Annotated in this window: 86 protein-coding genes and 1 pseudogene; 37 read left to right on the forward strand and 50 right to left on the reverse strand. The window is 63.7% G+C overall.

Annotated features, from left to right (window positions below; all coding sequences use genetic code 11):
• Positions 1–461: 461 nt before the first annotated feature.
• The 5 genes from AC5ZFO_RS36645 to AC5ZFO_RS36665 all read right to left on the reverse strand — a co-directional run bounded on the left by AC5ZFO_RS36645 (position 462) and on the right by AC5ZFO_RS36665 (position 3,730).
• Positions 462–1,526, reverse strand: coding sequence for an IS110 family RNA-guided transposase (locus AC5ZFO_RS36645; RefSeq protein ID WP_496123357.1), 1,065 nt, complete (start codon positions 1,524–1,526; stop codon positions 462–464).
• Positions 1,523–1,864: a hypothetical protein gene (locus AC5ZFO_RS36650; protein WP_496123358.1), complete on the reverse strand. Its 342-nt coding sequence runs from the start codon at positions 1,862–1,864 to the stop codon at positions 1,523–1,525. Before AC5ZFO_RS36650 ends, AC5ZFO_RS36645 begins: the two co-directional genes overlap by 4 nt.
• A complete protein-coding gene (locus tag AC5ZFO_RS36655; RefSeq protein WP_496123359.1) occupies positions 1,861–2,550 on the reverse strand; it encodes a lytic transglycosylase domain-containing protein in 690 nt (229 codons plus the stop codon). Before AC5ZFO_RS36655 ends, AC5ZFO_RS36650 begins: the two co-directional genes overlap by 4 nt.
• 206 nt (positions 2,551–2,756) lie before the next feature.
• The gene (locus AC5ZFO_RS36660) at positions 2,757–3,269 is read right to left on the reverse strand and encodes a S26 family signal peptidase (RefSeq protein ID WP_496123360.1); all 513 of its coding nucleotides are present in this window, start codon (positions 3,267–3,269) and stop codon (positions 2,757–2,759) included.
• Entirely contained in the window at positions 3,266–3,730 is a 465-nt protein-coding gene (locus AC5ZFO_RS36665) for a DUF2840 domain-containing protein (RefSeq protein ID WP_496123361.1), read from the reverse strand. Before AC5ZFO_RS36665 ends, AC5ZFO_RS36660 begins: the two co-directional genes overlap by 4 nt.
• 278 nt (positions 3,731–4,008) lie before the next feature.
• On the opposite strand from AC5ZFO_RS36665, the gene AC5ZFO_RS36670 reads away from it, so the two are divergent.
• Complete coding sequence (locus AC5ZFO_RS36670; protein ID WP_496123362.1) at positions 4,009–5,058, forward strand: IS110 family RNA-guided transposase; 1,050 nt, start codon at positions 4,009–4,011, stop codon at positions 5,056–5,058.
• A 587-nt stretch (positions 5,059–5,645) separates the two neighbouring features.
• On the opposite strand, the gene AC5ZFO_RS36675 is transcribed toward AC5ZFO_RS36670, so the two are convergent.
• The 5 genes from AC5ZFO_RS36675 to AC5ZFO_RS36695 all read right to left on the reverse strand — a co-directional run bounded on the left by AC5ZFO_RS36675 (position 5,646) and on the right by AC5ZFO_RS36695 (position 8,175).
• Positions 5,646–6,527 carry a replication initiator protein A gene (locus AC5ZFO_RS36675; protein ID WP_229162092.1) on the reverse strand — a complete coding sequence of 294 codons (882 nt, stop codon included), beginning with the start codon at positions 6,525–6,527 and terminating at the stop codon, positions 5,646–5,648.
• 22 nt (positions 6,528–6,549) lie between these two features.
• Positions 6,550–6,831 (reverse strand): helix-turn-helix transcriptional regulator, encoded by a 282-nt coding sequence (locus AC5ZFO_RS36680; RefSeq protein ID WP_008561544.1) that lies wholly within the window; start codon positions 6,829–6,831, stop codon positions 6,550–6,552.
• 134 nt (positions 6,832–6,965) lie between these two features.
• The gene (locus tag AC5ZFO_RS36685; protein ID WP_496123363.1) at positions 6,966–7,475 is read right to left on the reverse strand and encodes a DUF2285 domain-containing protein; all 510 of its coding nucleotides are present in this window, start codon (positions 7,473–7,475) and stop codon (positions 6,966–6,968) included.
• A gap of 67 nt (positions 7,476–7,542) precedes the next feature.
• Positions 7,543–7,737 (reverse strand): transcriptional regulator domain-containing protein, encoded by a 195-nt coding sequence (locus AC5ZFO_RS36690; RefSeq protein ID WP_271525174.1) that lies wholly within the window; start codon positions 7,735–7,737, stop codon positions 7,543–7,545.
• Between the two features lie 165 nt (positions 7,738–7,902).
• On the reverse strand, positions 7,903–8,175 hold the full coding sequence (locus AC5ZFO_RS36695; protein WP_496123364.1) for a DUF2285 domain-containing protein: 273 nt from the start codon (positions 8,173–8,175) through the stop codon (positions 7,903–7,905).
• 204 nt (positions 8,176–8,379) lie between these two features.
• On the opposite strand from AC5ZFO_RS36695, the gene AC5ZFO_RS36700 reads away from it, so the two are divergent.
• Complete coding sequence (locus AC5ZFO_RS36700) at positions 8,380–8,625, forward strand: helix-turn-helix domain-containing protein (RefSeq protein ID WP_496123365.1); 246 nt, start codon at positions 8,380–8,382, stop codon at positions 8,623–8,625.
• A 112-nt stretch (positions 8,626–8,737) separates the two neighbouring features.
• On the opposite strand, the gene AC5ZFO_RS36705 is transcribed toward AC5ZFO_RS36700, so the two are convergent.
• The 11 genes from AC5ZFO_RS36705 to AC5ZFO_RS36755 all read right to left on the reverse strand — a co-directional run bounded on the left by AC5ZFO_RS36705 (position 8,738) and on the right by AC5ZFO_RS36755 (position 21,621).
• Positions 8,738–9,058, reverse strand: a complete 321-nt coding sequence (locus AC5ZFO_RS36705; protein WP_006018714.1) for a DUF736 domain-containing protein — start codon at positions 9,056–9,058, stop codon at positions 8,738–8,740.
• A gap of 188 nt (positions 9,059–9,246) precedes the next feature.
• Positions 9,247–9,411 (reverse strand): hypothetical protein, encoded by a 165-nt coding sequence (locus AC5ZFO_RS36710; protein ID WP_496123366.1) that lies wholly within the window; start codon positions 9,409–9,411, stop codon positions 9,247–9,249.
• Positions 9,412–9,771: 360 nt separating this feature from the next.
• Positions 9,772–10,494, reverse strand: a complete 723-nt coding sequence (locus AC5ZFO_RS36715) for a hypothetical protein (protein ID WP_496123367.1) — start codon at positions 10,492–10,494, stop codon at positions 9,772–9,774.
• A 227-nt stretch (positions 10,495–10,721) separates the two neighbouring features.
• Complete coding sequence (locus AC5ZFO_RS36720) at positions 10,722–13,631, reverse strand: ATP-binding protein (RefSeq protein WP_496123368.1); 2,910 nt, start codon at positions 13,629–13,631, stop codon at positions 10,722–10,724.
• 125 nt (positions 13,632–13,756) lie between these two features.
• Entirely contained in the window at positions 13,757–14,479 is a 723-nt protein-coding gene (locus AC5ZFO_RS36725; RefSeq protein WP_496123369.1) for an antibiotic biosynthesis monooxygenase family protein, read from the reverse strand.
• 13 nt (positions 14,480–14,492) lie between these two features.
• Entirely contained in the window at positions 14,493–17,672 is a 3,180-nt protein-coding gene (locus tag AC5ZFO_RS36730) for an efflux RND transporter permease subunit (protein WP_496123370.1), read from the reverse strand.
• An 80-nt stretch (positions 17,673–17,752) separates the two neighbouring features.
• On the reverse strand, positions 17,753–17,962 hold the full coding sequence (locus AC5ZFO_RS36735) for a hypothetical protein (protein ID WP_496123371.1): 210 nt from the start codon (positions 17,960–17,962) through the stop codon (positions 17,753–17,755).
• Positions 17,963–17,974: 12 nt separating this feature from the next.
• Positions 17,975–19,189, reverse strand: a complete 1,215-nt coding sequence (locus AC5ZFO_RS36740) for an efflux RND transporter periplasmic adaptor subunit (protein WP_496123372.1) — start codon at positions 19,187–19,189, stop codon at positions 17,975–17,977.
• Between the two features lie 158 nt (positions 19,190–19,347).
• Complete coding sequence (locus AC5ZFO_RS36745; protein WP_496123373.1) at positions 19,348–19,908, reverse strand: helix-turn-helix domain-containing protein; 561 nt, start codon at positions 19,906–19,908, stop codon at positions 19,348–19,350.
• A 391-nt stretch (positions 19,909–20,299) separates the two neighbouring features.
• Positions 20,300–20,959 carry a TetR/AcrR family transcriptional regulator gene (locus tag AC5ZFO_RS36750; protein ID WP_496123374.1) on the reverse strand — a complete coding sequence of 220 codons (660 nt, stop codon included), beginning with the start codon at positions 20,957–20,959 and terminating at the stop codon, positions 20,300–20,302.
• 71 nt (positions 20,960–21,030) lie between these two features.
• Positions 21,031–21,621: a hypothetical protein gene (locus AC5ZFO_RS36755; RefSeq protein WP_496123375.1), complete on the reverse strand. Its 591-nt coding sequence runs from the start codon at positions 21,619–21,621 to the stop codon at positions 21,031–21,033.
• Between AC5ZFO_RS36755 and AC5ZFO_RS36760 the strand changes: the two genes are divergently transcribed.
• The 5 genes from AC5ZFO_RS36760 (at position 21,614) to AC5ZFO_RS36780 (ending at position 24,440) form a co-directional block, all read left to right on the forward strand.
• Positions 21,614–21,868, forward strand: a complete 255-nt coding sequence (locus tag AC5ZFO_RS36760) for an isochorismatase family protein (protein ID WP_496123376.1) — start codon at positions 21,614–21,616, stop codon at positions 21,866–21,868. The genes AC5ZFO_RS36755 and AC5ZFO_RS36760 overlap by 8 nt on opposite strands.
• Before the next feature lie 45 nt (positions 21,869–21,913).
• Positions 21,914–22,783 (forward strand): SDR family oxidoreductase, encoded by an 870-nt coding sequence (locus tag AC5ZFO_RS36765; RefSeq protein ID WP_496123377.1) that lies wholly within the window; start codon positions 21,914–21,916, stop codon positions 22,781–22,783.
• Between the two features lie 68 nt (positions 22,784–22,851).
• The gene (locus AC5ZFO_RS36770; RefSeq protein WP_496123378.1) at positions 22,852–23,562 is read left to right on the forward strand and encodes an SDR family NAD(P)-dependent oxidoreductase; all 711 of its coding nucleotides are present in this window, start codon (positions 22,852–22,854) and stop codon (positions 23,560–23,562) included.
• Positions 23,537–24,190, forward strand: coding sequence for a DUF4437 domain-containing protein (locus tag AC5ZFO_RS36775; RefSeq protein WP_496123379.1), 654 nt, complete (start codon positions 23,537–23,539; stop codon positions 24,188–24,190). Before AC5ZFO_RS36770 ends, AC5ZFO_RS36775 begins: the two co-directional genes overlap by 26 nt.
• A 19-nt stretch (positions 24,191–24,209) precedes the next feature.
• Positions 24,210–24,440, forward strand: coding sequence for a hypothetical protein (locus AC5ZFO_RS36780; RefSeq protein ID WP_496123380.1), 231 nt, complete (start codon positions 24,210–24,212; stop codon positions 24,438–24,440).
• A gap of 81 nt (positions 24,441–24,521) precedes the next feature.
• On the opposite strand, the gene AC5ZFO_RS36785 is transcribed toward AC5ZFO_RS36780, so the two are convergent.
• On the reverse strand, positions 24,522–25,022 hold the full coding sequence (locus tag AC5ZFO_RS36785) for a TetR/AcrR family transcriptional regulator (protein ID WP_165435450.1): 501 nt from the start codon (positions 25,020–25,022) through the stop codon (positions 24,522–24,524).
• 272 nt (positions 25,023–25,294) lie between these two features.
• On the opposite strand from AC5ZFO_RS36785, the gene AC5ZFO_RS36790 reads away from it, so the two are divergent.
• Positions 25,295–26,494, forward strand: coding sequence for an MFS transporter (locus AC5ZFO_RS36790; RefSeq protein ID WP_496123381.1), 1,200 nt, complete (start codon positions 25,295–25,297; stop codon positions 26,492–26,494).
• A gap of 30 nt (positions 26,495–26,524) precedes the next feature.
• Entirely contained in the window at positions 26,525–27,271 is a 747-nt protein-coding gene (locus AC5ZFO_RS36795) for an isocitrate lyase/PEP mutase family protein (RefSeq protein WP_496123382.1), read from the forward strand.
• 124 nt (positions 27,272–27,395) lie between these two features.
• On the opposite strand, the pseudogene AC5ZFO_RS36800 reads toward AC5ZFO_RS36795, so the two are convergent.
• From AC5ZFO_RS36800 to AC5ZFO_RS36820, 5 genes and pseudogenes are all read right to left on the reverse strand, one after another.
• Positions 27,396–27,559, reverse strand: a pseudogene (locus tag AC5ZFO_RS36800) (3'-5' exonuclease); the annotation flags it as partial.
• 231 nt (positions 27,560–27,790) lie between these two features.
• Positions 27,791–28,273, reverse strand: coding sequence for a hypothetical protein (locus AC5ZFO_RS36805; RefSeq protein ID WP_496123383.1), 483 nt, complete (start codon positions 28,271–28,273; stop codon positions 27,791–27,793).
• A gap of 177 nt (positions 28,274–28,450) precedes the next feature.
• The gene (locus AC5ZFO_RS36810; protein WP_496123407.1) at positions 28,451–29,374 is read right to left on the reverse strand and encodes a DUF2493 domain-containing protein; all 924 of its coding nucleotides are present in this window, start codon (positions 29,372–29,374) and stop codon (positions 28,451–28,453) included.
• Positions 29,375–29,711: 337 nt separating this feature from the next.
• A complete protein-coding gene (locus tag AC5ZFO_RS36815) occupies positions 29,712–30,773 on the reverse strand; it encodes a DUF7146 domain-containing protein (RefSeq protein ID WP_496123384.1) in 1,062 nt (353 codons plus the stop codon).
• Positions 30,773–34,210, reverse strand: a complete 3,438-nt coding sequence (locus tag AC5ZFO_RS36820) for a strawberry notch-like NTP hydrolase domain-containing protein (protein ID WP_496123385.1) — start codon at positions 34,208–34,210, stop codon at positions 30,773–30,775. The genes AC5ZFO_RS36815 and AC5ZFO_RS36820 overlap by 1 nt, the downstream gene beginning before the upstream one ends.
• A gap of 753 nt (positions 34,211–34,963) precedes the next feature.
• Between AC5ZFO_RS36820 and AC5ZFO_RS36825 the strand changes: the two genes are divergently transcribed.
• Positions 34,964–35,212, forward strand: coding sequence for a hypothetical protein (locus AC5ZFO_RS36825; protein ID WP_496123386.1), 249 nt, complete (start codon positions 34,964–34,966; stop codon positions 35,210–35,212).
• A gap of 381 nt (positions 35,213–35,593) precedes the next feature.
• Positions 35,594–35,872, forward strand: a complete 279-nt coding sequence (locus tag AC5ZFO_RS36830; RefSeq protein ID WP_496123387.1) for a hypothetical protein — start codon at positions 35,594–35,596, stop codon at positions 35,870–35,872.
• Positions 35,873–35,897: 25 nt separating this feature from the next.
• Here the strand turns inward: AC5ZFO_RS36830 and AC5ZFO_RS36835 are convergent, their stop codons facing one another.
• Positions 35,898–36,086 carry a DUF3606 domain-containing protein gene (locus AC5ZFO_RS36835; protein ID WP_496123388.1) on the reverse strand — a complete coding sequence of 63 codons (189 nt, stop codon included), beginning with the start codon at positions 36,084–36,086 and terminating at the stop codon, positions 35,898–35,900.
• Between the two features lie 244 nt (positions 36,087–36,330).
• Between AC5ZFO_RS36835 and ligD the strand changes: the two genes are divergently transcribed.
• A complete protein-coding gene (ligD, locus tag AC5ZFO_RS36840) occupies positions 36,331–37,278 on the forward strand; it encodes a non-homologous end-joining DNA ligase (RefSeq protein WP_496123389.1) in 948 nt (315 codons plus the stop codon).
• A gap of 80 nt (positions 37,279–37,358) precedes the next feature.
• Here ligD and AC5ZFO_RS36845 read toward each other — a convergent pair whose 3' ends face one another.
• The 3 genes from AC5ZFO_RS36845 to AC5ZFO_RS36855 all read right to left on the reverse strand — a co-directional run bounded on the left by AC5ZFO_RS36845 (position 37,359) and on the right by AC5ZFO_RS36855 (position 39,002).
• Positions 37,359–37,823 (reverse strand): metallophosphoesterase family protein, encoded by a 465-nt coding sequence (locus tag AC5ZFO_RS36845; protein ID WP_496123390.1) that lies wholly within the window; start codon positions 37,821–37,823, stop codon positions 37,359–37,361.
• Entirely contained in the window at positions 37,820–38,323 is a 504-nt protein-coding gene (locus AC5ZFO_RS36850) for an NUDIX hydrolase (RefSeq protein ID WP_496123391.1), read from the reverse strand. The genes AC5ZFO_RS36845 and AC5ZFO_RS36850 overlap by 4 nt, the downstream gene beginning before the upstream one ends.
• 67 nt (positions 38,324–38,390) lie before the next feature.
• Positions 38,391–39,002 (reverse strand): HAD family hydrolase, encoded by a 612-nt coding sequence (locus AC5ZFO_RS36855; protein WP_496123392.1) that lies wholly within the window; start codon positions 39,000–39,002, stop codon positions 38,391–38,393.
• A 300-nt stretch (positions 39,003–39,302) separates the two neighbouring features.
• Here AC5ZFO_RS36855 and AC5ZFO_RS36860 point away from each other — a divergent pair, with 300 nt between their 5' ends.
• Positions 39,303–39,599, forward strand: coding sequence for a helix-turn-helix transcriptional regulator (locus AC5ZFO_RS36860; RefSeq protein ID WP_496123393.1), 297 nt, complete (start codon positions 39,303–39,305; stop codon positions 39,597–39,599).
• On the opposite strand, the gene AC5ZFO_RS36865 is transcribed toward AC5ZFO_RS36860, so the two are convergent.
• Together AC5ZFO_RS36865 and guaA are read right to left on the reverse strand one after the other, a co-directional pair.
• Entirely contained in the window at positions 39,553–40,809 is a 1,257-nt protein-coding gene (locus AC5ZFO_RS36865) for a tyrosine-type recombinase/integrase (RefSeq protein WP_496123394.1), read from the reverse strand. The two genes, AC5ZFO_RS36860 and AC5ZFO_RS36865, sit on opposite strands and share 47 nt — an antisense overlap.
• A 291-nt stretch (positions 40,810–41,100) precedes the next feature.
• A complete protein-coding gene (guaA, locus tag AC5ZFO_RS36870; RefSeq protein WP_282522168.1) occupies positions 41,101–42,699 on the reverse strand; it encodes a glutamine-hydrolyzing GMP synthase in 1,599 nt (532 codons plus the stop codon).
• Between the two features lie 149 nt (positions 42,700–42,848).
• Here guaA and AC5ZFO_RS36875 point away from each other — a divergent pair, with 149 nt between their 5' ends.
• The 3 genes from AC5ZFO_RS36875 to AC5ZFO_RS36885 all read left to right on the forward strand — a co-directional run bounded on the left by AC5ZFO_RS36875 (position 42,849) and on the right by AC5ZFO_RS36885 (position 44,281).
• Positions 42,849–43,217, forward strand: a complete 369-nt coding sequence (locus AC5ZFO_RS36875) for a nuclear transport factor 2 family protein (RefSeq protein ID WP_282522167.1) — start codon at positions 42,849–42,851, stop codon at positions 43,215–43,217.
• Between the two features lie 255 nt (positions 43,218–43,472).
• On the forward strand, positions 43,473–43,805 hold the full coding sequence (locus AC5ZFO_RS36880) for a DHCW motif cupin fold protein (RefSeq protein ID WP_282522166.1): 333 nt from the start codon (positions 43,473–43,475) through the stop codon (positions 43,803–43,805).
• A 266-nt stretch (positions 43,806–44,071) separates the two neighbouring features.
• Complete coding sequence (locus AC5ZFO_RS36885) at positions 44,072–44,281, forward strand: cold-shock protein (RefSeq protein WP_008141931.1); 210 nt, start codon at positions 44,072–44,074, stop codon at positions 44,279–44,281.
• A 230-nt stretch (positions 44,282–44,511) separates the two neighbouring features.
• On the opposite strand, the gene AC5ZFO_RS36890 is transcribed toward AC5ZFO_RS36885, so the two are convergent.
• Both AC5ZFO_RS36890 and AC5ZFO_RS36895 read right to left on the reverse strand, forming a co-directional pair.
• On the reverse strand, positions 44,512–45,810 hold the full coding sequence (locus AC5ZFO_RS36890; protein WP_282522165.1) for an RsmB/NOP family class I SAM-dependent RNA methyltransferase: 1,299 nt from the start codon (positions 45,808–45,810) through the stop codon (positions 44,512–44,514).
• A gap of 35 nt (positions 45,811–45,845) precedes the next feature.
• Positions 45,846–46,220 (reverse strand): MAPEG family protein, encoded by a 375-nt coding sequence (locus AC5ZFO_RS36895; protein WP_282522164.1) that lies wholly within the window; start codon positions 46,218–46,220, stop codon positions 45,846–45,848.
• 178 nt (positions 46,221–46,398) lie between these two features.
• Here AC5ZFO_RS36895 and AC5ZFO_RS36900 point away from each other — a divergent pair, with 178 nt between their 5' ends.
• The 10 genes from AC5ZFO_RS36900 to AC5ZFO_RS36945 all read left to right on the forward strand — a co-directional run bounded on the left by AC5ZFO_RS36900 (position 46,399) and on the right by AC5ZFO_RS36945 (position 54,839).
• A complete protein-coding gene (locus tag AC5ZFO_RS36900) occupies positions 46,399–47,013 on the forward strand; it encodes an acriflavin resistance protein (RefSeq protein ID WP_496123395.1) in 615 nt (204 codons plus the stop codon).
• Between the two features lie 70 nt (positions 47,014–47,083).
• Positions 47,084–47,926, forward strand: coding sequence for a metallophosphoesterase family protein (locus tag AC5ZFO_RS36905; protein ID WP_282522162.1), 843 nt, complete (start codon positions 47,084–47,086; stop codon positions 47,924–47,926).
• Positions 47,927–48,067: 141 nt separating this feature from the next.
• Positions 48,068–49,363: an amino acid deaminase gene (locus AC5ZFO_RS36910; RefSeq protein ID WP_496123396.1), complete on the forward strand. Its 1,296-nt coding sequence runs from the start codon at positions 48,068–48,070 to the stop codon at positions 49,361–49,363.
• A 13-nt stretch (positions 49,364–49,376) separates the two neighbouring features.
• Positions 49,377–50,036 (forward strand): amino acid ABC transporter permease, encoded by a 660-nt coding sequence (locus tag AC5ZFO_RS36915; protein ID WP_063983789.1) that lies wholly within the window; start codon positions 49,377–49,379, stop codon positions 50,034–50,036.
• A 10-nt stretch (positions 50,037–50,046) separates the two neighbouring features.
• Entirely contained in the window at positions 50,047–50,697 is a 651-nt protein-coding gene (locus tag AC5ZFO_RS36920) for an amino acid ABC transporter permease (protein ID WP_282522160.1), read from the forward strand.
• Positions 50,684–51,412 (forward strand): amino acid ABC transporter ATP-binding protein, encoded by a 729-nt coding sequence (locus tag AC5ZFO_RS36925; protein ID WP_282522159.1) that lies wholly within the window; start codon positions 50,684–50,686, stop codon positions 51,410–51,412. The genes AC5ZFO_RS36920 and AC5ZFO_RS36925 overlap by 14 nt, the downstream gene beginning before the upstream one ends.
• Before the next feature lie 31 nt (positions 51,413–51,443).
• Complete coding sequence (locus AC5ZFO_RS36930) at positions 51,444–52,241, forward strand: transporter substrate-binding domain-containing protein (RefSeq protein WP_282522158.1); 798 nt, start codon at positions 51,444–51,446, stop codon at positions 52,239–52,241.
• Between the two features lie 56 nt (positions 52,242–52,297).
• On the forward strand, positions 52,298–52,642 hold the full coding sequence (locus AC5ZFO_RS36935) for a RidA family protein (RefSeq protein ID WP_018645782.1): 345 nt from the start codon (positions 52,298–52,300) through the stop codon (positions 52,640–52,642).
• 62 nt (positions 52,643–52,704) lie between these two features.
• Complete coding sequence (locus tag AC5ZFO_RS36940) at positions 52,705–53,733, forward strand: succinylglutamate desuccinylase/aspartoacylase family protein (protein ID WP_282522157.1); 1,029 nt, start codon at positions 52,705–52,707, stop codon at positions 53,731–53,733.
• 41 nt (positions 53,734–53,774) lie between these two features.
• Positions 53,775–54,839 (forward strand): LacI family DNA-binding transcriptional regulator, encoded by a 1,065-nt coding sequence (locus AC5ZFO_RS36945; RefSeq protein WP_282522156.1) that lies wholly within the window; start codon positions 53,775–53,777, stop codon positions 54,837–54,839.
• A gap of 9 nt (positions 54,840–54,848) precedes the next feature.
• Here AC5ZFO_RS36945 and AC5ZFO_RS36950 read toward each other — a convergent pair whose 3' ends face one another.
• The 3 genes from AC5ZFO_RS36950 to guaB all read right to left on the reverse strand — a co-directional run bounded on the left by AC5ZFO_RS36950 (position 54,849) and on the right by guaB (position 58,125).
• The gene (locus AC5ZFO_RS36950) at positions 54,849–55,145 is read right to left on the reverse strand and encodes a hypothetical protein (protein WP_085402226.1); all 297 of its coding nucleotides are present in this window, start codon (positions 55,143–55,145) and stop codon (positions 54,849–54,851) included.
• A gap of 160 nt (positions 55,146–55,305) precedes the next feature.
• Entirely contained in the window at positions 55,306–56,328 is a 1,023-nt protein-coding gene (gene curA, locus AC5ZFO_RS36955) for an NADPH-dependent curcumin/dihydrocurcumin reductase (RefSeq protein WP_282522155.1), read from the reverse strand.
• Between the two features lie 303 nt (positions 56,329–56,631).
• On the reverse strand, positions 56,632–58,125 hold the full coding sequence (guaB, locus tag AC5ZFO_RS36960) for an IMP dehydrogenase (RefSeq protein ID WP_063983796.1): 1,494 nt from the start codon (positions 58,123–58,125) through the stop codon (positions 56,632–56,634).
• Positions 58,126–58,593: 468 nt separating this feature from the next.
• Here guaB and AC5ZFO_RS36965 point away from each other — a divergent pair, with 468 nt between their 5' ends.
• The 3 genes from AC5ZFO_RS36965 to AC5ZFO_RS36975 all read left to right on the forward strand — a co-directional run bounded on the left by AC5ZFO_RS36965 (position 58,594) and on the right by AC5ZFO_RS36975 (position 61,879).
• Positions 58,594–60,084, forward strand: a complete 1,491-nt coding sequence (locus AC5ZFO_RS36965) for an MFS transporter (protein ID WP_496123397.1) — start codon at positions 58,594–58,596, stop codon at positions 60,082–60,084.
• Positions 60,085–60,272: 188 nt separating this feature from the next.
• Positions 60,273–60,941 (forward strand): VIT1/CCC1 transporter family protein, encoded by a 669-nt coding sequence (locus AC5ZFO_RS36970; RefSeq protein WP_282522152.1) that lies wholly within the window; start codon positions 60,273–60,275, stop codon positions 60,939–60,941.
• Positions 60,942–61,024: 83 nt separating this feature from the next.
• Positions 61,025–61,879, forward strand: coding sequence for a TorF family putative porin (locus AC5ZFO_RS36975; RefSeq protein WP_282522151.1), 855 nt, complete (start codon positions 61,025–61,027; stop codon positions 61,877–61,879).
• Between the two features lies 1 nt (position 61,880).
• Here AC5ZFO_RS36975 and AC5ZFO_RS36980 read toward each other — a convergent pair whose 3' ends face one another.
• The 6 genes from AC5ZFO_RS36980 to AC5ZFO_RS37005 form a co-directional block, all read right to left on the reverse strand.
• Complete coding sequence (locus tag AC5ZFO_RS36980; RefSeq protein WP_496123398.1) at positions 61,881–62,081, reverse strand: hypothetical protein; 201 nt, start codon at positions 62,079–62,081, stop codon at positions 61,881–61,883.
• The gene (locus AC5ZFO_RS36985) at positions 62,078–63,001 is read right to left on the reverse strand and encodes a glycoside hydrolase family 5 protein (protein ID WP_496123399.1); all 924 of its coding nucleotides are present in this window, start codon (positions 62,999–63,001) and stop codon (positions 62,078–62,080) included. The genes AC5ZFO_RS36980 and AC5ZFO_RS36985 overlap by 4 nt, the downstream gene beginning before the upstream one ends.
• Positions 63,002–63,070: 69 nt before the next feature.
• Entirely contained in the window at positions 63,071–63,715 is a 645-nt protein-coding gene (locus tag AC5ZFO_RS36990; protein ID WP_496123400.1) for a hypothetical protein, read from the reverse strand.
• Between the two features lie 184 nt (positions 63,716–63,899).
• Positions 63,900–64,088, reverse strand: a complete 189-nt coding sequence (locus tag AC5ZFO_RS36995) for a winged helix-turn-helix domain-containing protein (RefSeq protein WP_496123401.1) — start codon at positions 64,086–64,088, stop codon at positions 63,900–63,902.
• On the reverse strand, positions 64,085–64,528 hold the full coding sequence (locus AC5ZFO_RS37000) for a response regulator transcription factor (RefSeq protein ID WP_496123402.1): 444 nt from the start codon (positions 64,526–64,528) through the stop codon (positions 64,085–64,087). Before AC5ZFO_RS37000 ends, AC5ZFO_RS36995 begins: the two co-directional genes overlap by 4 nt.
• A 22-nt stretch (positions 64,529–64,550) precedes the next feature.
• Positions 64,551–67,109: a sensor histidine kinase gene (locus tag AC5ZFO_RS37005; protein ID WP_496123403.1), complete on the reverse strand. Its 2,559-nt coding sequence runs from the start codon at positions 67,107–67,109 to the stop codon at positions 64,551–64,553.
• 252 nt (positions 67,110–67,361) lie between these two features.
• Between AC5ZFO_RS37005 and AC5ZFO_RS37010 the strand changes: the two genes are divergently transcribed.
• From AC5ZFO_RS37010 to AC5ZFO_RS37025, 4 genes are all read left to right on the forward strand, one after another.
• Positions 67,362–69,188, forward strand: coding sequence for an autotransporter family protein (locus tag AC5ZFO_RS37010; protein ID WP_282522146.1), 1,827 nt, complete (start codon positions 67,362–67,364; stop codon positions 69,186–69,188).
• A 70-nt stretch (positions 69,189–69,258) separates the two neighbouring features.
• Complete coding sequence (locus tag AC5ZFO_RS37015; RefSeq protein ID WP_282522145.1) at positions 69,259–69,450, forward strand: hypothetical protein; 192 nt, start codon at positions 69,259–69,261, stop codon at positions 69,448–69,450.
• Between the two features lie 591 nt (positions 69,451–70,041).
• Positions 70,042–73,848, forward strand: a complete 3,807-nt coding sequence (locus AC5ZFO_RS37020; protein WP_282522144.1) for an Ig-like domain repeat protein — start codon at positions 70,042–70,044, stop codon at positions 73,846–73,848.
• A gap of 28 nt (positions 73,849–73,876) precedes the next feature.
• Positions 73,877–74,068, forward strand: a complete 192-nt coding sequence (locus AC5ZFO_RS37025; RefSeq protein WP_282522143.1) for a hypothetical protein — start codon at positions 73,877–73,879, stop codon at positions 74,066–74,068.
• A 208-nt stretch (positions 74,069–74,276) separates the two neighbouring features.
• Here AC5ZFO_RS37025 and AC5ZFO_RS37030 read toward each other — a convergent pair whose 3' ends face one another.
• A complete protein-coding gene (locus AC5ZFO_RS37030; protein ID WP_282522142.1) occupies positions 74,277–74,957 on the reverse strand; it encodes an RlmE family RNA methyltransferase in 681 nt (226 codons plus the stop codon).
• A 1-nt stretch (position 74,958) separates the two neighbouring features.
• Positions 74,959–76,032: a Ppx/GppA phosphatase family protein gene (locus tag AC5ZFO_RS37035; protein ID WP_282522141.1), complete on the reverse strand. Its 1,074-nt coding sequence runs from the start codon at positions 76,030–76,032 to the stop codon at positions 74,959–74,961.
• A gap of 212 nt (positions 76,033–76,244) precedes the next feature.
• Between AC5ZFO_RS37035 and AC5ZFO_RS37040 the strand changes: the two genes are divergently transcribed.
• Positions 76,245–78,617, forward strand: coding sequence for a xanthine dehydrogenase family protein molybdopterin-binding subunit (locus AC5ZFO_RS37040; protein WP_496123404.1), 2,373 nt, complete (start codon positions 76,245–76,247; stop codon positions 78,615–78,617).
• A 56-nt stretch (positions 78,618–78,673) separates the two neighbouring features.
• Here the strand turns inward: AC5ZFO_RS37040 and AC5ZFO_RS37045 are convergent, their stop codons facing one another.
• Together AC5ZFO_RS37045 and AC5ZFO_RS37050 are read right to left on the reverse strand one after the other, a co-directional pair.
• Entirely contained in the window at positions 78,674–80,098 is a 1,425-nt protein-coding gene (locus AC5ZFO_RS37045) for a DUF5107 domain-containing protein (RefSeq protein ID WP_496123405.1), read from the reverse strand.
• Between the two features lie 18 nt (positions 80,099–80,116).
• Positions 80,117–80,917, reverse strand: a complete 801-nt coding sequence (locus tag AC5ZFO_RS37050) for a hypothetical protein (RefSeq protein ID WP_282522138.1) — start codon at positions 80,915–80,917, stop codon at positions 80,117–80,119.
• 106 nt (positions 80,918–81,023) lie between these two features.
• Here AC5ZFO_RS37050 and AC5ZFO_RS37055 point away from each other — a divergent pair, with 106 nt between their 5' ends.
• Genes AC5ZFO_RS37055 through AC5ZFO_RS37065 form a run of 3 tightly spaced genes read left to right on the forward strand, consistent with a single transcriptional unit; the run spans position 81,024 to position 84,424 of the window.
• Complete coding sequence (locus AC5ZFO_RS37055; RefSeq protein WP_014495938.1) at positions 81,024–81,527, forward strand: YaiI/YqxD family protein; 504 nt, start codon at positions 81,024–81,026, stop codon at positions 81,525–81,527.
• Between the two features lie 2 nt (positions 81,528–81,529).
• Positions 81,530–83,341 (forward strand): ABC-F family ATP-binding cassette domain-containing protein, encoded by a 1,812-nt coding sequence (locus tag AC5ZFO_RS37060; protein ID WP_496123406.1) that lies wholly within the window; start codon positions 81,530–81,532, stop codon positions 83,339–83,341.
• A 3-nt stretch (positions 83,342–83,344) separates the two neighbouring features.
• Positions 83,345–84,424: a D-TA family PLP-dependent enzyme gene (locus tag AC5ZFO_RS37065; protein ID WP_282522136.1), complete on the forward strand. Its 1,080-nt coding sequence runs from the start codon at positions 83,345–83,347 to the stop codon at positions 84,422–84,424.
• A 110-nt stretch (positions 84,425–84,534) separates the two neighbouring features.
• Here the strand turns inward: AC5ZFO_RS37065 and AC5ZFO_RS37070 are convergent, their stop codons facing one another.
• Both AC5ZFO_RS37070 and AC5ZFO_RS37075 read right to left on the reverse strand, forming a co-directional pair.
• Positions 84,535–85,752, reverse strand: coding sequence for a BaiN/RdsA family NAD(P)/FAD-dependent oxidoreductase (locus AC5ZFO_RS37070; RefSeq protein ID WP_282522414.1), 1,218 nt, complete (start codon positions 85,750–85,752; stop codon positions 84,535–84,537).
• Positions 85,749–86,666: an SDR family NAD(P)-dependent oxidoreductase gene (locus tag AC5ZFO_RS37075; RefSeq protein ID WP_282522135.1), complete on the reverse strand. Its 918-nt coding sequence runs from the start codon at positions 86,664–86,666 to the stop codon at positions 85,749–85,751. The genes AC5ZFO_RS37070 and AC5ZFO_RS37075 overlap by 4 nt, the downstream gene beginning before the upstream one ends.
• Positions 86,667–86,761: the final 95 nt, after the last annotated feature.

Below are 86,761 nucleotides of genomic sequence, written 5' to 3' on the forward strand. Positions count from 1 at the left end.
CACTGTGCGCGTCATTCATCGCGCAGACCACTTGCGCTGCGGCCGCAACTCCCGGCGCAGACCGATTACGGGCGGCATTCCTAATCGGGCGTTCAAAGTCAACTCATTCCTACGCTTTTCTTCGACTCCTCGCAGGATAAGCATCGCTGCTTCCCTCCATCTACGACGCACAAACGTCACCACACCGCGTTGCAGTGGCATTCACCAGGCGGGGTCCATGCGTTCCTTCGCGTTCAGCACTTGGGCCGTCGCATGCTCTTCACCAGGTTCGTAAACAGGGCTGTCCAAGCAGTTTTGCGCTCTCGTCCCCGAAGGGCGGCAGCAGGCAAGAGATAGCGGACATTCCCCGTTTCGCGGCCCCGCCAGGGGACGCTCACCGCGCGCGCGGATCTCTAGTTTCGTTCCTCCTCAACAATGCTGGGGCGTGTCCCCAGCGCCTTCCTGGCTCGCCGGCGCGGAGGCTATTGCGCAGGCTTTAAGCGCAGCCGTTGCGTGATCTTGGCACCGAATCCGACGTGGAAATCGGTCTTGCTGACCCACATCCGATGCAGAATGCATGCGAGTTTCCGCGCCACCGCGGCAATCGCGCACAGCATGCTCGACCGCCTGGCGATCCGCAGGCCCCATGCCCGCAGTGCCGACCATTTTCTGACCCGGAGCAGCAGGCTGGCAGCCGCCTCACAGAGCGCCTCTCGCACGGAGATATCGCCTTGTTTGCTGATATGGCCCTCAAAATCGATCGATGTTCCAGATTGGTGGCGCTTCGGCGTCAGGCCAAAATGGGCGCCCACCGTGCGTGATCGGGCAAAGCGATGAGGGTCATCAACGCCAACTTTGAAGGACAAGGCGACGACCGGACCGACGCCTGGAACCGTCATCAGACGGCGGCAAACGGGATCATGCTGGACCACCTGCAGCAGCACGCGATGCAGCCGTTCGTAGCCCTCGAGAAGCGCGCGGCGCACGTCCAGCATGACCTCGATGGACATCGCAAAGACCGGGTCGCAGTGCTCGATCAGCTCGCGGATCCGAGCTTCGTAAGCCCCCCGGGCGACCGCTCCGACGAGTAATCCATAGGCCCGCAGTGCCCCGCGAACATGGTTCTCGAGGTCGACCAATTTACGCTTGAGCAGCTTCCGGTTGGTCAACAACGTGCGCATTTTTTGCATGTCGATATTCTTGACATGGACGGCGCGGTACCAGCCCAGCCGCATCATCTGCGCGATGCCGCGCGCATCATTTCGATCGGTTTTGTTGCGCATTGTCGACAGTGAGACGCGCATGTGGCGCGCCTCCACGACAATGATTGGAAGCCCCGCTGACTGCAATTCGCGGTACAGCCAGATGCCTAGCGATGACGCCTCGACCCCCACCCTATCGAGGCGATCCGCGTAGCCCTCCAACGCGGAGCGGATCGCCTCTGGCTCGGTGTTGACCTTGACTTCGCGGACCGTGAGACCCTCGCTATCAACGATGCAAACGCTGGTTTCTTCAAGGCCGACGTCCAATCCAACATAGAGTTTCATCGGAGCTCTCCCTTGTGGCAACGACGCTCCAAGTCGTCGCACCAGACTCCGGATTCGGCCACGATCGCGTTATCCCCGTGCACCGGTATCTCGAAGCCCGATTTGAAGAGCCGTCCTGCCGTCGTGGTCTCCCGGTCGCCGGATCCCGAAAGAGCCGCCGCGACCTGGCAGTTGAATTGCGAAGCCCCCACTGCTTCCGAGCGCTTGCGATAGCGATCGTTACCCGAAGGGCCGAGACACCCGAAGGGTGGCTCGGTGAGGAGCGAAGCGACAAGTAGAGCGCGGGCCGAAGGCATCGCCCATACGCCATCAGCTTGCGAACCCGTACACTTGGTCATTGCGATCCTCCCGAATCCAATCGAGGGACGAACACGCCAATAGATCGGGGAACCATGGGCGAAACATTGGGCGCCGAAATTGCGGTCGTAACACCGCTTGATGGCATGCGCGCCAGCAACCGATCGCGCGTTTTCATGGGAGCGGGTCGCGTGACGAATAGCGTCGCAGCTGCTGCTGACTGTCCGCTGGACGTCCACCTCGGCCGCAGTTCGATGGCAAGCAGATTGGCAAGCTTTGCGACATATGCTCGCGTCTCGTCTGGCAAAGGGCCACCTGCGAGATGTTCTTCATAGCGAGCAGGTCCCGCGTTGTACGCAGCAAACGCGCCGGGCGAGCCATAGCGATCAAGCAGTTCGCGCAAGTAAGCCGTGCCGGCCAGAATGTTGTCGTGCGGGTCGTAAGGGTCGTTCCCGAGATTGTAGCGCTCGCGAAGTTCCGCCCAAGTCGCCGGTATGATTTGCATCAAGCCCATTGCGCCTTTGGGCGACTTGGCGTGCAGGTCTCCAGCGCTTTCGACGTTGATGACCGAACCGATCCAGTTCATCGGAATTGCAAAACGCTTCGAGGCTTCGTCGACGAAAGCTGCAAACGGGTTGCTTGCCTGATCGACCGCTTGAGCCGACGCCGACCCGCTCTCCGCTAGAGCACCATTGTCCCACGCAGCGAAAATAAGCAGCAGCGACACGACAGCCCAAACACGCACGCCCGACCGAGCCAAGCTTGCCGTCGTGCTCGCGCCCGTCCAGGGTAAAGCCGCTTCGCGCCGGCCATGCGGCCGCCCTGGACTGCCGCGGCGCACGTCGGCCCTGCAAGCGTTGGTCGGGACGGAGGAATGGCGCAGCACTCGGCCGAACAGAGGAATAGCTGTTCGGAAACTCAGTACGGGCAACATCAATCCTCCCAGGTCCACACCGGTAGCACCCGGCCAATAACAGCCGATGTCGGCAAGAGCCCGAAATAACGGCCATCCAGCGAGCTGGTGGACTGCCAGTTCATGACGAAGAGTTCGCCGTCACGGACGACCCGGCAGCCCTGCCATTTCGGCAGCGGCCTGCCTCGTCTGTCGCGATCCTTCGCCTCGCCCACCGCGACGTCGTCGACCGAAATCGTGAGGCCGGTTCTGCAAACACTCTGCCCCGGAAGAGCAAGCACGCGCTTCAGCATGGGGACGCCAATGGGCAAATAGCCGTTAAGGTCGAGGAAGGTCGCGAGCGGCTCCGGCGGCTGCACGGCGACCAATTCAGTGACCTGGAAATGGTCCGCTGATCGGAGGCGGTAGAGACCGATCGGCACGCTTGGAGATGCGTTCCAGATGTAACGCGGAAGCGGCTTTAGGACGATCGTCGCAATGAGCGCAGCAGCAGTTCCAAACAGCGCGATGAGTATCTTCAGGGAGCCTGTCATCGCATCACCCTTTGACGATGGAGCCAGGCCTGATGGCGCGCTTTCGTGTAAGAGCGCGGGTTTTCGTTGACGGACAGGCGGTTGTGAACGTGATGCCAATGATCAGGCGCGACATTAGCGGGATCGATGCCAAGCGCTTCAATGGCATCGATCATTTGCAGCACGCGCTCGACCTTCGGCCAACCTGACAGGCGCAGCAGAATCTCACCGCCGGGCGTCACATACGGCACCGTCGAGCAGCGCTGTCCCGGTGCGACCGCGCGCAAGATGTCGATGCGAGAAATGATCGTGCCAAAGTCGTTGGAGGTCCATCGGACGAAGGCAAAGATACTTCCGGGCGCAAAAGACAGGACGCGCCGGTGGCGATCAAGCTTCCGTTCCTCGACGATACGACCGAACCGAATGCGGTTTTCGATGCGCTTCTCGAGCCACAACACTTCCACTTCCGTGAGGTCGCTCATGCCACGGCACCCCGACGCTGGAGCTGGCAGGCGTCAGCTTGGGGCGCGGTGGAGAGTGCGTGTGGCCTGCAAACGCAGGCCGGCCTCTCGGACTGCCGTTGCCGAGCGCCACCGACGCGGCTTTCGGCCTGGTCCGTTAGAAGAAATCCGAAGGATTTCCGGTTAGCCGGGGTACTGACCGGTGCCCCCTCGCCGGCGGTGCTGCTGCGAAAATGCCTCGCAACGATTCGCGAACGGAACGCATGGGGCGGTCTGGCGATCGGCGGTGGAGGCGAACGATGGACTTCTATGCAGGGCTTGACGTGTCGCTGGAGGCGACGAATATTTGCGTGGTGGACAGCGATGGCAACGTCGTTCGGGAGGCCAAACTCGAGACCGATCCGGACGCGATCGAGCTGTTGCTGGCGGAGTGGGGAATCCATCTCAAGCGCGTCGGGCTGGAGGCCTTCTCGTACAGCGCCTGGCTGTTCACGGCGCTCGCCGAAAAGGGCCTCCCCGTGACCTGCATCGAGACCCGGCACGCCAAGGCGGCGCTGAACGCGATGCTGAACAAGACCGATCGCAACGACGCCAGGGGCATCGCGCAAATGATGCGAACCGGCTGGTTCCGCGCGGTCCATGTCAAATCGGAGGGCGCGCAAACGCTGCGCGCGCTGCTGGTCGGGCGCAAGGCGTTGCTTGGCAAGGTGCTCGACATGGAGAATATGATCCGCGGCTTGCTCAAACCATTTGGCCTGAAGGTCGGCGAGATCTCGGTCGGGCGTTTTGCAGCCCGGGTGCGCGAGATCGTGGCCGGGAAGAAGGAATTGGAGGCCATCGTCACGCCGCTGCTGGACGCCCGCGGTGCGATGCGGCAGCAACTGGCCAAGCTGCAGCGCCTGGTGCTGGCGGCCGCACGCAGCGACGATGCGGTGCGGCAGATGATGACGGTGCCGGGCGTCGGCGCCCTCGTGGCGCTGACGTTCCGCGCCACCGTCGACGATCCGGCACGCTTCAGGAAGTCCACCAATGTCGGCGCCCATTTTGGCCTGACGCCACGGCGCTACCAGTCCGGGCAGACCGATCGGATCGGCAGCATCTCCAAATGCGGCGACGAGCTGACGCGGGCGATGCTGTACGAGGCGGCAATCGCGATCCTGACGCGCATTCCGAAGAACTTCAAACTCCGCTTGTGGGGCCTGCGGCTCGCCAGGAAGAAGGGTTTGAAGCGCGCGGCAACCGCCGTGGCGCGCGCGCTCGCCGTGCTGCTGCACAAGATCTGGACCAGTGGCACCACGTTCCGGTTTGGCGCCGGCGGCAGGCGCGGCCGGGTCGCTGCGGCGATGTAAGGGCCTCCGCGACCCGGCCGCTTCCACGCGCGCCTTTTCCTTCCGCCACGGCGGAGCGGCGTCTCCCGAGGAGACGGGGATTTGGGTGAGATCGCAACTTTTCTTGCCGGCGGCTTCATGACGACGTTTGAAGCCATCAAGCACGGCGCTGGTTAGCCTGACCGCCCTTTCCTCAAATTCCGGCTTGTGGTGGCCATCGTGCCAACCACGGATGTTAGCGAGTTCTCCTCGACGAGCGAGCGCCTGCAAAAGGACGTGACGCGCACCAGGCGATGATGTCGACGTCAGCGATCGCGCAGATTTGCGCGTGATCGCGTTGAAGCGCGTGCATTGGTGACAAGACTCGTATTGCAGCGAAGCTTTGCGCGTGAGAGAGTGGATGCATGCGGCATCGTCGTTGCACGCGCGGCCGACTTGTTCACAACGTACTGATTCACAACAAGAAGTTAGTGTCAGTATGTTAGTAAAGTTAGAGCGGCTGGAAAGCGCGGAGAAACAAGCTCTTAAGCTCGATTCCGGTCCCCGATAGCACGAGGATCGGGTCCCCGATAGCACGAGGGTTGCGGTCCCCGATAGCACGAGCTGATTCACAGGTTGTCCTCCGAATTTGGAATGAGACCTCGGCGGCGCAAGCGTGCCGTTAAGGGATCAACAGGCTGAGGGGCGAAGTTCAGTCTCTCGCTGCCGTTCCGGTCTCGCGTGAGCACGAGCTGATAGCCGGGCAATGTCTGGCGCTGGACGATCTGACGCACGTCGTACGCAAAATGCTTGAGCGGCGAGATGATGCCGGACTTGGCATGAAGGTGCACAAGATCAAAGCTCCAGCCGCCATCCTGGCGACCGCCATGCTTGCGCACGAGGCGATAGAGCCAGCGCTCAAGCCCGCCTGTGAGCTCGAAGTAGGCGCGATCGATCGTCAGCACGAGCGCATCATCGATGACGCCGGCATAGAACCAATCCGGCAGGATCAGCTCGATCCCAAATGGCCGACCGTTTGCATCGGCCGTCTCCTTCCATTCGTTGATCCAGGAGAAGCGATGCCGCCGCCGTTCTGCCGGCTGTCGGATCGACGTCAGCACGGTCGTTGACTGCAGTCTGTCAAGACCAGCTTTCAGCCGATCATAGTCGCGTGCGCTGGTGCCGCGGCCGACGAACGTTAGAATCTCGTATGGCGTTGCAGCCATGAGGCGCGACGTCTTCAAGCCGGCGTCACGGGCTTCGACGATCTGAGACGCGGCCCAGATCAGAACGTCTGCATCCCAGATGGTCGCCATGCCGTGTTCCGGCACGGCTTCGACACGAATCGCGATCGCACCCGCGCGGAAATCGATCGGCACAATCCGCTTGGTCTTTGCGAGGGAGAAGAACGGATATGCCATCAGATCCTGCGCGTCGCGCGGCGCGAGATCGCCGGGCAACGCCCGGAAGAGCTCAAGCTGATCGCGCTCGGAATGGTGTCTGCGCCGCATGGTCACTGCTCTCACGCGGCAATCAGCGACGTTCCTGACCCGCATACGGGCGCAGCGCGGGATGCTTCTTGGCCGGCAGCACCGTTCCCTTGCCGGGATCGGACGTCGACGTCTTGGCGCCGCGGTCGGCCCATGCTTTCAGATCATCGACGGCGTAGACAACGCGTCCGCCGATCTTCCGATACGTCGGTCCAGTACCGTACGTGCGGTGCTTCTCGAGCGTTCGACCGGACAGGCCAAGATAGCGCGCGGCCTCAGGTGTACGCAGGAAGCGCGGGGGAAGACCGGCCATCGGATCGGGCATTTGAGAACTCCAAGAGGACAGCGCACTACGCCTGGCTAGGTCGGCGTGTGTGCGGTCATCATGGAGAAGCGCGATATCGGAGGGGGATGCCGAATGTTGGGGGTACGATTTTCGATACCCCAAAAGCGGAAGGGCTATTCGTCCTTGTGCCCGGGCCGCAGAAGTTTGCGGTAACCACCACGCATCAACGCGAGGCCGCCTTGCACGAAGCGGATTGTTCGATTGCGCAGATCATGCGTCTTCCAGGCACGATCGGGGATGCGCTTTTTGCCGAACAGCGCTTCGGCGATAACGCGATAACTTCCGCCGGCGCTGCGAGCATCAAGCGCACGGATCGCGGCGCTCAAGCGTTCGCGCCGCTGTTTAGATAGTTGGTGAAAGGCAGGACCTGGCGCGCGTCCATTGATCGCGCGCCACAGCTGGCAGGCTGCATACGCACGCGCGTCGAAATCGCCGTCAAACGGCAAGTCGGCTGCGTATGACGCGCCGAGCAGCGGCGGCTCCTTGGACCAAACACGGTGATCTACCGCACCGATGCGAAGCACGGCATGCCAGCCGTCGACGGCGCGGCGCAGCTGGCCAACTGTAAGGTCAAGCAGAGGCTGAGACGCCGACCCGAGATCGGCCGTCGAGGCAACCGTCACCGGAACGACCGTGGCTAGAACCTCAGGCGCCCAAAAGATCGTCTGCTTGTCGAAAGACCTCTGCGGGTCATGGGCGAAAGCAGATGCCCCATTTCCTCCTGAATTCGTCAGTCACTTCGCCGTTCGGACTGTTGGCAATCATCACCTCGTACTCACGCCGATAGTCGGCGTTGCGGCGGAGACATTCCCAGGCGATGTCGGTGACTTCCGCGTCTTGCAGGCTCTTGTAGGATTCCGGCGACCGCCAGTCGAATTCAGGCATTGCTTCCGTCCCATTGCACGCTGCTAACAACGATTGCGGCGCAATAGGTATGAACGAGGCGGTTGTAGGAAGTCCCTAGTTTGGCACCACGTGGTGCACCGGACTGACCACCCGTCAGCAAAAGAAAATAGTTCTGCCTGCAAGTCGCCGGCCGGCTATTTTCTTCTACCTGGAGCCCGTGCCACGTAATAGGCGCCCCTGCTGGGTCACCCATTTGGCGCGGGCAAGATGACTCTGATATGCGCTCCGCGCGCGGTCCGGCTCTCGGTCGGGGTCCATATGCAAGACCACTCGAGCCACCTCACGCCAGTCCGCCCCCTCACCTTCGGCCTGCAGAAGGCGAACGTACGTGACGACATGCTGTTCGTCATAGGCCGTCAGCGCCGGCTCATTCGGCGCGACATCCACGACGTTAGGATCTAGCGGTCGCTTCGACATCAGAGACTACAATATCAGCGGGATCGAAAATCAAATCGCGAGGCGCCAGCTTGGCCGGCTCGAAAGTTCCTTGCTCGAGCATATGGCAATGCCACCTGCTCAGGCGAGCGTTCAAGATGCTGCATTCCCAACATATCAAAGCCCCGTACGTCACCTTAAACACCCAGCTCCGCGTATTATAACACGTAGCGCCAAAATACGCGATTGCTTCCTATCCTGCGGATGGACATTCGCAAGGTCTTTGGAGCAAACGCGCGTCGATTTCGACTGGCCCTTGGCTTGAGCCAAGAGGCCGTGGCGGAACGCATGGGCGTCGACCGGGCCTTCGTAAGCAGCATGGAGCGCGGGCTGCAAAACGCGACATTGCTAACGATCTGGCAGATTGCCCAAGCTTTGGGGGTACGGCCGGCAGATCTGCTGGAGGAGAAGGCGTCCAAAGTGCGGACCTGACCTTCCCGAGCCCCTCAGCTAGGCATCAATGAGCTAGCCGATGGTGCCGATCCATCGGCCGAGGAGGTTTTAGGAAGCCCCGCCCGGCGGACCGGACGGGGCTTGATGGGGCCTACTCGCCGGTCTTGCGCGGCCGCGACCAGAGCAGGGTGTAGCCTTCACCGCCTTCGTCGTCGAACAGGTTCGCGTAGATCGGCGCGTTGAAGGAAGGATCGTCGAGCTTGAGCGAGAGGTAGTCGCGGCCTTCCTCGGAACGCTTCGACCAGGCTGCGCCGATCTCCGCCCGGCCCACATAGATGCGGTGGCTGGGGGCGTTGTCATTGGAACGGTTGGTCTCGGCGACGATGCGGACGCCCTTGGCCTTCAGGCTCAGGGTGACGATCTCGCCCTGAAATTCGTTGCCGACCTTCTTGAAAGAACCGATGTTAGCCATGTCACTTCTCCTGTTGTGTTTCGAGCCCGCGACCACCGCGGCCTCGATGGCGATCTAGGGCCGAGGACGATCGGCGACGCACCCGCTCGGGCCGGAGCGCAGCGGAGGACGCCGTTGTGGCGACTTTCTTGTCTCGCGAGGAATGGGCGAAGCCCAGGGGAAGAAAGTCGCATCAACGGCGTTGCGGCTCAGACGATCGAGGCGAAGCCGGTCTTCGGCCAGATCAAGCCATCAACGAGGCCACGTGCGTCCGCGTGCTGAACCACAATCTTAAGGAGAAGCGTGGCGATCTCGGTTTTGATGAACAAGGGGTAGGTACGAATCAGCGCGGAAAGAGAAACAATCTCCTGCAAAGGGCGGCATCGTCTCCCAAGAACCGATCGAGATAAGATCGCTCTGCCGCGGCTGCGTGGGCCAAACCGCTTGTCAGCAGCTTGATCGAGGGATTCCGAGCAGGACGAGCTCTCCGCGCTCAGGTTTCGATCATCGCCCATTCAGCGCACGGATCTCGCCGCTGGGGCCTTGCTGCCGTAAGAACTGGCTAGGATGGACTCCCTCAAACCCACCAAATTGCCTAGAAATAAGGACTTTTCCGTCGGCGCCGGAATTTCTTTGTACCAACGAATGGTACCTTCTCGATCGGCGTGGAGCCAATCTTTCGAGATCGACAAGTTCGGCCTTTTTCAGACACGGTGCCTACGTCGCACGACAAGTCAATCGGATCGGCAATTGAGATCAAAAATTTCGATATCGAGCACCGGCGGTCTCGTCAGATCAGCTTCCGGCCCGATGGGCCTCAAACGTCGTAACGTTGGGATGATGTAGCCCGAGAAATCCTGGTAAGCACTTACAATTTGCGATACCGGTCTTCCTCCGAGTTCCAGCGCGTCGTAGTCCAGCCGAACCAAACGTCCTTCTGCATCGAAAAATAACTTCTGTTGGAGCGGATAAATGGAGGACGTTTCGGAAAAATCGACGTGCATCAGGCGAAGTGGCTGTGAGCCACCGTTGACAGGTGGCGGATCCTCTTCGCGTATCGACGCCGCTGTTTCCAGAAGGTAGGGCATAGCTACAAGGGCCCACACGGAATATCCGCAGAACTGAGTGAGATCCAGAACATCCCAAGATCCATTCGAAGCGCGTCTCCTCCAGTCGTCGAAAGAACGGCGCTCCACCCGGATCGCTTGACCGTCCTCGTTTTCGATGCCGACCTTTCTCTGATCACAGAAGAGACGATCATTAGTCGCATCAAAGCCCATAATACGGACCGAACGCTCGCGGATGTCAGCCTCGACCACCACTTCCTTCAATGAGCTTTCTTGATGTTTTTGTTCGACAAGCAAACCGCTCATCGTCATGTGAACGGTAAACCCACGCAGGTTGCGCCACCGGTCGGCGCCGCCAGACGCCGACAAGACCTGCTCTAGCAGGCTCATTCCACTCCTCCCTGTTGCGGCACACTCAAGAGCGGATAGCCAACGTGGGCAAGCTGGTCGCGCTTCAGTCGTCGTGACCCTACTGTGACGGCCCGAAAGGTCGCCTTCAAGCAAGGTACCCATCATCTTCACAACTCTTCGCGAATCTTCACGGGTGTGTCGGGCGCAACTTTTCCTTCTGCCCGTCCGCCCCTCGACGCTCATGCGAACGTCAAGCGAGGTGCGCGTTACCGCCGCGCAGTCGGACCGTTCCCGCCAGCGGCCGCCTTTTGCGCTCTTTCGGCCAGCAGCGATCGTGCGAGCGTAAGGTCAGGGACCGGGCTCGCATCGAGGAAACGATCGCACACGCCTTCGAGGAGCGCCCGGTCGAACTCACCGGAGTATCGCTCATCGAGGCAGGTCCTGTCGATGGCAGCGCGGAGTTCAAAAGTAAGCGACGAGTGGGTACGTGCCAATGCCAGTGATTTTGCGAGGCTGTCTATCGCATCGGCATATCTTGCTCTGCCAAGAGCAGCGAGCGCGATTCCTCTTACTCGAAGAATTTCAGGCGTGTACCAAGAACCTCCCCCTTCTGCGTCTTGCTTGAGAACAGAATCGATGATCGCTAAGGCTTCGCTATTCTCTCCGCCGGCCACCAAGGCCTCGGCCAGGCCAGTCGCGACCGTGGTGGCCATCAGTTGGTGACGATGACCGCGGAGGTGCTCCAGGCCCTCTCGCATGCACGCGATGCCTCCGTCTTTATCGCCGTCTGCCATTAGCAACCTACCCGCCAACCCTCGAGCAGCGGCAAGGAATGGGATCAGCGAGCTCCTTTCGCTTTGGGCTTGCAATTCATCTGTGATCTGCCACGCCACGTCGTGATCGCCCGCCCAGTGGAAGACCCATGCCGAAAACATCAACGACATGCAAAGAGTGACCGGATGACCTATTTTCCGGCCTTGGTTCACGGCTTCATGCGCCACCGAAACGGCTTTCGAGGCCGAACCTCGAAGCCAGTAGACGCGGGCAAGCGTACCGAGACTGCGGGTATAGTTATCGTACCCGTATTGCAGCAGTTTTGGGTCTTGAGAGCGCGTGATTCCATATGCAGCCTCGCAGTGAACTTGCGCCTTCGCTTGATCGCCGGCCAGATGATATGCCGCACCAAGCATCGCCTCCGACAACGACAGGTACCCGGGGTCGGCCAGCTTTTCAGTGGCTGAATGAAACTTTGCTGCCTGCGTCAATGCGCTTTGAAAGTCGCCCACCCGGGCCGAGAAAAGCTGGAGACCGCTGAGAATCCGAAGCTTGTAGCTTGTGTCGTTGACGGCCTCGGACAAATCGAGGGCCTTCATCAAAGCACTATGTGTCGCCGATTTCTCTCCGTCAGTAAACATGCGCGACAGCGCGAGTGCCGTCCAAAGCTCCAGTGCGTACCGGCTTGGCTCGGTCTGGGGCCCGACGATAGCGACTCCTCGTTCGGCCCATTCGCGACACTCTATCAACAAGGACATATCGAGGAACAGGCGGGTAGCGCTCGCGGCGATCCGGAGTTTGTCGACAAACGCTTCGTCCGATGAAAACGCGAATTCGAGTGCTGTCCTGATGTTCGAAACGGCTTCCTCCCGATCAACGTCATAGACTGACGATGAGTGGGTTCGGGAAGAGAGTTTTTCGATGCGATCGCAATAATAATCGGCGTGGCGAACCGCGATTTCGTGGGCCTCTCCACTTTCGATCAAATGATGACGCAACCGCGCGCGCGTGGTGTCGAGCAGGCGATACCGCAGATCGGAACCGTTCACGACCACCGCTATCAACGATTTGGCCACTAGCGCAGAGAATTCCTCGAGCAAGCCGTTCGCAGCGACGGCATTCGCATCGATGACGACGCGTCGGGCCGCCTCGAACGAGAACGGCCCCGTGAAGACCGACAGACGCCGGAGGACCACCCGCTCGTTCTCCGCAAGAAGCCTATAGCTCCAGTCGATCGTTGCGCTAAGGGTTCTATGCCTCGGGACAGCCGTCCGTTTCCCCGAAAGGTGTAGGGCCATATCGCTGTCCAATAGGCTGGCGATACCTGTGATTCCGAAGGCGTCGACACGCCCGGCGACGAGTTCCAAGGCAAGCGCGATACCATCCAGCCGGCGGCATATGGCGGCGATCGTGGGAACGTCCGACTCGGCGATGTCCGGTGCCACTCCACGTGTGCTTAGTCGCCCGACAAAGAGGCGAGCGGCAGGGTACTCAAGCAACTCGGTGGCGGTCATGCCCGAAACATCCGGGGGGCATTCAAGGGGCTGCAGGCGGTGAACGCATTCGCCATCCGCCCTCAAGGATTCGCGGCTCGTCGCCAAAAGGTGGACGTCCGGGCAGCGCCGCAAGATTGCTTCGGCGAGTCCCGCCGCGGCTTCGGCGACGTGCTCGCAACCGTCGAGGACGATTAGGGTCCGCTTCCGGCTTAGCGCTGCCAACAGAGACTCGAGCAGATCACTCGACTTCGTGGAAACATTGGTCGATGACGCGACCGCAAACGCCACAGACTGCGGATCGCCGAGCAAACCTAGATCGACGAAGCAGACGCCATCCGCGAAGGTGTCGGAAAGCGAATGCGCCACCGATATTGCAGTTGTCGTCTTGCCGACGCCGCCGGACCCAACGATCGACACGAAGCGCTGTGCAATCAGTTGGGATGCGATCGCCTTGATCGCGCTTTCTCGGCCGACGATTTCAGCCGGCATGACGGGCAACCGAGACCGGAACGGTTCGCTGTTGACCGAAACGGGCGCGGCGGCCATGGCGGTCACCGCAAATGCGAAGCAGTAACCTCGCCCTGACACATTGGTGATATATTTTACGTTCGACCCATCCCCTTCGAGTGCCTTTCTCAAGGCACTGACGTGCACCCGCAAGCTGCTCTCGTCCACGTGCACGCCGGGCCAAACGCGATCGAAAAGCTCCCTTTTTGTAATTACCTGCTGCGGGCGCTCGAGCAATGCGAGCAGAATATCAAAGGCGCGTGCCCCGAGAGCGACCGCCACGCCATCTTTCTCCAACTTGCGCTGGCTCGGTATCAGCCTAAAAGGGCCGAACGTGACGGTTTCAGCGTCGAAGTTCCCGTTCTCCGGTGATTGCCGCAACTCGCCGCTGTTCATCATGAGCGGTGGATTATCAGATAAATGGCGGTTCCTCGAACCGTCACGCGATTGTGTTCTGGTCGGTCGCTTAGTGGAGGCGATCGATACAGATTGGCAAGTGGGCGCCTCCGGAGAGGTCTGGCGCGTCATGCACCTTGTCGGGACGCTTCCGGATAGTATTGGGGAGCTTCCCTACGATCGAACATGCCGTAGTCCCGGACCACGCGGACCTGCCGCAAACGCCCGTCCGACGGGAGTTTTGCCGATGCGGCGAAGGCGGCGGCGGCGTCTTTCGACTTCCACAACATCATCAGGACGACGTCGCCCGGCGTGAGAACGGCATCTAAGATCTCCCACTTAAGCAAGCCGCCGGCATCGGGATTCAGGGCGACGTGATCGGCAATCGCCGGTACGTCCGATGTTTCGATGGAGCCGTTTGGCCATTTTGCGTCGACGAACGTGACCGTAGTTCCTTCGCCGATCTCGGTTTCGTCGAGACGTTGCTCGGCGATCCTGTGCCCTGCGGGCACATGGGTGTCCCGCGTGATCTCTCCAACCCGGAGATGATAATCGAGCAGAATCGCCGACCGTCCCCTCTCTTGGGCGAGATGGTGCCGCTGTGCGGTCCGCCATCGCACGACGGATTTCTCGTCCCGCCATCCGGAGAGCGACAGGAGCCAGCCCGGCCGGGTGAGGCTCTTGTAGCGGACGTTCTCGATGAAGCCCTCGATCTGCTCCAACTCCGGCCGCAGCATTTTGGCGACGCCGAGGTAGCCGTCCCACTGGTCCGGTTTGGGATGAACTTCGAAGATCACTGAGAACATCGTCGTTTCCTCTTGGTTTTTCGCTCCGCCGCCGGGAACGTCCAACGGGCGGGTATCGTCAGATCGGCTTTCCGGAACGATCCTGAGCAGCCTCCGATTTGGCAGCTGCCTTATCCCCAGAGCCGAAATTGCGGATAAAGGTGTAGAAGGCCGGAGTGAACAGTAGGCCGAAGATCGTGACGCCGATCATTCCGGCGAAGACGGCGGTGCCTATGGACTGGCGCATCTCGGATCCGGCGCCGGTGGCGACCGCGAGGGGAAAGACGCCGAGAATGAACGCGGCTGAAGTCATGAGGATCGGGCGGAGTCGGATGCGGGCCGCTTCCGTCGCAGCCTGCTCGGCCGTATCGCCGTCATGGTCCTGTCGCTGCCTGGCGAACTCCACGATCAGGATCGCGTTCTTCGCGGCCAGGCCCACCAGGACGACGAAGCCGATCTGCGCGAGGATGTCGATCGGCATGCCGCGGAACGCCAGGCCCGTCGCCGAGGCCAGCAGACACATCGGCACGATCAGCACGATGGCCAACGGCATCTTCCAGCTTTCGTATTGTGCGGCCAGGACCAGGAAGACAAAGAGAGCCGACGCAGCAAAGATCACGATCGTCGGAATGCCCTGCTTTTCCTGCTGATGGGAAAGCTCCGTCCACTCCATCGCGAAGCCCGCCGGCAGCACCTCCTTTGCGAGGGCTTCCATCCGCGCGGCGGCGGTGCCGGACGCCACGCCGGGTGCCGCGGTGCCCAGAACGTCTGCCGCTGGATAAAGGTTGTAGCGCGGCTGGCGATAGGGCGCAGTTTCGTCCTGGAAGTCGGCCACCGATCCGATCGGCACCATCGAGCCGCTCGCGTTGCGCGACTTGAGCCGGCCGATGTCCGCAGGCGTTTTGCGGAAGGCTTCGTCGGCCTGGGCGAGCACTTCGTAGGTGCGTCCGAGATAGTTGAAGTCGTTCACGTACCGCGAGCCGAGGTAGAGCTGGAGGGTGGAAAACACGTTTTCCGGCTTGAGACCTACCTTCTCCGCCTTTTCGCGGTCGATGCCGGCGAAGAGAGAGGGGGCTCCCGCGTTGTAGAGCGTGAAGACGCCGGCGAATGCCGGATCCTTGTTGGCTGCGGCGACCAGCGTGTTGGTGGCATCCGCCAGCTCCTGCGCCGTGTGGTCGCCCCGGTCTTCGACCATCAGCTTGAAGCCGCCGGCGGAGCCCAACCCTTGCACGGGGGGCGGGTTCACCACGATCACTACCGCGTCCTTGATGCCGGCCAATGCGGCGCGGACCTTCGGCAGCATGGTCGCGGCGTTGACGCCTGGGATGTGGTGTCCGTACAGCGATGGCAGACCGTAGAAGATGGTTCCGACGTTGGGTGCGATGGTCGACGTTGTGACGTCGAGGCCGGCCACCGGAGAGGTATGTGTGGGACCCGGCACCTCCTTCAGGATGATGTCGTTGACTTCGCGTACCACCGCGTCCGTCCTCTGAAGGCTGGAGCCCGGCGGGAGGAAGATGATGACGGCTTGATAGCCGATGTCCTGGCTCGGGATGAAGCCGGTCGGCATCCGCGACATCTGGAAGCCCGTCAGGCCGATCAGAGTGAGATAGACGACGCCGACGATGGCGCTCGCCCTGATGATGCGGCCCGTCACCCGTCCGTAGCTCGAAGATGCCCACTCGAAGCCGGCATTGAAGCGCGCGAACGCGGCCTGCACCAGACGCCCGATCCCGCGCGGCTTGGCGTGTGCGTCGTGGCTCTTCAGCAGCACCGCGCACAGTGCCGGGCTCAGCGTGAGCGAAACGATGACGGATATGATTGTCGATGCGGCGATGGTCGCGGCGAACTGCGTGAAGAACAGACCGGAAATGCCGCTGATGAAGGCAGAGGGAATGAAGACAGCACAAAGGGTCAGCGCGATCGCAATGAGGGCGGCGGAGACCTCGTCCATGGTCTTATGGGCGGCTTCGCGCGGCGACATGCCCATCGCCATGTTCCGCTCGACGTTCTCGACGACCACGATGGCGTCGTCGACCACGATGCCGACTGCCAGGATCAACCCGAACATGGACAGGTTGTTGATGGAGATCCCGAAAAGCGCGAGGACCGTGAAACAGCCGATCAGGGAGACGGGAATGGCCACCACCGGGATGATCGTGGCACGCCATGTCTGCAGGAACAGGAAGACCACCCCGATCACCAGGGCGATGGCGATGAAGATCGTCTTGACTACCTCGTCGATCGACTGGCTCACGAAGGTGGTCGGATCGTAGATACGGATGTAGTCAAGGCCCGGGGGGAAGCTCTTCTTGAGCTCGGCCATCTTGTCCCAGATCGCGTGCTCGACCTGTACGACGTTGGCGCCCGGCGTGGCCTTGGGAAACCAGGGCGTGGACGGATACTTGTCCGCATAGGCGATCGACCCGTAGTCCGCCGAGCCGAGTTCGACGCGGCCGATGTCGTGGATCCGGGTCACGCGCCCCTGGCTGTCCGACTTGACGATGATGTTGCCGAACTGCTCGGGTGTGGTGAGCCGGCCGAGCGCCCGAACGTTGATCTGATAGGCGGCGTCGGTGGTGAGCGGAGGCGCGTTGAGCACGCCGGCCGAGACCTGGGCGTTCTGGGTGCGCAAGGCGGTCAGAACGTCGTCGGCGCCGATGCCGTCGGCAGCCGCCTTGTCCGGATCGATCCAGATTCGCATCGCGTAGTCGCGTTGGCCGAATATCTGGAAATCTGACACGCCTGGCAGGCGTGCGATCTCGTCGCGGATCTTGAGCATATAATTGGACATGTATTCGGGGCTGCGGGAGCCGTCCGGCGAATACACGTGGACGCCGAGCAGGAGCGCATCGATCGTCTTCTTGACCTGGACGCCCTGTGCCTGGACCTCCTGCGGCAGGCGCGACAGCGTGTCCTGGACGCGGTTTTGCGTCAGGACCAGGTCCGTGTTCGGGTCAGAGCCGATCTTGAAGACGACGGAGATCGCGAGCGCGCCGTTTCCGGTGGACTGGCTCGAAATGTAGTCCATGTTCTCGACGCCGTTGATCGCCTGTTCGAGCGGGGTCGCGACGGTGCGGGCCACCACGTCAGCCGACGCGCCGGGATAGACGGTGGTGATCTGGATGGTCGGCGGGACGATGTCCGGATATTGCGACACCGGAAGCAGGAAAGCGGCGGCGGCGCCGAACACGGTCAGGAAGATGCTGATGACGGCTGCGAACCGCGGGTGTTCGATGAAAAAATGTGAGAGTTTCATGGCGGTTCAGCCTTGTCCGTGAAGCGGTTATTTCGAGCGGTTCGTGGTGTTTCGGGAGCGCTCGGAAAGAGCAGTGACGTTCACACGAACGCCACTTGTTGTGTTGAAACGCGACCATTCCATCCCGGTGCGCGGTGGTTGCGCGCCAAGGCCGCCGTTCGATCGGAAGCTAGCCCTCGCAGCATCCTCTCGAGGGCAGCGACATCGACGCCATCCGCCTGCATCAATCCTTGAGTCAGGCTGTCCCCCAGCAGGTCGTCGATCGTCGGTTCGTCGAAGCAGACGCTCATGGCTGACGGCCTTCAGTTGGCGGCCAAATGGTTCGACTTGGTCTCGGTCATCACCTTGGCGCCAGCCTTGGCCTTCGGAATGCCCTCGATGATGACGCGATCGGACGACATCAAGCCCGAGCTGATCACGCGCAGTCCGTCCCGCAGTTCGCCAAGCTGGACCTTCTTCGGCGTGACGACGCCGTCGGCGCCGACGGTCAGGACGACGTGATCGGACTGGTCCGGCAGCACAGCGGCATCGGGGACGAGCAAAGAGGGCGCGGGCTTCGAGATCGCGACGCGAACCCTGGCGAATGCGCCCGGGGTCAGCAGGCCGTCGACGTTCTTGACGGTAGCGCGAGCATGAATCGTTCCGCTCGACCGGTCGAGCGTGTTGTCGACGAAATCGAGCGTGCCATCGCGATTGAAGTCGCCGCCGTTGACCGACACGTCAACCTTCTCGGCCAGGGATCCCTCCTGTTGTGTGCGCTCCCGCAGGAAGGCGGCGTAGTCGGATTCGCTCATGTCGAAGTTGAGATAGACGTTGCCGACCGACACGATCGTTGCGAGCAAGGTGGTCGGGCTGGTCGATGCCCGGCTGCCAGCCACCAGGTTGCCGATCGAGACGAGGTGGCTGCCGATGCGGCCGTTGAAGGGGGCCACGACGCGCGAATGATCGAGGTCGAACTGCGCATCGCGAACCGCCGCCTCCGCGGCATCGAGAGCGGCCTGCGAGGCAAGTTTCTGGGCCAGGCGCTGGTCGGCGTTCTCGATCGTTCCGAAGCCGCTCTGCTTTAGGGTGTCGGCGCGGCCCAGTTGCTGGATCGCGAGCTGAAGCTGCGCGCGAGCCGTCTCCACCTGTGCCTTCGCCTGGTCAAGCTTGATCTGATATGGGGTCGGGTCGATCTCGAAGAGCACGTCGCCTTCGTGGACGATGTCGCCGTCCTTGAAGCTGATCTTGGTCAACGTGCCGCCGACCTGGGGGCGCAGTTCGACCTGCTGCACCGCCGAGAACTGCCCCAAGAACTGCAGCCGCTTCTCGAGACTGCGTTCCGAGGGAGCGCTGACGGTGACCGTCGGCGCTACCGGCGCCGCCGCCTTCGCTGAAGGGGCGAGATATCCGGGCCCGAAGACGACACCCGCGCCGAAGACACCCAGTGCTGCAACTGTGGCGAGCCAGACCTTGATGTGGGCTTTGCGGCGGGAGCGGGATTCAAGGACTTGCGTTTCGACTGCGACTTCCGACATCTTGATCTCCGTTGTCTATCTATCAGTAGATGTATTAACTGTAGAGGCGGAATATGCCGCTTGTCAATGCCTATCTATCGATAGACAGAAGAGCTTATGTCCGCGTCCAACCGGCTGATCCGATTGGTGTTCTTCGAGACCAAGACGCCGTTCTGCGTTCATCCGAGCCGGATTGTCAGATCCGTCATTGGCCCATGTGCGTGTCTTGCGGCCTCCGCTACGCGGCGGCAGCGCCAAGCCCGCGGCGGCGTTCCCACGAACTTGTTGAATGTTCTCGTGAGGTGCGATTGATCGGCCAATCCGCATTCCCGGGCGATCTCGGCGATGGACTGGCGCGTCGTCGCCAGAAGGTGTTTGGCGAGCTCGATCCGCGAAACCAGGACGAAGTCGGAAAACGGCATCCCTTCGCTCGCCTTGAAGGCTCGCGAGAAATAACTCGGGCTGAGATTGACGATCCGGGCCACGGTCCCGATCCGCAGGCGTGCATGCAGATTCTCGCCGATGAATCTGCGGGCGCGCAGCAGTTGCCAGTTCGCTAGGTGGCCGTTCTTGCCGTAGGTTTTCCCTCGGTGGCCGACGATCCTGCAGGCGTCCTCGATCCGCTGCCGCGCGCCAGGCACGTCCCGGTCCAGAAGCTTCAAAGCCTCTTCGAGCAGAGCAGCCGCTGCGGCTTGCCTAGTTTGGTCGCCGGGTTGGATAGCGGTAAGTGCGTCGGACATCCTCCAACCTTTCGAATTTCGGTTGCGGGCCGAGGATGACGCTTTGCCGGCGCGGAGCCAGTTGTGATGCGTGAACGTCCGTAAAGTTTCGCTATGGTGTTGGTACGGATAGCTTTTTCCGGCCTTGCAGCCGTCGGTGGGCGCCTCGTGGTCGCTGAGGCGCCCAGCAATCGATAGCGCGACATCCCGTCCTCGGTTTCGCGACGGCATGATGTCGGCAGAAACGAAGCATAGAGTGGCGCACGCTGCGAAAGCCCCAGATGTCAGCTTTCCGTGCACCGCGCTTCGGAGGGGCGCTTCTGACGACGAGTCCGGCGAGCCCACCTTGGCCGGCAGTTCCTATGCACGCGGGAGCCTCGGAGCGCAGACACAAGCCGCGCTTCGACGAGGTTCAGACACCGGATTGAGACCGGCAGACCTTGATGGTTGCGAGATCGTACGTCGCGATGTCGTCCAAAGCCGTCGACACGACCATCCCCCCGGTGATGGTCGCCAGCAGCTCGGCTGCCTCGTCCGGAACGAGACCGCCGCCGATCAGCTTGTCCAGGCACATCTGGAAGAAGCGCCTCACCTCCGCAGCGACCTCCTCCGGCAAGCCCAGTGAGCCGGCTCCCAGCACGGTCACCGGGCACATGCGCTCGGCTGAACGGACGGTACCCCTGAACGCGTCCGTCAATACCTCTTGGGGGTGGGCACCGCCGGCAAGTCCTCTATCGAATTTCGTGCTGAGGCGGTCCGCATATCTGTGCACGACCGCTGCAGCGAGCTTCTCTTTCGTGGGGAAATGATAGTGCACGCTCGAACTCTTGATGCCAACGTCATCCGCGATTTCCCGGAAGCTAAAGCCGTTGAAGCCGCCGCCGCGCATCCGAAGCTCGGCCGCGTCCATAATGGCCTCTGCGATGGTGCTCATGGCACACTCCAATCTATCTTTCGATAGGTAGATATATATGGTCCCGGGCATCGTCGCAAGCGATTTGTCTATCAACCGATAGAGACCGCAAGAAACGCCTCCCAGCAGCGATGTGAACGTGCGCGTTAGCGCGGTCATCGCACGGTTCGTGACGGCTTGGCCGTTCAAATCGGGCGTCAGGAGACAAGAACCTTGTCACGTCCTGGGCTTCAATCCACTCCCAAGATGAAGCGATGGAAGACATGAAGCGTCTTCGGTGGCGATGGCATTGAACCCTCGCGCCGACGCCGACGCGCGCCAGCCACAACTGAAGCAGGCCGGATTTCGTTTTTACCCCTCGGAGGAGCAAGATGCTCGAGTTCACACATCGCAATCCGGAAATGAAGCTTGGCGAGAAGAGGCGCGTCGCTCTCGTCCTCGCCGACATTCAGAACGAATTCCTCGAAGAGAAGGAGTCGGGGACCTACTACGCGCTGATCGAGGATGCGCTGAAGAAGCGCGACGTCGTCGGCAACCTGAAGAGGCTCCTCAAGACGGCACAGGAGCTCGGCTACTTCATCATCCACTCGCCGCACTGGTACTACCCGACGGACCGGCAGTGGACGGTGCCGCCCGGAGCGATCGGTCACTATCTCGGCGGCATCGGCTTTTGCGGCCGCAAGGATCCGGTCGATCTCGAGGGCTTCGAGGGCTCGAGGGCGGACTACTACGAACCGTTCAAAGAAGTACCTGCTGGACGGGCACACCTGCAACACGTCGCCGCACAAGGTCTTCGGGTGCGAGTCGAACGACGTGATCAAGCAGCTGCGGATGCGCCGTGTCGAACAAGTGATCATGGCGGGCCCCGTCGCGAACATCTATCTCGAGTCGCACATGCGCGACGTCATCGAGGCAGGCTTCGAGGTCGCGATGGTCCGCGATGCGGTGGCCGCTGGCGTGAACGAGGAAGGCGACGGCTACGCAGCGGCGATGGTGAACTACCGCTTCATGGCGAATGCGGTCTGGACGACCGACGAAGCCGTGCAGCGCATGAAGGCCGTGGCCTGATCCCGAATCCTGCGAAATCGAAAATCTAAAAGAGAAAGAGCGACCATGTCTGACACCATCCTCATCACCGGAACATCGAACGGCTTCGGCAAAGACCTGGCAAACACGCTGACCGCCCGCGGTCATCGCGTATTCGCGACCATGCGGGATATGGACGGGCGCAATCGCGAAGTGGCGAAAGAACTGCAGGCGAAGGGCATCGAGACCCTTGAGCTCGACGTCACGAACAGCGCGAGCGTCGATGCGGCGGTGAAGACGCTGTTCGGCAAGACCGGCGGCAAGCTGGACGTGCTCGTCAACAACGCGGGCATCGCCTCGGGAGGTCTTGCGGAGACCTTCACTCCGGAACAGGTGCGCGAGATGTTCGAGGTGAACGTGTTCGGCGTCCAGCGCATGATCCGGGCCGTCGTGCCCCAGATGCAGGCAAACAAATCCGGCCTGATCGTCAACGTCGGTTCGATCCTGGGCCGGCTGACGCTGCCCTTCTACGGTCTCTACGGCGCCTCCAAGCACGCCATGGAAGCCCTGACCGAGGGCTACCGTTACGAACTTTCGCAACTCGGCATCGACGTTGTGCTGGTGCAGCCCGGTCCCTTCCCGACGAACTTGTGGGCGGCGGTTCAGAAGCCCTCCGATCCCGGTCGGGCGGACAAGTACGGCGAGGTCGCCGCTCTTCCCGGCAAGTTAGTCGAATTCCTCGGCGGCGTGTTCGCCGGCCCCGACGGTCCGAACCCGCACGACACGGCGGAAGCGATCGCCCAACTGGTCGGGACGGCCCGCGGCAAGCGTCCCGAACGCGTGATCGTCGGTTTGGCGTTCGGCGCCGACGCGGCCAACTCCGCAATCCATCCGATCCAGGAGCAGGTGGTCGCCGGCGTCGGCCTGGATCATCTCAAGAAGCTGAAGGTCGCTTGACGACGTTCGAGGTGGATCAGAGCAAGCTCCGCTCACGGCGGGCCCCGCTCCAGCAAGGCGAGTGACATATGGCAACGGAATGCAAAGTCGTCGTGGTGACGGGCGCATCGCAGGGACTCGGCGAGGCCTTCGTCAAGGCCTATCGGGAACGAGGTTGGCGCGCGGTCGGAAATTCCCGGTCGATCGCGCCTTCGAGCGACCCCGACTACGTCACGGTCGCCGGCGACATCGGCGAGCCGGAGATCGCCAGGAAAGTCGTCTGGACCGCGCTTGAACGTTTCGGCCGCGTCGACACGCTGATCAACAACGCTGGCATGTGGCGCCCTGGTCCGATCGAGAGCATCTCCGAGGACCTCTACCGCCGCGTGATGTCGACCAACCTCGACAGCGTCTTCTTCGCGACGCAGGCCGCGGTGCCCGCGATGAAGAAGCAGGGCGGAGGTCACATCGTCCAGATCTCGACGAGCCTCGTCGAGCACGCGCTCCAGACCGTGCCGGCCGTTCTTGCCTCGCTGACGAAGGGTGCCGGCGTCGCCGCTACCCGAGGCCTCGCGATGGAGCTCGCTTCCAGCAACATCCGCGTCAACACCATCTCGCTCGGTATCGTTATCACGCCGCTTCACGATGGATCGAACCCGGAGGATCTGAAGTCCTTCTCGCCGCTCAACCGCAACGGCAAGATCGAGGATGTCGTGCGGGCCATCAACTACCTCGAGGATGCCGACTACGTGACCGGCGAGATCCACTACGTCGATGGAGGTCGGACTGCGGGCCATTGATCCTCAGCGGATGCACCGCTTCACGTTGAGCAAGTCCATCTTCGAACCTTCTCTCGTCAGCTTCCGCCTCTCTGCCACCCGAGCCAGACTGCAATTTCGCAGCGCCCCACCCAAAGGAGATATCGTCATGACAAACACGTTCATTCGAAGCGCGCTGGTCGTCGCCGCCACTACCACCTCGCTTTTCGGCGCCCCTGCCTTGGCTTCTGAGCAGACTGCGAAACTGCCCGAGGCGACAAACTCGCTCGAAATCCCGTTCGAAGATATGACCTTCGCGGATTCTGGATTTGCCGCCTACGGACCCCGCCGTCCTGATGATCATTCCAACAGGGACATCCTGGTTTCGGACGCCTACGGAAAGGTCACCTCGGGAGCTCACGCCACGATCACGAAGTTTCCGAAGGGCTTCAAGAGCGCGCTGCACACCCACACCGGTGATTACTATGCGGTCGTGATTTCCGGCATCATGGCGAACTACCGCCCGGGCAGCGAGATCAAGCATCTCAGTGCCGGTTCCTATTGGTTCCAGAAGGGCGGTGAACCCCATATCACCGAGTGCTTCTCGGAGAATTGCACCGTCGTCCTCGTCCAGGACGTTGCGTTCGATGCGCAGATTTTGAGCAAGTAAGCGGCGCCGAGGCTTGGCGGTGTTCTTATCGCCAGGCCTGTTGATCCCGATGCGGGAGGCAACGTGGCTTCGGCGGCTTCCGGATGGCGGGGTCAACCAGCTCCCGATGCTCGGCATCAATCCGGTGACCCCGCTTCTGATCTTGACGGAGTTCGTGACCCTCAAGCGCGGCGACTGGTTGATCTCGACGCCTGCGAAATCCATCGCCGCCGACCGCATCACGCGGCCTGGCTACGGCCGATATCGATGACCCGACCCGTCACGCTGGAGGTTTCGCATGCATCGTCGTCGAGGTCCGATGATCGGACGCCGATCATCGGACCGATTGAGGTCAGGCCGCGGTCTTTTCCTCGAACCGGAACGTCGCAGTCGCCCGATCGTACTCCGCGCTGTCGCGCAGCGCGTTCGCCACGACCAGCGCGCCGATGATAGTGGACAGGAATTCAGTGGCGTCGTCGATGGACATGCCTTGAGCGACCATCTTGTCCTGGCACATCTTGAAGAACCGCTTCACCTCGGCCACGACCGGCTTCGGCAGATCCTGCGAGGACGCGCCGAGGATCGTGCACGGACACATGTGGGCTTTGGAGAACGCCGTTCCGCGAAACGCCTTGGCCCAGACGCGTTTCGCGTTCGGGTCCTTCGCGAACTCCCTGTCGATATTCCCGGATGTGCGGTCGGCCCAACGGCGGACGACCTCGGCCGCGAGGTCTTCCTTCGCGGGAAAGTGGTAATGGACGCTCGAGCTCTTGATGCCAACGTCCTCGGCGATCTCCCGGAAGCTGAAGCCACCGAAGCCGCCTGCCTGAATCCGTTTCTCGGCGGCGTCCAAAATCGTAGTCTTCATATCGCTCATCTGGCTCGCTCTTCTATCTATCTTTTGATAGATAGCCCGCCAGCGACTGGATTGCAAGGCTCGGCCGGGCGCAACCCACGGCGTCTGCGGCAGAAATGAGCGATATTTAATTATGCGTCTATCGATAGATAGATGTTGACAGTCGACCGCAGGATGACCTAGCAACTATCTATCTATCACCAGATAGACGGGCAGATGGTCCGATGGACCCCCCTTTGACCTGGACATCGAGCTGAAGGAGCTTCGCCATGGACCGCCGCCTTGCAATTCTAGCGTTGGGCATGTTCGCCCTCGGAACCGACAGTTTCGTAGTCGCGGGCGTGCTGCCCGAGATCTCGGAGTCGTTCCAGGTGAGCGTCGGCGCCGCCGGACAGCTTACCACCGTCTACGCCATCGCCTACGCGCTGCTATCGCCGACCGCGGCAGCCGTCTTCGCTCATGTCGAGCGCAAGAAGCTGATGCTTTCCGGGCTCGGTATCTTCATCCTTGCCAACCTTGCCACGGCCTGGGCGCCGAACTTCGCCTTCGCCCTAGTTGCCCGCGCACTCGCGGGCCTCGGCGCCGCCATCTACGCGCCGACGGCCACCGGCTCCGGAGCCAGCCTTGTGTCGCCGGAAAAGCGCGGCTTCGCGCTCTCCATCGTGATCGCCGGGCTGACCTTCTCAACCGCGCTCGGCTCCCCCATCGGCACGCTCATCGGCGGACTTGCCGACTGGCGCTGGACGATGGTGTTCGTCTCGGCCATCAGCGTCGTCGCCGCGCTCGGCATCGCGATCTCGCTCAAGGATATCCCGACGCCCCCGTCGATCTCGCTGAAGCAGCGTCTCGCGCCGTTCGCGGATCGCCGCATCGGGCTGACGCTCCTGACCACGTTCTTCTTCCAGGCGGGTAATTTCGCGCTGTACACCTATTTTGCCGTCATCTTCGGACGCGTTACGCACGGCGATACCCTGATCCTCGGCCTCCTGCTGGTTCTGTGGGGCGTATCGGGCACCGTGATGAACCTCGTCGGAGGCCGGCTGGTCGATACGATCGGCACGCGGAAAGTCCTGGTCGTCATGTCAATTGCGCTGATCGGCGTCACGGCGACGCTGTCCTGGACGAGCGCCGCACTGGCCACGGCTGTCGTCGCGGTTGTGATCCACGGCGCAACGAGCTGGGGCCAACTCGCAGCGCAGCAGCATCGCCTGGTATCCACCATGCCTAAGGCCGTCCCGATCGTGCTCGGTCTCAATACGTCGGCTACGTACGTCGGTGTCGCCTCCGCGGGTGTCATCGGGGGCGTCAGCCTGACGTTGATCGGAGCTCAGAGCATCGGATGGATCAGCATGGCCCTCTACTTCGCCGCGCTGATCGTGGCCGAGATCGCCCATCGCGTGATCGCCGCGGGAGCATCTTCCGACCGGAAAGCCGAGGGCGCCGAAGCGCCGGCCCTTGCCACCCGATAACCCGCAACCACCGCAGACAGGATACGAACCATGAGCCAGATCGAGAAAGCGAAAGTGTTCGCCGAGCTTCACGTCAAGGGACGACCGATTATTTTGTACAACGCCTGGGATGCTGGCAGCGCGAAGGCCATCGCGGACGCCGGCGCTAAGGCGATAGCGACCAGCAGTTGGGCGGTCGCGGCCGCCCAGGGCTTCAAGGACGGCGAGGACCTTCCCATCGCCGTGGCGGAGCAGATCGTCTCCCGGATCGCTGCGACCGTCGAGAAGCCGGTCACGATGGACTTCGAGGGCGGCTACAGCGACGACGACGGCGCGTTGGCCTCGAACATCGAGAGAATTCTTGATCTCGGAATCGTCGGGATCAACTTCGAGGACCGCGTGATCAGAGGAAAGGGGCTTTACGGCGTCGATCGCCAGGCCAGCCGCATCTCGGCTATCCGCGTTGCGGCAGATCGTAAGGGCATTCCGCTCTTCATCAACGCGCGTACCGACGTCTATCTCGGAAACGGAGACAATGTCGAAGAGGCCTTGAAGCGTGGGAAAGCCTACGCGAACGCCGGAGCGTCGGGGTTTTTCGTTCCGGGCGTGAGGGCGTCCGAACAAATCCGCCGGATCGCCGCCGAGACGCCGATTCCGGTCAACGTTATGGTGATGGAGGGCGTGCCGTCGAACGATGAGCTCGCGAAACTTGGCGTCGCGCGTGTGAGCTACGGCGCGCTTCCTTACGCCGAATCCATGAGCACCCTTCGGGAGAAGGCGACGAAAGCCCTGTCTTAACGCGGCCCGCCGCAGCGAGCGAACCTCGAGGCCTATGGTCGCGATCCGGGACGGCTACGTCATCTCGGATCTGCCGCCTTCGACCATCGAACGACGTGTCGACGCCGCGGCCGAAGTACCAGATCCGGTTCGAGAACCGCGTGAACGCCGTCAGCGTCTGCGCCGCCGGGCGGCGTCCCTCAGGTAGATTTCCGCCCTCAGGAACGCGATCTCGTCGTCGAGAGCGGTCTCGCAGAGGTCGATGTACCAGCTTTTCGGGCGACCCTCCGTGCCGTCGGACCAGCGGTATCATGGGCGAAAGAAGGCACGCTACACCCCTCGGCGCGACGCAGGCGAACGGTGGCAAACGAACTAGGAAGTGAGAAATCTCCGCGACCATGCCGGTCGGACAAACTCAAGAATGCGACCATGGGGATCGGTGTGGGCCGGCGTCACCAGCCCGCTGCCTGCTCCGCTTCCGCATTGAAACTTGCTGCCCGCCATGGCAGGGTAGCTCGACCTTGGGGCTGCACCCAGGGGCTACACCAGAGATCTCTGGCGCGCAGTAAGGCCTGATTTTACGGAGCTTTCTCGAAGCCGTTTTATTATGGCGGAGAGGGAGGGATTCTCCACCACCACACCGGGCTCGCACGGGCGGGTCTCCGCCAATACGGTCAAGCGCGTCCATGACGTGACGCCAATGCAAACCGCGCCAAGGCAAGCGAAGACCTCGCGCCAAGCCAGCGAAGACACCTCGATCTGGGACACGGCGAACACCACATGATAGCCGGCGACGGCGGCGGGAACAGCGAATACCGTCGCGATCGCAATGCGCAAGGCCAAGGACCGGGTAATAGCGACGGCGACCTGACCGAGGACAAGCGTCAGCGCACCGCCAGCCGTTGCGATAAGCAGCGCGCCAATGAAGCCGGCGCCACTCTGAAACGCCGCCATCCCGATACTCAGTGCGACGAAGAACGGCAGGGCATACACAGCGAGCGCGAAGATCGCCCAGCAGAACAAGCCGATGCCGAGTATGTTGAGGACGAGCCCAGTGCGAGCATGGTGGTGGCTCCATGTGCATAGATTTTGCAGTCGCGCCTTCCACCACCACCACGGCGCAACTTCAGACCTAAATTCAAAACGGGGCGGAGTTGCGGCGCAACCCGGCTCTGATGGTTGGAGGCGAGAAGACGGCGCTCACGCGCCGCCGAACCTCCAAACGGGAATGCCGAGCCGCTTCGCCTTGTCGGCGAGGTTTTCCTGGATTCCCGTGCCCGGGAAGTGCATGACGCCGATCGGGAGGAGTTCGAGCATGGCGTCGTTGCGCTTGAACGGCGCTGCCTTGGCATGCTTCGTCCAGTCCGGCTTGAAAGCGATCTGTGGCACCTTGCGGGTGGTTGCCCATTTTGAGGCGATCAGTTCGGCACCCTTCGGGGAGCCGCCATGGAGCAGGACCATGTCGGGATGCTTGGTAAGAACCTTGTCGAGACGATCCCAGATGAGGTTGTGGTCGTTGAAGTCGAGCCCGCCGGTAAGCGCGATCTTCGGGCCAACGGGCAGCATGACCTCAGTCTCGGCGCGGCGCTTGGCCGCGATGAAGTCGCGCGAGTCGATCATCGCTGCGGTCAGCGTACGATGGTTCACCAGCGATCCTGATCGGGGGCGCCAGAATGAGCCGGTGTGGGTCTCGAAGCGCTCTATGGCCTGATCACGGAAGAGCTCCAGGCAGTTGCGGCGCTCAACCAGCGTGATGCCTTCCGCCGTGATGCGTTCGAGTTCGACGGATCGAACTTCGGAGCCGTCCTGCTCGCGCTGACTCTTCTGTTGCGCCTGTTCGTTGTCGTCGAGTTGGCGACCGATGCGGTCGACGGCACGATGGAACAGGTTGACAGTCGACCAGAGCAGATCGTCGAGGTCCGGCTCGAGCCGCGTGTCGCTCAACGTGGCGACCAGGGCATCGAAGATGTCAGCGACGGCACCGGTAATGATCCTGCCCTTGGGAAGCGGCCGTGGATCGGGCTGGTCGTCGAAAGGGCGGTAGCCGAAGAGCTGCAATTCGGTAAGAACGTGTTCGCTCGGAGATGCGGCATGCGGCGATTCGATGTCATCGTGGTCGGTCATGGAGGCGATCCTTTGCCGGTCGGCCGCGACCATCGCGGCCTTCGTGGCGATCACTCAGACGGCAGGCGGAACGGGCCAGAACCCGGAGCAGAGCGGAGGGCCGAAGCGCAGCGGAGGATGGCGGAGGCCGGCTATTTTGCTTCGCGATGCAAAGCGCGCCGATAACGTGACCAATATGTCTTCTCATCGTCGGCGCGCGGCGGAAAATAGCCGGACGCAGCCATTGCCGGCCCGAGCCGCTTGCCGTCCGATCGCCCTCTAGAAGGCCGTGGTCGCGTCCTCTTCCGGCATTGGCCGCACCGCGACTGACCTGTCGACGCCCATCGAATTGCCGGGGCTATTCCGCGGTTGCTATCGACGAATGCAGGAAACGGACGACGTCCTCCGGTACGAGTTGCGGTAGCAACGCTGCTCGGAGGGCTTGGAGGCCGAAGATGTGCAGATCTTCGTTGAAGTCGCCCAGCCGAGGCGACAACGCGATCGCTTCGATGCCGGCGTCTTCCGCGCGCCGGGTGAGAATCGCCTGTACGGCATCTCCGGCGGCATCTGCGTCACGGGCGATATAGAGTCGACGTAGGCCAGACGGCAGCAACATGGCTGAGAGGTGATTGGCCGAGAGAGCAGCGGTCATGGGCAAAGTCGGCAGTACATAACGCAGTGACAGCATGGTCTCGATCCCCTCGCCCGCAGCGAGCACGTCGTCCACCACGCCGAAGCGAATGGCGTTACCAAGCAGGTCGCCCATGGCCCGTCGTGGCGTGTCGATCGGGGCCTTGCCGAGCCGCACGCGATCAAAGCGGTGTGGATCTAGCCAGGTGCGATGCACGCCCGTGATCCGTCCCTCGAGGTCAGTGACAGAGCCTATCATCGCCGGCCAGGTTTCGGTCGACGAATGCTCGTCCGGTCGGTAGTAGCAACGTGGGTGGAAGCGCAGGCTACCACCATGGTGGATTTGGCTTATTCCCCGACGTTGCAAATACGTTTCCGCCAACGTCCCTTCGATCGGACCGGATATCGCAAAAAGTCGACGGGCGGCTTCTTGCGATCCGGCCGGCACGACTGGACGAACGGGTCTCAGGAGTGATTGCTCCTCAGAACGAGGCAGCTTCAGAAAGCGCCTCGCCTCCCCGGCGACCTCGCGGAAATCTCGCAAGGCAAGGCTTTCGCGGATGATGTCGAGGAGATCGCCATGCTCCCCGGTCGCCGCATCGGTCCATTTGCCGGCGGGGCCCTTCGACGATTCCTGGAGCCGCACAAACAACGAGCGGCCCGGGGTGTTGTGGACGTCGCCAACAACCCAGTACCGCCCCGCCCGCTTACCATTGGGGAGATAGTGTCGGCACACCGCCTCGGCCTCGCGCGCGAGGCGGCGTGCCAGCTCGGAGACATCGCCGGACATCACGCGGCCTCCCGCTCACTGACACCCGTAACCGGATAGGTGTCGAGCACCCTCGACAGGACGTTGATGCCGCTCGCGTCCGTGGGTACGAACATGCGCAGCTTCCAGGAGATGATCTCCCTAAAGAGGCCGTAGGTGCGGAGACGATCGCGCATCGTGTCGTTGAATCCCGACAATTCGATGCGGTAGGCGCCCATCACCCGGACACGGCGAAGTTGGAGCCCCTCCGCGAGCTCGAGGACGGTCCGTCCTTCCACCAGTGCGGCAAAGCCAGCATCCGGCGTCAGCGAAGGCGCGTCCGCCGCAAGGACGCTTGCGACCCAGACAGCAGAGACCCTGCGTCCGATGATGCGTTCGCCCGCATCGGTCTGGAGCCGATAGACGCGGGTCGATTCGTTCGGTAGCCGTTTCCAGATCGGTAGCAGTAAGCCCGCCACGACGTGGATCGTGCTTTCCGTGAACTCGGGCACCTCGGCAAGCTCCGCCAGCCAGGTCGAGGCAAAGCGTTCACGATCCGCTTCGACCCAATGGCTTTCGGCCATGGCGGTCAAGGAGACCGTGTGCTGATCCATCGGCCGGATCAGACGGACGCGCCGCTCGATCTCGCCGTCGCCGAGCATGACGCTCGCGGCAGGAACCTGGACGGCGGCTCGTCCCGAGCGCTCATTGACGAGCAGGACGGCCTGACTATCGGAAAGACGAGCAAGAGCGTCATCCAGACTCACCGGATGATTGCGCTGGCGCTGGGCGACCGTGAGCAGCCGGGTCTCGGCGCCGGTCCCCGGATGGTCATAGATCGTCCGCCGGTCGGTGACGACAAAGCTCTCGGCGCGGAGGGTTTCCAGCCCCACGTCGTAGGTGCCGGATGCAACCGCGCCTTCGATCCGAGCGGTCAAGAGCTGCTCGAAGGCGGTGAACAGCACATTCTCCAGGTCGATGGTGAGCGCCAATAACCTGTTCAGAAAGGTCGTAATCGGCGGCAGGTCATCCCTGAGCCCATTGGCATCCGTGAGCTTCAGACCGGTTGCATCCTCGAACCTCCCAAGCGAGCAGCCGTCGACCTTGCCTCGCGCGAGCAACGTGTAGAGTTGACGCAACGCGTCACGCCCGTACTGGCTTTCGAGGTTGTCCTCTGGCCGGAAAAGCCCCTGCCCTCCGGTCTGGCGCTGGCCACGGGTAATGGCTCCCAACGTATCGAGCCGGCGTGCAATGGTGCTGAGAAAGCGCTTTTCGGCCTTCACATCAGTTGCGATGGGACGAAACAACGGTGGCTGCGCTTGATTGGTGCGGTTTGTGCGGCCGAGACCCTGGATCGCGGCATCGGCCTTCCAGCCGGGCTCGAGCAGGTAGTGGACCCGCAAACGGCGATTCCGGGCCGACAGTTCGGCATGGTAGCTCCTCCCCGTGCCCCCGGCGTCGGAGAACACGAGGATGCGCTTGACGTCGTCCATGAAAGCCGAGGTCTCGGCGAGGTTGGCTGAACCGGCTCGATTTTCCACCACCAGCCGGTCGCCCTTGCGAACGATGCGGCGCGAGCGGCCCGTCACCTCGGCGACCAGTTCGGTGCCGAAGCGCTGGATGACCTGATCCAGTGCCCCAGGTACCGGCGGTAGTGATGCAAGCTTCTCGATGAGACGGTCGCGTCGTGCGACGGCTTCCCGGCTCTCGACCGGCTGGCCGTCGCGATAGACAGGCCGGGAGCAGAGGTTGCCCTCCGAGTCCGTGAAGGGCTCGTAGAGCTGGACCGGAAAGGAGTGGGCGAGATAGTCGAGGACATACTCGCGCGGGGTGATGTCGACCTGGACGTCGCCCCACTCTTCAGTCGGGATCTCGGCGAGCCGGCGCCCCATCAGTGCTTCTCCCGTCGACACGATCTGGATGACAGCGGCGTGTCCAGCCTCAAGATCTTTCTCGATCGATCGGATCAGCGACGGCGTCTTCATCGATGTCAGGAGATGCCCAAAGAAGCGCTGCTTGGCGCTCTCGAAGGCGGATCGTGCCGCAGACTTGGCTTGGCCGTTCAGCGTTCCCGTCGCGCCGGTGATGTTGGCGGCTCGCATCGCCGCATCGAGGTTGTTATGGATGACGCTGAACGCACCGGCATAGGCATCGTAGATGCGAACCTGCTCCAGCGTAAGCTGGTGCTCAACGAGGTCATACTCGACGCCCTCGTAAGACAAAGAGCGTGCCGCGTAGAGGCCGAGCGCCTTGAGGTCACGCGCCAGCACCTCCATGGCTGCAACGCCCCCCTCCTCGATTGCTTCGACGAACTCGGCGCGTGTAGCGAACGGGAAGTCAGCGCCGCCCCAAAGGCCGAGGCGCTGGGCATAGGCGAGGTTTTGGACCGTGGTGGCGCCCGTCGCCGATACATAAACTACGCGGGCATTCGGCAAAGCGTGCTGGAGCCTCAGGCCCGCGCGCCCCTGCTGAGAGGCCGCCCGGTCACCGCGCTCGCCCTTGCCCCCGACCGCATTCTGCATTGCGTGGCTCTCGTCGAAGACGATCACTCCGTCGAAGTCGGAGCCCAACCATTCGACGATCTGCCCGACGCGCGAAAGCTTTTCGCCACGCTCGTCGGTCCGTAGCGTGGCGTAGGTGGTAAATAGGATGCCTTCCGCAAGCCGTATCGGTGTGCCCTGCCGAAACCGCGATAGCGGCGTAACAAGCAGTCGCTCCATGCCGAGCGCGGACCAATCGCGCTGCGCATCCTCGATCAGCTTGTCGGACTTGCTGATCCAGACCGCACGGCGGCGGCCCTTGAGCCAGTTGTCGAGCAGGATCCCAGCGACCTGCCGCCCTTTACCTGCGCCGGTGCCATCTCCCAAAAACCAGCCACGGCGAAAGCGGACGGCATTCTCTGCGCCGTCGCGCGCGGCCACCACGACATCAAAGGTCGCATCGATCGTCCAGGAGCCTGCGAGAAACTCGGAATGCGCCTCACCGGCATAGATAATGCTCTCGAGCTGGGCGTCGGACAGGATGCTATCCGTCACGAGGTTGGCCGGCAGGCGCGGACGATAGGATGGCTTCGGTGGATTGAGAAACGGGATCGTGCCCGGCTCCTCCCCGGTCTCTGCGGTACGTCGACGCTCGTCCTGGGGAATGAAGCGATCCGCGTAGACGACGGTGGTACCTCTCTCTCCCTTCCTGACATGGCCGCCGAGCCCGAGCGCCTGACGAAAGGTCAGCCAGCTCTGGCTAGAGAAGCCGCATTCGATAATGGCACCCCATAAAATCAGCACGTTAATTCCCGAATAACCGCGCAGCGTCGAAGCATTGCGCGGCATGGCGAGCGGCGCCTTGATCGCCGCCGTTCCCCATGGCTGCACCCAAGGGATACGGCCGGCCTCTAGTTCTGCGATGATCTTGTCGGTGATTTCGGTATAGATGTTCGCTCGGTCCTTGCCGGCGCGCGCGCAAGCGTTAGGGTTTGACATCGCGGGTCTCCGCGACGGGCACCGCGAGCCTCTCTCGCAGCTTGTAACCCGTCACGGAAAATCCAGCCTGCACTCTTACTCCTCTCAGCCTCTTCGCAATCTGACACCGGCGTGCGCCAGCGGCGCATCGCCTCAACGGAAAATGGCACCCGGAGAGCGTGAGCATAGCGACCCGAAGGGGCACGCGGGTCCGAGTGCAGCGACGAGACCGGTTCAATAGCGGCACCCGGGAACGGGGCAGTGATAGCGATCGCCGCAGGCGAGCCCCTTTCCCGAGTGCCCCCGGCGAGGGGCACCAAAGCTCTAGCGCAAGGGATCGAAGCCGCAAGGCCGAGACGCTGCGCGGCTCGGTTCACGAGAGCCCGGTGCGGCCCTGGCCGCACGCGCCAAAACCTGAGCGAACGTGATGCAGGCAATGATACGAGAACCGCCCGGCATTTTCACAGGAGTCTCGCAATTATGGAAGAGAGGCCTGTGGGCGGAGCGAAAGCGAAAGCCACTCGCGGACGCGGCGAATGAAGCACCCGCAGGAGGGTCAGCATAGCGCCGACGCGCAGCGGCGGGACCCGGGACCGAGTGCAGTCGAGAGACCGGTTGAGAAGGCACCCGACCCGACGGGCAGTGATAGCGACACCGGCCTGCAATGACGGCGGGCTCGAGGGCGAGTGCCTCCGGCGAGCGACTCAATGCGGATTCACGTCTCCTTGGTATCAATTTTGCTTTTGTGATATCGTCTCACTCGTGCGCGTGTCCATGCACGGCGTGGGCATGTTCACTAGAGCCAATTCTTACAGAGGACGACATGGCCAAGAAAGCGAAGAAGGCAAAGAAGACCGCGAAGGCAGCTACCAAGAAGGTGGCAAAGAAGACTTCAAAGAAAAAGAAGTAGTCGTATCGGCTACTGATATATTGCCGCCTCCGGGTAGCAACCCGGATGAAAAGCGAGACCTCCCAAAGGATATGAAGCGTCCTTTGCAGCCGTTCGGTATCGCGGCACGCTAAGATAAGGCCGGACCCTTGTGCAGGTGGCTGCTGCATAAAGGTCCGGTTTTTCGTTTCTGCCCCCGCGAGGGGCGTGATCTGCTCGTGCGCGAGGGATCGAAGCCGCATGGCCGAGACGCGGTGCGGCTCGGTTCACGAGAGCCCGGTGCGGCGACAGCCGCACGCGCAAAACGGAGCAAGGAGCAACCACCTGAGCTCGGACGCCTGAAGTATCGGAAAAAAGCTTCTTCGGTTCGTTCTTGCCCCCTAGCACCTGGCCGGGCGGAAAATTCGGCCTTCGAAAAACCACGAGATCCCACGATCCGGAATCCCAGTCGTGTGTTAGCGATGGGGAACGTCTGCGGGACTAAACGATTCGTCTCAGCGTGGGAGAACCTTTCAATGCTGATGACCAAGCAGAGACAGCCGGCGATCCACACCCTGCGTGGTTGGGCGATCAACGTGCTGAACGAAGCCGGCGCCATCCGCGAGTGCGAGGAACATGGTTGGATGCAGGACCGCGCCGATCCGCATGCACGGGAGCGGGCCTTGGATATCGCCCGTCGAGATCCGCCAGCAGACGTCTCCCCTGATGTAGCGGCGGCCGCGGTTCGCGACGTGCTGAACTCGATTGGTGACACCTGCCCAGAATGCCCCCCTGACGAGGAAGACCGGCACTAAGCATCTACGCCAACCTGTCTCCAACTCAGCGGCCTAGCCGTTTCTCTACCCGCTTGCGCGCGTTGCCCACCTTTTTGACGGCCTTTTTCACCGATGGCGCCGACTTTCCTGTCTTCTTCGCCTCGTACTGCACTTCGTAGTCCTGCCCGCCAGCCACCCGAGCCCGGTCCTGTTTTCGTCCGCGCGCCGTCTTGCTCTTCTTCGCTACCGCCATCGGTGCCTCCTGTTGTGACATCCAAGCAACGCGACAGGGATTCGCAGGTTCCGGAACGATTCGAACTGTGCCAATTTGAATCGGCTGTAGCGTGGAGTTCTTCAGTGGCGTTTCAGCGTTAAAGGCCGGCAGCTATCGGCGTCAAGGCGCTTCTCCCCGGCTTCATCGAACCGGCCCTGGCCACCTCGAGCGATAAGGTGCCGTCCCTGCATTACGCAACACGCACGGAAGGATTGGCCCTTGAATGAGCCGGACGTCGACCCTGCCCAAGCGCTTACAGCCGATGCTGGCTACGCTCACCGACGCGCCGTTCGACGACCCCGACTGGGTTTTCGAGGATAAATACGATGGCTTCCGGATGATCGCAGAAATCCGGCGGGGCAAGGTTTCGCTTTACAGCCGCAATGGCAAGATCATCAGCCGCAGCTATATCGACGTCGCCAAAGCGCTGGAGGGCGTGGAGGGCGACGCCGTGATCGACGGCGAGCTCGTCGCGATCGGAAAGGACGGTGTCTCGCATTTCCAGCTGCTTCAGAACGCGCTGCGTCATGAAGCCAAGCTCCTGTATTGCGCCTTCGATCTCATGTTTCAGAACGCAATTGATTTGCGCAAGCAGCCTCTTCTCGAACGCAAGGAGCGGCTCAAAGCGATCCTGCCGAGCCACCGGCTGATCGCCTTCAGCCGTCACCGCAAAGCGAACGGCACGAAATTCTTCGCCGAGGCCGAGCGGAAGGGTCTGGAGGGCATCATGGCGAAGCGCGCCGACAGCGCGTATGCTTCCGGAAGGCGGACGCCGGATTGGCTGAAGATCAAGACAGCAAAGCGGCAGGAAGTGGTCATCGCGGGCTTCACGGCGCCGAGGCGTACAAGACCATTCTTCGGCGCCCTGGTCCTCGCCGTGCGGGAAGACGACGCATGGCGCTACATCGGACATGTCGGCACTGGTTTCAGCCACAAGGTCCTGGAAGACCTCCACGCCAAGCTCGTGAAGCTGAAGACCCCGAAATCACCCTTCCCTGGCAAAGTGAAGGACGAGGCCGCCACGACCTGGGTCAAGCCCTCGTTGGTCGCCGAGGTCAAATTTGCGGAGTGGACAAGTAAGGGCGAACTGCGCCAGCCCGTCTACCTTGGGCTCAGGTCCGACAAGCGGGCTAAGGACGTCGTGCGTGAGCGAGAACGTCCGCGCAAATAGCGCTTCCCTTCGGGCGTAACCGGGCAAACGGAAGGATTGACGCACTCGCCTCCTCCGGCCCTACGCGGTGGTGTGGGCACTCAGTCGTTTCCAAGGTGGTGGATTTCCGGTCGCATGCCGTCAGGCGTGAGTTCGAGCGTCGCAAGCGTGATCGGCAGCTTGAAACGCCGGGGTCCCGCGCTGCCGGGATTCAGATAGAGAACGCCACCGACCGTGTCGATCTTCGGCACGTGGGAATGCCCGGAGACGATGACGTCGATGCCGGCGCCGGGATCAGCCTGCAGCGAATTCAGGTCATGCAGAACGTAGATCGACTTTCCCGCCAAGCATACGAGTTTCGTGTCGGGGTACTCGCGAGCCCATTCACCATTGTCCACGTTTCCACGGATGGCCGTGACAGGCGCGATCCGGCGAAGCGCGTCGACGATCTCGGGGCGCCCGATGTCGCCGGCATGGATGATGTGATCGACGCCCGCCAGGCCTCGTTCCGCCTCCGGCCTCAACAGGCCGTGCGTGTCTGAAATGATTCCAATCATGAACGTCATTTCCCGGCGCTCTCAACCGCGATCGCCAAAAGACGATCGAGAAACTCTACTTGAGCGGACAGCATCTTGGTCCGCGCGAGCCCAATATCAAACCATTCCGCGCGGTCGACTTCGGGAAAACTCTGCCGTCGACCGCTTCGGGGCGGCCAGTCGATATCGAAGGTATTGCTGGTCAGCGTTCCCGGGTCAAAGTGGCCCTCGCCGGCGAATGCGATGACGCGCTTCCCTCCTCGCTGTCGGACTTCCCCCAGCGGCTGGAGTGGACCAATCGAAGCGCTCGGGCCGAGTTCTTCGGCAAACTCGCGTCGCGCAACGTTCTCCGGAGGATCATTGGCATCGATTTCGCCCTTAAGAATGGACCAGGCGCCATCATCCTTCTTACGCCAGAACGGACCGCCGGGATGAACGAGCAGAACCTCGAGCCCACGAGCGCCCTTGCGGTATGCGAGAATCCCCGCGCTCGATGCCGATCTCCTGGAAATCTTTTTCACCGCAGCCATATCGCTCCTATTTTGCAGAGCAAACGAGAAGATGAGCGGGCGAGGAGCACTGCGGCGCGACGACCGGCTAATTGCACAGCAAAGATCGTTCGAAGCAGGCCAGTAATGCAGCGGGCCCCGGATACACCTCGGCGCACCCGGCTTTCCTCAATTCGTATTCCGTGAAGCCTCCGCAGAGCACACCGACCGTGCGAACTCCCGCCTTGCCAGCCGCTTCCGCATCATACGGTGTATCACCGATCGCGACGGCGTCGGCGCCATCGATCTTGAGCTTCTTGAGAACGACATTGAAGATGTCGGGCGCCGGTTTTGATTCATCGACGTCGTCGGAAGAAGTTGTGATATCCACGAGATCGACGACGCGAGCGATGTCGAGATACTTGTCGACCTCATCCTTCTTTGCCGAGGAAGCAACCGCGATTCGAACTCCGGCGTCGAGAACGCGTCGCAGGTTCGGGACCGCCGAGAAGGGACGCACAAGCGGCAGATATTCCGACTTGAAACGCTTGCCACGCCACTGCTCCAGTTCCTTGCCGTGGTCCCGTTGTTCATCGACGGACAGAAAGACGGGAATGAGCTTGTCTCCGCCTTTACCGATCTGGCTTCGAACACGTTCGAAACTCACGTCGTGGCCAAACTCGAGCAAAGCTTCCTGCCATGCCAGCGCGTGTAGCAGCATCCTAGGCTGGTATGGGGCAGCGATCTCTTTCGGCGTGCCTGGCTGCGTGCTTATGGCCGAAAGCTCCCGTCCCCCAGCTGCCGCCTTTGAAAGCGTTGGTTCGGGGCAAACCTTCAGCCAATCGGTCGCTCAATGGGCCGACTGAAGCGAGGCGCCCGAACAGAAGGAAGCTCGCTGCATATCAGGAAGCACCGCCCAAGGCTTCTTTTTGTACGACCTGCCGGCTCCGTCGTTGCCGAGAGGCCAAAGCAAGCCTAGTCGGACGGGATCTATTGGTTTCAATCGCTGCAGGACAACGGCATGGCCCATCGGCAACCCGCCCCCATCAAGCGCACCATCCGGCGAGATCAGCTTCGCGAGATGGTCCCGCTCGCCGACAGCACCATCTATGAGATGGAGCAGCGCGGCGACTTTCCGCGGCGGTTCGCGCTATCGCCCCGGTGTATCGTGTGGGACTTGGCGGAGGTCGAAGCATGGCTGGCTGCGCGCAGATCGACACCTCCTGTTCGTGCGCCTCATCCTGATGTGAGGCAGCGACGAACCCGGCCGGTCAAAGGGCCGGGTCGAGCTGCAGGAGCGGCATTGAAGGGGGAATGAGGACAGGGATGTATTTCTGGCCACCAACCCAGGCATCAACGATGTTGGACCACTCCTGCATCATGTGACGACGCTGCACCTCGTATTCGGCCTTGTTATAGACTCCCCTCGATGACCGTCCGTCCTCGTGCGCGAGGCACTTTTCAATCCAGTCGCTGTTGAACCCGAGCTCGTTCAGAAGAGTTGACGCGGTCCTCCGCAGGTCATGAACCGTGAACGCCTGCAGCGGAAGCCCTTCCTTGCTTGCCTGCTCAACGACCGAGTATGTGACTCGGTTAAACGTCGCCCGTGACATTGGAGCGTCGGCGTCATAGCGCGACGGCAGGACATACTTTGAATTTCCTGCACAAGTTTTCAACGCTATGAAGATATCGAGCACCTGACTCGAGAGATACACGTTATGCGCCTTCGAACGCTTCATGCGCTCCTTGGGAATCGTCCAGACGGCATTCTCGAAATCGACTTCATCCCATGTGGCATCGAGCAGTTCACTCTTGCGCACCATCGTGAGCAGATACAGACGTAACCCCAGCCTGATGGTGGGCAATGTCGCGATACGCTCCAGCTGTTTGAGCATGATGCGAATTTCGGTCGGTGAAAGTGAGCGGTCTCTCGGGACAAAGCTTGCGATCGACGCCGGTCCGACCTCGTCGGCTGGATTTGCGATCTTCTCGCCATGCAGGATCGCAAATCCATAGATCTGTTTCACAATATCTCTGACGTGGATTGCCGTTGCGGGGGCGCCGCGCTCCACGATGGCAGCGCAATGGGCGCGGAGGTCGCCAGGTGCGATCTCATTCAAAAGGCGCTTGCGCCAAACTGGAAGCAGTTCCCGTTCGAAGATCGATCGCCGCATTGCCCGAGTGCTATCGGCCATCGGTGCCGCGACGAGCCACTTCTCTCCGAGTTCGCCGAAACTCCTGGCTTCAAGGAGACGCCGTTTCTCGCGCTGCTTCTCGATAGCGGGTGACCGCCCCTCGCCTACTGCGCGCCTCGCATCGATGCACTTCTCGCGAGCGCGTGCGAGCGACAGGCCGGTCGGGCCATACTTGCCAAGAACCACCGTCTCGCGTCGACCATGCAGACGGTAGTCGAGCCGGAACGACAGCGTCCCGGCGCGCGATACGACCACGTACATGCCGTCACGGTCGGTGACCTTGTACGATTTTTCCTTTGGTCTCAGAGCCTTAAGCGCAGCGTCGGTCAGCAAGAGCTTACCCTCCAGGTAAATACCGTCAGCCACTTTTGAGCCGCGTTTGACCGGAGATCTCTTTGTTTTACAGGTACTTGGACAAAGAAAAATACCGTCAGACGCAGCATCGCGCATGACGGTATGGATTAGGATCGGTTATTTCAATGGACGGTGATGCCGTCAGGCGCTCCGTCCGGCCAGATTTCTGCGTACCGATAGATATCGAACGTAGATGAAGAATTAAGTCGTAAAATCAGTCTGTTAAGTCGTGCAATTGGATACTGCGGGATAGTCGCGGACGGGCCCGAATTATTCCCACTCAATCGTCCCAGGCGGCTTGCTCGTCACGTCGTACACCACCCGGTTCACGCCCTTCACCTCGTTGATGATGCGTGTCGCGGTCTCGCCCAGGAATTTCATGTCGAACTGGTAGAAGTCCGCGGTCATGCCGTCGGTGGAGGTGACGGCGCGGAGGCCAACCACATAATCGTACGTGCGGCCGTCGCCCATCACGCCGACGGTCTTCACGGGGAGCAGCACGGCGAAGGCCTGCCAGATGTCGTCGTAGAGGCCGTGCTTGCGGATCTGGTCGATGTAGACGGCATCGGCCTTGCGCAGGATGTCGAGCTTGTCGCGGGTGATGTCGCCGGGGCAGCGGATGGCGAGGCCGGGGCCCGGGAATGGGTGGCGGCCGACGAAGATTTCGGGCAGGCCGAGCTCGCGACCGAGCTTGCGCACCTCGTCCTTGAACAGCTCGCGCAGGGGCTCGACGAGCTTCATGTTCATGCGCTCGGGCAGACCGCCGACATTGTGGTGCGACTTGATCGTCACCGAGGGGCCGCCGGTGAAGGAGACACTCTCGATCACATCGGGATAGAGCGTGCCTTGCGCCAGGAAGTCGGCGCCGCCGATCTTCTTCGCTTCCGCCTCGAACACCTCGATGAAGAGGCGGCCGATGGTCTTGCGCTTGGTCTCGGGGTCGGTGACGCCTTCGAGCTCGCCCAAGAATTGCTTGGACGCATCCACGTGCACGAGCGGGATGTTGTAGTGGTGGCGGAACAGGTCGACCACGGTCTTGGCCTCGTCGAGGCGCAGCATGCCGTGATCGACGAACACGCAGGTGAGCTGGTCGCCGATGGCTTCGTGAATCAAGACGGCCGCGACCGCGGAATCGACGCCGCCGGAGAGGCCGCAGAGCACCTTGCCCTTGCCGACCTGGGCGCGGATCTTCGCGATCTCCTCCTCGCGGAAGGCGCGCATGGTCCAGTCGCCGGAGAGGCCGGCGATCTTGCGCACGAAATTGCGGATCAGTTTTGCGCCATCGGGCGTGTGCACCACTTCGGGGTGGAACATCAGGCCGTAGTACTTGCGGGTCTCGTCCTGGATGATCGCGAACGGCGCGTTCGGCGAGGTGCCGGCGACCGAGAAGCCCGGCGGCATTTTTGTGATGCGATCGCCATGGCTCATCCAGACTTGGTTCTTGCCGCCCGGCGACCAGACGTCCTCGAACAGCTTGCTCGGCGCCTTGACTTCGACATCGGCGCGGCCGAATTCGCGGTGATGGCCGCCCTCGACGGTGCCGCCGAGCTGCTCCGCCATGGTCATCTGGCCGTAGCAGATGCCGAGCACCGGCACGCCGGAGGCGAAGATCAATTGCGGGGCGCGGGGCGAGCCGGCTTCATGCACCGACTCAGGCCCGCCGGAGAGGATTACCGCTTTCGGCTTCATCTCCTTGAAGGCCGCTTCGGCCTTGTTGAACGGGACGATCTCGCAATAGACGCCGTCCTCGCGCACGCGACGCGCGATCAGCTGCGTCACCTGGCTGCCGAAGTCGACGATGAGAATCTTGTCGTGCGCCGAGGCCACCGAGGGCGTCGACGCGGAGCGGTCGTTCTGTGCTGCTGTCATGGCCAGCAAATACGCGACCGTGCCCCTGCCCGCAACCGCGCGATGCGCGCGCCCACATTCTTCTTTGGGCATGGACAAATGGATATAGGTCAGTATTATTGACCTAATTTGCTCGCCCCGGCGAACAGGGGCCGATCAGGGAGAACGCCATGTCACAGCACCATCAGCCATCAACGCTTGCCGCGCTCGGCCGGACCTGGGTCGAGGCCTGGAACGCGCGCGATCTCGAGCGCGTGCTCACGCTCTATGCCGAGGACACCGTGATGACCTCGGACCGCATCCCCGCGATGGGGATCGATGCCAGCGGCACCGTGCGCGGCAAGGACGCGTTGCGGGCGTATTGGGGCAAGGCGCTCCCCCTGCTGCCGGAGCTGCATTTCGCGCTGATCGACCTGTTCGTCAGCCCTGATAGCGTCGTGGTGTTTTACGCGAACGAGCGGGGCAAGCGGATCTGCGAGTATCTGCGGGTGAATGATGCGGGGCTGATCGTGCAGGGTTCGGCGAACCATTTGGTGTAGTGACGCTTGCGCGCATTTGCCGTCGCCGCCGCGCGCTTAGCGTGTGCAGACGGTGCCGCCCCGTCCACAGCTGTCATTCCCCGCGAAGGCGGGGAATCCAGTACGCCGCGGCTTCTCCGTATCACGGCACGGCCTCTGGAATACTGGATCGCCCGATCAAGTCGGGCGATGACACCGAGTATCGCTCGCAATGACGGAGACTGCCGGACGAGCGTGCGCTAACAACGACGCTGCGGCTCTGACATAGGATTCCCCATGAAACTCCCCGCCTCCCCCTTCACCGTCACCGACTGGAGCAAGGTCGAGGCCACCACCCATCCCGGCGAGACCGGGCAGGCCAGGTGGCGGACGCTCAATATCGGCGAGCTCCGGGTGCGGATGCTCGAGTATTCGCCGGGCTACCTCGCCGACCATTGGTGCGACCGCGGCCACGTGCTCTACGTGCTCGAGGGCGAGCTCGACTCGGAGCTGCGCGACGGGCGCAAGTTCAAGCTTACGGCGGGGATGAGCTACCAGGTCTCGGACTTCGGCGACGCCGCGCATCGGTCCTCGACGGCCACGGGGGCGACGCTTTTCATCGTGGACTGAAGCGCGCGGCGGCCCCTGTTTGCACCGCAAAATAGCAAAGTCGCGCGACATGCCGGGCCACGGGTAGTGCCTTGAAGTAGCCCCAAATTCTCGCTATATTGTGATCATCGATACTTGGCCGAACGACTGGGCCGCTTCGCTTCGTTTCAGACGGGCGCGCACGCTTCAGATGACTTCTCCAAACATCGACTGAACAGGATCATGGGCGCAATTTTGCGTACCGGTCCACGTGCGTATCCTCTTTTAACTAACTAAAGGAAATTCCCATGGCTATGGGCACCGTGAAGTGGTTCAACACCCAAAAGGGTTATGGTTTCATCCAGCCGGATGACGGCCAGAAGGACGTGTTCGTTCACATCAGCGCCGTCGAGCGCGCTGGCCTCTCCTCCCTCAACGAGGGTCAGAAGGTCTCGTTCGACATCGTCGCCGACCGCCGCAGCGGCAAGTCGTCGGCTGACAATCTCCGCGTCGGCTAACGCCCACGCACCGTTCTGACCACGGACGTACCGGCAGAACGTCGAGTTAGAAAGCCCCGCGAGCTTCGGTTCGCGGGGCTTTTGTTTTGGGAACTGCGGCGCGGCGCACCGGTGCCGTAGGGTGGGCAAAGGCGCGCTCTTCGCGCGCCGTGCCCACCATCTCTGGGCGTTCTCACTACGAATGGTGGGCACGCTTCGCTTTGCCCACCCTACGAGGGTCAATACGAGAGCTACGTCTTCTTCAGCACCGAGACGAAGAACCCGTCCGTCCCCGTCCGCCGCGGCGTCATCAGCCAGCCTTCGTCCGACTGCAGTGCGGCCCTTGCGAAATCCTCCGCCTTGTCCCAGAGCACGCTCGCAGTCTGCTCGGGCGGCACGACTGAGAACTCTGGATGGCGGGCGGTGAACGCCCTCACCTGCTCGCCGTTCTCTTCCGCCAGCACCGAGCAGGTGATGTAGGCGATGCGGCCACCGGCCTTGACCAGCGGCACGGCGCGCTCCAGCACCTCGGCCTGGTCGCGCAGGCGGATCTCCAGCGCGCCGGGGCGCATGCGCCATTTGGCGTCCGGATTGCGTCGCCAGGTGCCGGTTCCCGTGCAGGGCGCATCGATCACGACGAGGTCGGCGGTGCCGCTGATGTCGGCCAGCGGATCGGCCTCGCCCTTGGGCGTGCGGACATCGGCATTGTGGACGCCGGCGCGCGAGAGACGCTCGTGGATCGGGACAAGCTGGCGCTTGTCGCTGTCGGTGGCGATCAGCCGGCCCTTGCCCTGCATCATGGCCGCGAGCGCCAGCGTCTTGCCGCCGGCGCCGGCGCAGAGATCGATCACCTGCTCGCCGGGTTTTGCCGCGGTGAAGCTGGCCGCAAGCTGCGATCCCTCATCCTGAACTTCAACGGCGCCCTTGATGAAATCCTCCTCCGCCTGGAGGCCGGGATTGCGCGCATCGGCCGAAAGCGCGATGCGCAGGCCGTTTGCGGACCATGGCGTCGGTTCCGCATGAAGATGAGCAAGCCCGCGCAGCACCTTGTCGCGATTGGATTTTAGCGTGTTGACGCGCAAATCGAGCGGCGCCCGGCTCGCCATCGCGGCCGCCTCCGCGGCGCGCTCCTTGCCGAACACTTTTGCAAAATACGGGTCGAGCCAGTCCGGATAGTCGCCGGCGATCGCAGCCGGCGCGTCCTTGAGGGAACGCGAGGCCAGTGCGGCCTGCTCGGCCTCGGTCAGCGGCGCCGGTGCAAACCGGCTGCCGTCGAACAGCGCGCCCATGGTGGCCGCGTCCATGTTGCGCTCGAGGCGGAGCATGCCGATCAGCCGGGCGCGTGCGGTGTCGGCGTCCATCAGGAAGGCGCTCGAGGCATAGCGGCGCAGCACGTCCCAGACGAGGCCGGCAATGGCGGCGCGGTCGCCGGAGCCGGCGAAGCGGTGCGCGGTGCCCCACTCCTTCAGCGCCTTGGCCGCGGGCACGCGGTCCTTCTCGATGGTGTCGATCAGTTCGATGGCTGCGGACAGCCGGGCAGCGGGAGTCATTTGAATCTTTCAGATCAGGATTGGCAAATAGGCGCCTAGATCAGCAACAGCATCTTCAGCGCGAAGTAGATCCACATCGCCAGCAGCACAAGCACGCCCGCGAGCCAGATCGTGGAGCGCCGGCCGAGATCGTTGGAGGAGACGAACACGCCGGCATGGGCGAACCGCGTCACCACGAACACCCAGGACATCAGCACGATGAAGAGATCGGCATGGCGCAAGGGCAGCGCCAGTGCGATCAGCGCGTAGAACAGCACCGGCAATTCGAACTGCTCGCCGAGCGCAATGTCGCGGCTCTTGGTCTCGCCGGAGACCGGCGAGCGCCGGCGCGCCAGCGCCATTCCGATCAGGAGTGCGAAGGTGAGACCGACCTGCACGAAGACAGGCAGCAAAACCATTTGGATGGACATCGGAACTTTCCCGTCAGGCGGAACACCGCGGACCGTCATTAGCCGCGACTGCTGGCGCTGACAATCAACGAGTTGAACCGGTGTTCCCGATTCCGCGACCAAATGCCGATAGTTAAAGCGATTTCGGTCCCCGGGACCGCAAGGCGAGCTAGCGCCAAGAGACTGACAAGAGACTGACATGAACACCCTCTCCAGCCTTTTGACCGAATCCGCGGACGGCCGGCTCGGCGTCCTGATGTCGGCGCTGGCAGGCATCGCCGCGGCGCTCGCGGTCGCGCTGGCGATGACGGTGTACTTCCGCCTGGGCTACCGGAGCTGGCGCGACGTCGTCAGGCATGGCCTCGCCACTCTGGCCGCCCTCGCCCTGTTCGCCTTCGCCGCCTACGACATGCGCCACGCCGCGCTGGCCTATCTCGGCCTCAATCCCTCCAAGCCGGCAGTCGAGTTCGAGATCCGCATGCCCAGGGAAACGCTGACGGCGGTGAGCGATAGCCAGATCGAGCTGCACACCGACCGCAACCAGACGCTGGCGCTGGTCGACGGCGTGCGCGAGCTCGGTGATGGCCGCTCCGTGCTGCGCGGCGCCGTGGCGCTCAACCACCGCACCGCCGACCGCGTGCTGGTCGTGAACCTGCCCGGCAAGGGCACGTTCGAATTCCGCCTCCGCCTGCCCGCCGAGCCGCACCGGTCCGAGCAATTCGGGCCCTGGCACCTCGCCGACCGCATCGCCTCGCCAGCCACCGGCAACGGCGCGCCGCAGGACGCCTACACGATCCGCTATCGCGTGCTTTAAACTTTGTTTCATTGCGATGCATGCGCGCGCCGTCATCGTTCCGACGTGCGACAACGCGTATGCTGACCCCATGTCCGAATTTCGCCTCACGCAGATTTCCGACACCCATCTCGGCCGACGCTTCTCCGGCCTGATCGCCAACTTCGATCGCGTCAGCGAGCACATCGACGCTGATAGGCCCGACCTCGTCGTCAACACCGGCGACGTCTCCTTCGACGGGCCGACAAGTCGCGACGATGTCGAATTCGCCAAGAGCCGGCACGACGCCCTGCCCGTCGCCTGCCGCTACCTCCCCGGCAATCACGACATCGGCGACAATCCGACCGCGATCGGGCCTGCGCCAAAGCCGCCGGTCGAGGAAAAGCACCGCCAACAATTCCGCGACATCATCGGCGAAGATCATTGGTCGTTCGAAGCGGCCGGCTGGCACTTCATCGGCCTGAACTCGCTGGTGATGAATTCCGGGCTCGCCTTCGAGGCCGAGCAATTCGACTGGTTGTCCCGGGAAATGGCGCGCATCAACGGCAGGCCGATCGCGCTGTTCGTCCACAAGCCGATGTTTCTCAACTTGCCCGACGACCCCGAGACGCCGGAGACCTCGATCCGCTACGTGCCGCAGCCGGCACGGGCGCGTCTGATCGAGATGTTCTCGACTGTGGACCTGCGCCTCATCGCCAGCGGGCACGTGCACCAGCGGCGCGACTTCACCTACCGCCACACCCGCCATGTCTGGGCGCCGTCGGCCGGCTTCAGGATCAACGACGCGCGCCAGGACCGGATCGCGATCAAGGAAGTCGGGCTCGTCGAATACCGCTTCCGGCCGAACAGTTTTGAAGTTCGTCACGTCAGGGCCGCGAGCCAGGTCGATGTCGATATCGAGGAGCTGCTCGCCCAGATGGGCGGCGAGCACTAGCCCAATTCACGGGCACAAGACCCTACCTAAATACCTTGCTGCATCGAATTCGCGCTAAAACTGGCTAAAATGGGCTAATGACAACGTTGTCATTCCGACATATCGTTCCCGAACGGTCGATGGGCCGCTGAGGGAGCGACGATGCAGTTCTTGTCCCGGTGGGAGAGTCAACGTCTTTCAACGACCACGCGGGGCATCCCCCTGGTCGATGGCCTACCGATCGAGGAGATCGCCGGCCAGGATTGGCAGCCCTCCCGCGGCGATCTCGCTCTGCCCGCCCTCACCCTCGATGAAGCCGCCTTCAGGGCCAATCGCGACCTCTTCCTGCGCTGGTGCAAGAGCGCCGGCGTCACTGTCGCGCCCCACGCCAAGACGCCGATGTCGCCGGAGCTGGCGCGCTCGCTGCGCGAGGCCGGCGCCTGGGGCACGACGGTCGCCAATATCCAGCAGGCCGCCGTGCTGCTCGCGAGCGGCGAGCAACGCCTGCTGCTGGCCAACGAAATCGGCGGCCTCGCGGCCGGCCGGCGGCTCGGCGCGTTGCTCGGCGCCTATCCCGACGTCGAATTTCACGCCTTCGCGGATTCACCGGCGGCGGTCGCAGCACTGGCGGAAGCGGCCCGGATTGCGGGCCGCAGCGAATTGTCCGTGCTGGTCGAGCTCGGCGCGGGCCGCGCGGGCGCGCGCGATCGCGCCGCGGTCGAAGCGACGATCGCAGCCGTGCTCGCGACCGACGGCCTCCTGCTCGGCGGCGTCGCCACTTACGAAGGCGCGGTCGCAACGCCCGATGCCGGCGAGACGATGCGCGCGATCGCGGCGCTGATGGAGCGCACCATCGCGGCCTTCGCGCTGGTACGTCATGCTGCCCCGGGCCGGCCGCTGATCATCAGCGCCGGCGGCTCGGCCTATTTCGACGTCGTCGCCCGCGCGCTCGTACCAAGCGCGCAGGCAGACGGCAACGCCAGCGTCCTGCTGCGCTCAGGCGCGCTGTTCTTCGCCGATCACGGCATCTATGCGCGCGCCTTCGCGGAAGTAGACCGGCGCGGCGGTCTCGTCATCGACGGCGCGCGGCATTCGGCGGCCGAGGGTTTCCGGCCTGCGCTGAAACTTTGGGCCGAGGTGTTGTCGCGGCCGGATGCAGGCCTTGCGATCGCGGGCTTCGGCATGCGCGATGCCTCGTTCGATCAGGGATTGCCGGTGCCGCTGCGCGTCTTCCGCGACGGCGTCGCGCAGCAGAGGCTCGCCGAGACCTTGTCGGTCACCTGTCTCAATGACCAGCATGCATTCCTGTCCGTCGCGCCCGATAGCACGCTCGCGGTCGGCGACGTCATCGCCTTCGGCATCTCGCATCCCTGCACCTGCCTCGACCGCTGGCGCGTCATCCTCGGCCTCGACGCCGACGGCGTCGTAACGCGCGCCCTCCCCACCCAGTTCGGCTGAGGCGGCTCGCGCGATGAATTTCCTGCCGCTGTGGCGCTATCAGAACCAGCTCATCGACGGGGCCATCGTCACGCTCGAGCTGACGGTGATCGCGGCGCTGGCCGGGCTTCTGATCGGTGTTGCCGGCGCGGTCGCGCTGAACGGCCGCATCACGCCGTTGCGCTGGCTGGTGCGCGGCTACATCGAGCTGTTCCGCAACACGCCGTCGCTGATCCAGATCTTCATCGTCTTCTTCGTGCTGCCGAATTTCGGCCTGAAGCTGCCGGCGTTCGAAGCCGCCGCCGTCGCGCTGTCGCTCTATTTCGGCGCCTATTCGGTCGAGATCATCCGCGCCGGCCTCGACTCCGTGCCGAAGAACCAGATCGAGGCCGGCCAGTGCCTTGGCCTGTCGGGTTGGCAGGTGTTCCGCCACATCCTGCTGCCGCCGGCGCTGCGCAACGCCTATCCGGCCGTGACCAGCCAGTTCGTCCTGCTGCTGCTCGGCACCTCGCTCGCCTCGCAGGTCGCGGCCGACGAGCTGTTCCATGTCGCGGGCTTCATCGAGAGCCGCACCTATCGCAGCTTCGAGGTCTATGCGGTGATCTGCGTGGTCTATTTCGCAATGGCGATGTCGTTCAAGGCGCTGTTCGCCATCATCGGTCTGGCGGCCTTCCGCTGGCCGCGGCGGCGCTGAGGGGACAGCGATGCGATCCTTCTCCCTCATCGACTTCGTCTCGCTGTTTGCGGCGCTGCGCTGGACCGTTGCGCTCGTCGTGCTCGCGCTCGCCTTCGGTGCGCCGCTGGCGCTGGCGTTCGCCACGGGCCGCATCAGCCGCTTCGCCGGCCTGCGCTGGACGATGGCGGCGTGCATCCAGATCGTCCAAAGCGTGCCGCTGCTCGGGCTCTTGTTCTTCTTCTATTTCGGCATGCCGATGTTCCTCGGCATCCAGGTGCCGGCCCTCGTTGCCGTCACCGTCGCCTACACGCTCTACACCGCCGCCTTCCTCGGCGAGATCTGGCGCGGCGGGCTGGAAGCCGTGAAGCAGGCGCAATGGGAGGCAGGCAGCTGTCTCGGCCTCTCCGCCTGGCAGCAATTCCGTCACATCATCGCGCCGCAGGCACTGCGGCTGTCGCTGCCGCCGACCGTCGGCTTCCTGGTGCAGCTGATCAAGGGCACCTCGCTCGCCTCGATCCTCGGCTTCGTCGAGCTTGCCCGCGCCGGCCAGGTGGTGAGCGCGGCGACGTTCCAGCCGCTGCTCACCTACGCGCTGGTCGCCGCGATCTATTTCGCGCTGTGCCTGCCGCTCACGCTCTGGTCCCGCTCTTTGGAGGCCCGCCTCGATGGCTCTCGTTGAAATCCGCGACGTGCACAAGACATTCGGCAAGGTCGAGGTGCTCAAGGGCGTCTCGCTCGACGTCGAGGAAGGCGAGATCGTCACGATCATCGGCCGCTCCGGCTCGGGCAAGTCGACGCTGCTCCGCTGCATCAACGCGCTCGAGACCGTCGATTCCGGCGAGATCCGCGTCGAGGGCGAGAGGGTCCACGCCAGGATGCCTGACCTGAAGGCATTCCGTCAGCGCGTCGGCATCGTGTTCCAGGCGTTCAATTTGTTTCCGCACCTGAAGGTCGAGCGCAACATCACGCTGGCTCCGCTCCTCACCGGCCGCATCGACAAGGCCCGCGCGCGGGCGCTGGCCGAGGACGTGCTCACCCGCGTCGGTCTCGCCGACAAGATCGACGCCTGGCCGGAGCAGCTCTCCGGTGGCCAGCAGCAGCGCGTCGCCATTGCGCGCTGCCTCGCCATGGCCCCTCACCTCATGCTGTTCGACGAGGTCACCTCCGCGCTCGACCCCGAGCTCGTCGGCGAAGTGCTGAAGGTGATGGAGGCGATGGCGAAGCAGGGCATGACCATGATCCTCGTCACCCACGAAATGGGCTTTGCCCGCAACGTCGCCGACCGCATCGTCTTCATGCATCAGGGCCGCGTCTGGGAACAAGGACCGCCGGCAAAACTGTTCGCCAATCCTGAGACCCCCGAGCTCGCTAGCTTCATCGCGTCCGCCAAATAACCATCCACCAATCCCCGATCAGGAGAGAGCCATGAGACCACTGAAATCCCTCTTTGCGATCGCAGCCACGGCGCTCGCCGTGCTCGCTGCCCCCACCCTCGCGCAGGCCGACAAGCTCCAGGACGTGCTCGGCGCGGGCAAGCTGCGTGTCGGCCTGCTGACCGATGCCGCGCCCTGGGGCTTCAAGGACGAAAAGGCCGAGATCGCGGGCCTCGACGCCGATCTCGCCCGGCTGATCGCCGCCGACATGGGCGTCAAGCTCGAGTTCGTGCCGGTAACGGGCGCAGCGCGCATCCCGAGCCTGCTCTCGGACAAGATCGACATCCTGATCGCGGGCCTCGGCGCTACGCCGGAGCGCGCCCAGCAGGTGATGTTCTCGCAGCCTTATGCCGTGGTGAATCTCGGCGTCTATGGTGCCAAGGCAATTCCGGCCGCGACCGGCAAGAAGCCCGACAATCTCGACGGCCGCAGCGTCGCCGTGTCCAAGGGCTCGACGCTCGACGTCTGGCTCACCGACAATGCGCCGAAGGTAAAGCTGGTGCGTTTCGAGGATACGCCGGCGGCACTCGCCGCGTTCCTCGCGGGACAGGCCGATACCTTCGCCGAGAACAGCGCCATCGCGCTGAAGGTGCAGGACCAGAACCCGACCAAGGAGGTCGAGCTGAAATTCCTGATCCGCCAGTCGCCTGCTCATGTCGGCGTGCGCCAGGGCGAGCAGAACCTGCTCAACTGGATCAACACCGACATCTTCTTCAACAAGCTCAACGGCAAGCTCGGCGCGTTGCAACTGAAGTGGTTCAAGGAAGAGCAGGCGCTGCCGACGCTGTAAATTCACATGCGGCTCCCGCGTCATGCGGGAGCCAATCTTCACCGGGAGTATTCAAGATGATCAAACGTTACGTCGTCGGATCGCGCATGAGCCAGGCCGTCGCCGCAGGCGGCATGGTGCACATCGCAGGCCAGGTCGCCGATGACCGCAAGGCCGGCATCGTGTCGCAGACCCAGCAGGTGCTCGCCAAGATCGACGCGTTGCTGAAGGAGGCCGGCTCGGACCGCTCCAAGCTGATCGCGGTCAACGTCTTCCTGCCTCATATCACCGACTTCGACACCATGAACTCGGTCTACGATGCCTGGATCGATCCGGCCAATCCGCCGGCGCGCGCCTGCGTCGAAGCCCGCCTCGCCGATCCCGATTTGCGCGTCGAGATGACCGCTGTCGCCTTGCTGTAAAGGCACCGCCATCCCTTCAACCTTTGGCCGGCGCCGGCGACGGCGCGGCCGCGAGGCAAGCCATGCATACCGGACTTTTCCACGAGATCGATTTCGAGAAAGACCAGAAATGGTCGGGCCATCTCGGCATTCCCTTCTCGATCGATCGCTCCCCCTACTACCAGCTCAAGATCCCGATCTTCCGGATCAAGAACGGCGCCGGGCCCAAACTGCTTTTGATGGCCGGCAATCACGGCGACGAATATGAGGGCGAGATCGCGCTGACGCGGCTGTATCGCCGGCTCGATGCAGAGGACGTCAAAGGCGAGATCACCATCCTGCCCTTCGCCAATTGGCCGGCCGTGATGGCGGCGCGGCGCCGCTCGCCGCTCGACGAAGGCAACCTCAACCGCGCCTTCCCCGGCGATGCCGCGGGCACGCCGACATTCCGGCTTGCGCACTTCCTTGAGCACGAGCTGTTTCCGCGCCATGACGTCGTCTTCGACATCCACTCCGGCGGCACCTCGATGGCGCATGTGCCTTGCGCGCTGATCGAGCGGCAGGGGCCGCCCGAGATGTTCGGCCACGCGCTGCGCCTGATGGAGGGGGTGGGGATGCCCTTCGCCTTCGTCGCCGAGAACGGCGCGACCGCTCCGACCTCGATGGCCGCGGCCGCGCGCGCCGGCGCGATCGGACTCTCCGGTGAATTCGGCGGCGGCGGCACCGTCACGCCGCAGACCATGGCGCTCACCGCGCGCGCGATCGACCGGCTGTTGCTCGCGCTTGGCATTGTCCAGGCGCCGGTGCTGGGCCCGCATGCGCCGGTCGAACGCGCCACCGAATTGCTGGCGCTGCAAAGCCATGCGCAGGCAGTGTTCGCGACCCGTCGCGGCTGGTTCGAGCCCGCCGTCATGGTCGGCGCGCGGGTTGCGGCCGGCGACGTCGCCGGCTGGTACCATGATTTCGAGCGCCCGGAGCTGCCGGAAGAGGTGCTGCGCTTCCCCGCCGACGGCATCGTGATCTCGCAGCGCCTGCACACCGACAGCCAGAGCGGCGACTGCCTGGTCCAGGTCGGCCGCGCGCTGTCGCGCGACGAGGTTTCAGCGCGCTGAGTTTTGGAGACGATACCGACTGCGATTACACTCGGGATTCGATGACCGATCCGGCAAAGCCGACCTATGACGACGTTGTGCGCATTCCAGCGCCGCCCGGCCGCGCCAGCGCGAGCGGGCGGCCGCCGCGCATCGAGGAGGTCGCGGAGCGCGCGGGCGTTGCGCCGATCACGGTGTCGCGGGTGCTGCGCCACCCCGAGAAGGTCAATCGCGAGACCCGCGAGCGCATCCTCGAGGTGATCGAGGCGACCGGTTACGCCTCCAACCCGCATGCGCGCGCGCTGCGCTCGGGGCGCTCGAACGTGGTGATGGCCTTCGTCTCCAACATCCTCAGCCAGCAGTTCGGGCTCGCGGTGCGCAGCTTCGCCGCGACGCTGGAGCCTGAGGGTTTCGAGGTGCTGGTCGGCCAGACCTCCTACTCCTATGCCAAGGAAGTCGCGATGATCCAGTCGCTGCGCGGCATTCGCCCCGCAGCAGTGATGTTCACCGGCGTGATCGAGCTCGAGGAGAATCGTGCCGCGCTGCTCGAGCTCGGCATTCCCGTCATCGAGACCTGGGCGTTTCCGCGCGACCCCATCGACATGCTGGTCGGCCTGCCTAACGCGGATGCCGGCGCGATGGCGGCGCGCAGGCTGGCGGAAGCCGGACATCGCCGCGTCGCCTTCATCGGACGCGGCAGCGGCCGTGGCGCGCTGCGCCGCGACGGTTTTCGGGCCGCAGCCGCACACCTCGGCCTCGAGATCGTCCACGAGATCGGCGTCGGTGAGATCACGGGACTGGCCGACGGCCGCGCCGCCTTCACCGCCCTGCTTGAACGCGGCGGCGACGTCGACGCGGTGTTCTGTGCCAACGATCTGCTCGCGACCGGCGCGCTGATCGAGGCCCGCGCCCGCGGCCTCTCGGTGCCGCGCGATCTGGCGCTGCTCGGCTTCGGCGACAACGACGTCGCCGATCAGATCACGCCTGGTCTCACCACCATCTCCTTCGATGCGGCGGCTGTGGGACGGATCGCGGGCGAACTACTCCTGGCGCGGCTATCAGGCACGCCACGCGCCGAGCAGCGGCTCGCCGTCGAGCTGTTCCTGGTCGAGCGCGGCAGCGTCTGAGGTTGCGGATCAGGCGATGGTCTTGAGATCCTGCTGGATCGCAGCCAGCAGCGATTGCAGCGCATCGCTGTTCACCGGCCTCGCCTCCGCCTTCGCAGGCTGGACCTTGTCAGGCTGCGCAGCTTTGCCCGGACGTTTCGGGAATGGCGGTGGTGGCGCCGGCATCGCGGCTGGCGTGAAATCGCCCTCTTCGTCGACGTGGACGAACTTGCCATGGATCACGTCGTCGCGACGGCCCATGACGAACAGGGTCGCCCAATAGCCGGCAGCCAGAAGGATTACGCTGAAAATACCAATCTCTAACATCGCAGCACCTAAAATAGGCGCGATGATTCAATGCCTTCACTCTGCGGTCAATGAACCGACGGTCACACCTGCGGCTTTTGCGGGCAGGTGTGGCCGATCGGTCACTCTTTGTTAACCATCGATATCCGGGGTGTGACACCCGTGCAACTAGGCCTTGCAGTTAAGCTTTATCTTGCCCGACCCGCACCAGCTGCTTGCCGAAATTGGCGCCCTTCAGGAGCCCCATGAAGGCGCCGGGCGCGCTCTCCAGGCCCTCGGTGACGAACTCCTTGTACTTGACCTTGCCGTCGCGGACCCAGGTGGACATGTCGCGCAGGAAGTCGCCGTGGCGGTTGGCGAAGTCGGAGACGATGAAGCCTCGGAAGGTGAGCCGCTTGGTCAGCGTCGCGCGCATCATGCTGGCCGCCCATTTCGGCGGCTTGGCCTCGGTGTCGTTGTAATGGGCGATCAAGCCGCAGACCGGCACGCGCGCGAACGGATTGAGCAGCGGGAAGACCGCCTCGAACACGGCGCCGCCGACATTCTCGAAATAGACGTCGATGCCTTTCGGGCAGGCAAACTTCAGCTTCGCGGCGAAATCGGTTTCGCGGTGATCGAGACAGGCATCGAAGCCGAGCTCCTTCACCACGTAGTCGCACTTGTCCTTGCCGCCGGCGATGCCGACCGCGCGCGCCCCCTTGATCTTCGCGATCTGGCCAACGGCCGACCCGACCGCACCGGAGGCACCGGCGACGACGACGGTCTCGCCTTCCTGCGGCTTGCCGATGTCGAGCAGGCCCGTATAGGCGGTCATGCCGGGCATGCCGAGCACGCCGATGGAGGTCGAGATCGGACCGAGCTTGGGATCGACCTTGATCAGGCCCTTGCCGTTGGAGATCGCGTGCGACTGCCATCCGGTACGGGCTCGCACGATGTCGCCCTTGGCGAAATCAGGATGGTTGGAGACCGCGACCTCGCTGACCGCCTCGCCCTCCATCAGGCCGCCGACCGGCACAGGTGCTGCGTAGGACGGACCGTCGCTCATGCGTCCACGCATATAGGGATCGAGCGAGAGCCAGATCGTGCGCAGCAGGACTTCCCCCGCGCCGGGCGCCGGGACTGCGAATTCCTCGATGCGGAAATCGGATGGCTTGGGCTCGCCGACGGGACGCGCGGCGAGAACGATGCGTTTTGCTTGGGACATGGCTTCCTCCACTTTTCTGTCATTGCGAGCGAAGCGAAGCAATCCAGTCTCGTCAACATAAAAGGACTGGATTGCTTCGTCGCTGACGCTCCTCGCAATGACGAGCTTGTGGCAGGCGCCGCCCACACACTCACTGTCATCGCCCGCCTTGCGCGCACTGGAGCGGGCGATCCAGTATTCCAGAGGCAGCTGTGATTGAACCGAGAAGCCGCGGCGTACTGGATTCCCCGCCTTCGCGGGGAATGACACCGTCATTGCGGCGAGCGCGCCGCAACCGACGCGCAGCCGAATGCCGAGCGAGGCCTAACCCGCGCCCGGATAGTTCGGGCTCTCGCGCGTGATCGTCACGTCGTGGACGTGGCTTTCGCGCAGGCCCGCGCCGGTGATGCGGACGAACTGGGCCTTCTCGTGCAGGTCCTTCATGTCCTTTGCGCCGACATAGCCCATCGCGGCGCGCAAGCCGCCGGCGAGCTGGTGCATGACGTTGCCGACCGGGCCCTTGTAGGGCACCTGGCCCTCGATGCCTTCAGGCACGAGCTTGAGCGTGTCCTTGATGTCCTGCTGGAAGTAGCGGTCGGCAGATCCCCGCGCCATCGCGCCGACCGAGCCCATGCCGCGATAGGCCTTGTAGGAACGGCCCTGCCACAAGAACACTTCGCCGGGGGTCTCGTCGGTGCCGGCGAGCAGCGAGCCGACCATCGCGATGTCGGCGCCGGCGGCGAGCGCCTTCGCAAGGTCACCGGAGAACTTGATGCCGCCGTCGGCAATGACGGGAATGTCGGACTTCTTTGCAGCCTCGACCGCATCCATGATCGCGGTGAGCTGGGGAACGCCGACGCCGGCGACGATGCGCGTGGTGCAGATCGAGCCCGGGCCGATGCCGACCTTGATGCAGTCCGCGCCCGCATCGATCAGCGCCTGTGCGCCCTCGGTGGTGGCGACGTTGCCGGCAACGACCTGCACGGAGTTGGACAGGCGCTTGATGCGGTTGACCGCATGCAGCACGTGGCGGGAGTGGCCATGCGCGGTGTCGACGACGACGAGGTCGACGCCGGCATCGATCAGGCGCTCGGTGCGCTCGAAGCCGGTGTCGCCGACGGTGGTGGCGGCGGCGACGCGCAGGCGGCCCTGTGCGTCCTTGCAGGCGAGCGGATGGGCGACCGCCTTCTCCATGTCCTTCACGGTGATCAGGCCGACGCAGCGATATTGCTCGTCGACCACGAGCAGCTTCTCGATGCGATGCTGATGCAGCATCCGCCGCGCCTCGTCCTGGCTGACATTCTCGCGCACGGTGACGAGGCCGTCATGCGTCATCAGCTCGGAGACTTTTTGCCGGCGGTCGGTGGCAAACCGCACGTCGCGGTTGGTGAGGATGCCGACCAGCTTGCCGGGCGTATTCTTGCTCGCACCGGTGACGACGGGAATACCGGAGATGCCGTGGTCACTCATCAGCTTGAGCGCATCGTCGAGCGTGGCCTCGGGGCTGATGGTGAGCGGGTTCACCACCATGCCCGACTCGTAGCGCTTGACCTGCCGCACCTGGGCGGCCTGCCCCTCGGGATCGAAATTGCGGTGGATGACGCCGAGGCCGCCGGCCTGCGCCATGGCGATCGCCATGCGGGCTTCGGTGACCGTGTCCATGGCGGACGCCATGATCGGGATGTTGAGCGGAATGGCGCGGGTGACGCGGGAGCGGATGTCGACCTCGCCCGGCATGACGTCCGACAGGCCCGGTTTCAACAGCACGTCGTCGAACGTAAAGGCTTCGCGAATGCCTTGAAGTTGCACCGTGGCCATCTGCCAACTCCTTCCTGCGGCCCTGCCGCAAATAGCTATGGATGAGCGCCGCCCTCGGCGTACCTTGCGGCATCGCCGGAGAATCGGAGCCCATCGGTGGGGTTGACGCGGGTCGATAGCACGGCCACGCGACGAATCAAAGCAAATCGGACCGCTGGCCAGCCATGCACAGGCTTTTTAAGTAAATTCGGCGTGGATGGCCGGGCGGCGGCCACCCTCGTCATCCCCCGGCGCGACGAAGTCGCGAGCCCGGAATCCATCCCGCAAACGGTCTGGGGCCCGATGGAATCCGGGCTCGCGAAGGGGCGCGCCGGGGAATGACGAGGGAGCGCGTGCACCCGCCGTCGAGGGTCACACCGTTGTTACGCAGGATTTAGGTGCTATGCGTTGATCCGCAATGGTCCGGGCGGAGCGGCAGTGATAAGCCGCAAGTCCACCTTTCCTTCTGATTTTCATTACCAATCCGTCATGGTCGACAAGCAACGCGTCATCCCGCTGATCGTGGCCACCGCTCTCTTCATGGAGAACATGGATTCGACGGTGATCGCCACCTCGCTGCCGGCGATCGCGGCCGACATCGGCACGAGCCCGCTGACGCTCAAGCTTGCCATCACCTCCTACCTGCTGTCGCTCGCGGTGTTCATCCCGGCGAGCGGCTGGACCGCGGACCGTTTCGGCGCGCGCATGGTGTTCGCGATCGCGGTCGGCGTGTTCATGGTCGGCTCGATCGGCTGCGCACTCTCGACCTCCGTCACCGATTTCGTATTCGCGCGCATCCTTCAGGGCATGGGCGGGGCGATGATGACGCCGGTCGGACGCCTGGTGTTGCTGCGCTCGGTCGACAAGAGCGCGCTGGTCAACGCCATGGCATGGGTGACGGTCCCTGCCCTCATCGGTCCCGTGATCGGCCCGCCGCTCGGCGGCTTCATCACGACCTATGCGTCATGGCACTGGATCTTCCTGATCAACATTCCGATCGGGCTGCTCGGCATCTTCATGGCCTTGCGCTTCATCGATCCCATCAAGAGCGAGACGCGGGAGCCGTTCGATCTCTACGGCATGCTGCTCGCGGGCATCGGCCTCGCCGGCATCGCGTTCGGTCTGTCCGTCGCCGGGCTCAACCTTCTGCCCTGGAGCACGGTCGCGGCCCTGGTCGTGGGCGGAGCGATCTCGATGACATTGTATGTCCTGCACGCGCGGCGGACGGGTTCGCCGGTGCTGGATTTTTCGCTCCTGAAGCTGCCGACGCTGCGCGCGGCCGTTTTCGGCGGCTTCATGTTCCGGCTCGGCATCGGCGCGCTACCGTTCCTGCTTCCGCTGCTGATGCAGATCGGGTTCGGGCTGTCGCCGTTCCATTCCGGCCTCGTCACCTTCGGCTCCTCGCTTGGCGCCATGGGCATGAAGACGCTGGCCGCGCGCATCATCCGCACCTTCGGCTTCCGCAATCTGATGACGGTGAACGCGATCGTCAGCGCGTTCTTCCTCGGCGTCTGCGCGCTGTTCACGGTGACGACGCCGCTGCTCATCATCATGGTGATCCTGGTGGTCGGCGGCTTCTTCCGCTCGCTGGAGTTCACCGCGATCAACACGGTGGCCTATGCCGACGTCGAGACCGCGCAGATGAGCCGCGCCACCACGCTGGTCAGCGTCAACCAGCAGCTCGCGGTCTCCGCCGGCGTCGCGGTCGGCGCGGCCTGCGTGGAAACGACGATGTGGTTCAACCATGTCAGCGAGATCGACGCCACCGTGTTCGCGCCGGCCTTCGTCGTGATCGCGCTGACCTCGGCGGCGTCGAGCTGGTTCTTCTGGCAGATGCCCGCCGACGCCGGTCACGAGATCTCCGGCCGCAAGGCGGTGGAGATCGCCAGCCGCAAGGGTGCCGCAAAGAGCGCGGCGACCGCCGCCGTCAAGACGGCGACGGAGGATACGCAGGACGTGCGGGACCAGCGGCTGGGCTAAAGCGCTATCAGGCCCGAGCGACGTCGGTCAGAACCCGACGTCGTAAAATCGTCCTCGATGGACTGGCGGGCACGGGCGGCGCCCGGCCGGCCCAGTCCACTCATGCCCAGGCCTTTGACTTAGCTCAACGGACGACAGCCGGACGTGAGCCTCGATGACACCTGCAAACGGCGATCGAAGACCAAGCCATGGGCGCCTTATTGGGACGCAATACTCGCTTCGGGAGCATACTTGATCCGATGGAACGGATCTCGGAGACTTTGTTCGGGCTGATCATGGCCCTTACCTTCATCTGCTCGCTTGGTGTCGCGACCGGGACCAATATCAATATTCAAACAATGCTGATCGGCGCACTCGGCTGCAATCTCGCATGGGGCATCGTTGACGGCGGTCTTTATCTGCTGGCGCGCATCAATGACCGGGGAAACAAGGTTCTGACCCTCCGCGCGATACGGAAGGCACCGGATCCCGAAGCAGCGCGCCGCGTCATTGCCGACGCACTGCCGCCGGAATTGTCGGTGATGCTGCCCGTAGAGCAATTGGAATCGATGCGGCAACGGTTGCAACAATTGCCTGAGCCGGCTCCCGGTCCAGGGCTGACGAAGCGCGACTGGATCGGAGCGCTCGGCCTTTGCCTGCTGAGCTTCCTGTCCACCTTCCCGGTGGTGCTGCCGTTCCTGTTCCTGAGCGACGCCAGGCTGGCGCTGCGCGTCTCCTATGCCGTCGCCATCGTGATGCTGTTCGGCTGCGGTTACGTGTTCGGGGTTCACAGCGGGCTGCGGCCCTGGGCGGCGGGACTTGCGATGGTGGCTGTCGGGAGTACGCTGGTTGGCATCGCAGTCGCTCTGGGAGGATGATCGACTTGCGGCGACACGAAACATCGTTTCCGGTTGCAAGCGGTGCCTCATTTGCCGCGCTGGCCGGATTGTGGCTTGCACCCATGACCGGCGGTTTGGCGCTGGCCCAATCCTCGGCTGGGGCGCTCGGTCTCGGCAACCGCGGTTGGTCGGCGGCCGACACCACCCAGGCAACGCCTGCCGACAAGCTCGAATTCAGCGCTCGCGCGGGGCTTGCATCCGACTACATCTACCGCGGGACCACGCTGTCCGATCATGGACCCGCGGCCGGCGCCGCCTTCGAGACGAGATGGGGCCCGCTCTACGCCGGCACAACGGTCGCCACCGTCAAGCTGCCGACCCAACCGGCCGCCGAACTCACCTTTGCCGCCGGCATGCGCCCGCAGATTGCCACGATCGATTTTGATCTTGGGGCGACCTATTTCGCCTATCCCGGTGAAAGACTTCCTGGCGAGACCAACGGCATCAATTATTGGGAGATCGTTGTCCGCGGGGATCGACGCATCGGCGATCAGGTCCGCGTCGCCGGCGGTTACGCCTACTCTCCGAACGTCTCGAACACCGGCGCCTGGAGCCAATATGTGGCGGCCGGAGTCGGCTTCGACGTGCCGGAGCGGTTTCTGCCGCAGAACCTGACCGTGTCGTTCACCACCGCCGCCGGCTATTCCTGGTTTGGCAACCAGACCTCGCAACTCGGCGGCTTCCCGCTGCCTGCCTATCTCAACTGGCAGGCCGGCGTGACGTTCACGCACAAGGCGCTCAACCTCGATCTGCGCTACTACGACACCAATCTGTCGAAGGAAAACTGCTTCGTCTTTACGGGCGATCCAAATGCGCGGCCGGGCGGCCGCGCCAATCCGATCACCAACCCGGACGGCCTGGTCTCGAACTGGTGTGGCGCGACATTCGTCGCCAAGGTCTGGTTTGCGTTCAACTAATTTAGGGAACCACCGTCGGCGGCAATATGCGGTAGAGCACGACACCCAGCCCGAGGGCGTCGCCCGTCAGGACGAGCTTTCCGCTATTGATCGTTCGCTGCAGCAATATCCTCTGCAGGTTGGGATCGGGGTGGGTCGGATCGGAATAGAACTTCGCCAGGTTGCTGGTATTCGCATCGATCAGGTAGCGCTCAATCGTCACGGTCGAGCCATCGCTGAACGGCAGGTTGTCGACCTCAAGCGAAATCCCCTCCGGCGTCTCGGTCGAAATGTTGTTGCCGAAGACACGTGTCGGATCATAGTTGTAGACCATGATGTTCGCGGTCGAGTTAGCGCCATCCCAGGTCGCGAACGCGTTGAGGTGGGAGCCCGCCCGCTGGTGAGAGCGGCCTGCACGCGCTGGCCGGACATCTTGTTGTACATCTTGAAGAGGTTCGCGACCGGCTTCGGGTAGTAGTCGGCCGGGTTGTCGCCGTGCGGCACCTTGTGCAGCAGGCTGGCCTGGCCGAGGGCAGGTGTGATGTTCGGATCCCCCTGGCCGTCGCCGATAATGAGGTACGACCCCATCGATATCTTCTTTTTCACTGCTTCGGGCAGGAACGCCGCCGTCCAGGCTGCCCCCTTGTGCGAATAATTGACGTCAGTCGCCTCAAAGGCCGTAGGGCCCCATTCCGACAGGAACAGCTTCACATCGGGCATGTTGGCATTGTTCATCTTCAAGGCCTCCAGCTTGGCCTTGGCCTTGTCGACCAGGTTGTCGAAGAACGCGAAACCGCCGGTGCCGTCTGTCGAGCCGTAATAGTGGAACGAGAAGCGATCGAGCCGCGCGTTGAATTTTGCCAAGTAAGTATCTGCCAGCGGATTGAAGGTCTGGTCGAGGAATACTTCCTCCAGCGTCGGAAGATTCTCCGCCGGATAATAGTTGATGCTCAGTCCGACCAGGGCCGGCCCGGCCATTTCGAGCGTCTTGCCGGAATAGCTGTTGTTGCTGGCGAGTTCGGCCCTGACCGTGTCAATCGCCTGCGAGAAAATCTTCTGAACCGGCAAGAGCTGCCTGGGCAGACGGCGCGCATCGCCCCCGTAGGGGTACGACAAGGTCGGATCTTCGGCATTGGACATCATGTGGGTCTGCAGCGGGGTCCACTGCTTGAGGACGTACTTGGCCGGGTCCGTCCACCACAGCCAGCGACCCTATGGACCCAATGGCTTGAGCCTGTAGGCGGATGGATTGGTGTCACTCCAGTTCTCCGGGGCTGAATCGGCGATATCAGCCTCGTTGCTGACCTCGAAGATGACGGATGACGCCCCGCCGTCGAACGATTTCTTCGCGATATAGCGCACGAGAGCGTTGGCGTATTTCTGGAAAAGTGCCGGAGCCGGCCCGTTCCGATTCCAACTCTCGCCAGGTCCGTATTGCACTAGGCGCGGCGGCATGAAGGCCGCGACCGCCACGTGAGGCGACAGCCCGCGACCCAGGGCCCACTCAAGATGCCAGGCCAAAGGCTGGCAGTCGCCCGGATGGAAAACGCCGTCCATGGTGTAGCCGAATACATCGCCAGTCTGATCGACATCGCAGTAGACATCGCTGAGCAGCAGGCGCGTCCGCTTCATCCCGGTATCGGTGATGATCTGGTTGAACTGATCGAGCGCCTGTTCGGCCGGGCTATTCGCGCTCTGGTAGATTCGCTTGAGGTCGCCGAGATCGTCGTTGCCACTGATGCCCTCGTTGAACGGCACCTGGGTGTCCACGACAATCGATGCAGATGCAAACGAGGGCGTCGCAAAATCGAGGATTGTTGCGCAAGACGTCAGGAAGAAAGCCGAAGCCGAGAGCATGGCGCGCTTCCAAGCATGGAAACGCCGACGATCAGAAAGGCACTGCATATTGACCCCACCCGCTTGAATTGCCGGCGCGGTTATTAACATCCCAAGATGTTATCAACGTGACTGTTATGTTATCTTCGCGCGAAGTCCACGGAAGACGCGCAGGACGTGCGGGATCAGCGGCTGAGGTGAGACATCAGGACTGCACCGGCATCAGCGCATAGCCGACGCCGCGCACCGTTGCGATCGGCGCCGCCGTTCCGTCATACTGCATCTTGCGCCGCAGCCGCACGATCAGATTGTCGACCGTGTGCTCGCTGATCTCGCGGGGGTCGCGATTGGAGATGACGTCGAGCAGGAAATCGCGGCTGAGCGGCCGCGTCATCGCGAGGCAAGGGCGGCGAGGATGTTGAATTCGCCCGACGTCAGCTGGACCAAGCTGCCGTCGGGACGAAACAGTTCGCGCCGGACCGGGTCGAGAATCCAACCGTCGAACGTGACGACCGATTCCTTGGTCCGGCGCAGGACGCTGCGGATGCGGGCCAGCAGCGTGCGCAGGTTGATCGGCTTGGAGATATAGTCGTCGCCCCCCGCCTCCAGCCCCGAGAGAACGTCGTCATCGGAATCCCGGCTGGTGACGAAGATAAGCCCGCATTGCTCACCGAGCCGCAATTCGCGCGCGAGGGCAATGCCGTCGGCGTCAGGCAGGTTGATGTCGAGCAGGACGATGTCGGGCCTGAGCGCAGCGAGCCCCGCGCGCAACTCGTCGCCGGTCGCCATGCCATGCGCGACCATGCCTTCCTCCCGGAGGAACGAGGTCAGCATCAGCCGGATCTCCGGCGCGTCCTCAACCACGAGTACGATCGTCGACATCGGCCCCTTCAAGCTCGGTGTTGGTGGAGGCAGGCACCGGCCTGCTCTGCCCGGCGGCATCCAATTCCCTCAGGACAACGGCGATCTGCCGGCGCAGCGCCTGGATCGCCTCGTCGAGACCGCCGCGGCTCGCTCCGGCGGCCCTTGCCGCCGTCAGCGCGTCATCGGCACGCGCGGCGAGTTCCGGCATTCGCAGATTAGCCGCACTTCCCTTGATGCGATGCGCGACGCTGGCAAGATCCTTCGGCGCCAGATCGCCTCGCGCCAGCGCGCGGTCCAGTTCCTTGAGGCTCGTGGCGAACAGCCCCTGCAATTCGTCGATGCGGTCGCGTTCGAAAACCTCTTCGAGTGCGAATGATCCGGACGCCTGCTGCGAGGCGAGGAAGGCCCCGATCTTCCAGGAGATGTCGTCAGGCGCGAGCGTTGCGTCAAGCACGAGGTCGGCGCCCTCCTCCAACAGCCACGCGGCTTCTCCATCGACGGGAACGCCGACGATGAACATGCCCTCTCCCGCGGCGCGCTCGCGCAGCGATCCCAGAAAGCCCGGCGGCGGGCAGACGGCAACCATCGCCGCGAATTCCCGCGCCGCCACCATCGTGCCGGCAGCCTCGAACGACTGCGCCGGAAAGACACGAAATCCAAGATCCCCAAGCGGACCATGCGTCGCCTTGCGCGCATCGCCCACCACGAGAACGTCGCCGCCGGCCTTCAGCGACGCACTCGGGCCGGATGCCGGCCAGTGCCGGGCCTCCAACGCCGCCTCGATCGCGGTGTGCAGTGCTGCGACATCGATCGGCTTCGCCAGATGCCCGTCCATGCCCGCGGCAAGGCACGCGGCGACATCCTGCGACATCACGTTGGCCGTGAGAGCAACGATCGGTACCTGCCTGTGCGGACGCGGCAGGGCGCGGATGCGACGCGTCGCCTCGAGCCCATCCACGTCGGGCATCTGCATGTCCATCAGGACCGCATCGAACCGAGCACTCCGCACCAGCTCGAGCGCCTGCTCGCCGGACCTTGCGAGCGCGATGCTGTGCCCCGTCTTTTCCAATATCCCGCGTGCGACCATCGCGTTGATGTGGAGATCCTCGACGAGCAGCAGATTGAGAGGCCGCACAGGCGGCGCCGCCACGCCGATCGCATCGCCGTCGGCCGGTTCATCGATCGCCGGTAGCGGCAGGCAAAAGCGAAAGCGGCTGCCCTCTCCCGGCGCACTCTCGACGTCGATCTTGCCGTGCATGCCGTCGACCAGCCGCTTGCAAATGACGAGTCCAAGTCCTATGCCGCCGAAACGCCGCCGGATCGACGCGTCCGCCTGCCCGAACGCCTGGAACAGATGCGCCCGTTGCTCGGGCGTGATTCCGATGCCGGTGTCGGACACGCAGAAACTGATCCGCGCCCCGTCCCGCGATCCGGTCGCTGTAACCTCGACGGTGACACTGCCCTGGCTCGTGAACTTCACGGCGTTGCCGATCAGGTTGAACAGTATCTGCCTGACGCGCGACTGATCGCCGAGCACCCATTGCGGCACGAGGGGCGAGAGCTCCAGCTGGAGAGTCAGTCCCTTTTCGTGCGCGCGCGGCGTCATCAGATTGACGATCTCGCGCAGGCTTTGCCGGAGGTCGAACGGCGCGCGCTCGTAGACTTCGGCCTGTCGTTCGAGTTTGGAGATATCCAGGATGTCGTCGAGGATGTTGAGCAGCCCCTCCGCCGACGACTTGATGATCGACAGGCGCTTGCGCTGCGACGGCGGCAGCGGCTCGTCGAGCGCCAACTGCGCCATGCCGAGGATTCCGTTCATGGGGGTGCGGATCTCGTGGCTCATGACGGCAAGGAAGTCGGCCTTGACGTTCGCGGCCGCTTCCGCCGCATCCTTGGCTTCACGCAGGTCGAGGTTGACCTGCCGCTCGCGCGCGATGCGCAGATATTCCTCGCGCCGCAGCCGGTTGAACTGCGTGCGTGCCACCGCCCCGACGACGTAGCCGACCGCCACGACCAGCCCGATGATCGTGAGATCGAGCGGGCTCTCCGGATCGGGTCTCAGCATCGCCCAGAACAACAGGCTGACGATCGGCGCATAGGCGCTCATCAGCGCCACCCAGCGAAACCGCCCGGGCAGGCACAGATTGAGCGCGATCGCGATCAGCGGCAGCAGCAATCCGCCGTGACGGGTCAGGCTCGGATGGTTGAAGACCAGCGCGTTGAGCGTGAAGAACGCAAACTGGTGCGCATAGGTGATCGCGACGATGCGCACATATCCGCCCGTCCGCAGCAGGGCCAGGACGGCGGCGACCGCGGCAACCGCGATCAGGAGCCGCACTTCCAGGAAGAACGCAAGCCGCGAGCCGCTCAGCGTCATGGCGTCGAGCGGCACGAATGACAGGCTCGCGACGGTGTCGGCCAGAACGCACAACAGCGCCATCGCGCGCGCCGACCGCCAGACACTCTCGGAGAACGCCGCCTCCGTCCTCGGATCACGAAATTCGCCGCTCGTCCCGATGCATCCCTGAAGGTCCAATTCTACCGCCGGCATCCCGGCCAATCCTCGCGCTCATTCACCCTGAGATCTTCCATTGCAGAGTTGATCCGCCCTCGTCCAGAGCCAATGTCGGCGGCTCTTTCGTTTCCGGCCGGCGGGAAGATCAACGCGCATTGATGGTCGTTTCCGCGCCTTTCGCCTACGAGCCCCCGTTAATCGATCCCAGACACGTCCGACGTCGCCTCACACGCGGGTCCCGCGTCGCGGCCAATTGCGGCCGGGATCTCGACGAGTGGAAATTGGGGTATGGCTTTCCTTTGTCTCGACAGATGCGCGCGTCTCGCCGCCTTCAAGCAGGCGACCTCGGCGGCGCCCCTGGCTGTGCTCCGCACGCTCGCGGTGCTCGTTCTGCTTCAGGCAACCGGCATAGGCCCGGCGCTCGCGGCGACCACCTGTGCCGGCATCAATGCCGGCGCCTTCAACGTGAGCGGGGCCGACTCTCAGCCGAACACGCCGGTGACTCTGACCGCCGGCGACGTCATCAAGCTGAACTACACGTTCGTCGTCGACACGACCCTCGTCTACGGCATCCAGATGGGCGTCGGCGGCCGCAACACCGACCGCTCCGGCGTCGTGTCGGGCACGCTGCAGATCATCGTGGCTGCGTCGGGCACGCAGAACTTCGGCTGGAACGCCCTGAGCGAAGGACTGCCGTCGCAGATCGACGTCACCGTCACCTGCACGGCCGCCTCCAGCCCCGGCCCCGTGGTGACCAGTACCAATCCGGCATCTGGCCCGATCGCCGGACAGCAAACCACCATCGTCATCGGCCAGAACCTCACCGGCGCCACGTCGGTCAAATTCGGCGGCGCCAACGTGCTCGGCTTCACGGTGCTGAGCGCGACGCAGATCTCGGTGGTGACGCCTCCGCATGCGGCGGGTGCCGTCGACGTCACCGTGACCACGCCGCTCGGCTCGGCCACGGGGACGGCCATCTATCGCTATGCCGCGATGCCGGATCCGACCGCGGATCCGACCGTGAAGGCAATGGTCGACTTCCAGGTTCACACCGTGCAGGTGATGGGTCAGCAACAGATCGACAACGTGCAGGACCGGCTGATCGAGTTGCACAATGACTACGTCCCCCTGGTCAGCAACAGGGCGTCCTTCGCACAGATGCCGGCATCGCAGAGACAGTATGGCCTGCCGGCGAATGCCGGAGACAGGACGAGCTCCGCATCCGATATGGCACAGCCCCGCCAGACGCCGAAAGATGGGCAGGCCGTGCCGGTACCAGCGGGATCGGATTCATCGCTGCGCTACTGGACCGCAGGCGCGCTGCTGTTCGGCCGCGACACCACTTACGCCGATGCCAAATACAACGTGTCCTCGACCGGACTGACCGCCGGTGTCGATTCGCGCCTGACCCGAAACCTGAAGGCCGGCGTCGCCGTCGGTTTCGGCATCAATCATGCCACGATCGGCAGCGACGGCTCGCACATCAACGCCAATGTCTGGTCGACGCAGGCCTATGCCAGCTACCGCGTTGCGCCGCAGTGGTTCATCGATGGCGTCCTCGGCTACGCCGTGGGCCGGCTCGGCAACTCTCGCTACGACAGCTCGGCGCAGGCCTTCGGCGCCGGACATCGGGGCGCCGAGGATCTGTTCGGCTCGCTCGCGGTGAGCCGCGAGATCAAAGTCGAGCGCTGGAAGATCGCGCCGTATGCGCGGCTCGACCTGCAATGGATCCGGCTCGACGGCTATGTCGAGACCGGCGCCGGCATCTACAATCTCACCTTCAACCAGACCTCGGCCGTCGATCTCGCGGGCGTGCTCGGCACCCGGTTCAGCCATGTGATGGACACCTCGGCCGGCGTTCTCAAATCGAGCTTCGAGCTCGCCTATCGCCGCAGCCTTAGCGGCTCCTATACGCAAGCGATCGCCTACAGCTTCGATCCGACGACCGTCTACAGCCTGTTCGGCTCGGCGGAGAAGCGCGACCAGGCCCTGATCGGCCTCGGCTTCGAACTGCAGGTGAACCGGTCGGTCAGCCTTGGCTTTCAGCTCGACGAACTGATCGCCAGCAATTCGCGGAGCGAGCGCGGGCGTGCGCACGTCAAGATCGGGTTCTGAGACGACACCGGGTCGCGGGATCAGCAGCAATCACACATCAAGACTTCAATACGGATTCTGGAGACCGGACATGATCGCTGCAGGCAAGCCAGCGCGAGCAAATGGGGTCGCCCGGCCTCAAACCCAGGATGAGACGGGCTGGCTGCTGGCCGTGGCCGCCGCCTTCCTGGTCGTTCACATCGTTGCCCTGACGATCTGCGATCGCGCCACCGCGGACCGAACAGCCCCGGGACAATTAGCGCTGTCGCAGGAATGCGACTAGCGGCTACCCAATCCCCAGGATCAATCCGCGTTGATGGTGGATTTGCCGTTCGTCGCCTACCAGACCCGACCAAACGATCTCAGGCGTGAGAGATCTCTGGGTTGGCGAGGCATATCCTCTGACGCTCCCTCTCCTCGCCTGTCCAATCCCTGCGACCTCCATCGCGTGGGATCCGAACGATGAGGACAGGGCATGCATTCCGGTTGTTTCGATGTGGTCGCGCGCTGCGGCCAGCTTGAGAACGATCGCGCCACGCGAGCGATATCGTCATTCGCCAGTGCAAAGCCGATCGCGACGGTGCTGTCTCGCACGGTTCGAAACGCTGTTGGCAGCCTTTGGCTGGCTGCCATTCTGCTCTTCTGCGCGAGCGCGCCGGCCCATGCACTGCGAACGCTCGCGAACGCAACGATCGGGACCGCGTACTCGCAGAGCCTCACGGTCTATACCGACAGCTCCGGCTGCCAAATTTCGAGTATGTCTTTCTTCGTGCCGGGTGTCACAATTTCGAATACGTCGAGCGGCGACACATGCTCCATCGCCATAAACGGCACCCCGGCGACGGCAGGTACCTATTTCGGGGTCATATCGATCATGACCGACTCACTTTCTCTCCCTTCGGATGCTGCCGGCGTGGGCCCGGGCTGGGGCAACATCTCCTACCAGATCAGGATCGACAAGGCGTCGCCGACGTTGACCGTTTCATCATCGTCATCCTCCATCATCTACGGCAGCCCGGTGACGTTGACAGCGACGCTGAGCGGAGGCTATTCGCCGAGTGGGACAATCACGTTCTACGCCAACGGAACATCGGTCGGCACCGCCAACCTCTCGGGAACGACGGCAAGCCTGACGATCAACTCGCTGCCGGTCGGATCGGACGCGATCACCGCGAGCTATTCGGGCAACTCCAACAACAACTCGGCTACGAGCGGCTCCACAACGGTCACGGTGGCCCAGATCACGCCCTCGATCGCGCTCGCCGCCTCGTCGACTTCGGCAAGCTATGGCTCATCCGTCGCGCTCGTCGCAACCCTGACCGGCGGGGCCTCGCCAAGCGGCACCGTCACCTTCCTGGAAGGCGCGACCCAGCTTGGCAGCGCCACCATCTCAGGGACGACCGCCATCCTGGCGGTGTCGTCGCTGTCCGTCGGCCCGCACACGATCACCGCGACCTATAACGGCGACACCACCAACGCGTCGGTCACGTCGGGCTCGATCACCGTGACGATCACGCAGGACGCCCCGACCGTCACCCTGGGCGCATCGTCGACGTCAACCAGCGCTGGCGACCCCGTGACACTGGTCGCTTCGCTCAGCGGCGGCACCTCGCCGGGCTGCTCTGTCACCTTTTATGACGGCGCGACCTCGCTCGGCTCCGGCACCGTTTCCGGATCGGCCGCGATGCTGACGGTATCGTCGCTGTCCACCGGATCGCATACGATCACCGCCGTCTATGGCGGCGACAGCCACAATGCCGGCGCGACGTCCAACGTCATGACGGTGACGGTCGGCAGCGCATCGCTGTCTGTCTCGATTTCGAGCTCCTCGTTGTCGCCGACGCTCGGCCAATCGGTGATCTTCACGGCGACACTTTCCGGAGGCTCCTCGCCATCAGGCTCCGTGACCTTCAAGGACGGCTCCACGACGCTGGGAGCGGCCACGATTTCGGGTTCGACCGCAACCTTCACGACCTCGTCGCTCGCGGTCGGCGCGCATCCGATCGCGGCAATTTACGGCGGCGATGGCAGCAACGGCTCGGCAAGTTCGGGCACGATCACCGTCACGGTCGGCAAGGTCTCGCCGTCACTGACCGTTTCCAGCTCGTCGAGCTCGCCGACCGTCGGTCAGTCCGTGACTTTCACGGCAACACTCTCCGGCGGCTCCTCGCCGAGCGGCTCCGTGACCTTCCAGGACGGTGCCACCGTCCTCGGCTCGGCCACGATCTCGGGCGCGAGCGCGGCGCTGACGACCTCCGCCTTCACGGTCGGCACGCATGCGATCACCGCCGTCTATGGCGGCGACGGCAGCAACGCCACAGCCACCTCCAGTGCAATCATGGTGACGGTCGGCCAGGCATCGCCTTCGGTCTCGCTCTCGGCGTCATCGGCCGCGCCGGCTGTCGGCCAGTCCGTAACCTTCACGGCAACGTTGTCCGGCGGATCGTCGCCGAGTGGCACCGTGACCTTCCAGGACGGAGCCACCGTCCTCGGCTCCGCCGCGATCGCGGGTTCGAGCGCGAGCCTCGCCACCGCGGCGCTCGCGGTCGGAACACACACGATCACCGCGGTCTATGGCGGAGACAGCGGCAACGCCGGGGCGACGTCGACCGTCGTGACGGTGACCGTCGGCAAGAGCTCGGCCTCACTCGCCCTTGTGGCTTCGTCCACCTCGCCGTCCGCCGGCCAGTCGGTCACCTTCACCGCCACGGTTTCGGGCGGATCGTCGGCGGGCGGCACCGTGACCTTCAACGACGGCGCCACCATTCTCGGCTCCGCCGCGATCTCGGGCACAACCGCAACCTTCACGACGGCGGCGCTCGCGATCGGCACGCACAGCATCACGGCGGCCTATGGCGGGGACAGCAACAATGCCGCGGCGACCTCCGGCGCCGTCACCGTCACGGTCGCCAAGGTGTTACCCTCGATCTCGGTATCGGCCTCGTTGACGTCGCCGGCCGCCGGCCAGTCGGTGGTCCTCACCGCGGTGCTCTCCGGCGGCTCCTCGCCGTCAGGCTCCGTCACCTTCAAGGACGGCACGACGACACTCGGCACGGCGACCATCTCGGGCGCGACCGCGACGCTCGCAACATCGACACTTGTCGTGGGCTTCCATTCCCTGACGGCGATCTATGGCGGCGACAGCAGCAATGCCTTGGCAACATCGAGCACGATCGCAGTGACTATCGGCAAGGCCGCGCCTTCGATCGCCGTATCGAGCTCGGCGAGCGCACCTGCGGCCGGCCAGTCCGTCACCTTGACGGCGTCACTGTCGGGAGGCGCTTCCCCGACCGGCAGCGTGAGCTTCAAGGACGGCACGATCGTGCTGGGCACGGCGACGATCTCCGGCTCGGCTGCATCCTTCACGACCTTGCCTCTGGCGTCGGGCGCGCATTCGATTGTCGCGATCTATGCCGGTGACGGCAACAATGCCGCTGCCACGTCAATCGCCATCTCGCTCACGGTCGGACGCTCCGATCCCGGCACAAGCGCGGCGGTCCGTGGAACCGTCGCCTCGCAGGTGTCGACCGCGGTCCGCTTCGGCCAAGCCCAGATCGGCAACATATTCCAGCGTCTCGAAGGCCTGCACGACGCGGATGACGGCGCACCCGGCTCCGGCCCGATCGCGGCCGCAGGCCCGTCCGGCCCATCGGCCAGCAATTCCGAAATCGACCGTCGGGCGGCCGGCCTCTTCAACGATCGGCCCGCAGCGGCACAGGCCCTCGGCTACTCCGACGAGCTGCCGATCCGCACGAACCTGACGTCGCAGTCCGACGCCGGCCGTGCCGTCAACCAGCTCGCCGCCGCGCTCCCTCAGGCGGTCGAGCGCATCAACAAGGCCAATCTGCTGCCCTTCAACGTCTGGGCATTCGGAACGGTTGGCTTCGGCAGGCTGCAAGGCGACAACAGCTACGACAACCGCTTCACGTCCTCCGGACTGACGCTCGGTTTCGATCGAACCATCACCGACGGCCTCAAGGCGGGCGCCGCATTCGGTCTCGGCTTCGACCACAACAAGATCGGAACGGACGGATCGAGGATCGACGCGCGCAGCTTCAACGCGACGATCTATGCAAGCTGGAACTTCCTGCCCCACACCTATCTGGACGTCGCCGGCGGATATGGCTGGCTCCGTTTCGACGGCAAACGCTGGTCCAACGACGGCAACGTCATGCTGGACAGTCAGCGCGCCGGCAGCCAGCTCTTCGGCACGGTCGGTGTGAGCCATGTCTCCCGGTGGGAGGGCTGGAAGCTTTCGAGCTACGGCCGCTTCGATGTCGTGAACGCGACGCTCAACACCTACAACGAGACCGGCTCGAGCCAATGGGCCCTGAGCTACGACAGGATGAACACGACCAGCGTGGCCGGCGTTCTCGGCGGTCGCCTCGCCTATCCGATCCTGCAAAGCTGGGGCGTGCTGACGCCGGCCGTTCGTGCGGAATGGCGGCATGCCTTCGACGGCGGCTATGTGCAGGGCCTGAACTACGTCGATCTGGTCGGCCTGACCTCCGGCTATGCACTCAGCGGCACCTCGACCGCGCGCGACACCATGACCGGCGGTCTCTCGTTGCGCGCCGATGTCGGCAACGCGCTGAGCCTCGATCTGGAATATCTGCTGACGAGCTCCCTCAACGGCGTCGAGAGCCAGAGGCTGCGCGGGGCAATGAAGTACGGCTTCTGATAACACCGAGCCTGGAGGACCACTGACAATGTCGATCGGAGAGGGACAGCGGCGCGAGAGCTTCATTCAGGCTCCGCCGCTGAGCGAGGATGCACTGCTGGCAATCATCGCAGTTGGCTTCGTCATGCTCCACATTCTGACGGCGGTGTCCCTGCTGTCATCCTCGGGAACGATGACCGCTGCCCCATCACTGGAACAGATGCTTGGGCATTACGACTAACGGCGTCCGAAGCCAAGGGGGCGCCCACCGCGACGAACGGCTTCTGATCGAAGAAAACTCGCGCAAACCACTCGCCGTCGTCCCGGCGAAGGCCGGGATCCATAACCACAAGCGGATGTGGTTACGGGGACTCGGAGTTACCGCTCTCGCGCAACGACCGCTCCCTGGGGTTATGGGTCCCGGCCTTCGCCGGGACGACGGCGGGGTGTTACATCCCGCCGCGAAACCCCGTCGCAAGCACATAGCGCTCCGACGAATCCTGCCGGCTCGCAGCGGGCTTCACATGCCGCACGGTCGCGAAATCGCGCTTGAGCTGGGCGAGCAGATCGGCGTCGGCGCCGCTCTGGAATGTCTTGGCGAGGAATGCCCCGCCCGGTTTCAGCACGTCGCAGGCGAACGCGGCCGCCGTCTCGATCAGGCCGACGATGCGGAGTTGGTCGGTCTTGCGGTGACCGGTGGTGTTGGCGGCCATGTCGGACATCACGATGTCGGCGCCGCCCCCGAGCATCGCAGTGAGCTTCGCGGGCGCGTCGTTGTCCATGAAGTCGAGCTGCGCGAAGTCGACGCCGGCAATCTCAGGCATGTCCAACAGATCGATCGCGACGACCTTGCCCTTGCCGTCGACCGAGCCGACGCGCTTGGCCGCGATCTGGCTCCAGCCGCCCGGCGCAGCGCCGAGGTCGACCACGGCCATGCCGGGCTTCAGCAGCCGAAACTTGTCGTCGATCTCGAGCAGCTTGAACGCGGCGCGCGAGCGATAACCCAGCGCCTTGGCCTTGACGACATAGGGGTCGTTGAGCTGCCGCTCCAGCCACAGCTTCGACGACAATTTGCGCTTGCCGCCGGTCTTGACCTGGACGTGCAAGCGGCCGGTGGTGTCCTTGGCCATCTCACCAGCTCCTGAGTGCGCCGTCCTCGCGCATCATCTCGACCAGCATGCCTTCGCGCAGGCCCCGGTCGGCGACGCGCAGGCGCGGAAGCGGAAAGGCGCGGCGGATAGCATCGAGGATGGCGCAGCCGGCCAGCACGAGATCGGCGCGCTCGACGCTGATGCAGCTGTTGTTGGCGCGCTCCTCGTAGCTCATGCCGAGCAGCTTGCTGATGGTCGCGGTGATGTCGGAATCGTTCATCCAGATGCTGTCGATGCGGCGGCGGTCGTAGCGCGCGAGGTTGAGATGGATGCCGGCGAGCGTCGTCACCGTGCCCGAGGTGCCGAGCAGGTGCATGTCGGCGAGATCGCCGCCGTGCGCTTCTGCGAACGGCGCGACGTGGTTGGCGACCTCCTGCTCCATCGCGGCATAGATGTCCGGCGTGACGTCGCGGCCGCCGAAATGCTCGGCCAGCGTCACGACGCCGAGCGGGATCGACATCCAGGCTTTGATGCGCGGCTCCGGATTTTGCGGATCGCGCTCGATCCGGACCAGCTCGGTCGAGCCGCCGCCGATGTCGAACAGGATCGCGCCCCTGCCCCGGGGGTCGACCAGCGGCGCGCAACCGAGCACGGCGAGCGAGGCCTCGGTCTCGCGGTCGATCACCTCGAGCTCGATGCCGGTCTCGGCCGCGACGCGGCTGCGGAAACCTTCCGCATTCGAGGCGGCCCGGCAGGCTTCGGTCGCGATCAGCCGAAGCCGCTTGGCTTTGCGCAGATTGATCTTGTCGCGGCAGATGCTGAGCGCGGCGACGGCGCGCTCGATCGCGGCCTCGCTGATGCAGCCGGTCGCCGAGACGCCCTCGCCGAGCCGGATGATGCGCGAGAAGGAATCGACCACGCGAAAGCCGTCGCTGGTCGGACAAGCGATCAGGAGCCTGCAATTGTTGGTGCCGAGGTCCAGCGCCGCATAGACGCCGGTTCCCGGCGCGTGCGGGGCGACGGCCGGTTCGGGGGCCAACGCCACCGCCGCCATCGACCCCTCCAGCCCACCGTGCGGCGCATGGCCGTCGCGGAGCCGCGTGTGGTCATTCATACAAATTGTCTTTCCGCGGCCCGATGGGGCCGATCTGGAATTGCTTTTTCGCCTGAAACATTAGCAGCGCGGCAAGCCTGCGCAACAACGCATCACATGGGACCATGCCCATTCGTGCGTTGTCGTGAACGGGACCGTGGGCTATTTTTGAAGGGTCCGGTCCTCCAGGCGCCCCCCAAAACGCGCGATTGCCGGCTTTTCAGGTCAATTCCATGCAAGAACACACCAAATCGTCCACGCTCGAAAACGCTATTGCACTGCAAAAATACGGCGTCGGGCAGCCGGTCCGCCGCAAGGAAGACGATACGCTGGTGCGCGGCAAGGGCCGCTACACCGACGATTTCAACCTGCCCGGCCAGGCCCATGCCGTGGTCGTCCGCTCCACCCATGCCCATGGGCTCATCCGCGGCATCGGCACCGACGCCGCCAGGGCAATGCCGGGCGTGCTGGGGGTGTGGACCGGCAAGGACCTCGATGCCGCCGGCTACGGCCCCTTCACCTGCGGCCTGCCGCTGAAGAGCCGCGACGGCTCCCCCCTGCTCCAGACCAATCGGCAGCCGCTGGCGACCGACAAGGTCCGTTTCGTTGGCGATCCCGTCGCCTTCGTGGTCGCCGACACGCTGGCGCAGGCGCGCGACGCCGCCGAGGCCGTCGAGCTCGATATCGAGCCGCTGCCAGCGGTGACCGATCCCGAGGAAGCCGCCAGACCCGGTGCGCCGCTGCTCTATGACCACATCCCGAACAATGTCGCGCTCGACTACCACTATGGCGACATGGACAAGGTGAACGCGGCCTTCGCCGGTGCCGCCCACGTCACCAAGGTCGACATCGAGAACACCCGCGTCGCCGTGGTCTCGATGGAGCCGCGCGTGGGGCTTGCCTCCTACGACAAGAAGACCGAGCGCTACACCATCCAGATGCCGACGCAGGGCGTTGCGGGCAACCGCGCCAACCTCGCCAAGAACCTGAAGGTGCCGAACGAGAAGGTGCGGGTCCTCACCGCCAATGTCGGCGGCTCCTTCGGCATGAAGAACGTCAATTACCCCGAATACATGTGCATCCTGTACGCGGCCAAGGAATTGGGAAAGCCGGTGAAGTGGCTCGACGAGCGCTCGACCAGCTTCCTCTCGGACAGCCATGGCCGTGCGCAGAAGATCCATGCCGAACTGGCGCTCGATGCGGAGGGACACTTCCTCGCGGCAAAGCTGTCCGGTTACGGCAATCTCGGTGCCTACATCACCGGCGTCTCGCCGGGGCCGCTCTCGCTCAACACGGGCAAGAACTTTTCGAGCGTCTACCGCACGCCGCTGATGGCCGTCGACATCAAGACGGTGCTCACCAACACCACGCTGATGGGCGCCTATCGCGGCGCCGGCCGGCCCGAGGCGAACTACTACATGGAGCGGCTGATCGACCGCGCCGCCGACGAGATGGGCATCAACCGGTTGACCTTGCGCAAGCGCAACTTCATCAAGCCGAACCAGATGCCGTTCCCGGCCTCCTCCGGCGTCACCTATGACAGCGGCGACTTCCAGGCGGTGTTCAACAAGGCGCTCGAAATCTCCGACCACGAGAACTTCGCCAAGCGCAAGAAGGAGAGCAGGAAGATCGGCAAGCTGCGCGGCATCGCCGTCGGCTCCTATCTCGAGGTCACCGCGCCGCCGAGCCCCGAGCTCGGCAAGATCGTGTTCGATCCCGATGGCTCGGTACAGCTCATTACCGGCACACTCGATTACGGCCAGGGCCACGCGTCCGCATTCGCGCAGGTGCTGTGCGCGCAGTTAGGGGTGCCGTTCGACAGCGTGAAGCTTGAGCAAGGCGACAGTGACATCGTCCACACCGGCAACGGCACCGGCGGTTCGCGTTCGATCACGGCGAGCGGCATGGCCATCGTGGGCGCCGCCAAGCTCGTCATCGAGAAGGGCAAGCGCGCCGCCGCGCACATGCTGGAGGCCTCCGAGGCCGACATCGAGTTCGCCGACGGCAGCTTCACCATTGCCGGCACCGATCGCAGCATCGACATCATGGAGCTCGCCAGGAAGCTGCATGACGGCAAGGTGCCGGACGGCGTGCCTGACAGCCTCGACGTCGACCATACCAGCGAACCGGTGCCCTCTGCGTTCCCGAACGGCTGCCACGTCGCCGAGGTCGAGATCGATCCTGATACCGGTGTGGTGCAGATCGTGCGCTACAGCGCGGTCAACGATTTCGGCACGGTGATCAATCCGCTGCTGGTCGCGGGCCAGCTTCATGGCGGCGTCGTCCAGGGCATCGGCCAGGCGCTGATGGAGCATGTCCGCTACGACGACAGCGGCCAGCCGATCACGGGATCGCTGATGGACTACGCGCTGCCGCGCGCGGAGGACGTTCCGAACATGACGGTCGGCGATCACCCGGTGCCGGCCACGACCAATCCGCTCGGCAGCAAGGGCTGCGGCGAAGCCGGCTGCGCCGGCAGCCTGTCGACGGTGGTGAACGCGGTGCTCGACGCCCTCTCCGACTACGGCATCAAGCACATCGACATGCCGCTGACCCCGGAGCGGGTGTGGCGTGCCATCCAGGATGCTAAGGGGAACGCGGCGTAGGGGGAGTTCCGCGATCGTGACAACGCCGGGGGCTTCGACCGGCATTCCGAAAGAGATCACTTGATCGCCGTTTCGGCGGCGATCAACTCCTTTCCCTCCGTGGTCGTGATCGTTAGCCGTATCTTTTCCCCGCTGCGGCCGTCGGCAATCGCTGCCGAAATGCGATTTCCGTTGTTCGGATCGGCGCTCACGATCCCGCTGAACAGAGCCGTGTCACCCTGTTTCAACGTGACAAGCAACGGGATGGCCGGTTCGATGCTGAAGAACTCGAGAACGGCGCGAGACGCCTCGGCCGAAAAATTGATCAGGATTTTCTCGTTCGCATGCGTCACGTTGCTCATGCCGACGGTCGGGCTGTAGGTTTCCGGAATCGACACCTCGCTGCGTGCGGGAAAGTCTGCGCTGTGGAAAAACTGGTCTGACACGCCCGCCCATAATTCGACATACGGCCGCCACTCGTTCGGATCCTTCCGGGCATCGGTTTCGCCGGTGAGCGACGGAAACCCCCACGTCCACATTTTCAAGCCCCGCGTAACGGTGTTGTCCGCAATGCGAATAATTCCTTCTGCATTGTCATGGTTGATGACGCCCCAGAAATTCCCGCCCTGCATATCCGGTGCAGCATAGGCGATGCCCATCGTTGGCCAGTTCTTGAAGTAGCGCAGGTTTTCGAAGCGCCGCCTGCCCATACCCGCGCTCTCGTCGCCGTCTGCCAGACTGGTCGACCAGGCAGGCGTCGTGTAAGTTCGGATCGGCGCGATGATCTCGGCGCCGACCGTTGCCTTGGGATTATTCGGCTCCGATCCCGGAGCGAGGGTCGTGCACGTCCAGTACTCGTATTGGACGGCCTCGTCGTTCGGATTCTTCAGCACCACGCGCGCATCGAGTGCGGCACGATCGGCCTTGAGCGTGACGTAGTAGTTCGCCTCGATGCCGGTCGCGCCCCTGAACTTGCTCGGCCGCGCGGAATAGTCGAAGTCATCCCGGAACGACATCACGACCGTGACTTCGTCGGCGCCCTCCTTCACCACCCGGAAAGCCCACGGCTTCAGCCACGTCTTGCCGTGCTCGGCATCCGGAAACGTGGGAAAGATTCCGCCGTAGACCATCAGCCAGTCGTAGTAGAAATTTCCGGCCTTCATGCCGTAGGGCACTCCGACCTCCGTTCGATAAAGCTGCTCGTGGCCAGTCGGCTTGTAGACCATGGAAAGAATACGCCCTCCGAATTCGGGCACGAGAGTTACCTTCAGATATCGATTCTCAAGCACGTAGGATTTGAAACTGCGTTCGACGATCACGCCCTTGTCGAGCGACCCGCTGACAAAGCCATTCTCCGCATCGACGGCGAACTTGACGGTGCTCCACGTCGTCGTCTGCTCGCTGAGCGACACACCATCGGGCACCTGTGCTGCGGCATGCACGACGCAAAGCGCATGGAGCGACAAAAGGAGTGCTAATCCAAAACAAACGAGGGCACGCAAGGAGACCTCAACTGGCATTCAGGCCGCCGCCTGCTCACGCGGCTGGTAGATCGCGGTGTGCTGGCAGTGCGCCAGCGGCGTCGTGCCGTTGGCGACGACCAGCGCGTCGAGCTCGACGAAGCGGTGGCCCTTCTTCTCGTAATTCGCGGTGACTTTTGCCCGCGCGGTGATCTCGTCACCCGTGCGCGCGGCCGACAGCAGCTGCATGCGGCTCCCGACATGGATCCACGGGCCCAGGATGGTGTTGTCGACCAGCACGCGGTTCATAACACGCTGGATCAGGCCAGGATGGCCGAGACCCTCGCGCGCGAAGATCGGATCGGCCTCCCTGATGTCGGCGAGATAATCGGCGGCGTCCTGCCCGGCCCAGCGGCGCGGCGTCGTGCCCAGCCATTTGCCCACCTCGAACGCTGCCGGGCTCACAGGCTTGCGCTCGGCAATGGCCGCGACCTCGACATAGTCGTTCAATGACACCACAGATGCGGCCGCCGGGAGCGACGCTGTCCCCGCGGCGCACAGCTCGGTGCGGCTGAACACCTCGATTGTGAGAAGCTCGTTGTGCTCGGTGGCATCGACATCGGCGGTCTCGCCGTCATAGACCGGCTTGATGAAGCGGGCCTCGATCAGCCCGCGCGACAGGAAATCGCGGCCCCAGCGCGCCACCGGCACGTGCATCATGTAGGCGAAGACATCGACGCCGGGGACCAGCCCGCCGGAAAAGCCGAAGCGGCGCGCCACCGTGTCGTCATGCATCTTGTTTTCGGACTGTTTGGCGGTGTTGTAGGCCTCGACGCGGTAGGTTTCGAGCCGGTTCGGCATGGCTGGTTTTCCCCAAATTCTTGTTGTTTCAGGGCCGATCGTAGGCCCCCGGGAACACCGGTCAATCCCCTCGCCTTTGCGGCCCGAATGGGGTACCACGCGGCGAATGACTGACACCCCCACCCGCATCTATGTCGACGCCGACGCCTGTCCGGTGAAGGACGAGATCTACCGCGTCGCGCTCCGGCACGGCGTGCCCGTGAGCGTGGTTGCCGGCAATTTTATTCGCGTGCCCCAGGATCCGCTCATTGAGCGGATTGCAGCGGGCGCCGGCATGGATGCCGCCGACGACTGGATCGCAGAGCGGGCCAAGCCGGGCGACGTCGTCGTGACATCCGACATTCCGCTGGCGAGCCGTTGCGTGAAAGCGGGCGCCGACGTGATCGCGCCGAACGGCAAGCCGTTCACGGAAGAGTCGATCGGGATGACGCTGGCGGTGCGCAATCTGATGACGGATCTACGCTCGGCCGGCGAGGTCACCGGCGGGCCGCGCTCGTTCGCGCCGCGCGACCGCTCCGCCTTCCTCTCCGCGCTCGACCAGACGCTGCGCCGGATCCAGCGCCGCCGCGCCGACCAGGCCGCGACGAGCCAGAATTTGAATCAAGGCTAGTCATGGCGCCGCCCCTGATCCAACTCAAAGACATCAAGCTTACCTTCGGCGGCACGCCGCTGCTGAGCGGCGTCGAGCTCAACGTCGCGCCGAGCGAGCGCGTCTGCCTGATCGGCCGCAACGGCTCGGGCAAGTCGACACTGCTGAAGATCGCGGCCGGCCTGGTCGAACCCGACGGCGGCACGCGCTTCGTGCAACCGGGCGCCACCGTTCGCTATCTGCCGCAGGAGCCGGATTTCGGCGATCACAAGACCACGCTTGCCTATATCGAGGCGGGCCTGGCGCCCGGCGACGATCCGTACCAGGCGCGCTACCTGGTGGAGCAGCTCGGGCTTACCGGCAACGAGAACCCGGCCAACGTCTCCGGCGGCGAGGCCCGCCGTGCCGCGCTGGCACGCGTGCTGGCGCCCTCGCCCGACATCTTGCTGCTGGACGAGCCGACCAACCATCTGGATCTCTCCACCATCGAATGGCTGGAAAAGGAGCTCGACAGCCGCCGCGGCGCACTGGTGATCATCAGCCACGACCGCCGCTTCCTCACCAATCTCTCGCGCTCGACGGCGTGGCTCGACCGCGGCAAGATCAAGCAGATCGATCGTGGCTTCGCCTCGTTCGAGAGCTGGCGCGACGAGGTGCTCGCCGAGGAGGAGCGCGACCAGCACAAGCTCGACCGCAAGATCGTCGACGAGGAGCATTGGCTGCGCCACGGCGTCTCCGGCCGCCGCAAGCGCAACGTCAAGCGGCTCGGCAATCTGCATGCGCTGCGCGACCAGCGGCGCAATTATCGCGGCACGGCGGGCACCGCCAGTCTGGCCGCGGCGGAAGCCGAGCAATCCGGCAAGCTGGTGATCGAGGCCAAGGGCGTCACCAAGGCCTTTGGCGACCGCGTGATCGTCGACAATTTTTCCACCCGTATCCAGCGCGGCGACCGGCTCGGTATCGTCGGGCCGAACGGCGCCGGCAAGACCACGCTGGTCAACCTGCTGACCGGCGGCGCGGAGCCTGATTCCGGCATCGTGCGGCTCGGCGCCAATCTCGAGACGGCCACGCTCGACCAGCACCGCGAAAGCCTCGATCCCAAGTCGACGCTGGCCGAGGCGCTAACCGGCGGCCGTGGTGACCAGATCATGGTCGGCGGCAAACCGAAGCATGTGGTCGGCTACATGAAGGACTTCCTGTTCGCCCAGGAGCAGCGCGGCACGCCTGTCGAGGTGCTCTCGGGCGGCGAACGCGGCCGGCTGATGCTGGCCCGCGCGCTGGCAAAACCCTCGAACCTGCTGGTGCTGGACGAGCCGACCAACGATCTCGACCTCGAGACACTCGACGTGCTCGAGGACATGCTCGGCGACTACGACGGCACGGTGATCCTGATCAGCCACGACCGCGACTTCCTCGACCGCGTCGTCACGTCCGTGATCGCCCCCGAAGGCAACGGCAAGTGGACCGAATATGCCGGCGGCTACAGCGACATGCTGGCGCAGCGCGGTGCCGACCTCAAGCGCGAGACCACGAAGGCGCAAGCCCCCGCGGAGAAGAAAGAGGAGCGCGCCGCCGCTCCTGCCTCCACATCCAGGCGGAAGCTAAGCTTCAACGAGAAGCACGCGCTGGATACGCTGCCGAAGAAGATGGAGACGTTGCAGGCCGATATTGCCAAACTGCAGCGGGTGCTTGACGATCCCAACCTCTACGCCAAAGATCGCAAGACATTCGACGATACGTCGGCTGCCATCGCCAAGGCGCACGATGAATTGTCAGCCGCTGAAGAGCGCTGGCTCGAACTTGAAATGCTCCGCGAAGAAATCGAACAGGCTTAACCCATGACAACCACCCTCGCCGCCAAGATCGCCCGCGAATACGGCACGCCCTGTGCCGCCATCGACATGGACAAGGTCGAGCGCAACATCGCGCGAATCCAGAAAGCCTGCGACGACGCCGGCGTCGCCAACCGCCCGCATATCAAGACGCACAAGAATCCCACCATTGCGAAGATGCAGGTCGCAGCCGGCGCCAAGGGCATCACCTGCCAGAAGATCGGCGAGGCCGAGATCATGGCCAATGCCGGCATCGACGACATCCTGATCAGCTACAATCTGCTCGGCGAAGAGAAGATGGCGCGGCTCGGCGCGTTGCAGGCGAAGGCGAACATGACGGTCGCGGCCGACAACTCGACGGTCGTCGCCGGCCTGCCCAAGGCAGCCGCAGCCTCGGGTCGTCCGCTCTCGGTCGTGGTCGAATGCGACACGGGGCGCAAGCGCGCGGGCGTCGAGACCCCTGGTGAGGCGATTGCGCTGGCCCGCGAGATCGCCGGGTCCAAGGGGCTCGAATTCGCCGGCTTCATGCTCTACCCGACCGAGACCGGTTGGGCTGAGGCGCAAAAATTCTATGACGAGGCGCTGGCCGGCGTGCGCGCGCACGGGCTGGACGCCAAAATCGTCTCGACCGGCGGCACACCGAACCTCGTCAACATCGGCAAGCTCAAGGGCGGCACCGAGCATCGCTTCGGCACTTACATCTACAATGACCGCATGCAGGTCGCCGCCGGCGTCGCCACCTGGGACGACTGCGCCCTGCACATCTATTCGACGGTCGTCAGCCGCGCCGCGCCCGAGCGCGGAATTCTGGACGCCGGCTCGAAGACACTGACCACGGACACCGGCGGCCTCGACGGCCACGGCCTGATCCTGGAGCACCCCGAAGCCAAAATTGCGCGCTTCGCGGAAGAACACGGCTTCCTCGACCTCTCACGCAGCAACACGCGGCCGAACGTCGGCGACGTCGTCCGCATCGTGCCCAATCACGTCTGCGTCGTCGTCAACATGATGGACGAGGTCGTGATGATCCGCGGCGAGGAGATCATCGGCACGCTGCCGGTGGCGGCGCGCGGGAAGCTGCGGTAAGGCACGCCGCCTCCATGTTCGTCATTGCGAGGAGCTCTTGCGACGAAACAATCCAGACTGTCACCGCGCAGAGATTCTGGATTGCTTCGCTGCGCTCGCAATGACGGTGGTTAGCGCCTTAGCCACGCCAGCACACCCCTGCCCGCAGCAGCGCCCGTCGCGAACGACGCCTGCAACAGATAGCCGCCAGTCGGCGCCTCCCAGTCGAGCATCTCGCCGGCGGCGAATACGCCGGACAGCTTGGGCAGCATCAGGCGTTCGTCGAGCTCGTCGAAGGTCACCCCGCCCGCCGTCGAGATGGCGCGCTCGATCGGGGCGACGCCGGTGAGCTGGACCGGAATGGCGTTGATCAGCTTCGCAAGCTCCGCCGGCGAGAACGACGCCAGCGGCCGGCCGGATGCGATGGCGGCCTCCTGCATCAGGCCGATGCCGACCGGCGACAGCTGCGCCGCCTTGCGCAGGAAGTTCGCGAGCGATTGCTTGCCGCGCGTGCCCGATAGCCGCATGGTCAGCGCATCAGCCTCGAGGTCGGGCCGGAGCGCGATCGTCAGCGTCGCCTGCCCAAGACCCAGCACCGCCTCGCGCAGCTCGGCCGACAACGCGTAGATGGCGCCACCTTCGATGCCGCTGCGCGTGATCATGGCTTCGCCGCGCACCGTATGCGCCCCGATCGTCAGCGCCACGCCCTTGAGCGGCTGGCCCTCGAAGCGGTCACGGAACACATCGGACCATGCGACCGTGAAACCCGAATTGGCCGGCCGCAGCTTCGAGATGGCAATACCTTTCGCGGCAAGGATATCGACCCAGCCGCCGTCCGATCCCAGTCGCGGCCAGCTTGCGCCGCCGAGCGCGAGCACCGTTGCCTTGGCCGGGATGGCATGCACGCCGTCGGCTGTTTGAAACCGAAGCCGTCCTTGGTCGTCCCAGCCGGTCCAGCGATGGCGAAAGGCAAACCGTACGCCGGCGGCATCGAGCCGCCGCAGCCAGGCGCGCAGCAACGGGGAGGCCTTGAACGCCTTTGGAAACACGCGCCCGCTGCTGCCGACGAAAGTCGGCTCGCCCAGCGCCGCGCTCCAGGCGCGGAGCCCGTCGGGCGAAAACGCCGCGATCGCCGCTTGCAGCCTCGGTGCCGCCTCGCGGTAGCGCGCCATGAAATCCGGCAGCGGCTCGCTATGGGTGAGATTGAGCCCGCCCCGACCGGCCATCAGGAATTTGCGACCGGCGGACGGCATTCCGTCATAGACAGTGACGCGGGCGCCGCCTTGCGCCAGCACCTCCGCCGCCATCAGCCCGGCGGGACCGGCACCGATGACGGCGACGTCAGTCAGAGCTTGATCCCCGCCCTTGCAGCCGCCTGCGCCACGTATTTCTGCGTCTGCTCGAACGCGCCTTGCAGCGCCTTCGCCTTCGACATGTCGCTGATCTCGGCGAAATGCGCCGCGACCGCATCCGGCGTCCACTCGGCTTCCGGCAGGTTGATGCCCTCGCTCTCGACGATCTTGATCACCGCAAAGGACCCGGCACCGGCGCCCATGATGGTGCGGGTCGGTGCGTCCTCGCTCAGCATGTATTCGACAGCGGGCGTGATCGCGTTCGGCTTCATCAGTTGTAGCGCCTGCGGTGGCAGCAACTCCTCCGTCATGCGGGTCGCCGCGGTCGGCGAGATGATGTTGACGCGGATGTCGGTCTTGCGGCCCTCTTCCGCGAGCACGTTCATCAGGCCGACCATGCCGGACTTGGCCGCGCCGTAATTGGCCTGGCCGAAATTGCCGTAGAGGCCGGAGGACGACGTCGTCAGCACGATGCGGCCGTAATTGCGGTCGCGCATGCCGGCCCAGGCCGCCTTGCAGCAATAGAACGTGCCGACGAGATGCACATCGAGCACCTTCTGGAAATCGGCGGCCTCCATCTTGCCGAACGACTTGTCGCGCAAGATGCCGGCATTGGCGCACATCAGGTCGACGCTGCCCCACTCCTTGGTGGCGCGCTCGACCATCGCCGTGACCTGCTCGAAATTGGAGACGTCGGCGCCGTCGGCCATCGCGGTGCCGCCGGCTTTGCGGATCTCCTCGACCACGGCTTCGGCCGGCGACAGCGAGCCACCGCTGCCGTCACGCGCGCCGCCAAAGTCGTTGACGACGACTTTTGCGCCACGGCTGGCCAGCCCGAGCGCATGCGCGCGTCCGAGGCCATTGCCCGCGCCGGTGACGATGGCGACACGTCCGTCGAACCTGATTGCCATGAGTGCAGTTCCTGCTTCTTCTTCCTTCTCCCCTTGTGGGCCTGTTGCGTTATCGGCTCTTGAGGCTGAAGACGTCAGGAGAGAAGGCCTTGGTC

It is taken from the genome of Bradyrhizobium sp. Unk1, assembly GCF_059512345.1.

Bases quoted from the DNA above. Each gene is read 5' to 3' on its own strand.
- AC5ZFO_RS37065 (WP_282522136.1), top strand. From the start codon at position 83,345: ATGACAACCACCCTCGCCGCCAAGATCGCCCGCGAATACGGCACGCCC.
- AC5ZFO_RS37010 (WP_282522146.1), top strand. From the start codon at position 67,362: ATGGCTTTCCTTTGTCTCGACAGATGCGCGCGTCTCGCCGCCTTCAAG.
- AC5ZFO_RS37030 (WP_282522142.1), bottom strand. From the start codon at position 74,957: ATGGCCAAGGACACCACCGGCCGCTTGCACGTCCAGGTCAAGACCGGC.
- AC5ZFO_RS36775 (WP_496123379.1), top strand. From the start codon at position 23,537: ATGGAGGTCGGACTGCGGGCCATTGATCCTCAGCGGATGCACCGCTTC.
- AC5ZFO_RS36795 (WP_496123382.1), top strand. From the start codon at position 26,525: ATGAGCCAGATCGAGAAAGCGAAAGTGTTCGCCGAGCTTCACGTCAAG.
- AC5ZFO_RS37075 (WP_282522135.1), bottom strand. From the start codon at position 86,666: ATGGCAATCAGGTTCGACGGACGTGTCGCCATCGTCACCGGCGCGGGC.
- AC5ZFO_RS36750 (WP_496123374.1), bottom strand. From the start codon at position 20,959: ATGACCGCGCTAACGCGCACGTTCACATCGCTGCTGGGAGGCGTTTCT.
- AC5ZFO_RS36715 (WP_496123367.1), bottom strand. From the start codon at position 10,494: ATGAGCCTGCTAGAGCAGGTCTTGTCGGCGTCTGGCGGCGCCGACCGG.
- AC5ZFO_RS37000 (WP_496123402.1), bottom strand. From the start codon at position 64,528: ATGCTGACCTCGTTCCTCCGGGAGGAAGGCATGGTCGCGCATGGCATG.
- AC5ZFO_RS36720 (WP_496123368.1), bottom strand. From the start codon at position 13,631: ATGATGAACAGCGGCGAGTTGCGGCAATCACCGGAGAACGGGAACTTC.
- AC5ZFO_RS36730 (WP_496123370.1), bottom strand. From the start codon at position 17,672: ATGAAACTCTCACATTTTTTCATCGAACACCCGCGGTTCGCAGCCGTC.
- AC5ZFO_RS36675 (WP_229162092.1), bottom strand. From the start codon at position 6,527: ATGCGGCGCAGACACCATTCCGAGCGCGATCAGCTTGAGCTCTTCCGG.
- AC5ZFO_RS36895 (WP_282522164.1), bottom strand. From the start codon at position 46,220: ATGTCCATCCAAATGGTTTTGCTGCCTGTCTTCGTGCAGGTCGGTCTC.
- AC5ZFO_RS37005 (WP_496123403.1), bottom strand. From the start codon at position 67,109: ATGCCGGCGGTAGAATTGGACCTTCAGGGATGCATCGGGACGAGCGGC.
- AC5ZFO_RS36990 (WP_496123400.1), bottom strand. From the start codon at position 63,715: ATGCTCTCGGCTTCGGCTTTCTTCCTGACGTCTTGCGCAACAATCCTC.
- AC5ZFO_RS36690 (WP_271525174.1), bottom strand. From the start codon at position 7,737: ATGCCTGAATTCGACTGGCGGTCGCCGGAATCCTACAAGAGCCTGCAA.
- AC5ZFO_RS36995 (WP_496123401.1), bottom strand. From the start codon at position 64,088: ATGACGCGGCCGCTCAGCCGCGATTTCCTGCTCGACGTCATCTCCAAT.
- AC5ZFO_RS36680 (WP_008561544.1), bottom strand. From the start codon at position 6,831: ATGCCCGATCCGATGGCCGGTCTTCCCCCGCGCTTCCTGCGTACACCT.
- AC5ZFO_RS36735 (WP_496123371.1), bottom strand. From the start codon at position 17,962: ATGAGCGTCTGCTTCGACGAACCGACGATCGACGACCTGCTGGGGGAC.
- AC5ZFO_RS37060 (WP_496123406.1), top strand. From the start codon at position 81,530: ATGGCGCCGCCCCTGATCCAACTCAAAGACATCAAGCTTACCTTCGGC.
- AC5ZFO_RS37035 (WP_282522141.1), bottom strand. From the start codon at position 76,032: ATGAATGACCACACGCGGCTCCGCGACGGCCATGCGCCGCACGGTGGG.
- AC5ZFO_RS36660 (WP_496123360.1), bottom strand. From the start codon at position 3,269: ATGACAGGCTCCCTGAAGATACTCATCGCGCTGTTTGGAACTGCTGCT.
- ligD (WP_496123389.1), top strand. From the start codon at position 36,331: ATGAGCCGGACGTCGACCCTGCCCAAGCGCTTACAGCCGATGCTGGCT.
- AC5ZFO_RS36845 (WP_496123390.1), bottom strand. From the start codon at position 37,823: ATGACGTTCATGATTGGAATCATTTCAGACACGCACGGCCTGTTGAGG.
- AC5ZFO_RS36645 (WP_496123357.1), bottom strand. From the start codon at position 1,526: ATGAAACTCTATGTTGGATTGGACGTCGGCCTTGAAGAAACCAGCGTT.
- AC5ZFO_RS36705 (WP_006018714.1), bottom strand. From the start codon at position 9,058: ATGGCTAACATCGGTTCTTTCAAGAAGGTCGGCAACGAATTTCAGGGC.
- AC5ZFO_RS36905 (WP_282522162.1), top strand. From the start codon at position 47,084: ATGTCCGAATTTCGCCTCACGCAGATTTCCGACACCCATCTCGGCCGA.
- AC5ZFO_RS36880 (WP_282522166.1), top strand. From the start codon at position 43,473: ATGAAACTCCCCGCCTCCCCCTTCACCGTCACCGACTGGAGCAAGGTC.
- AC5ZFO_RS36945 (WP_282522156.1), top strand. From the start codon at position 53,775: ATGACCGATCCGGCAAAGCCGACCTATGACGACGTTGTGCGCATTCCA.
- AC5ZFO_RS36810 (WP_496123407.1), bottom strand. From the start codon at position 29,374: ATGACCGACCACGATGACATCGAATCGCCGCATGCCGCATCTCCGAGC.
- AC5ZFO_RS36925 (WP_282522159.1), top strand. From the start codon at position 50,684: ATGGCTCTCGTTGAAATCCGCGACGTGCACAAGACATTCGGCAAGGTC.
- AC5ZFO_RS36820 (WP_496123385.1), bottom strand. From the start codon at position 34,210: ATGTCAAACCCTAACGCTTGCGCGCGCGCCGGCAAGGACCGAGCGAAC.
- AC5ZFO_RS36670 (WP_496123362.1), top strand. From the start codon at position 4,009: ATGGACTTCTATGCAGGGCTTGACGTGTCGCTGGAGGCGACGAATATT.
- AC5ZFO_RS36770 (WP_496123378.1), top strand. From the start codon at position 22,852: ATGGCAACGGAATGCAAAGTCGTCGTGGTGACGGGCGCATCGCAGGGA.
- AC5ZFO_RS37055 (WP_014495938.1), top strand. From the start codon at position 81,024: ATGACTGACACCCCCACCCGCATCTATGTCGACGCCGACGCCTGTCCG.
- AC5ZFO_RS36970 (WP_282522152.1), top strand. From the start codon at position 60,273: ATGGGCGCCTTATTGGGACGCAATACTCGCTTCGGGAGCATACTTGAT.
- AC5ZFO_RS36910 (WP_496123396.1), top strand. From the start codon at position 48,068: ATGCAGTTCTTGTCCCGGTGGGAGAGTCAACGTCTTTCAACGACCACG.
- AC5ZFO_RS36950 (WP_085402226.1), bottom strand. From the start codon at position 55,145: ATGTTAGAGATTGGTATTTTCAGCGTAATCCTTCTGGCTGCCGGCTAT.
- AC5ZFO_RS36815 (WP_496123384.1), bottom strand. From the start codon at position 30,773: ATGTCCGGCGATGTCTCCGAGCTGGCACGCCGCCTCGCGCGCGAGGCC.
- guaA (WP_282522168.1), bottom strand. From the start codon at position 42,699: ATGACAGCAGCACAGAACGACCGCTCCGCGTCGACGCCCTCGGTGGCC.
- guaB (WP_063983796.1), bottom strand. From the start codon at position 58,125: ATGGCCACGGTGCAACTTCAAGGCATTCGCGAAGCCTTTACGTTCGAC.
- AC5ZFO_RS36745 (WP_496123373.1), bottom strand. From the start codon at position 19,908: ATGTCCGACGCACTTACCGCTATCCAACCCGGCGACCAAACTAGGCAA.
- AC5ZFO_RS36830 (WP_496123387.1), top strand. From the start codon at position 35,594: ATGCTGATGACCAAGCAGAGACAGCCGGCGATCCACACCCTGCGTGGT.
- AC5ZFO_RS36890 (WP_282522165.1), bottom strand. From the start codon at position 45,810: ATGACTCCCGCTGCCCGGCTGTCCGCAGCCATCGAACTGATCGACACC.
- AC5ZFO_RS36855 (WP_496123392.1), bottom strand. From the start codon at position 39,002: ATGCTGCTACACGCGCTGGCATGGCAGGAAGCTTTGCTCGAGTTTGGC.
- AC5ZFO_RS36975 (WP_282522151.1), top strand. From the start codon at position 61,025: ATGACCGGCGGTTTGGCGCTGGCCCAATCCTCGGCTGGGGCGCTCGGT.
- AC5ZFO_RS36835 (WP_496123388.1), bottom strand. From the start codon at position 36,086: ATGGCGGTAGCGAAGAAGAGCAAGACGGCGCGCGGACGAAAACAGGAC.
- AC5ZFO_RS36765 (WP_496123377.1), top strand. From the start codon at position 21,914: ATGTCTGACACCATCCTCATCACCGGAACATCGAACGGCTTCGGCAAA.
- AC5ZFO_RS36790 (WP_496123381.1), top strand. From the start codon at position 25,295: ATGGACCGCCGCCTTGCAATTCTAGCGTTGGGCATGTTCGCCCTCGGA.
- AC5ZFO_RS36740 (WP_496123372.1), bottom strand. From the start codon at position 19,189: ATGTCGGAAGTCGCAGTCGAAACGCAAGTCCTTGAATCCCGCTCCCGC.
- AC5ZFO_RS36985 (WP_496123399.1), bottom strand. From the start codon at position 63,001: ATGATGTCCAATGCCGAAGATCCGACCTTGTCGTACCCCTACGGGGGC.
- AC5ZFO_RS37050 (WP_282522138.1), bottom strand. From the start codon at position 80,917: ATGCCGAACCGGCTCGAAACCTACCGCGTCGAGGCCTACAACACCGCC.
- AC5ZFO_RS37040 (WP_496123404.1), top strand. From the start codon at position 76,245: ATGCAAGAACACACCAAATCGTCCACGCTCGAAAACGCTATTGCACTG.
- AC5ZFO_RS36825 (WP_496123386.1), top strand. From the start codon at position 34,964: ATGCACGGCGTGGGCATGTTCACTAGAGCCAATTCTTACAGAGGACGA.
- AC5ZFO_RS36860 (WP_496123393.1), top strand. From the start codon at position 39,303: ATGGCCCATCGGCAACCCGCCCCCATCAAGCGCACCATCCGGCGAGAT.
- AC5ZFO_RS36915 (WP_063983789.1), top strand. From the start codon at position 49,377: ATGAATTTCCTGCCGCTGTGGCGCTATCAGAACCAGCTCATCGACGGG.
- AC5ZFO_RS37020 (WP_282522144.1), top strand. From the start codon at position 70,042: ATGACCGACTCACTTTCTCTCCCTTCGGATGCTGCCGGCGTGGGCCCG.
- AC5ZFO_RS36965 (WP_496123397.1), top strand. From the start codon at position 58,594: ATGGTCGACAAGCAACGCGTCATCCCGCTGATCGTGGCCACCGCTCTC.
- AC5ZFO_RS36900 (WP_496123395.1), top strand. From the start codon at position 46,399: ATGAACACCCTCTCCAGCCTTTTGACCGAATCCGCGGACGGCCGGCTC.
- curA (WP_282522155.1), bottom strand. From the start codon at position 56,328: ATGTCCCAAGCAAAACGCATCGTTCTCGCCGCGCGTCCCGTCGGCGAG.
- AC5ZFO_RS37015 (WP_282522145.1), top strand. From the start codon at position 69,259: ATGATCGCTGCAGGCAAGCCAGCGCGAGCAAATGGGGTCGCCCGGCCT.
- AC5ZFO_RS36875 (WP_282522167.1), top strand. From the start codon at position 42,849: ATGTCACAGCACCATCAGCCATCAACGCTTGCCGCGCTCGGCCGGACC.
- AC5ZFO_RS36650 (WP_496123358.1), bottom strand. From the start codon at position 1,864: ATGACCAAGTGTACGGGTTCGCAAGCTGATGGCGTATGGGCGATGCCT.
- AC5ZFO_RS36935 (WP_018645782.1), top strand. From the start codon at position 52,298: ATGATCAAACGTTACGTCGTCGGATCGCGCATGAGCCAGGCCGTCGCC.
- AC5ZFO_RS37025 (WP_282522143.1), top strand. From the start codon at position 73,877: ATGTCGATCGGAGAGGGACAGCGGCGCGAGAGCTTCATTCAGGCTCCG.
- AC5ZFO_RS36940 (WP_282522157.1), top strand. From the start codon at position 52,705: ATGCATACCGGACTTTTCCACGAGATCGATTTCGAGAAAGACCAGAAA.
- AC5ZFO_RS36885 (WP_008141931.1), top strand. From the start codon at position 44,072: ATGGCTATGGGCACCGTGAAGTGGTTCAACACCCAAAAGGGTTATGGT.
- AC5ZFO_RS36920 (WP_282522160.1), top strand. From the start codon at position 50,047: ATGCGATCCTTCTCCCTCATCGACTTCGTCTCGCTGTTTGCGGCGCTG.
- AC5ZFO_RS36850 (WP_496123391.1), bottom strand. From the start codon at position 38,323: ATGGCTGCGGTGAAAAAGATTTCCAGGAGATCGGCATCGAGCGCGGGG.
- AC5ZFO_RS36930 (WP_282522158.1), top strand. From the start codon at position 51,444: ATGAGACCACTGAAATCCCTCTTTGCGATCGCAGCCACGGCGCTCGCC.
- AC5ZFO_RS36695 (WP_496123364.1), bottom strand. From the start codon at position 8,175: ATGTCGAAGCGACCGCTAGATCCTAACGTCGTGGATGTCGCGCCGAAT.
- AC5ZFO_RS36665 (WP_496123361.1), bottom strand. From the start codon at position 3,730: ATGAGCGACCTCACGGAAGTGGAAGTGTTGTGGCTCGAGAAGCGCATC.